106 protein-coding genes, 3 tRNA genes and 1 other RNA gene (2 of these 110 running past the window's edge) are annotated in these 113,168 nt (G+C 64.0%); 44 read left to right on the forward strand and 66 right to left on the reverse strand.

The genetic code is table 11. The annotated features are described in order from the left end of the window. The 3 genes from AC3CD9_RS05305 to AC3CD9_RS05315 form a co-directional block, all read left to right on the forward strand. Positions 1-786: the 3' portion of an MFS transporter gene (locus tag AC3CD9_RS05305; RefSeq protein ID WP_488366662.1), read on the forward strand. The gene continues 654 nt to the left of window position 1, outside the view; only the last 786 of its 1,440 coding nucleotides appear in the window; the start codon falls outside the window, past its left edge; it ends in the stop codon at positions 784-786. A gap of 120 nt (positions 787-906) precedes the next feature. Then, complete coding sequence (locus AC3CD9_RS05310) at positions 907-2,190, forward strand: EAL domain-containing protein (protein WP_488366663.1); 1,284 nt, start codon at positions 907-909, stop codon at positions 2,188-2,190. Between the two features lie 92 nt (positions 2,191-2,282). Next, a tRNA-Ile gene (locus AC3CD9_RS05315) sits at positions 2,283-2,359 on the forward strand. Positions 2,360-2,400: 41 nt separating this feature from the next. Here AC3CD9_RS05315 and AC3CD9_RS05320 read toward each other — a convergent pair. Then, entirely contained in the window at positions 2,401-2,928 is a 528-nt protein-coding gene (locus AC3CD9_RS05320; RefSeq protein ID WP_488366664.1) for a hypothetical protein, read from the reverse strand. Positions 2,929-3,086: 158 nt separating this feature from the next. Here AC3CD9_RS05320 and AC3CD9_RS05325 point away from each other — a divergent pair, with 158 nt between their 5' ends. Then, positions 3,087-3,578 (forward strand): DUF3145 domain-containing protein, encoded by a 492-nt coding sequence (locus tag AC3CD9_RS05325; RefSeq protein ID WP_488367505.1) that lies wholly within the window; start codon positions 3,087-3,089, stop codon positions 3,576-3,578. Positions 3,579-3,893: 315 nt separating this feature from the next. On the opposite strand, the gene AC3CD9_RS05330 is transcribed toward AC3CD9_RS05325, so the two are convergent. The 6 genes from AC3CD9_RS05330 to aceE form a co-directional block, all read right to left on the reverse strand. After that, entirely contained in the window at positions 3,894-5,138 is a 1,245-nt protein-coding gene (locus tag AC3CD9_RS05330) for a beta-ketoacyl-[acyl-carrier-protein] synthase family protein (protein ID WP_488366665.1), read from the reverse strand. Between the two features lie 67 nt (positions 5,139-5,205). Then, positions 5,206-5,457, reverse strand: coding sequence for an acyl carrier protein (locus tag AC3CD9_RS05335; protein ID WP_025776743.1), 252 nt, complete (start codon positions 5,455-5,457; stop codon positions 5,206-5,208). A 119-nt stretch (positions 5,458-5,576) separates the two neighbouring features. Then, positions 5,577-6,578: a beta-ketoacyl-ACP synthase III gene (locus tag AC3CD9_RS05340; RefSeq protein ID WP_488366666.1), complete on the reverse strand. Its 1,002-nt coding sequence runs from the start codon at positions 6,576-6,578 to the stop codon at positions 5,577-5,579. Positions 6,579-6,596: 18 nt separating this feature from the next. Then, on the reverse strand, positions 6,597-7,502 hold the full coding sequence (locus tag AC3CD9_RS05345) for an ACP S-malonyltransferase (protein ID WP_488366667.1): 906 nt from the start codon (positions 7,500-7,502) through the stop codon (positions 6,597-6,599). 43 nt (positions 7,503-7,545) lie between these two features. Further along, on the reverse strand, positions 7,546-8,757 hold the full coding sequence (locus tag AC3CD9_RS05350; protein ID WP_488366668.1) for a PucR family transcriptional regulator: 1,212 nt from the start codon (positions 8,755-8,757) through the stop codon (positions 7,546-7,548). Between the two features lie 126 nt (positions 8,758-8,883). Beyond that, positions 8,884-11,646 carry a pyruvate dehydrogenase (acetyl-transferring), homodimeric type gene (gene aceE / locus AC3CD9_RS05355; RefSeq protein WP_488366669.1) on the reverse strand — a complete coding sequence of 921 codons (2,763 nt, stop codon included), beginning with the start codon at positions 11,644-11,646 and terminating at the stop codon, positions 8,884-8,886. Positions 11,647-11,939: 293 nt separating this feature from the next. Here aceE and AC3CD9_RS05360 point away from each other — a divergent pair, with 293 nt between their 5' ends. From AC3CD9_RS05360 to AC3CD9_RS05370, 3 genes are all read left to right on the forward strand, one after another. Next, positions 11,940-12,383 (forward strand): DUF3052 domain-containing protein, encoded by a 444-nt coding sequence (locus tag AC3CD9_RS05360; RefSeq protein ID WP_139467151.1) that lies wholly within the window; start codon positions 11,940-11,942, stop codon positions 12,381-12,383. Beyond that, complete coding sequence (locus tag AC3CD9_RS05365) at positions 12,380-12,847, forward strand: redoxin domain-containing protein (protein ID WP_488366670.1); 468 nt, start codon at positions 12,380-12,382, stop codon at positions 12,845-12,847. The genes AC3CD9_RS05360 and AC3CD9_RS05365 overlap by 4 nt, the downstream gene beginning before the upstream one ends. A 64-nt stretch (positions 12,848-12,911) precedes the next feature. After that, positions 12,912-13,316, forward strand: a complete 405-nt coding sequence (locus AC3CD9_RS05370) for an HIT family protein (RefSeq protein WP_488366671.1) — start codon at positions 12,912-12,914, stop codon at positions 13,314-13,316. 26 nt (positions 13,317-13,342) lie between these two features. Here AC3CD9_RS05370 and AC3CD9_RS05375 read toward each other — a convergent pair whose 3' ends face one another. Beyond that, positions 13,343-14,104 carry a MerR family transcriptional regulator gene (locus AC3CD9_RS05375; RefSeq protein WP_488366672.1) on the reverse strand — a complete coding sequence of 254 codons (762 nt, stop codon included), beginning with the start codon at positions 14,102-14,104 and terminating at the stop codon, positions 13,343-13,345. Between the two features lie 71 nt (positions 14,105-14,175). After that, complete coding sequence (locus tag AC3CD9_RS05380; RefSeq protein ID WP_488366673.1) at positions 14,176-15,357, reverse strand: trans-sulfuration enzyme family protein; 1,182 nt, start codon at positions 15,355-15,357, stop codon at positions 14,176-14,178. A gap of 109 nt (positions 15,358-15,466) precedes the next feature. On the opposite strand from AC3CD9_RS05380, the gene AC3CD9_RS05385 reads away from it, so the two are divergent. Then, positions 15,467-15,943 carry an Lrp/AsnC family transcriptional regulator gene (locus AC3CD9_RS05385; protein WP_101546684.1) on the forward strand — a complete coding sequence of 159 codons (477 nt, stop codon included), beginning with the start codon at positions 15,467-15,469 and terminating at the stop codon, positions 15,941-15,943. Between the two features lie 17 nt (positions 15,944-15,960). Beyond that, positions 15,961-16,389, forward strand: coding sequence for a DUF1801 domain-containing protein (locus tag AC3CD9_RS05390; protein ID WP_488366674.1), 429 nt, complete (start codon positions 15,961-15,963; stop codon positions 16,387-16,389). Positions 16,390-16,457: 68 nt separating this feature from the next. On the opposite strand, the gene AC3CD9_RS05395 is transcribed toward AC3CD9_RS05390, so the two are convergent. Beyond that, on the reverse strand, positions 16,458-17,048 hold the full coding sequence (locus AC3CD9_RS05395; protein ID WP_488366675.1) for a DUF2249 domain-containing protein: 591 nt from the start codon (positions 17,046-17,048) through the stop codon (positions 16,458-16,460). 122 nt (positions 17,049-17,170) lie between these two features. Between AC3CD9_RS05395 and AC3CD9_RS05400 the strand changes: the two genes are divergently transcribed. Next, complete coding sequence (locus AC3CD9_RS05400) at positions 17,171-17,518, forward strand: cupin domain-containing protein (protein ID WP_488366676.1); 348 nt, start codon at positions 17,171-17,173, stop codon at positions 17,516-17,518. A 133-nt stretch (positions 17,519-17,651) separates the two neighbouring features. Here AC3CD9_RS05400 and AC3CD9_RS05405 read toward each other — a convergent pair. Both AC3CD9_RS05405 and AC3CD9_RS05410 read right to left on the reverse strand, forming a co-directional pair. Next, a tRNA-Val gene (locus tag AC3CD9_RS05405) sits at positions 17,652-17,725 on the reverse strand. A gap of 115 nt (positions 17,726-17,840) precedes the next feature. Beyond that, the gene (locus AC3CD9_RS05410; protein WP_488366677.1) at positions 17,841-18,329 is read right to left on the reverse strand and encodes a TetR family transcriptional regulator; all 489 of its coding nucleotides are present in this window, start codon (positions 18,327-18,329) and stop codon (positions 17,841-17,843) included. Positions 18,330-18,411: 82 nt separating this feature from the next. Between AC3CD9_RS05410 and AC3CD9_RS05415 the strand changes: the two genes are divergently transcribed. Both AC3CD9_RS05415 and AC3CD9_RS05420 read left to right on the forward strand, forming a co-directional pair. Then, positions 18,412-18,488: transfer RNA gene (locus AC3CD9_RS05415), tRNA-Pro, on the forward strand. Next, on the forward strand, positions 18,461-18,730 hold the full coding sequence (locus AC3CD9_RS05420; protein ID WP_488366678.1) for a hypothetical protein: 270 nt from the start codon (positions 18,461-18,463) through the stop codon (positions 18,728-18,730). Before AC3CD9_RS05415 ends, AC3CD9_RS05420 begins: the two co-directional genes overlap by 28 nt. Positions 18,731-18,824: 94 nt before the next feature. Here the strand turns inward: AC3CD9_RS05420 and AC3CD9_RS05425 are convergent, their stop codons facing one another. After that, entirely contained in the window at positions 18,825-20,291 is a 1,467-nt protein-coding gene (locus AC3CD9_RS05425) for a uracil-xanthine permease family protein (RefSeq protein WP_488366679.1), read from the reverse strand. 260 nt (positions 20,292-20,551) lie between these two features. On the opposite strand from AC3CD9_RS05425, the gene bioB reads away from it, so the two are divergent. Next, positions 20,552-21,706, forward strand: coding sequence for a biotin synthase BioB (gene bioB / locus AC3CD9_RS05430; RefSeq protein WP_488366680.1), 1,155 nt, complete (start codon positions 20,552-20,554; stop codon positions 21,704-21,706). A 14-nt stretch (positions 21,707-21,720) separates the two neighbouring features. Here bioB and AC3CD9_RS05435 read toward each other — a convergent pair whose 3' ends face one another. Beyond that, entirely contained in the window at positions 21,721-23,262 is a 1,542-nt protein-coding gene (locus AC3CD9_RS05435) for a fatty acyl-CoA synthetase (protein ID WP_488366681.1), read from the reverse strand. Positions 23,263-23,391: 129 nt separating this feature from the next. Here AC3CD9_RS05435 and AC3CD9_RS05440 point away from each other — a divergent pair, with 129 nt between their 5' ends. Both AC3CD9_RS05440 and AC3CD9_RS05445 read left to right on the forward strand, forming a co-directional pair. Next, positions 23,392-24,246 (forward strand): Nif3-like dinuclear metal center hexameric protein, encoded by an 855-nt coding sequence (locus AC3CD9_RS05440; protein ID WP_488366682.1) that lies wholly within the window; start codon positions 23,392-23,394, stop codon positions 24,244-24,246. A gap of 14 nt (positions 24,247-24,260) precedes the next feature. Next, positions 24,261-24,989: a zinc ribbon domain-containing protein gene (locus tag AC3CD9_RS05445; RefSeq protein ID WP_488366683.1), complete on the forward strand. Its 729-nt coding sequence runs from the start codon at positions 24,261-24,263 to the stop codon at positions 24,987-24,989. 57 nt (positions 24,990-25,046) lie between these two features. On the opposite strand, the gene AC3CD9_RS05450 is transcribed toward AC3CD9_RS05445, so the two are convergent. After that, positions 25,047-25,823, reverse strand: coding sequence for a YaaA family protein (locus tag AC3CD9_RS05450; RefSeq protein ID WP_488366684.1), 777 nt, complete (start codon positions 25,821-25,823; stop codon positions 25,047-25,049). A gap of 141 nt (positions 25,824-25,964) precedes the next feature. On the opposite strand from AC3CD9_RS05450, the gene rnpB reads away from it, so the two are divergent. Next, positions 25,965-26,333, forward strand: an RNA gene (gene rnpB, locus AC3CD9_RS05455) — RNase P RNA component class A. 28 nt (positions 26,334-26,361) lie between these two features. Here the strand turns inward: rnpB and ppgK are convergent. Both ppgK and map read right to left on the reverse strand, forming a co-directional pair. Continuing rightward, entirely contained in the window at positions 26,362-27,195 is an 834-nt protein-coding gene (ppgK, locus tag AC3CD9_RS05460; protein ID WP_488366685.1) for a polyphosphate--glucose phosphotransferase, read from the reverse strand. Position 27,196: 1 nt separating this feature from the next. Continuing rightward, a complete protein-coding gene (gene map, locus AC3CD9_RS05465) occupies positions 27,197-28,105 on the reverse strand; it encodes a type I methionyl aminopeptidase (RefSeq protein WP_488366686.1) in 909 nt (302 codons plus the stop codon). A gap of 125 nt (positions 28,106-28,230) precedes the next feature. On the opposite strand from map, the gene AC3CD9_RS05470 reads away from it, so the two are divergent. Then, positions 28,231-28,956, forward strand: a complete 726-nt coding sequence (locus AC3CD9_RS05470; protein ID WP_488366687.1) for a FadR/GntR family transcriptional regulator — start codon at positions 28,231-28,233, stop codon at positions 28,954-28,956. A 77-nt stretch (positions 28,957-29,033) separates the two neighbouring features. Here AC3CD9_RS05470 and ald read toward each other — a convergent pair whose 3' ends face one another. Then, the gene (gene ald, locus AC3CD9_RS05475; RefSeq protein ID WP_488366689.1) at positions 29,034-30,152 is read right to left on the reverse strand and encodes an alanine dehydrogenase; all 1,119 of its coding nucleotides are present in this window, start codon (positions 30,150-30,152) and stop codon (positions 29,034-29,036) included. 318 nt (positions 30,153-30,470) lie between these two features. Between ald and AC3CD9_RS05480 the strand changes: the two genes are divergently transcribed. From AC3CD9_RS05480 to AC3CD9_RS05490, 3 genes are read left to right on the forward strand one after another with little or no spacing between them, the layout of a single operon-like run. Beyond that, positions 30,471-30,674 carry a hypothetical protein gene (locus tag AC3CD9_RS05480; protein ID WP_062242447.1) on the forward strand — a complete coding sequence of 68 codons (204 nt, stop codon included), beginning with the start codon at positions 30,471-30,473 and terminating at the stop codon, positions 30,672-30,674. A 4-nt stretch (positions 30,675-30,678) separates the two neighbouring features. Continuing rightward, a complete protein-coding gene (gene glnA / locus AC3CD9_RS05485) occupies positions 30,679-32,037 on the forward strand; it encodes a type I glutamate--ammonia ligase (RefSeq protein WP_062242448.1) in 1,359 nt (452 codons plus the stop codon). Next, the gene (locus AC3CD9_RS05490; protein ID WP_488366690.1) at positions 32,037-35,078 is read left to right on the forward strand and encodes a bifunctional [glutamine synthetase] adenylyltransferase/[glutamine synthetase]-adenylyl-L-tyrosine phosphorylase; all 3,042 of its coding nucleotides are present in this window, start codon (positions 32,037-32,039) and stop codon (positions 35,076-35,078) included. Before glnA (AC3CD9_RS05485) ends, AC3CD9_RS05490 begins: the two co-directional genes overlap by 1 nt. 74 nt (positions 35,079-35,152) lie before the next feature. Here the strand turns inward: AC3CD9_RS05490 and AC3CD9_RS05495 are convergent, their stop codons facing one another. Together AC3CD9_RS05495 and glnA (AC3CD9_RS05500) are read right to left on the reverse strand one after the other, a co-directional pair. Next, entirely contained in the window at positions 35,153-36,619 is a 1,467-nt protein-coding gene (locus AC3CD9_RS05495; RefSeq protein WP_488366691.1) for a mycothione reductase, read from the reverse strand. 150 nt (positions 36,620-36,769) lie between these two features. Further along, complete coding sequence (glnA, locus tag AC3CD9_RS05500; RefSeq protein ID WP_488366692.1) at positions 36,770-38,194, reverse strand: type I glutamate--ammonia ligase; 1,425 nt, start codon at positions 38,192-38,194, stop codon at positions 36,770-36,772. A 143-nt stretch (positions 38,195-38,337) separates the two neighbouring features. Here glnA (AC3CD9_RS05500) and AC3CD9_RS05505 point away from each other — a divergent pair, with 143 nt between their 5' ends. Further along, positions 38,338-38,778: an RDD family protein gene (locus AC3CD9_RS05505; RefSeq protein WP_488366693.1), complete on the forward strand. Its 441-nt coding sequence runs from the start codon at positions 38,338-38,340 to the stop codon at positions 38,776-38,778. Between the two features lie 97 nt (positions 38,779-38,875). Here the strand turns inward: AC3CD9_RS05505 and AC3CD9_RS05510 are convergent, their stop codons facing one another. From AC3CD9_RS05510 to lipB, 3 genes are all read right to left on the reverse strand, one after another. Next, a complete protein-coding gene (locus tag AC3CD9_RS05510; protein ID WP_488366694.1) occupies positions 38,876-39,613 on the reverse strand; it encodes a DUF4191 domain-containing protein in 738 nt (245 codons plus the stop codon). A gap of 63 nt (positions 39,614-39,676) precedes the next feature. After that, positions 39,677-40,729 (reverse strand): lipoyl synthase, encoded by a 1,053-nt coding sequence (gene lipA, locus AC3CD9_RS05515; protein WP_092013963.1) that lies wholly within the window; start codon positions 40,727-40,729, stop codon positions 39,677-39,679. Positions 40,730-40,739: 10 nt separating this feature from the next. Further along, entirely contained in the window at positions 40,740-41,378 is a 639-nt protein-coding gene (gene lipB / locus AC3CD9_RS05520; RefSeq protein WP_488366696.1) for a lipoyl(octanoyl) transferase LipB, read from the reverse strand. A gap of 158 nt (positions 41,379-41,536) precedes the next feature. On the opposite strand from lipB, the gene AC3CD9_RS05525 reads away from it, so the two are divergent. Then, positions 41,537-42,952, forward strand: coding sequence for a hypothetical protein (locus AC3CD9_RS05525; RefSeq protein WP_488366697.1), 1,416 nt, complete (start codon positions 41,537-41,539; stop codon positions 42,950-42,952). Positions 42,953-43,014: 62 nt separating this feature from the next. Here AC3CD9_RS05525 and sucB read toward each other — a convergent pair whose 3' ends face one another. The 3 genes from sucB to AC3CD9_RS05540 form a co-directional block, all read right to left on the reverse strand. After that, a complete protein-coding gene (sucB, locus tag AC3CD9_RS05530; RefSeq protein ID WP_488366698.1) occupies positions 43,015-44,868 on the reverse strand; it encodes a 2-oxoglutarate dehydrogenase, E2 component, dihydrolipoamide succinyltransferase in 1,854 nt (617 codons plus the stop codon). 21 nt (positions 44,869-44,889) lie between these two features. Then, on the reverse strand, positions 44,890-46,278 hold the full coding sequence (lpdA, locus tag AC3CD9_RS05535) for a dihydrolipoyl dehydrogenase (RefSeq protein ID WP_488366700.1): 1,389 nt from the start codon (positions 46,276-46,278) through the stop codon (positions 44,890-44,892). Between the two features lie 153 nt (positions 46,279-46,431). Then, a complete protein-coding gene (locus AC3CD9_RS05540) occupies positions 46,432-47,907 on the reverse strand; it encodes a leucyl aminopeptidase (protein ID WP_488366702.1) in 1,476 nt (491 codons plus the stop codon). A gap of 122 nt (positions 47,908-48,029) precedes the next feature. On the opposite strand from AC3CD9_RS05540, the gene AC3CD9_RS05545 reads away from it, so the two are divergent. After that, positions 48,030-49,136, forward strand: a complete 1,107-nt coding sequence (locus AC3CD9_RS05545) for a quinone-dependent dihydroorotate dehydrogenase (RefSeq protein WP_488366703.1) — start codon at positions 48,030-48,032, stop codon at positions 49,134-49,136. Here AC3CD9_RS05545 and AC3CD9_RS05550 read toward each other — a convergent pair. Further along, positions 49,111-49,722, reverse strand: a complete 612-nt coding sequence (locus AC3CD9_RS05550) for a DUF3043 domain-containing protein (RefSeq protein WP_488366704.1) — start codon at positions 49,720-49,722, stop codon at positions 49,111-49,113. The two genes, AC3CD9_RS05545 and AC3CD9_RS05550, sit on opposite strands and share 26 nt — an antisense overlap. Before the next feature lie 23 nt (positions 49,723-49,745). On the opposite strand from AC3CD9_RS05550, the gene AC3CD9_RS05555 reads away from it, so the two are divergent. The 6 genes from AC3CD9_RS05555 (at position 49,746) to AC3CD9_RS05580 (ending at position 55,337) form a co-directional block, all read left to right on the forward strand. After that, positions 49,746-51,122 carry a M20/M25/M40 family metallo-hydrolase gene (locus AC3CD9_RS05555; protein WP_488366705.1) on the forward strand — a complete coding sequence of 459 codons (1,377 nt, stop codon included), beginning with the start codon at positions 49,746-49,748 and terminating at the stop codon, positions 51,120-51,122. 79 nt (positions 51,123-51,201) lie between these two features. Further along, on the forward strand, positions 51,202-51,555 hold the full coding sequence (locus AC3CD9_RS05560) for a HesB/IscA family protein (protein WP_025778316.1): 354 nt from the start codon (positions 51,202-51,204) through the stop codon (positions 51,553-51,555). A 29-nt stretch (positions 51,556-51,584) separates the two neighbouring features. Continuing rightward, positions 51,585-52,262, forward strand: coding sequence for a leucyl/phenylalanyl-tRNA--protein transferase (aat, locus tag AC3CD9_RS05565; protein ID WP_488366706.1), 678 nt, complete (start codon positions 51,585-51,587; stop codon positions 52,260-52,262). A 110-nt stretch (positions 52,263-52,372) separates the two neighbouring features. Next, complete coding sequence (ctaC, locus tag AC3CD9_RS05570; RefSeq protein ID WP_139467187.1) at positions 52,373-53,245, forward strand: aa3-type cytochrome oxidase subunit II; 873 nt, start codon at positions 52,373-52,375, stop codon at positions 53,243-53,245. After that, positions 53,242-54,939, forward strand: a complete 1,698-nt coding sequence (ctaD, locus tag AC3CD9_RS05575; protein ID WP_139467188.1) for an aa3-type cytochrome oxidase subunit I — start codon at positions 53,242-53,244, stop codon at positions 54,937-54,939. Before ctaC ends, ctaD begins: the two co-directional genes overlap by 4 nt. Continuing rightward, positions 54,936-55,337: a cytochrome c oxidase subunit 4 gene (locus tag AC3CD9_RS05580; protein WP_488366707.1), complete on the forward strand. Its 402-nt coding sequence runs from the start codon at positions 54,936-54,938 to the stop codon at positions 55,335-55,337. The genes ctaD and AC3CD9_RS05580 overlap by 4 nt, the downstream gene beginning before the upstream one ends. A 1,055-nt stretch (positions 55,338-56,392) precedes the next feature. Here AC3CD9_RS05580 and qcrB read toward each other — a convergent pair. The 4 genes from qcrB to ctaE are packed head-to-tail and all read right to left on the reverse strand — an operon-like array spanning position 56,393 to position 60,625. Continuing rightward, positions 56,393-58,018 carry a cytochrome bc1 complex cytochrome b subunit gene (gene qcrB / locus AC3CD9_RS05585; RefSeq protein ID WP_488366708.1) on the reverse strand — a complete coding sequence of 542 codons (1,626 nt, stop codon included), beginning with the start codon at positions 58,016-58,018 and terminating at the stop codon, positions 56,393-56,395. Beyond that, a complete protein-coding gene (gene qcrA, locus AC3CD9_RS05590) occupies positions 58,015-59,058 on the reverse strand; it encodes a cytochrome bc1 complex Rieske iron-sulfur subunit (RefSeq protein WP_139467191.1) in 1,044 nt (347 codons plus the stop codon). Before qcrA ends, qcrB begins: the two co-directional genes overlap by 4 nt. 49 nt (positions 59,059-59,107) lie before the next feature. Beyond that, complete coding sequence (gene qcrC, locus AC3CD9_RS05595; RefSeq protein WP_139467192.1) at positions 59,108-59,893, reverse strand: cytochrome bc1 complex diheme cytochrome c subunit; 786 nt, start codon at positions 59,891-59,893, stop codon at positions 59,108-59,110. Between the two features lie 57 nt (positions 59,894-59,950). Next, positions 59,951-60,625 carry an aa3-type cytochrome oxidase subunit III gene (ctaE, locus tag AC3CD9_RS05600; protein ID WP_172169436.1) on the reverse strand — a complete coding sequence of 225 codons (675 nt, stop codon included), beginning with the start codon at positions 60,623-60,625 and terminating at the stop codon, positions 59,951-59,953. A gap of 197 nt (positions 60,626-60,822) precedes the next feature. Here ctaE and trpD point away from each other — a divergent pair, with 197 nt between their 5' ends. After that, on the forward strand, positions 60,823-61,926 hold the full coding sequence (gene trpD, locus AC3CD9_RS05605; RefSeq protein WP_488367506.1) for an anthranilate phosphoribosyltransferase: 1,104 nt from the start codon (positions 60,823-60,825) through the stop codon (positions 61,924-61,926). Here trpD and AC3CD9_RS05610 read toward each other — a convergent pair. Genes AC3CD9_RS05610 through AC3CD9_RS05620 form a run of 3 tightly spaced genes read right to left on the reverse strand, consistent with a single transcriptional unit; the run spans position 61,894 to position 64,968 of the window. Next, complete coding sequence (locus AC3CD9_RS05610) at positions 61,894-63,651, reverse strand: DEDD exonuclease domain-containing protein (protein ID WP_488366709.1); 1,758 nt, start codon at positions 63,649-63,651, stop codon at positions 61,894-61,896. The genes trpD and AC3CD9_RS05610 overlap by 33 nt on opposite strands. Positions 63,652-63,698: 47 nt before the next feature. Continuing rightward, positions 63,699-64,151 carry a YiaA/YiaB family inner membrane protein gene (locus tag AC3CD9_RS05615; RefSeq protein ID WP_139467195.1) on the reverse strand — a complete coding sequence of 151 codons (453 nt, stop codon included), beginning with the start codon at positions 64,149-64,151 and terminating at the stop codon, positions 63,699-63,701. Positions 64,152-64,179: 28 nt separating this feature from the next. Further along, complete coding sequence (locus AC3CD9_RS05620) at positions 64,180-64,968, reverse strand: alpha/beta hydrolase (protein ID WP_488366710.1); 789 nt, start codon at positions 64,966-64,968, stop codon at positions 64,180-64,182. A 106-nt stretch (positions 64,969-65,074) separates the two neighbouring features. On the opposite strand from AC3CD9_RS05620, the gene AC3CD9_RS05625 reads away from it, so the two are divergent. Together AC3CD9_RS05625 and AC3CD9_RS05630 are read left to right on the forward strand one after the other, a co-directional pair. Continuing rightward, the gene (locus tag AC3CD9_RS05625) at positions 65,075-65,827 is read left to right on the forward strand and encodes a lysophospholipid acyltransferase family protein (RefSeq protein ID WP_488366712.1); all 753 of its coding nucleotides are present in this window, start codon (positions 65,075-65,077) and stop codon (positions 65,825-65,827) included. A 248-nt stretch (positions 65,828-66,075) separates the two neighbouring features. Next, complete coding sequence (locus tag AC3CD9_RS05630; RefSeq protein ID WP_101544153.1) at positions 66,076-66,657, forward strand: MerR family transcriptional regulator; 582 nt, start codon at positions 66,076-66,078, stop codon at positions 66,655-66,657. Positions 66,658-66,860: 203 nt separating this feature from the next. Here AC3CD9_RS05630 and AC3CD9_RS05635 read toward each other — a convergent pair whose 3' ends face one another. Beyond that, positions 66,861-67,706: a ParA family protein gene (locus tag AC3CD9_RS05635; RefSeq protein WP_488366714.1), complete on the reverse strand. Its 846-nt coding sequence runs from the start codon at positions 67,704-67,706 to the stop codon at positions 66,861-66,863. A 175-nt stretch (positions 67,707-67,881) separates the two neighbouring features. Between AC3CD9_RS05635 and AC3CD9_RS05640 the strand changes: the two genes are divergently transcribed. From AC3CD9_RS05640 to AC3CD9_RS05650, 3 genes are read left to right on the forward strand one after another with little or no spacing between them, the layout of a single operon-like run. Next, complete coding sequence (locus tag AC3CD9_RS05640; RefSeq protein WP_488366715.1) at positions 67,882-71,283, forward strand: pyruvate carboxylase; 3,402 nt, start codon at positions 67,882-67,884, stop codon at positions 71,281-71,283. Further along, positions 71,276-71,782, forward strand: coding sequence for a peptide deformylase (locus tag AC3CD9_RS05645; protein ID WP_458310263.1), 507 nt, complete (start codon positions 71,276-71,278; stop codon positions 71,780-71,782). The genes AC3CD9_RS05640 and AC3CD9_RS05645 overlap by 8 nt, the downstream gene beginning before the upstream one ends. A gap of 50 nt (positions 71,783-71,832) precedes the next feature. Then, entirely contained in the window at positions 71,833-72,687 is an 855-nt protein-coding gene (locus AC3CD9_RS05650) for a 3-hydroxybutyryl-CoA dehydrogenase (protein ID WP_488366716.1), read from the forward strand. Between the two features lie 84 nt (positions 72,688-72,771). Here AC3CD9_RS05650 and AC3CD9_RS05655 read toward each other — a convergent pair whose 3' ends face one another. Then, positions 72,772-74,031, reverse strand: coding sequence for an aspartate aminotransferase type Ic (locus tag AC3CD9_RS05655; protein ID WP_488366717.1), 1,260 nt, complete (start codon positions 74,029-74,031; stop codon positions 72,772-72,774). Positions 74,032-74,160: 129 nt separating this feature from the next. Between AC3CD9_RS05655 and AC3CD9_RS05660 the strand changes: the two genes are divergently transcribed. Further along, positions 74,161-74,895 (forward strand): class I SAM-dependent methyltransferase, encoded by a 735-nt coding sequence (locus AC3CD9_RS05660; protein WP_488366718.1) that lies wholly within the window; start codon positions 74,161-74,163, stop codon positions 74,893-74,895. Positions 74,896-75,007: 112 nt separating this feature from the next. On the opposite strand, the gene AC3CD9_RS05665 is transcribed toward AC3CD9_RS05660, so the two are convergent. Continuing rightward, on the reverse strand, positions 75,008-75,478 hold the full coding sequence (locus AC3CD9_RS05665) for an Hsp20/alpha crystallin family protein (RefSeq protein WP_488366719.1): 471 nt from the start codon (positions 75,476-75,478) through the stop codon (positions 75,008-75,010). A gap of 82 nt (positions 75,479-75,560) precedes the next feature. On the opposite strand from AC3CD9_RS05665, the gene AC3CD9_RS05670 reads away from it, so the two are divergent. Further along, complete coding sequence (locus tag AC3CD9_RS05670; protein ID WP_488366720.1) at positions 75,561-76,493, forward strand: AEC family transporter; 933 nt, start codon at positions 75,561-75,563, stop codon at positions 76,491-76,493. A 147-nt stretch (positions 76,494-76,640) separates the two neighbouring features. Here AC3CD9_RS05670 and AC3CD9_RS05675 read toward each other — a convergent pair whose 3' ends face one another. The 5 genes from AC3CD9_RS05675 to AC3CD9_RS05695 form a co-directional block, all read right to left on the reverse strand. After that, positions 76,641-77,156, reverse strand: coding sequence for a ferritin (locus AC3CD9_RS05675; protein ID WP_139467206.1), 516 nt, complete (start codon positions 77,154-77,156; stop codon positions 76,641-76,643). Positions 77,157-77,315: 159 nt separating this feature from the next. Continuing rightward, positions 77,316-78,749: an amidase gene (locus tag AC3CD9_RS05680; RefSeq protein WP_488366721.1), complete on the reverse strand. Its 1,434-nt coding sequence runs from the start codon at positions 78,747-78,749 to the stop codon at positions 77,316-77,318. Then, complete coding sequence (locus AC3CD9_RS05685; RefSeq protein ID WP_488366722.1) at positions 78,746-79,987, reverse strand: amidohydrolase; 1,242 nt, start codon at positions 79,985-79,987, stop codon at positions 78,746-78,748. The genes AC3CD9_RS05680 and AC3CD9_RS05685 overlap by 4 nt, the downstream gene beginning before the upstream one ends. A 94-nt stretch (positions 79,988-80,081) precedes the next feature. Beyond that, positions 80,082-80,819 carry a hypothetical protein gene (locus tag AC3CD9_RS05690; RefSeq protein WP_488366723.1) on the reverse strand — a complete coding sequence of 246 codons (738 nt, stop codon included), beginning with the start codon at positions 80,817-80,819 and terminating at the stop codon, positions 80,082-80,084. Between the two features lie 9 nt (positions 80,820-80,828). Next, complete coding sequence (locus AC3CD9_RS05695; RefSeq protein ID WP_139467210.1) at positions 80,829-81,575, reverse strand: DUF5058 family protein; 747 nt, start codon at positions 81,573-81,575, stop codon at positions 80,829-80,831. A 241-nt stretch (positions 81,576-81,816) separates the two neighbouring features. On the opposite strand from AC3CD9_RS05695, the gene AC3CD9_RS05700 reads away from it, so the two are divergent. Beyond that, positions 81,817-82,377 carry a maleylpyruvate isomerase N-terminal domain-containing protein gene (locus AC3CD9_RS05700; protein WP_488366725.1) on the forward strand — a complete coding sequence of 187 codons (561 nt, stop codon included), beginning with the start codon at positions 81,817-81,819 and terminating at the stop codon, positions 82,375-82,377. A gap of 37 nt (positions 82,378-82,414) precedes the next feature. Here the strand turns inward: AC3CD9_RS05700 and AC3CD9_RS05705 are convergent, their stop codons facing one another. The 11 genes from AC3CD9_RS05705 to AC3CD9_RS05755 form a co-directional block, all read right to left on the reverse strand. Next, a complete protein-coding gene (locus AC3CD9_RS05705) occupies positions 82,415-82,933 on the reverse strand; it encodes a hotdog fold domain-containing protein (protein WP_488366726.1) in 519 nt (172 codons plus the stop codon). A 95-nt stretch (positions 82,934-83,028) separates the two neighbouring features. Continuing rightward, positions 83,029-84,057 carry a hypothetical protein gene (locus tag AC3CD9_RS05710; RefSeq protein ID WP_488366727.1) on the reverse strand — a complete coding sequence of 343 codons (1,029 nt, stop codon included), beginning with the start codon at positions 84,055-84,057 and terminating at the stop codon, positions 83,029-83,031. After that, on the reverse strand, positions 84,050-84,481 hold the full coding sequence (locus tag AC3CD9_RS05715) for a DUF1801 domain-containing protein (protein ID WP_488366728.1): 432 nt from the start codon (positions 84,479-84,481) through the stop codon (positions 84,050-84,052). The genes AC3CD9_RS05710 and AC3CD9_RS05715 overlap by 8 nt, the downstream gene beginning before the upstream one ends. A 146-nt stretch (positions 84,482-84,627) precedes the next feature. Next, positions 84,628-85,056 carry a PaaI family thioesterase gene (locus AC3CD9_RS05720; protein ID WP_488366729.1) on the reverse strand — a complete coding sequence of 143 codons (429 nt, stop codon included), beginning with the start codon at positions 85,054-85,056 and terminating at the stop codon, positions 84,628-84,630. A 204-nt stretch (positions 85,057-85,260) separates the two neighbouring features. Beyond that, positions 85,261-85,731 carry a transglycosylase family protein gene (locus AC3CD9_RS05725; protein WP_282433169.1) on the reverse strand — a complete coding sequence of 157 codons (471 nt, stop codon included), beginning with the start codon at positions 85,729-85,731 and terminating at the stop codon, positions 85,261-85,263. A 170-nt stretch (positions 85,732-85,901) separates the two neighbouring features. Further along, positions 85,902-88,274 (reverse strand): ATP-binding cassette domain-containing protein, encoded by a 2,373-nt coding sequence (locus AC3CD9_RS05730; protein WP_488366731.1) that lies wholly within the window; start codon positions 88,272-88,274, stop codon positions 85,902-85,904. A gap of 5 nt (positions 88,275-88,279) precedes the next feature. After that, positions 88,280-88,699 (reverse strand): VOC family protein, encoded by a 420-nt coding sequence (locus AC3CD9_RS05735; RefSeq protein WP_488367507.1) that lies wholly within the window; start codon positions 88,697-88,699, stop codon positions 88,280-88,282. 10 nt (positions 88,700-88,709) lie between these two features. Then, the gene (locus AC3CD9_RS05740; protein ID WP_139467216.1) at positions 88,710-89,117 is read right to left on the reverse strand and encodes a helix-turn-helix transcriptional regulator; all 408 of its coding nucleotides are present in this window, start codon (positions 89,115-89,117) and stop codon (positions 88,710-88,712) included. Continuing rightward, on the reverse strand, positions 89,114-90,637 hold the full coding sequence (locus tag AC3CD9_RS05745; protein ID WP_488366733.1) for an APC family permease: 1,524 nt from the start codon (positions 90,635-90,637) through the stop codon (positions 89,114-89,116). Before AC3CD9_RS05745 ends, AC3CD9_RS05740 begins: the two co-directional genes overlap by 4 nt. 1 nt (position 90,638) lies before the next feature. After that, positions 90,639-91,997, reverse strand: a complete 1,359-nt coding sequence (locus AC3CD9_RS05750; RefSeq protein WP_488366734.1) for a flavin monoamine oxidase family protein — start codon at positions 91,995-91,997, stop codon at positions 90,639-90,641. A 104-nt stretch (positions 91,998-92,101) separates the two neighbouring features. After that, positions 92,102-93,088, reverse strand: a complete 987-nt coding sequence (locus AC3CD9_RS05755) for an SDR family oxidoreductase (protein WP_488366735.1) — start codon at positions 93,086-93,088, stop codon at positions 92,102-92,104. 63 nt (positions 93,089-93,151) lie between these two features. On the opposite strand from AC3CD9_RS05755, the gene AC3CD9_RS05760 reads away from it, so the two are divergent. After that, positions 93,152-94,087, forward strand: coding sequence for a helix-turn-helix transcriptional regulator (locus AC3CD9_RS05760; RefSeq protein WP_488366736.1), 936 nt, complete (start codon positions 93,152-93,154; stop codon positions 94,085-94,087). 29 nt (positions 94,088-94,116) lie between these two features. Here AC3CD9_RS05760 and AC3CD9_RS05765 read toward each other — a convergent pair whose 3' ends face one another. Both AC3CD9_RS05765 and AC3CD9_RS05770 read right to left on the reverse strand, forming a co-directional pair. Beyond that, entirely contained in the window at positions 94,117-94,920 is an 804-nt protein-coding gene (locus tag AC3CD9_RS05765; RefSeq protein ID WP_488366737.1) for a septal ring lytic transglycosylase RlpA family protein, read from the reverse strand. A gap of 256 nt (positions 94,921-95,176) precedes the next feature. Continuing rightward, a complete protein-coding gene (locus tag AC3CD9_RS05770; RefSeq protein WP_488366738.1) occupies positions 95,177-95,500 on the reverse strand; it encodes a hypothetical protein in 324 nt (107 codons plus the stop codon). Positions 95,501-95,556: 56 nt separating this feature from the next. Here AC3CD9_RS05770 and AC3CD9_RS05775 point away from each other — a divergent pair, with 56 nt between their 5' ends. Beyond that, complete coding sequence (locus AC3CD9_RS05775) at positions 95,557-96,321, forward strand: glycerophosphodiester phosphodiesterase family protein (RefSeq protein ID WP_488366739.1); 765 nt, start codon at positions 95,557-95,559, stop codon at positions 96,319-96,321. A gap of 111 nt (positions 96,322-96,432) precedes the next feature. Beyond that, the gene (locus tag AC3CD9_RS05780; protein WP_098731087.1) at positions 96,433-96,774 is read left to right on the forward strand and encodes an RNA polymerase-binding protein RbpA; all 342 of its coding nucleotides are present in this window, start codon (positions 96,433-96,435) and stop codon (positions 96,772-96,774) included. A gap of 128 nt (positions 96,775-96,902) precedes the next feature. Here the strand turns inward: AC3CD9_RS05780 and AC3CD9_RS05785 are convergent, their stop codons facing one another. Beyond that, on the reverse strand, positions 96,903-97,661 hold the full coding sequence (locus AC3CD9_RS05785; RefSeq protein WP_488366740.1) for a polyprenol monophosphomannose synthase: 759 nt from the start codon (positions 97,659-97,661) through the stop codon (positions 96,903-96,905). 277 nt (positions 97,662-97,938) lie between these two features. After that, entirely contained in the window at positions 97,939-98,865 is a 927-nt protein-coding gene (locus AC3CD9_RS05790) for a metal-dependent hydrolase (RefSeq protein ID WP_488367509.1), read from the reverse strand. 76 nt (positions 98,866-98,941) lie between these two features. On the opposite strand from AC3CD9_RS05790, the gene AC3CD9_RS05795 reads away from it, so the two are divergent. Continuing rightward, on the forward strand, positions 98,942-100,645 hold the full coding sequence (locus AC3CD9_RS05795) for a 5'-3' exonuclease H3TH domain-containing protein (protein WP_488366741.1): 1,704 nt from the start codon (positions 98,942-98,944) through the stop codon (positions 100,643-100,645). A gap of 42 nt (positions 100,646-100,687) precedes the next feature. Then, positions 100,688-102,949 carry an accessory Sec system translocase SecA2 gene (gene secA2 / locus AC3CD9_RS05800; RefSeq protein WP_488366743.1) on the forward strand — a complete coding sequence of 754 codons (2,262 nt, stop codon included), beginning with the start codon at positions 100,688-100,690 and terminating at the stop codon, positions 102,947-102,949. A gap of 54 nt (positions 102,950-103,003) precedes the next feature. On the opposite strand, the gene AC3CD9_RS05805 is transcribed toward secA2, so the two are convergent. From AC3CD9_RS05805 to AC3CD9_RS05825, 5 genes are all read right to left on the reverse strand, one after another. After that, complete coding sequence (locus AC3CD9_RS05805) at positions 103,004-105,724, reverse strand: DEAD/DEAH box helicase (protein ID WP_488366744.1); 2,721 nt, start codon at positions 105,722-105,724, stop codon at positions 103,004-103,006. Next, the gene (tatC, locus tag AC3CD9_RS05810; protein WP_139467433.1) at positions 105,717-106,499 is read right to left on the reverse strand and encodes a twin-arginine translocase subunit TatC; all 783 of its coding nucleotides are present in this window, start codon (positions 106,497-106,499) and stop codon (positions 105,717-105,719) included. Before tatC ends, AC3CD9_RS05805 begins: the two co-directional genes overlap by 8 nt. Positions 106,500-106,555: 56 nt before the next feature. Then, positions 106,556-106,840, reverse strand: a complete 285-nt coding sequence (gene tatA, locus AC3CD9_RS05815) for a Sec-independent protein translocase subunit TatA (protein WP_488366745.1) — start codon at positions 106,838-106,840, stop codon at positions 106,556-106,558. An 86-nt stretch (positions 106,841-106,926) separates the two neighbouring features. Next, positions 106,927-107,814, reverse strand: a complete 888-nt coding sequence (locus AC3CD9_RS05820; protein WP_488366747.1) for a WYL domain-containing transcriptional regulator — start codon at positions 107,812-107,814, stop codon at positions 106,927-106,929. Next, a complete protein-coding gene (locus AC3CD9_RS05825) occupies positions 107,798-108,820 on the reverse strand; it encodes a helix-turn-helix transcriptional regulator (RefSeq protein ID WP_488366748.1) in 1,023 nt (340 codons plus the stop codon). The genes AC3CD9_RS05820 and AC3CD9_RS05825 overlap by 17 nt, the downstream gene beginning before the upstream one ends. Before the next feature lie 40 nt (positions 108,821-108,860). Between AC3CD9_RS05825 and AC3CD9_RS05830 the strand changes: the two genes are divergently transcribed. Continuing rightward, positions 108,861-109,994, forward strand: coding sequence for a DUF3866 family protein (locus AC3CD9_RS05830; protein ID WP_488366750.1), 1,134 nt, complete (start codon positions 108,861-108,863; stop codon positions 109,992-109,994). A 141-nt stretch (positions 109,995-110,135) separates the two neighbouring features. Here AC3CD9_RS05830 and AC3CD9_RS05835 read toward each other — a convergent pair whose 3' ends face one another. From AC3CD9_RS05835 to prcA, 4 genes are all read right to left on the reverse strand, one after another. Beyond that, positions 110,136-110,510 (reverse strand): FKBP-type peptidyl-prolyl cis-trans isomerase, encoded by a 375-nt coding sequence (locus AC3CD9_RS05835; protein ID WP_025778366.1) that lies wholly within the window; start codon positions 110,508-110,510, stop codon positions 110,136-110,138. A gap of 42 nt (positions 110,511-110,552) precedes the next feature. Then, positions 110,553-111,506, reverse strand: a complete 954-nt coding sequence (locus AC3CD9_RS05840; RefSeq protein ID WP_258041953.1) for an FKBP-type peptidyl-prolyl cis-trans isomerase — start codon at positions 111,504-111,506, stop codon at positions 110,553-110,555. 64 nt (positions 111,507-111,570) lie between these two features. Then, positions 111,571-112,974 carry a Pup--protein ligase gene (pafA, locus tag AC3CD9_RS05845; RefSeq protein WP_488366752.1) on the reverse strand — a complete coding sequence of 468 codons (1,404 nt, stop codon included), beginning with the start codon at positions 112,972-112,974 and terminating at the stop codon, positions 111,571-111,573. Then, a protein-coding gene (gene prcA / locus AC3CD9_RS05850; protein WP_139467230.1) for a proteasome subunit alpha crosses the window boundary here: on the reverse strand, positions 112,975-113,168 show its 3' end. 496 nt of this gene lie beyond the right edge of the window; the window shows 194 of its 690 coding nt (coding positions 497-690); its start codon lies off the right edge, out of view; the stop codon is at positions 112,975-112,977.

A 113,168-nucleotide genomic window follows, 5' to 3' on the forward strand; every position in this document is an offset into this window, starting at 1 on the left:
GTCATCCTCCTCGGCGTCGGCGTCCTCCTGATCCTCCTGCCCTTCGTCGAATCATCGCTGGGCTGGTTCATCTGGCTGTCCCTGCCGATCGGCATCGGCATGATCTGGTTGTGGGCCCGGTGGGAACGTCGGTACGCGCGTCTGGGCCGCCCCCCGATGGTCGATCTCGATCTCTTCCGCATCCGCAGCTTCAGCAACGGTTCGATCATCATCGCTCTCTACTTCCTCGGCGTCACCAGCGTCTGGGTCCTCGTCGCCATGTACATGCAGCAGGGGCTGGGACATACAGCCCTGGCCGCGGGAATGATCGGTCTGCCGGCCGCGCTGTGCTCGGCGGTCTCAGCCGACGTGTCCGGACGGTTCGTCTTCCAGATCGGGCGCCGCCTCGTCGTCTGGGGGATCGCGCTGTGCCTCGTCGGTCTGGTGGCCACGATCGCCGTCGTCGCGCTGCTGTCCCAGGGCATCGGCAGCGAGTGGTGGATGCTGCTGACCCTGGCGTTCATCGGCACCGCGCAGGGCATGGTCATCAGCCCCAACCAGACTCTCACCCTGCAGGAGGTCCCCCTGCGATACGCCGGATCCTCGGGAGGAGTTCTCCAGACCGGGCAGCGCATCGGCACTTCGATGGGGCTGGCGATCATGACCGCGCTGGCGTTCTCGATCACCGCGGTGAGCAATTGGCATTGGGGGATGATGGGGGCGTTCGTCGCCATCGCCGTCATCGTCATCCTCGCCGGAATCGTCGGTCTCATCGAGGTTCGCCGAGGCGGCCCCCGCCGGGCTTGAGTGCCGCTTGCGGCGCACCCGGCCGAGTCACGTAATCGTCAGCTGTCAGCGCAATAATGTTACGGATTTTAGACAATCCGCTGTGTCCGAATGTGGAAGACTGTGAACGCACATCAGCCCATGGAAGGAAACACAGTGGTCGAGGCCGTACCCGATGACGAGCTGGAGCTCGAGGAACTCGTGCGTTCGGGCGGGATAGAAACCTATTTCGCCCCCGTCGTCGACGCACTGACCTTCCATCGGGTCGGCCACCAGATTCTGCAGGCTCCCACGGGTTCCCCGGAGTTGGGTCGTGCCGAGTCGGAGAACCTGCGCCATGCAATGCGCGCCTCGACGATCACCGGTGATATCGACGCCTCTCTGCGTGACTCTGCGCTGCGCACGGCAGAAGGTGCCGGACTGCCGAAGTCGAACCGCCTGTTCCTCCACGCCGAAGCTGAGTCTTTTGCGACCCTCGAGGACCGCACCGGAGAACCCGACCGCTCGGTCATCCTCCAGCTCGACGCCACCCGGGTCGCCTCGTCCCCGGCCTCCGTGCTGCGCTCGGTGCGCTCCGCACGCGCCATGGGATGGGGAGTCGGCATGTCTTCGGTGGGTGCCGACCTGCGCAGCACCGCCTTCGTCCCGCTGGTCAACCCTTCGGTCGTCGGACTCCACCCGGACGTTCTCCGCATCGACTGCGACTCTCATCTGGCCGAACTCAACCGTCTTCTCCACGCCCATCTCGAACGCACCGGTGCGGTCATCCTCGCCGACGGTGTCGAGACCGAAGATGATCTGGACCGTGTGCGTGCGCTCGGGGCACGGTTCATGTCCGGGCCCTACTTCGGTGAGGCCACGAAGCAGCCGCAGGCATTCTCTGAGCCGAGCGAGGACGCCCTCGTCTCTCACTACTCTCGCAATCTGCCCGCGCTGGGCACCCCGTATTCGATCTCTCAGGGACTGCGGCGCGAGCCTCTGGTGATGAACCGCGAACTCCTCGTCGCTCAGATCGCTGCCCTGGAAGAACGTGCTCTGGCATCGGGTACTGCAACCATCACCCTCGGAGTGTTCGGGGAGGACGACGAGTTCTCTGAGGCGACGCGACTTCGCTATGAGAAGATCCGAGACACCGTGGGGCTCACTGCGATGTTCTCCGGCGGCTTCGACGGACCGCCGATTCCCGGTGTGCGCACCGGACTCGTCGACGCGTCTGACCCCATCCGCAACGAACACGGCGTCGTCGTGGTCGGGCCGGACTGGTCGGGCATGGTTGCGGCGTCGAAACGCAACGATCCGGGCAGCGACGGACAGACCGTCTTCGATGTCTACATCACGACCGACCGCTACACATGCGTCGACGCCGCACGCAGCGTTCTCACTCGCGTCGCACCTCTTACCGCAACGGCGAACCTGCGGGCCTGAGCGGTGCGCGTCCGGGTGTCTCGACTCCGCAGAACGCACGTTTGATCCGAATGGGGAAGCGGACTCCGATGGTGCTAATGTTGTCTCGGCTGGCCCCCGTAGCTCAGCTGGTTAGAGCAGGGAACTCATAATTCCTTGGCCGTCGGTTCAAGTCCGACCGGGGGCACCACGAAGCGCTCCGCTGATTCGGACGCGAACCCTCAGGCCCCGTCACTCAGCTTCTGCTGGCGGCTCAACTTTCTCATTCGAATTCGGTTTGAAGACAGTGCCGGACAGCGGAGCGTAGGCGATCCACTCTCCGCCCGGATTGTTCCTGAAGAGTTCGGCAGTCCTGCGGTCGTCTTCCTCGACCTCGTCGAACAGATGGGTGAAGGCTGATTCCGCCTTCGGGTTCCCGGCGGAATGCTCAGCCCGTATTCGCAAAGTCTCCGCGTCGTCCTCAGATGAAGAGATCTCGACGACGAACTGCGGGCCGACTTCGGCAGAGACGAGTCGCGCGAGACGCACGCCTTGCTCGGCGAAAGTGCGCGCAGCTGACTCCGGCACCCAATTGAAGTCGGAATCGAGCGAGTCGTAGTAGTACTGTTCCCATGCCTCCAGCTCCGTGACAAGCTCGCCGGACAGCCCTGTGTCCTCGTAGTCGATCGGCATGCTGATCCACAGCACCGTATCCGCATAGTCGGGGAACATGCGGATGGTCCGCAGCGGTCGTTCGTCGGTCATTTGCTCCTCGGTCATGGCGCCAGCCTAACGCCGGTCATACGCTCGGCATAGACACCCTACGCCACCAGCATCTTTGATGCTTGGCTGCACGCCGAACATCGACTATCATGTGGTCAGCACCTCCTTTCGGATCGTAGGGGAAGACGTATCCGAGGTAGGAGGCAGAAATGGATATGACTCAGGGCGTACTCTTCGTCCACTCAGCACCTCGTGCGCTGTGCCCTCACATCGAGTGGGCAGCGGGCGGGGCCATCGGCGCACAGGCACGCTTCGACTGGGCACCCCAGCCGGCAGCACCAGGTCTCGTGCGCGCAGAAGTCTGCTGGCGCGCGCCCGCAGGCTCCGGAGCTCGCATCGCATCCGCACTGCGCGGCTGGGACTCGCTCCGCTACGAAGTCACCGAGGAGCCCTCGGCCGGAGTCGACGGCGGTCGATGGAGCCACACACCGGATCTGGGCATCTACCACGCTGTCACCGACACGGCCGGCAATATCCTCGTCCCTGAAGACCGCATCCGCTCCGTGATGGAACGCGCTGCCGGGGACCCAGCGAAGTTCTCCTCGGAGATGGCGATCGCCCTCGGCGAAGCGTGGGACGAGGAGCTCGACGCGTTCCGCCACGCAGGTGAAGGCGCACCGGTGCGCTGGCTGACGAAGGTCGGCTGAGCCGCTCCCTTCACCGCCGAACTGCACACAGCTGCGAGAGTTCGGGCGTTCACAAATGCCGATGGGCACACTTTCCTGCCTCGAGTGTGCCCATTTCGCATGCTTTCGTGCCTGAGCGCTTATGCAGGAGGCTCTGCACAAGCCACCTTCCTGGGCGCCTGAAGCAGACTGCTGTGCGCAGACCACCTTCCCAGGCACAGATCGCGTTCCTCTGACCTAAAGAAAACGGCCCACTCTGAGTCAGATCGCACAGTTTTGAAACCGTGCTTTCCGACTCAGAGTGGGCCGTAGAGCTGGCTGAGTTCGCTCAGGACCTCAGACGGAGCGGAACGCGACGACGGCGTTGTGACCGCCGAAGCCGAACGAGTTCGTGATCGCCGCGATATCGCCGGCAGGCAGATCCGCAGGAGTGTCACGGACGATGTTGATCCCCTTGACCTTCGGGTCGATTTCGTCGATGTTGATGGTCGGGGGAGCGGTGCGAGTCTGCAGCGCCTTGACCGTGAGGATCGCCTCCACGGCACCGGTACCACCGAGGAGGTGTCCGGTCATCGATTTCGTGGCCGAGACCAGTGCATCGGAGACGTTGTCACCGAGGAGTTCGCTGATGGCCAGCGATTCGGGGATGTCTCCGACAGGAGTCGACGTGGCATGTGCGTTGACGTGCTTGATATCGGCGGTGGTCAGCTCGCCGGCGTCGAGTGCCTGCTGCATGGCGGCCAGCGCGTGCTTGCCCTCGGGCTCTCCGCCGGTGATGTGGTAGGCATCGTTCGAGATGCCCCAGCTGGCCACCTCGGCGTAGATCTTCGCTCCACGTGCCCTCGCATGCTCCTCGGTCTCGAGGATGAGCGTGCCCGCTCCTTCACCCATGACGAATCCGTCGCGGTCGACGTCGTAGGGACGCGAAGCGGTCTCGGGCGAATCGGTGCGACGCGACAGCGCCTGCATCGAGTTGAACGCGGCGAGAGTGATCGGGTGGATCGCTGCTTCCGAACCGCCGGCGATGATGATGTCGGCCTTGCCCGAAGCGAGAACGTCATAGGCGTGGCCGAGGCTCTCGGTCGACGAAGCGCAGGCGGAGACCAGGGTCTGCACGCCGGCACGTGCCTCGAATTCCATGCCGATGGCGGCTGCAGGTCCGTTGGGCATGAGCATGGGAACCGTCAGGGGCATGACCCGTCGCGGGCCTTCCTCCTGCAGGGTGTCCCAGGCGTCGAGCAGAGTCCAGACTCCGCCGATTCCGGTGGCCCAGGAGACGGCGGTGCGTTCCGGATCGGTCTCCTCGAGACCGGCGTCGGCCATGGCTTCACGGGCAGAGATGAGAGCGAACTGGCTCGAAGGATCGAGGCGTTTTGCCTGAACCCGTTTGAGATTGTCGGGCACGACCTGTGGGTCGACCTGCGCTGCGAAGTCCACGGCGAGGCCGTACTTCTCTGACCAATCGTTGTCCATCGTGTGGACGCCGGACTGACCGGCCAGAATGGCTTCCCAAGTGGCATCGACAGTCGCGCCCAAGGGGGTTACCGCACCGATTCCGGTGACGACAACTTTAGATGTCATGGTACAAACCTCGTCGATAGTATGGACACGGCCCGTCTGTGGACGGGCCGTGTTCGGCTGCTGTGTGTCAGGCTTCCTGAGCCTTGTTGATGTAGTCGACAGCGTCCTGAACGGTGACGAGATCCTTGACGTCGTCATCGGGGATCTTCACGCCGAACTTCTTCTCAGCGTTGACGACGATGGTCATCATCGAGATGGAGTCGATGTCGAGGTCATCGGTGAACGACTTGTCGGCTTCGACTGCTTCGACAGCCAGGCCGGTCTCTTCGTTGACGATCTCTGCCAGCCCAGCGAGGACTTCAGCTTCGGTGAATGCCATTTCTTTCCTACTTTCTGATTTCGGTCGAGGGTTTTTCGACCGTTTGAGGAACTTTTCGACGAGTGTCCCGCCGAATATCTTAGGACATTCACGGAGAGTTTTCCGTGAATGGGTGTGTCTCAGGGCAGACGCACGACCTGAGCACCGTAGACGAGGCCCGCACCGAAGCCCATCTGCAGGGCGAGACCGCCGCTGAGTTCGGGCTGTTCGCGCAGGAGCCGTTCGGTGGCCAGTGGGATCGACGCCGCCGAGGTGTTCCCGTTGTCGGCGATGTCACGTGCGATGACAACGGACTCGGGGAGCTTCAGCTGCTTGGCGAGCTCGTCGATGATGCGCATGTTCGCCTGGTGCGGGATGAATGCAGCGAGGTCCTCGGCCTCGATGCCGGATGCAGCGAGAGCCTCCTTTGCCACCTCGGCGCCGTCCCACACGGCCCAGCGGAAGACGGTCGGCCCGTCCTGACGCAGGGTCGGGAAGGCCAGTTCCCGGTCGTCGCGGATGTCGTAGAGGGAATCCGTCATCCGGATGGTCGACCAGTTTTCGCCCTTCGAGCCCCACACCGTCTTCGAGATGCCGGGTTCGTCGGAGGAGGACACGACGACCGCGCCGGCGCCATCACCGAGGATGAACGAGATCGAACGGTCCTCGGGGTCGATGACCTCGGAGAGCTTCTCGGCCCCGATGACGAGGACATTGTCGAGTGTGCCCGCACGCACCAGCGCATCGGCCTGCGAGATGCCGTAGCAGTAGCCGGCACACGCCGCGCTGATGTCCCATGCCGGGATCGGCCCGGTCCCCAGCCGTGCGGTCAGTGCCGCAGCCGCTGAGGGCGTGAAGTACTCGAACGTGACGGTCGAGATGATGATGCCGCCGATGTCCTCCGGCTTCAGCCCCGCCGAGGCGATCGCCTCGAGCGCGGCTTCCTCGGACATGTCGAGGACGCCGACGTCCTTGCTGGCCCGACGGCGGGTGATGATGCCCGTGCGCTGACGAATCCATTCGTCGGAGGAGTTGATGGGGCCGGCGATATCGTCATTGGTGACGAGGTTCTCCGCACGGTAGGCCCCGATTCCGGCAATGCGGGAGAAAGTGCCGAGTTCAGCAGTCTTGAGTGTAGGCATGGCGTCTTCTTTCGATTCTCAGGCGTGGGCTGCCGCGAACTCACGCGCGCCGTCGAGGTCGGCGGCCGATTTGATGGCGAATGTCTCGACGCCCTTCATGGCGCGTCGAGCGATTCCGGTCAGCGTTCCACCGGGGACGAGTTCGATCATTCCGGTGACACCGGAGTTCAGCAGCGCCTCCTGGCACAGATCCCAGCGCACCGGGTTCGTGACCTGCTTGACCAGGCGGTCGACATACGCGCGGCCGGCTTCGACCGCAGTGCCGTCGGAGTTGCTGAGAATCGACACGGAGGGATCGGAGACCTCCATCGCCGAGACGGCGGCAGCGAGATCAGCGGTGGCGGGAGCCATGAACTCGGTGTGGAAGGCGCCGGCCACTGCGAGCGGGATGACCCGAGCACGCTCCGGCGGGTTCTCGGCCAGCGTCTCGAGCGCCTCGAGAGAGCCGGCAGCGACGGTCTGGCCCCCACCGTTGACATTGGCGGGGCTGGCCCCGGCGGCCTCGATCGCGGCGAGAACATCCTCGGGCTGGCCGCCGACCACGGCGGACATGCCGGTCGGGGTGGCGGCGGCAGCGGCCGCCATTCCATCGGCACGGACCTTGACGAAGGCCATGGCGTCCGCCGGAGTGAAGATGCCTGCGATCTGTGCGGCTGCGATCTCTCCCACGGAGTGGCCGGCGACGACGGCAGGACTGACGCCGAGTTCGGCGGCGCAGGCGATGGCGGAGGCTACGAGCAGAGGCTGTGCCACCGCGGTGTCCTTGATCGTCTCGTCATCGGATTCGGTTCCGTGCAGACGCAGGTCGATTCCCGAGGCGGTCGAGAGTTCGTCGATCTGTGCCGAGAAGGTGTCGAGTTCGATGAACGAACTCAGGAAACCGGTCTTCTGGGCTCCCTGGCCCGGACAGGTGATTGCAAGCACTCAGTTCTCTTTTCGTTGGGTTCCGTTGATCAATCTAATGGACTCAGGACCGATCTCGGCGAGATTTGTCGTTGTTCGACAATACGCCGTCCTCGGACAGTCGCCCATACACCAAGGCGATGTGGATGACGAAGGCATCACGCGAGGTCGTCGGATCGAGCCCGATGGCGTCAGTGATCTTCCGCAGTCGGTAGCGCACGGTATTCGGGTGTACGGACAGCGCCTTGGCAGTGGCTTCGAGAGAGGACCCGAATTCGACATAGGCGCTCACGGTCTTCAGCAGCTGGCCCGTTCCTGAGGTCAACGGTTCATAATAGCGTTCGATGAGTTCGGTCAAGGCGATCCGGTCCCCGGACAGAGCGCGTTCGGGCAGAAGATCATCGGCTTTGACCGGGCGCGGGGAGTCGGGGCGGGCGGTCGCCGCCTTGAGTGCGCGGATCGCCGCCTTCGCCGAGGTGGCCGCTTCGGCAAGTCCCGGCACTGCCGGTCCGACGATGACTTCGGAAGGCCCGAAGCAGTCCGAGAGGTCCTCGACGGCATCGTCGAGTTCGGTGACTCCGCCGAGGACGATGAGCAGACGGTTGTCGTGGATGCCCACAAGCGCATCATCGGCCCAGCGGCTGGCCTTGCGGCGGATGCCGTCCAATCCCTTCTTCGCCGAGCGCTGCGGGGCGCGGCCGACGATGACGCACACGGGTCCTTCTGACTGCCAGCCGAAGGCAGCCGTGCGGCTGGCGAGCTCGTCGACGGAGTCTCCGCGGACGAGGGCGTCGACGACCATAGCCTCGAGTCGGGCGTCCCAGCTGCCTCGGGCCTCTGCGGCCCGGGCGTAGACATCGGCCGCGGCGAACGCGATCTCCCGGGAGTAGATGAGCACGGCCTCGCGCAGCGCCGGCTGCTCGACGGGGCGAGCGATGTCCGGAACGCGTTCCTCGACGACCTCGACGACGATCTTGAGCAGCTGCAGGGTCTGCTGCAGGCTGATGGCCCGGATGAGGTCACGTGGCGCGGTCTTGAAGATGTCGGAGACCACACGCAGATTCGTATCGGGCTTGCGGTACCAGTCGACGAACGAGGAGATGCCCGATTGGGCGAGCAGTCCCACCCAGGAGCGATCGGACGACGACATCGAGCGGTACCAGGGCAGCTGAGCCTCCAGCCGCTGCAGAGTCACCGATGACAGGACGCCGACTCCGGCACGCAGTCTGCGGGCGGTTTCGGCGCGACGGCGCAGGGTCTCGGCATCAGACATCATGAGCACGAGTTTAGATGAATGAGAACAACCCGGTTGTCAGCGACATACAAAGAGTCGGAAAACGTGACAAATATGGCCGGAGTCTTGGAGACTCCGGCCATATTCGCTCTCAGTGCTCGGGCGAGATCAGGCGCCTGCCCCCTCGGTGGAACCCGAGCTGCCGGCACGGACATCGTTGAGCTGGTACTTCTCAGCCGCCTCGGCGGCCTTGTCGATCGAGATCTTCCCGGTATCGGCCAGCGAGATGAGCGCCTGCGTGACCACGGACGGACCATCGACGAGGTAATAGCGACGTGCCGCAGGACGGGTGTCCGAGATTCCGTATCCGTCGGTTCCCAGCGAGGTGAAGTGGCTGGGCACGTACTGACGGATCTGATCCGGCACTGCACGCATATAATCCGAGGTCGCAATGACCGGGCCCTCGGTCTCGGCCATCTTCTCGGTGACATACGGAGTCCGCGGTTCGGATTCGGGGTTCTTCAGACGCTCGTTCTCAGCGTCGAGTCCGTCACGGCGCAGCTCGGTCCACGACGTCACCGACCACACATCGGCCGATACGCCCCAGTCCTGATCAAGCAGCTCCTGAGCCTCGAGCACCCACGGCACACCGACGCCGGAGGCCATCAGTTGAACCTTCGGCCCGCCGTTGTCGGGTCCCTTCTTCAGGAGGTAGAGACCCTTGAGCACGCCTTCGACGTCGAGATCCTCCGGTTCGGGCGGCTGAACCATGGGCTCGTTGTACATCGTGATGTAGTAGAGCACGTCGGGATCTCGCTCATCGGCGGGATCGTACATCCGGTGGATGCCGTCCTTGACGATATGCGCGATCTCATAGCTGTAGGCCGGGTCATAGGAGACCACGGACGGATAGGTCGACGCCAGCACGTGCGAATGTCCGTCGCCGTGCTGGAGGCCCTCGGCCACCAGAGTGGTGCGTCCCGCGGTGGCGCCGAGGACGAAACCGCGAGCCATCTGGTCACCGGCGGCCCAGAAGAAGTCACCGGTGCGTTGGAAGCCGAACATCGAGTAGAAGATGTAGAACGGGATCATCGGCTCACCGTGGGTGGCATACGAGGTGCCGACCGCGGTCAGCGCCGCGGTCGCGCCGGCCTCGTTGATGCCGACGTGGAGCAGCTGACCGTCCGTGGCCTCCTTGTAGGCGAGGAACAGGTCGCGGTCGACGGAGATGTAGTTCTGCCCGTGCGGGTTGTAGATCTTCGCCGTCGGGAAGAACGAGTCCATGCCGAAGGTGCGAGCCTCATCGGGGATGATCGGCACGATCCGGTGGCCGAACTCCTTCTCCCGCATGAGGTCTTTGAGCACGCGCACGAAGCCCATCGTGGTGGCGATCTCCTGCTTGCCTGATCCACGACGACCGGCCTGGTAGGCCTTGTCCGAGGGCATCTTGAGATCGATATGGGTCGACCGACGCTCGGGGGAGTAGCCGCCGAGCTCCGCGCGACGCTCCTGCATGTACCTGATCTCGGGTGCGTCGACGCCCGGGTGGTAGTACGGAGGCAGCTTCGGGTTGTCCTCGAGCTCCTTGTCCGAGATCGGGATCTGGAAGTGATCGCGAGCGAGCTTGAGATCGTCGACCGTGAGCTTCTTCATCTGGTGCGTGGCGTTGCGCGCCTCGAAGTGCGGTCCGAGCGAGTAGCCCTTGACCGTCTTGACGAGGATGACGGTGGGCTGTCCGGTGTGCTCCATCGCGGCCTTGTAGGCGGCGAAGACCTTTCGGTAGTCATGCCCGCCGCGCTTGAGGTTCCAGATCTGCTCGTCGCTGTAGTCCTCGACCATCGCCTTCGTCCGCGGGTCGCGGCCGAAGAAGTTGTCGCGCACGAAGCCGCCGGACTCACCCTTGTAGGTCTGGTAGTCGCCGTCGGGGGTTGCATTCATGAGGTTGACGAGCGCGCCGTCGCGGTCCTTGGCCAGCAGTGCGTCCCATTCGCGTCCCCAGACGACCTTGATGACGTTCCAGCCGGCACCGCGGAAGTACGACTCGAGTTCCTGCATGATCTTGCCGTTGCCGCGGACGGGTCCGTCGAGACGCTGCAGGTTGCAGTTGATGACGAAGTTGAGGTTGTCGAGCTCTTCGAAGGCAGCGACGTGGAGCATGCCGCGGCTCTCCGGCTCGTCGAGCTCGCCGTCACCGAGGAAGGCCCAGGTCTGCTGCTGTGAGGTGTCCTTGACCCCACGATTGTGCAGGTACTTGTCGAACTGTGCCTGCGCGATCGCGTTCATCGGTCCCAGCCCCATCGACACCGTCGGATGCTCCCAGAAGTCGGGCAGCTGGTGCGGGTGGGGGTAGGACGGCAGTCCCTGCGGCTTGCCGTCGATGAAGTGCGACTGCTGCTGGCGGAAGCCGTCGAGCTGTTCGGCGCTCATCCGGCCCTCGAGGTAGGCACGGGCATACATGCCGGGGGAGGCGTGGCCCTGGTAGAAGATGTGGTCGCCGCCGCCTGGATGGTCCTTGCCGCGGAAGAAGTGGTTGAGGCCGACCTCGTAGAGTGTCGCCGAGGAGGCGTAGGTGGAGATGTGACCGCCGACCTCGACGCCGGGACGCTGGGCCCGGTGGACGAGCATGGCGGCATTCCAGCGGTTCCAGCGACGGTAGCGGCGTTCGACCTCTTCATCTCCGGGGAACCAGGGTTCGTTCTCCGGACCGATGGTGTTGACGTAGTCGGTGGCAGTGAGGCTGGGCACGCCGATCTGCTTCTGGCGAGAGCGCTCGAGCATGCGCAGCATGACATAGCGTGCTCGAGTCCGACCGCCCTCGTCGATGAGGCCATCGAGGGAGGCCAGCCATTCAGCGGTCTCCTCCGGGTCGATGTCGGGCACCTGGCTGGGCAGCCCGTTGAGGATGGGTCCGCCCTGATTCCGATTGTCCACGATGTGGTCCTCTCTTCAGCTCCACGATCTTCTTTGGTGTAGAGATCATGACCATCGGATGGTGTGTGCTCCGCAGGTTGTCTGAGCCCAGAGGCCACCCGATCTACCTGTCAGCCTAGTACTCCCAGCCGAACTTCGCGCTCCCGCGAAGTTGTGATCTCTCTGACGCATCTGAATGTTGTGATGACGGGCTCACGGTCCGGTGTGATGATTGAGTGCCGTTTGAGTGCGCTTGCCGCGCGCGGGCGCGCCGATATTTGCACCTTGGCCACTGTTGGCGGAAGAATACAGGCATGAGCAACTCCGCTTCTGAAAGGACATCCTCCACTTCGACCCTCGCAAACGAGCTGGGACACAACCTCGGCTTGAAAAAGGGCGACTATGTGCAAGAGGTCGGCTATGACGACGACGTCGATCAAGCACTCTGCGAGGCGATCGAGAACATCATCGGCGACAAGATCGCCGATGGCGAAGAGGATGACGTCTACGACGTGATCCTCATGTGGTGGCGGTCGGACGACGATGACCTCGTCGACGGTCTCGTCGACGCCCAGACCACACTGAAGGAGGGCGGAGTCGTGTGGCTGCTCAGCCCGAAGGCGAACCGTCCGGGACACATCAGCCCCGCCGACATCTCAGAAGCGGCGCCCACCGCCGGAATGCACGTGACCTCCACGGTCAGCGCCGCCGACGATTGGGCCGGATTCCGGCTCGTGGGCAAGAAGAACTATTCATGATCTTGCGGCCCGGTGATCGGGCCCCGGATCTCACCCTTCCCGATCACCTCGGATCGGTCATCACCCTCACCGAGGCGGCCCCACTGACCGCTCGTGTGCTCGCCTTCGTTCCGTTCGCCTTCTCTCCGATCTGCGGAGACGAACTCGCCGCTCTCGATAAGTGGCAGGAACGGATGCGAAAGGGATCCCATGCCGTCGATGTCGTGGTCGTCTCAGCCGACTCCAAGTACACCTTGGCGGCGTGGGCCCAGCAGTCGGGTACCGACGTCACTCTCGCATCGGATTTCTGGCCCCATGGTGAGGCGGCTCGCGCGTTCGGCGTCTTCGATGAGGTCCACGGAGTCGCCGAACGAGGAGTCTTCGTCATCTCACCTGCGGGTACGATCGTGAGTGGCAGGCAGGTCGCCCGCACCGAGACTCGGGACTTCTCCGATGAGTTCGCCGCGGCGCTTTCCAGCCTCTGAGAATCGAGCCCCCGCCGAAGAACCGATCGACGGCACCTTCGGCGCCTGTTGAGGAGGACACCTTATGGCCACGCTGTTCACGAAGATCATCAACGGAGAGATCCCCGGCACCTTCGTCCATCAGGATGACAGGTGCGTCGCATTCCTCGATGTCGCTCCGATGACGGAGGGCCATGTCATGGTCGTCCCGCGCGACGAGATCTCCCACTGGATCGACGCCGACGCAGATCTGCTCTCCCACCTCACCGCTGTGGCGAAGAGGATCGGCGAAGCACAGAAGGCGGCCTTCGACTGCGAGCGGATCGGACTCCTCATCGTCGGCTACGAAGTGCCCCACCTGCACATCCACGTCCTGCCGACGAACTCCATGGATGACTTCGACATCTCCGACCGCGCTCCGATGCAGACACCGGAGCAGCTGGAGGCGCCCGCCGAGAAGATCCGGCAGGCGCTCTCCGAACTGTCCTGATCGGCTGCTGGCCGCCTCAGACCATGTCAGAGGCGGTGGGTCTCGAGGTAACGGTCGAGTGAGTCCCTGACGAGTTCGGCGCCGGCGGTTCCACCGTAGTTCGCGCCGAACCGCGGGTCGTCGATATACATCTGCCCGAGACCGCGGACGTATCCGGCTAGGTCGCCGTCGGGATCAGCTGCGGGCGTGCCCGGAACTGCTCGCAGCCATTCGATATGGCGTCGGGCGAGGTCCTGGCAACGCTCCGATTCGGGCCGTGCCCCCGCCTCGGCGGCGGCGATCCAATCCTCGGAGAGAGCGGACACGAGGGCCTTCCAGTCGCGTTTCTCGGCCGGTGACCGGCTGGACCACCATTCGTCGCCTATTCGGTAGGCATCGGCGCCCCAGCGTCTGGTCACTTCCTCTTCGTATTCGCGATGGTCGAAACCATCGAACATCTCTTCGGCCATGAGCGGCTCACCTGCTTTCAGTCGTGTGATGGTGACGGTGACGGCGGCGAGCTGTCGGTCGAGCCGGTCTCTCTCGTGTCCGAGCGAGACCAGATGCTGCGACAGCGCTTCGACCGGATCGTCTTTTTGATCGAGCACCTCCGCGATCGTCGTCAATGTCAGACCGAGCTCCTTGAGCAGCAGGATGCGCTGGAGGCGCACCAGAGCCGCTTCGTTGTAGCAGCGGTAGCCATTGGCTGCGATCGAGGTCGGCGGCAGCAGACCGATGGCGTCATAATGACGCAGGGTTCGGCTCGTCGTGCCCGTCAGCCGTGCGATTTCCTGAATGGACCAGTCCATGCCTGACAGCTTAGAAGTTGACGCAGCGTCAAGGTCAAGAGCCGGATGAGAAGCTCGACGTGTGAGCTCAGTCAGGCCGCTTCGCGGATGGCGTCCAGCGCCGTGAAAAGGTCGCGTGCGAGGTCGTCGACATGTTCGAGCCCGACCGACAGGCGAACGAGGCTGTCTCCAGGTTTCGCCGTCGCGGCTACGGGCCGGTGTGTGAGTGAGGCCGGGTGCTGGATGAGTGTATCGGCGCCGCCGAGCGAGACCGCGTGCACGATGAGGTCGCAGTGTTCGACGAAGGTGCGGGCCGCTTCGAATCCACCGGCGAGTTCGATGGCGATCATCGCTCCTCCGCCGTGCATCTGCGAACCGACCAAGCCTCGCGGATCGGACCCGGCGAGCCCGGGGTAGTGGACCTGGGCGACCTCGGGGTGCGTCTGCAGACGGCGCGCGAGCTCACCTGCGGTGTCCTGAGCTGCGCGCATCCGCACGGCCAGCGTCCGCAGGCCGCGATGGAGGAGATAGGCGCCCATCGGGTGCAGAAGGGCTCCGGTGATGGCGCGGACCCGGCGCAGACGCATGGTCCATTCGGTGTTCGTCGCGATGATTCCGCCCATCGCGTCGCCGTGACCGCCGAGGTATTTCGTGGCGCTGTGGAGGACGAGGGCGGCCCCGTGATCGATCGGTCGTTGGAGCACAGGGGTGCAGAAGGTGTTGTCGACCAGTACCGGCACGTCTCCCGCTGCGGCGACGACCGAGCCGATGTCGACGAGGTCGAGACTGGGGTTCGCCGGTGTCTCGACGATGACGAGCCCCGTGTCGTCGCGAATCGTCTCGGCGATCTGGTCCTCTTCCGCCCAGGTCACCGACGTGCCGAGGAGTCCCGACTCGAGCAGGTGGTCGCTGCCCCCATAGAGGGGACGGACGGCGACGATATGGGGCGTTCCGGCCTCGACTGCGGCGAGAAGTGTTGCAGTCATGGCAGCCATTCCCGTGGCGAAGGCGACAGCAGATTCGGCGTCCTCCAATTCGGCGAGCGCGGATTCGAATCGCGCCACACCGGGCTGCCACAGACGTTGGTAGACGGGGGAGTCCCCTTCTTTCAGGGGATGTCCGCCGGCGAGGCTCTCATAGGAATCTCCTCCCGTGCGGACGTCGTTGACCGGGTTGGTGGTGGAGAGATCGATGGCGGGGACGTGGACGCCTGCGGCCGCGAGACCGTCCATTCCGCCGTGAACCATACGGGTCTCAGGGTGCATAGAAGTCATACGCGCATTCAATACACTTCTCCCGGTGTGTGCAATGAATGTGCAATCTCCTGCAAATATTCGGCCGTTTCCGGGATAGCCTGCGATCAGTTATGGGAGACTGTGACTCATGTCGCAGAACGTCTCACTCGATGACACCGATCTTCGCCTTCTCCAGGAACTCAACGCCGATGCCCGGGCCTCGGGTGCGGTCTTGGCTGCGGCCGTCGGGATCTCCGAATCGACGGTCTCCCTGCGCCTCAAGAGACTGAAGTCGCTCGGCGTCATCCGCGGCTTCCATATCGACGTCGATCCGACTGCGCTCGGGGTCGGTCTGCAGGCTCTTGTATCGATTCGGCTGGCCAAACACGATCGGGCCGAGATCGACGCGTTCACGGCGGCTGCGCCGAAGTTCCCTGGGGTGGTGCGGATGTACCACATGGCCGGAGCCGATGATTACCTGTTGCATATCGTCGCCACTGACACCGCTGCGGTACAGTCTTTCGTCCTCGACTACCTCACCCGATATCCCGCAGTCGCACATACGCGCACCAACCTCATCTATCGGGTCGAAGACGGTTCTGCCTGGATCCCTTCGGAGGCCTGAACTGCCATACTGGCTTCATGGCAGAGAACAAGACCCAGCCGACCGATGCCGATGTCGCCGTTTACCTCGATTCGGTGACTCCCGAGAAGCGTCGCGAGGATGGAATCGCTCTTGACGCGATCTTCCGAGACGTCACCGGTGAGGAACCCGTGATGTGGGGACCCTCGATCGTCGGCTACGGCCGGTACCACTATCGGTCGCCAGTGAACCCGCGCAACCACGGTGAGTGGCCGGCCACGGGATTCTCCCCGCGCAGGAGCCAGCTCTCTCTGTACGGACTCAAGGACCTTCCGGAAGGAGCGAGGCTGCTCCCGCAGCTCGGAAAGTACACCGAGGGGGCCGGGTGCGTCTATGTGCGCCGTCTGGAGAACATCGACGAGGCTGTGCTGCGCCGACTCATCGCAATCGCCGCTGCCCGTCCCGACGATCCCGCACCGGGCAGCTGATCTGGCCGATGACAGATCCTGTCCGATGGATCGCAGAATGACCTCGGTGGCCGAGGACGTCGCAGTGTTCAGCTGCGGGCCGTGATGCTCAGCCCCTGTTTGCGCTGATGGACCGAGAAGTACTTCAGTCCCGCCTCGGCGTCGGCCAGGAATCGACGGCGGGAGCGACGGGGCAGCCACACGATCCGACCGGGGGACAGATCGATCGTTCCGGTTTCAGTCTCAAGGGTGCCGGCTCCGGCGAGAACGTGGATGAGCACATCGAGAGATGGACCGGTATGTTCGCAGATCTCGCCGCCGGCGGCCAGCGCAATGACATTCGCATCGAGGTCACGGTGCTGCGTCGGCAGCTGCCAGACGGACCCGGAATCATCGACAGTCTCACTGAGCTCGGCGACGTCGAGGACGACGCGAGGTGCAGGGGTGGCGGCCCGACGGATGATGCGCACCCGGGCCTCACTCTCTGTGCTCTCCAGCGGCTCCCACCCGACCGCCTCGGCGAACTCGCGGACCATCTCCACTCGCAGGCCCTCGGGCACGTGATCGTTGATGAGTATCAGGCCGGTGCCTACTTCAAGTTCCTCATACGCTCTGATGATGAGCGGATGCCGCTCCGGTTTCGGTACGCTCCGGACGTCGATGATGGGTTCTTCTGCCACAGCAATGCCTCTCACTTGCTTAGCTGATTCCTCTTCGAAGCTATCACCACAGATTGAAAACGCGGCTACGCTGAGGCAAGAAGCATGCCTCAGGGCTGCCGACATCTCAGGAGGAGTTCACGATGATCGATCAGGTGTCCGCTCAGAACCTGGAGACCCTCAGCGCAGAGCTGCTGGAGAAGGCACGAGGAGCGCACAGCGGAAGGGCCGCCAAGGGCGTCTTCGCCGGAACCTATCTCCGGCAGGCCATGCTCACACTCCGAGCGGGTGCAGAACTCGCGGAACATGAATCCCCTCCGGAGGCGACGCTGCACGTCGTGAAAGGCCAAGTGCGGATGATGACTGCCGACGAATCATGGGAACTGGGTGCGGGAGAACTCATTGCCATTCCCCCGCAGAAGCACTCGGTGGAGGCGCTGACCGATGCGGCGTTTCTGCTCACGATCCGCACGGAGGTCGACAGGGACTGATCGACCCCGGTGCCGCCTCGGCGAGATTCGGGGCGGCGGGCTCAGCCTATCGGGGCTCGGACCTGCCAACTGGACGCGAGATTTGGGGAGACACATGGAAAAGGCACCCCGTGAGCACGGGATGCCTTGACGGTGGGCCCAGAGGGACTCGAACCCCCGACCCTCTCGGTGTAAACGAGATGCTCTAGCCAACTGAGCTATAGGCCCCACCTGCACCGTCGATGTCCCCGACAGCGCTTGATCAGTATGCCACATCCGAGGGCGACCGTCGAAACGGGATCGCCGGCGGTCGCGGGGCCGGTCAATGCGTCGGTTCGGGCCGTCATCGGGAGGATCGGAGCAGGCGTGCCGCATTGGCGGCGAAATTCTCAGCTGCCTCTGCGGTGTCGACGTCGAAGATCCTGCGATTCTGCTCCACGGCCACGGCACCGAGTGTGAGCGTGAGGATTCCGTGCGAGAGTTCGGCGCCCAGGCGATCGGCTCCCAGAGCCTGAGGCGCAACGTCAGTCGGAGCGATCGAATAGCCCAGCAGCACGATCTCTGCTCCATCACGGTATTTGAGCAGTACTTCGCGCAGAGACATGGCCGCGGCGAGCGGGTCGGCAGTGGCTGGGCAGAGGGCATCGACTTCGGCTTTGAGCGAACGTGAAATGAGGATGAGCAGTGACTGCTTGTCCTTGACATGCCAGTACAGCGCGGAGGGCTGAACGTCGAGTTCACGGGCGAGCCGGCGCATGGACAGATCGCCCAGACCGTACTGCGAAAGGATGCTCAACGCAGTGGTGGTGATGCTTTCGGCTGTCAGTGCCAATGAGACATACCTTTCATTCTCGAGCAGAGGTCCTTTCCGATTTTTCAGATCGCGTTCCCATCGCTATAGTAGTTCCTGGTCACGGGATATAGCGCAGCTTGGTAGCGCGCCTCGTTCGGGACGAGGAGGTCGTGGGTTCGAATCCCGCTATCCCGACCAAGGGACAGTGCCGCAGCATCGCTCAGGCGAGGCTGCGGCACTTCTGCATTCCCGGACCGTTGCGCGCCGGCCGGAAACCACTCTGGGTCCAAACCATCAAGACGCGAGCAGATGCCTGGGACGAGAAGCAGCGCACGGCCGCGCCGAAAGTGGTGCGGTGCGTTCTCGCCGTGGTGCAGGCCCAATCGAGTTCTGACCAGATGATCGAGTTTGAACCCGATGACTGGTCCAAAACCCGATGACTGGTCCAGAACTCGATGCTGAAATGCACAAAGGCGATGGGGCGCACTGCTCGAAAAGGCAGCGCGCCCCATCGCCTCACGCCTCAACTGGTGCTCAGGCGGGTGAGCCCGGCTCTTGGGAGGAACCGTCCGTCGCGTCGGAAGCGAACGGGTGTGTCGCCCGGCCCCGACGAGGAGTCTGCGGCGCATCGGTTCGGTGGGCCGCCTCGGCGAAGTTCTCTGTCACGAGGTCGGGGTCGGTGCCCCGCCACCGGGCGATGGCCTTCATCACCTGATAGATGATGATCGCCGAGGCGGTGCCCAGGGCGATGCCTTCGAACTGCAGTCCGCCGGGGGTCCAGGTGAAGTTCGCGATGGCGACGATGAGTGAGACCGCGGCGGTGTTGAGATTGATCGGGTTGGAGAAGTCGACCTTGTTCTCCACCCAGATGCGCACGCCGAGCATGCCGATCATTCCGTAGAGCACTGTCGCCGCCCCGCCGAGGACTCCGGGAGGGATCGTCGCAATGATCTCGCCGAACTTCGGCAGCATGCTGAGGATGAGGGCGATGATCGCCGCACACAGGTACGCGGCGGTGGAGAAGATGCGCGTGGCTGCCATGACGCCGATGTTCTCGGCATAGGTCGTCGTTCCCGAACCGCCGCCGGATCCGGCGAGGATGGTGGAGAATCCGTCGGCGAAGAGCGTCCGGCCCGTCAGACGATCGAGGTCGCGGCCGGTCATTGCGGCGACCGATTTCACATGGCCGATGTTCTCGGCGATGAGGACGAGGACGACGGGCAGGAACAGGCCGAGGTAGCCGAGATCGAACGCCGGTGCATGGAACGCGGGCAGTCCCACCCAGTCGGCTTTCGAGACGGTGGAGAAGTCGAGCTCACCCTGCAGCCATGCCGCACCATAGCCGACGAGGACGCCGATGAGGATCGAGAGCCGACCGAGCATCCCGCGGAAGAGCACCGTGGTCAGCAGGATCGCGACGATCGTGATTACGGCGGTCAGGGGAGCGGCCTTGACCCAATCCCAGGCGGCCGGAGCCAGATTGAGGCCGATGAGGGCCACAATCGCCCCGGTGACCACCGGCGGCATCGTCACTTCGATCCATCGGACGCCGACGAAATGAACAACGAGCCCGACGAGCGCCAAGGTGACTCCCACCGAGATGATTCCTCCCTGGGCCAACGCCATGGCATGCGGCTCGAGTTCCTCTCCAGCCGTCGCCGAGAACCCCGTGACCGCCCCGATCGGAGCGAGCAGTCCGAATGACGAACCGAGGTAGGAAGGCATCATGCCCTTCGTGATGAGCAGGAACAGCAGCGTGCCGATGGCGGTGAAGAACAGCGTCGTCGACGGTGGGAACCCGGTGAGGAGGGGGACGAGGAACGTCGCGCCGAACATCGCCACAACGTGCTGTGCGCCGATGCTGATGGTTCGCGGCCAGCTCAGACGCTCTTCCGGCAGAACCCTCTCACCGGGAGCGATCGTCCGCCCGTTTCCGTGCAGACGCCAGCCGCGGTGATTGCCTGTTCTCTCGTGGGTGTCCGTGGATGCCGAATCCGCCATTGTGTTCCTCGTTCCGTTCTTCCCTGTACTGGGTCGTTGGCCGGCGGTCGGGCAGCGCTCAGGGCCGGCGAAAGAATTCTATGCTCCAGCTCACCGGCACGCCGACTCGACGGCTGACGAACTGGTATCGACTGCGTGGGAACCCGGCCTGGCACAGCGACCCGGGGCATCGGTCTGATAGCGTATTGAACAGTGTTCAGGAGATTTGACCTGGACCGACTCTGACCTTGTTCAACCGCACGGAGACAAAGGACCAATCGATGACGACTGTGAACCCTGACCAGCACGTGAACCCTGACCAACTCGCCGAGTCCATCCTCAACGGGGCAGCGGCCACTGAAGCCGACGCGCTCGCGCTCCTGGCTACGCCGGATGCGGAGCTGTTCGGTCTCGTCCATGCCGGATCGCGACTCCGTCGAGAGCACTTCGGCATGACGATCAAGTTGAACTATCTCGTCAACCTCAAATCGGGAATGTGCCCGGAAAGCTGCACCTACTGCTCACAGTCGCTGGGGTCGAAGGCCGAGATCCTCAAGTACTCGTGGCTGAGCACCGACGAGGCCATGGATCAGGCGAGCATGGGCATCGGCGGCGGAGCGTCCCGCGTCTGCCTCGTCGCGAGCGGTCGTGGACCGAGCCGTCGCGACGTCGGCCGCGTCGGTGAGATCGTCGAACGCCTCAAAGACGAGAATCCCGAAGTCGAAGTGTGTGCGTGTCTGGGCATCCTCAAGGAAGGCCAGGCCGAAACGCTCAGGGACGCCGGTGCCGATGCCTACAACCACAACATCAACACCGCGGAGTCCTTTCACGACAATATCGTCAAGACCCACACCTACGAGGACCGGACGAACACTGTCGAACTCGCCAAAGAGGCCGGACTCTCTCCCTGCAGCGGCCTCATCGTCGGGCTCGGCGAAAGCGACGAGCAGATCGTCGAGGCGCTGTTCGCGCTCAAGGCCCTCGGCTCCGAGTCGATCCCGATCAACTTCCTCGTCCCGTTCGACGGCACCCCGCTCGAAGGACAGTGGAACCTCACACCCATGCAGTGCTTGAAGATCGTCGCGACGGCCCGCTTCGTCTGCCCCGACAGTGAGATCCGTCTGGCAGGAGGGCGCGAGATCCACCTCAAATCCCTCCAGCCGATGGCGCTGCAGCTGGCCAACTCGATCTTCCTCGGCGACTATCTCACCGCAGAGGGCCAAGCCGCCGCCGACGACCTCGCCATGATCCGCGACAACGGATTCACCATCCTCGGCCAGGAGACCGGGGAGGTCCGGACGGACGAATCCGTTGGGTGCTGCGGTGCGGAAGCCGGCCGCTGTTCCGACCGGCAGACCCCCGCCGAGGCGGTCGCCCACACCGATCCCGTCATCCGCCGACGCGGCGCAGGCACCGCTGAAATCGCCAACGCCTGAGAGGACGCAAGCCCTCAGGCTTGGCGCAGGCTGCGCTTGAGGATCTTCCCGGCCGAGTTCTTCGGCAGTTCGGCAACGAACTCCACCCGCTTCGGCACCTTGAACCCGGCCAAGCGGGACTTGACGTGACCGATGACTTCTTCGGCCGACAACGGCGGCTGGCCGTCCTTGAGGACGACGAAGGCGGCCACCGCCTCGATCCACTTCTCATCGGCAATCCCGACCACAGCTACCTCGGCGACCTGGGGCAGTTCGAAGACGGCGTCCTCGACCTGGCGGCTGGCGACCAGCACGCCACCCGTGTTGATCACGTCCTTGACCCGGTCGACGACCTCGACGAAACCGTCCTCGTCGACCTTGACGAGGTCCCCGGAATGGAACCAGCCGTTGTCGAACGCCTCGGCGGTGGCTTCCGGCCGGTTCCAATAGCCTTCGCACAGCTGCGGCGACCGGTAGAGGATCTCGCCCTCCTCGCCGGGGCCGACATCGTCACCGTCGGCGTCGACGACGCGGGTCTCGACGAACATGACCGGGCGTCCGGCCGAACCCGGATGGTCGTCATGCTCTTCGGGACGCAGCACAGTGCACAACGGGCCGAGCTCCGACTGGCCGAAGCAGTTGTAGAAGCCCAGCTGCGGAAGCCGCTGGCGCAGGCGCTCGAGGATCGGTCCGGGCATGGTCGAAGCACCGTAGTAGGCCTTGTGGAGGCTGTCGAGGTTGCGGGTTTCCAGGTCCGGGCTGTTGGCCAGCGCCACCCAGACGGTGGGGGCGGCGAAGAACGAATTGATCTCCCGTTCCTCGAAGACGGCGAGCAGCTGCTCGGGCACGGGTGCTGGGACGATGATGTTGTGCGCGCCGATCGACAGAAGCGGCAGCAGGAAGACGTGCATCTGCGCAGAGTGATAGAGCGGCAGGGCGTGGACGGCGCGATCAGTCGCAGCGAAGTCGAGGGACATGAGGGACGACAGGTACTCGTGCAGAAGGGCGCGATGGGTCATCACCGCACCTTTCGGCGCCGAGGTGGTGCCGGAGGTGTAGAGCAGCTGTGCCACGTCCGTGTCGTGCACGGAGAACTCTGTGCTGACGGCTGGGGCGATCTCCTCCGAGGTGGCGACCGGAACGAGATCGGCGAAGTCGATCACCTGCGCCTCGCCTCCGGTCGGGGTTGAGGTGACTGCGGACATGAGGTCGGAGTCGGAGAAGACGATCTCGGCGCCGGAATTGCTGAGGATGTAGTCGAGTTCGTCGTTCTTCAGCTGATAGTTGACCGGCACGTGGATGAACCCGGCACGGGCGCAGCCGAGATAGAGGAGGACGAAGAGGTCGGAGTTCTTCCCATAGGCGGCGACACGGTCGCCCTTCGTCACACCGAGGCGGACGAGTTCGCGGGCCACAGCGGTCACGGCAGAGTCAAGTTCTGCATAGGTCCAGGTTCGGTCGCCGAATTCGATGGCTGTGTCGGTGGGGAAGCGGCCGGCGCTGCGTCGGATGAGGTCCGAGACCGTGGACGAGTTACTGGTGATGGGTGATTCGGGGGAGATGCGTGTAGATGTCATGATCCAAATATATGAGCCATATCACGTTCTCCGAAAATCGTCCGCCGATCTCTGCTTCATCGGCCGGCTGGTCTTCGATCCCACGGTGCCGACGATGTGCCCCGGTCCCGATGTAATAGTGTGGGGGACATGAGACATCCGAAGGTGAGTGACTGCGTAGAGGTGTTCGACTCACTGTGGCCACCGGCCTTGGCCGAGCCCTGGGATTCCGTGGGCCTGGCCGTCGGCGACCCCGACGCCGAGGTCCAGTCGATCCTCTTGGCTCTCGATCCGATGGACGCCGTGATCGCCGAGGCCGTCGTCCTCGGCGCGGATCTGGTGTTCAACCATCACCCGCTCATGCTCAAACCCGTGAAGTCGGTGAATGCCGCAACTTTGAAGGGCGGAGCCGTCCACACTCTCATCAGCAACGATATTGCGCTGTTCAATGCGCACACGAACGCTGATTCGGCCCGCGGCGGAGTCTCCGATGTGCTCATCTCACTCCTGGGCATCGAGGGCGCGCAGCCACTGTCCCCACATGACGAGGCTGATGATACGGGACGCGGCGCGCTGCCGACCGGAATCGGCCGCGTCGGCGACCTCGACCGGCCCACACCGGTCCGGGACCTTGCCAGGCGACTGGCTGCGCAGCTGCCGAGCACCACGACCGGTGTGCGCATCGCCGGCGACCCCGCTGCGACAGCGACCCGTGTCGCGGTCTGCGGCGGCGCGGGCGACTCGCTGTTCGACGAGGTCCGGGCCAGCGGCGCCGACGTCTACGTGACGGCTGACCTCCGCCATCACCCGGCCACCGAGGCGCTTGATGCGGCGAATCGTCGAGAGAGCGGACTCTCGCTCATCGACGTCTCCCACTGGGCGTCTGAGACAGTCTGGCTGAGCGCGGCGGCCGAGGCACTCGAGACCGAATTCGCGCGGCGCGGGCTCACTGTCTCGCTGCAGCACTCGGCAGTCAACACCGACCCCTGGGTCGAACGGTACTGACAAGGAGACCGACGATGCTCATCACCGACAGCCAGAGAACTGCGCTGCAGACCCTCATCGAACTCACCGCTCACGGGCGCGCCCTCCAGTTCGAACATGACAACCCGAAGAGGGCAGAGGAGCTGCAGGACCTCATCTCCCGCCACAAGGAGCTCGGAGAGAAGCGGACCGAGGCCGCCGCTGTTGTCGACGGCCATCAGGACGCCATCACCGAAGCCACCGGACTCATCGAAGCACAGCGATCGAAGATCGAGAAGAAGACCGCCGAGCTCAACGACGGAACCGGTCTGACCAGCAGAGACATGGTGAATCTGCAAGAGGAGATCGCCGGTCACGAATCTCGGGTCGCCGAACTCGAAGAATCGCAGCTGGAGGAGATGGAGAAGCTCGAAGCCGCTGAAGACGAACTCGCGGCAGTCGATGACCGAATCGCCGAAGTCACGGCCTCCGGCAAAGAGGTGCAGACCGCGGTGAAGGACAGGAAGACCGAACTGCGGGGACTCATCACCGAGAACGAGGCCGCAGCGTCGGACGCGAGGAACGAGCTGCCGCAGCAGCTGCTCACGACATTCGATGCCAATGTCCGGCAGGGCGGTCCCGGTGCCGCCCTGCTCAACGGTCCGAACTGTCAGGCGTGCGGACAGGAGATCGGAGGAGCAGTCTGGCACGGAATGCTCGGCTCCGATGTCAACGAAACCTATGAATGCGAAGAATGCGAGGCGGTGCTGCTGCGTCGCAGCTGATCCTGTCTCGACTGATCTCGTCAACCTTTGAGAACAGGGTCGTCGCTGACGCGCGTCTCAGTCGCGGAGGACGATCATGAGGTTCGCCGGCTTCGAGGTCGTCGAGGCTGTGAATTCGACCTCATAGAGCTCCTCGGCCCGCGACACAAGGTCTTCAGCGGTCTCCGGCAGGGGCAGATCATCGGAGAGCAGCCGACCGGCGAACTCACCTCGGTAGAACTTCGCCCAGTGGGAGACGACGCGACGTTTCCCGCCGCTGACGGACACGGCACCCATGGTGACGACCTGATCGGTGGGACCCGGCCACACGGACCGGTAATCGCTCGAGCGGCAGTCGAGGGCCACCTCGGCGGGGTCGAGGGAGCAGGACTTCGCCAGAACCGGCTTCCAATAGGATGTCAGCTTTCCCAAGGTCCCCAGATCGGTCTTCATCGCCAGTCGGTAAGCGGGGATCTCGTCGAGTCCGTGCACTCGACCGAACAGGGCCGAGAAGACGTGAACGTCATGGAGGCGGTCCCGCAGCTGATCGTCATCGTTCGACTGCGCCACCAGCTCGCTGGCGCCCATCGCCTCATAGAGCACACCGGAATAGGTGAGCAGTGCGGGGGCGCAGGGGATCTCATCGAGGACGGTGTTCCGTTCGACGTCCGCGGCGAGTGACGCGCCGACGCCGAGCTTCTCGAGGGCATCTCGGCGCTTCGAGACCTTCTTCAGCGCAGCGAGCACACGCTTGCGCTTCGTGGTGAGTTCCGGAGCCGAGAGACCGTCGAGATCGAGCGTGGGACCGGTCGGCGACGGAGTCTTGCCCTCGGAGGGCGGCAGCAGGATCTTCACCACCCCATCGTATGATCACGCAGTGACCCGGCTGGGACCGGGGGCGGATGAGGTTGATCACGTTCGATGTCCGGTCTCCGCTGCGTGCGGGTGCTGTGTGCGTGGGGGAGTCGCTGAGCGACTACACTGGGATGCTTGAGGACAGGTCACCAGACGGTCGCGGCTCTCTTCACGAGAGCTGAGGAACGTCCGGGCTCCACAGAGCAGGGATGGTGGGTAACACCCACCCGGGGCGACCCGCGGGCCAGTGCAACAGAAAGCAGACCGCCCAGTTCCGACTGGGTAAGGGTGAAACGGTGGTGTAAGAGACCACCAGGGCGGCGGGTGACCGTCGCTGCTGGGTAAACCCCATCCGGAGCAAGATCAGACAGACGACGTTCGAGGCTGCTCGCCGAGTCGTCGGGTGGATTGCTTGAGGCCGGTGGCAACATCGGTCCCAGATAGATGACCGTCAGGCGAGAAGGGCAACCGACTCGTCGACAGAACCCGGCTTATCGGTGGCCTGTCCTCTCCCACATCCTCAGCTGCGGCGCGTCTTTCAGGACGGACTGCGACGCACCTTCGCCTTACCGTCGTTGACCGCGATCATCGCTGCTCCCACGATTCCGGCGTTGTTGTACAGCTTCGCCGGCTTGAGTTTCGCCCGTGTCTCGATGAGCGGCAGGAACTGGTCATGGGACTTCGAGACTCCGCCGCCGACGATGATGACATCCGGAGCGACCAGCAGTTCGATCTGCGAATAGTACTGTTGCAGCCGAGCCGCCCACTCCGGATAGGTCAATCCCAGCCGGGTCCTGACCGATTCCGCGGCCTGCGTCTCGGCATCGGCGCCGTTCATCTCGATATGGCCGAGTTCGGTGTAGGGAACCATCCGGCCGTGAGTGAACAGGGCGGTTCCGATTCCCGTGCCCAGCGTCGTCAGCAGCACCGTCTTCTTCCGGTGTTTGCGCCCGGCACCGAAGGTCATCTCGGCCAGTCCGGCGGCATCGGCATCGTTGAGGAAGTACACGGTGCGGCCCGTGCTCTCGCCGATGATGTCGGCGATGGGCGAACCGATCCAACTCTGGTCGAGGTTCGCCGTGTACTCGACGAGTCCTTCGCGGATCACGCCGGGGAATCCGCAGCCGACAGGCAGGGAGTCGATAGCGGCACGGTCGGCGACGAGTTCGAGTTCGACGGCATGTTCGCTCAGTGCATCCAACAGCGTGGCGATCGTCGCAGCCACGGCATCCGGGGTGCTCGGCTTCGGTGTGAGCTCGCGCAGCCGCTTGAACGGCAGCTTGCCCGTCACCGTGTCGACGAGTGCCGCTTTGATCCCGGTGCCGCCGATGTCGATGCCGATCGCAAAGCGTGGGGAGGTCTCCGCGCTCATCTCAGCTCTCCTCGTGTGCGGGTCCGGCGGCAATCGCGGTGTCGGCATCGGGCAGAGTCAGGATATCGGCACCGGACTCGGTCACCAGCAGTGTGTGCTCGAACTGAGCGGAGCGCTTGCGATCCTTCGTCACCACGGTCCAGGAATCGTCCCAGACGTCCCAGTCGATCGTGCCGAGGTTGAGCATCGGCTCGATCGTGAAGATCATTCCCGGTTCCATCGTCTCCGCGTGGGCGGGTGCTGCATCATAGTGCGGGATGATGAGCCCGGAATGGAATTCGCGGCCGACTCCGTGCCCGCTGTAGTCGCGCACGACTCCGTAGTCGAAGCGCTTCGCGTACTTCTCGATCACCCGTCCGACGACGTTGATCTGACGTCCCGGTTTGACCGCTTTGATCCCACGCATCATCGATTCATAGGTGCGTTCGATGAGGAGACGGGACTCCTCATCGACGTCTCCGGCGGTGAATGTGGAGTTCGTATCTCCGTGCATGCCCTGGTAGTAGGCGGTGATATCGACATTGACGATGTCGCCGTCCTCGATGACGGTCGAATCGGGGATGCCGTGGCAGATCACCTCGTTGACGGAGGTGCACACGGATTTCGGGAAGCCCCGATAGCCCAGCGTCGACGGGTACGCTCCGTGATCGCACATGAACTCGTGCGCCACCCTGTCGATGTCATCGGTGGTGATGCCGGGGACGATCATCTCGCCGACGGCGGCCAGGGCATTGGCCGCGATCCGACCGGCCGCCCGCACCACCTCGACCTCCTCGGGGCTGTAGAAATTGTTTCCCCGGCCTTCATCGGCGTCGGCGCGACCGACGTACTCCGGGCGGGGGATGTCCTTCGGCACACCGCGTTCGGGCGAAATGGTGCCGGGCGTGAGCAGGCGAGTGTGAACAGTCATGATGGTGTCGATCCTATGCTGGAAACGCGGCTTTGTCCCGCCGCCCGGTCGCCTGTCGATGCCGCGGTGCGGGCCCGGTGGAGTCTAGAATCGGAAGCAGCCGTGCCAAGGAAGCGGGAGGCAGATTGAGCGACGACACGACATCGGCGGGCCACGAGTTTGCTGGACTGGGCGAAGTGGTGAGCCTGACGAGCGCACCGCAGCAGATCGCGGACCACATCCTCTCCGGAATCGCCGTCGGAGCGCTGCCGGAAGGCACCCTGCTGCCGGGCGAACGGACGTTGGCCGCGGATCTGCAGGTGTCCCGCTCGAGCGTGCGCGCAGCCCTGTTGCGGTTAGAGCGTCTCGGGGTCGTCGAGCGCCGTCGCGGCCGCGGGGGAGGCACGTTCGTCAAGACCGCCCGCCCCGAGGCGCTGGCCCCCATGGCCGGCAGAATCGACGAGTTCCATGCCGAGAGGCGGAACCTGCTCGACGCCCGCGCCGTCTTCCAGAATTCCCTGGCGGCGACCGCGGCGCTGCGACGCACAGACGAGGAGCTGAGCGAGCTCCGGGAACTGGCTGAGGTCTATTCCCAACGCGCCGAAGCGGCCGCCGCGCGTACCGCGGACGCGCAGTTCCACTTCGCCATCGCCCGTGCCGGTCACAACCCGGAACTCGTGCGCATGGCCATCGACCTCGATACGAAGATCAACGCCGGTTTCCGTCACGACCCGTTCTCGGCCGAGCTCTTCGATCACGCCGTGCACGACCACGCCGCGATCGTCGAGGCGATCGCTGCCGGAGACGCAGAATCTGCGGGAAGACTCTGCGAGGAGCACTTCCGATACACGACCATCGTCCCCCGACCCTAACCCAATTACTACCTGACGGCGGCTCAGCAACCTCGCGCGAGGTTGCTGAGCCGCCGTCAGGTAGTAATAGGGGTTCGTCAGTTGGCTAGGGCGTGGGCCACGGACACTGCTTCGAAGCCGAATGCCTCGGCGACGTTGTCGTTCGTGACGTGCCCGTTGTGGATGTTGAGACCGCGGGCCAGCGCAGAATCGTTCGACAGTGCCTTGTGCCACCCCTGGTCGGCGATCTTCACGGCAAAGGGCAGAGTCGCATTCGTCAGCGCCGCCGTGGCTGTGTTCGGCACCGCACCCGGCATGTTCGCCACGCAGTAGTAGACCGAGTTATGGACGGTGAACGTCGGATCGTCGTGAGTCGTCGGACGCGAATTCTCGAAGCAGCCGCCCTGGTCGATGGCGATATCGACGAGCACCGATCCCGGCTTCATCCCAGCGACCATCTCGTCGGTGACGAGCTTCGGCGCCTTCTTGCCCGGGATGAGCACCGAACCGATGACGAGGTCGGCTGTGGCCAGAGACTTCGTGATCTCGTACTTGTTCGACACTTTCGTGCCGATGGCACCGGCGAAGGTCTCATCGATCTGCCGCAGACGCGGAATGTTGATGTCGATGACCTCGACTCTCGCTCCGAGGCCCAGAGCCATCCGGGCGGCATTCGTCCCGGCCACACCGGCACCGATGACGACGACATTCGCGCGCTCGACCCCGGGGACTCCGGAGAGCAGGATTCCGCGGCCGCCGTTGGCCTTGAGCAGGCTGTGGGCGCCGACCTGAGTCGACAGGCGACCGGCGATCTCGCTCATCGGAGCCAGCAGCGGCAGTCCGCCGCCATCGGGCTGGACGGTCTCGTAGGCGATGGCGGTGGTGCCGGCCTCCATGAGCGCCGTGGTGAGTGCCTCATCGGCGGCGAGGTGGAGGTAGGTGAATAGGACGAGGTCCTTGCGCAGGAAGCCGTACTCCTGGGCGATCGGCTCCTTGACCTTGAGCACGAGGTCGCCGGCTGCCCACGTGGTGGCGGCGTCGGGGGCGATCGTGGCTCCGGCAGCCTCGTATTCGGCATCGGCGATGAAGGAGCCCTCGCCGGCTCCTGCCTGCACGGTGACTTCGTGGCCGTGGGCGACGAGTTCATGGACGCCGGCAGCGGTGATGGCGACTCGGAACTCATTGTTCTTGACCTCGGTGGGCACTGAAATGCGCATGGTGTGTCCTTCTCTCCTGATCGTGTGCCGCAGGGGCGGAGGCGACCGACTTCTCCGTCGGTCGTCGATGGTGTCAACTCTATTCCTTAGAAGGTTTGGAGAGCAAACCTTTAAATCTGTTTTCGTCACCAAAGATGCGGAATCAGTGCGTTTGGGTGCCAGATATCGCGGAAAACATGATTCCAGTCGGGCTCAGACTGCACCAAAGATGCAGATAGGGCGCTTCCAACGCATAAGCGACACTTCCGTCAGTTCGCGACTTGAAACGGTAAGCTGAAAGCGTCAATCCAGAACCCCGCAGAGGAGAGAAGGCTCGCCATGGGACTCTACGAAGATATCGACGACCCGAACTCGAAGTACTACTTCAACCTCGAGACGAACACCGTGGAAAAGGGCCTGGTCAGCGACTGGACCCACCGCATGGGGCCCTACGAGACCGAGGAAGTCGCCCGCGCCGCCCTGGAGAAGGCACGTGAGCGCAATCAGCAGTGGGACGAAGACGACGAGAAGTGGAACGGCTGAATAGATGTCGCGTCAGGAGGAATTCGTTCTCAGGACCGTCGAGGATCGTGAAGTGCGATTCATCCGACTCTGGTTCACTGATGTCCTGGGACAGCTGAAGTCCGTGGCCATCGTCCCCGCCGAACTCGAAGGCGCCTTCTCCGAAGGCATCGGATTCGACGGCTCGGCAGTCGAAGGGCTGTCCCGGGTGTTCGAGGCCGATATGGTGCTCAAACCCGACCCCTCGACGTTCTCTCTGCTGCCCTGGCGCGGGGAGACCGAGCCCACCGGGAGGATGTTCTGCGATATCCACGTGCCCGGGGGAGAGCCGGCGCCGGCCGATCCGCGCAACGTCCTCAAACGCACTCTGGCCAAAGCCGCCGAACGCGGCTTCACCTTCTATGTGCATCCTGAGATCGAGTTCTACCTCTTCAAGACCGACAACCTCGACCCTGTGTCCGGGATCAGCGACGGCACAGCGCCGATGCCCGTTGACACAGCCGGCTACTTCGACCATGTCAACGGGGGCACGGCCAATGACTTCCGCCGCGAAGCTGTCACCATGCTCGAAGCGATGGGGCTGTCCGTGGAATTCTCCCATCATGAGGCCGGGCCCGGTCAGAACGAGATCGACCTGCGCTACGCCGACGCGCTGACCATGGCCGACAACGTCATGACGTTCCGGTCGGTCATCAAAGAGGTCGCGATCTCCCAAGGCGTCTATGCTTCGTTCATGCCCAAGCCGATGGCCGATCACCCAGGCAATGGGATGCACACGCATGTCTCCCTGTTCGAGGGCGAGAACAATGCCTTCTTCGAACCGGGGGCCGAATATCAGCTGTCGAAGACCGGCCGACAGTTCATCGCCGGACTGCTCACCCACGCCGCAGAGATCTCGGCAGTGACCAATCAGCACGTGAACTCCTATAAACGCCTCTGGACCGGCCATGAAGCTCCGTCGTACATCTCCTGGGGCCACCGCAACCGTTCTGCTCTCGTGCGGGTCCCGCAGTACAACTCCGGAAAGTCCTCATCCGCCCGTGTCGAGTACCGTGCGCTGGATTCCTCGGCCAACCCGTACTTGTCCTATGCGCTCATGCTCGCAGCGGGACTCAAGGGGATCGAAGAGGGCTACGAACTGCCCGAAGAGGCCGAGGACAACGTCTGGCTGCTCTCTTCCACCGAACGTCGGGCGATGGGGATCGAAGCGCTGCCGCGCAGCCTGTCCCATGCCCTGGAGCTGATGGAGGGATCGGATCTCGTCGCCGAGACCCTGGGCGAGGAGGTGTTCGACTTCTTCCTGCGCAACAAACGGCAGGAATGGACCGATTACCGCGCGCAGGTGACTCCATATGAGCTCGCGAAGCACTTCACCTCGATGTGATGGCCGCTATCACCTCACGCACGACCAGTGTCCCGGAGGCCACCGCTCGGTTCCTCCATGAGCTCGATGAGCTCCTCGGCGTCCCCCTGGCCACTGATTCGCGGTTCGTCGATCTCCTCATGGCGACCCCGGATCCGCATGGAGCGGCGCTGGGTCTGCTGCGTGTGGTCGAGGCCGCGGGGGAGGGGGCTGCGGCCCTGCTGGACGCAGTGCGGAATGGTTCGAAGAGCGAGCTGGCCGAGGACGAACTCAACCGCCCCCTCCTGGCCCGGCTCCTCGCGGTCGTCGGCACCTCGGAGGCGATGGTCGACCATCTGGTCCGCCATCCCGATTCCCTGCCTCTGCTGCTCGTTCCCGACCCGTTCCTGCTGATCTCCACGCCTGCCGCCTCGGCGGTGTCCCTGCGGGCAGAGATACTCACGGTCCTCGGCGCGGACCCCGAGGATCCGGCTCCGCGCGCAACGGTGACCGGAGATGACGGGGTGAAGGCGCTGCGTCGGAACTACCGAGATGCGGTGCTTCGCCTCGTCGCCGATGATCTGTCCGCGGAGTCTCCGGACGAAATCGTCGACCATGTCATGGCCGTCCTCTCCGACCTGGCCGCCGCCGCGCTCGACGCGGCCCTGGCCATTGCACGAGCCGAACTCGACGAGGCGGCCGACATCCGTCTGGCGGTCATCGCCTTGGGCAAAACCGGAGCACGAGAACTCAATTACGTCTCCGATGTCGATGTCGTCTTCGTTCTCGATTCCGCCGAGACCGAAGGGGTCAGGAGCCTGGCCACCGACCTCGCTCAACGCATGCGCGGCATCCTCTCCGACGCCGGTGGCGAGCCTGCACTGTGGGAAGTCGATACGGCGTTGCGTCCCGAAGGCAAAGCCGGGGCGCTCGTGCGTACGCTCTCGGAGTTCGAGCACTATTACGCAGACATCGCGGAGAACTGGGAATTCCAGGCCCTCCTCAAGGCCCGACCGGTGGCCGGCGATGTCGAAGTGGGGAGAGCGTTCTCCGAGTCCCTCCTGCCCTTGGTCTGGCAGGCGGCCAGCCGTCCCGGCTTCATCGATGGGATCCGTGCGATGCGTCGGCGCGTCGTCGACCTCATCCCGGCGGTCGAAGCCCCTCGGCAGATCAAACTGGGTCGCGGCGGTCTGCGTGATGTCGAGTTCTCAGCCCAGATGCTCCAGCTCGTCCATGGACGCAATGATGAGGACATCCGCACCCCGAATACGCTCGTCGCTCTCGGTGAGCTCGGCGAACACGGCTATATCGGGCAGCAGGACGCCTCCGTCTTCTCCACCGCATACCGGTTCATGCGAGTCGTCGAACACCGAGTGCAGATCCCGAGGATGATGCGCAATGCGCTCATCCCCGATGATGAAGCCAAGCTGCGGTCGTTGGCTCGTTCCGTCTTCCGGTCGGGATCTCGAACCGGGGATCGCCTCGAAGAGGCCCGCCGCAACTATGCGAAACAGGTCACCCGCCTCCACGAACAGATCTTCTATCGGCCCATCCTCGAGGCGGCTGTCGGAGTCCACGGTGCCGTCGTCGATGCCCAGAAGCGGGGGTCGAGCCTGCAGGCCGCCGCCGACCGTCTCCAGGCGTTCGGATACGTGGACCCGCAAGGTGCATTGGGCCATATCAAGGCGCTGACCACTGGGATGTCACGCACTGCCATGGTGATCAAGCAGGTGCTTCCGGCCTTGCTCGATTGGTTCTCCGATGGAGTCGAACCCGACCGAGCACTGCTGGCCTTCCGTCGGCTGAGCGAATCGCTGTCCTCTTCCGGCTGGTTCCTCAAGATGCTCCGCGACTCCGGACTGGCTGCCAAGTCGGTTGCCGAAGTGCTCTCCCTGTCCGGATATGCGACGGAGCTTCTGCTGCGCCAACCCGCCGCTGTCGCCTGGTTGGACCGCCACGAGAACCTCGATGCCCGTGACCTGGAAATCCTCAATGCTGAGGTCGATGGACTGCTCAAGCGCCATGGCGCCGAGGCGGTGACTCCGATCCGTGAGACGTACAGTCGTGAACTCCTGCGCATCGCGCTGCGTGATGTCCTCGATGTCGGGGACCGAGTCACGATACCCGGTGATCTCTCCGACCTCATGGACCTCGCGGTCAAAGGCGCCCTGCAGGCGGTCCGGGCAGACCTCGACGGACCCGAGACCCCGGACTACGAATTCGCAATCATAGCCATGGGCCGCTGGGGCGGACGGGAGATCGGTTACTTCTCGGACGCCGATGCGATGTTCGTCTACCGCCCCGTGTCAGACGACCTCGACGCCGAGGCGCGCGGAAGGCTGAGCAAGCACGTGACGAAGGTGGCACTCCAGCTGTCGACTCGTCTCAAAGCCAGCGAAGGCGCTCAAGGGGTCGATCTCGATGCTGATCTGCGTCCGGAGGGCAAGAACGGCCCGTTGGTGCGCAGTTTCTCGTCTTACCAGGCCTATTACGCAAAGTGGTCCCAACCGTGGGAGGCGCAGGCGCTGCTGCGGGCCAGGCCGGTGGCGGGCGATGACGGACTCATCGCCGACTACCTGACACTCATCGATCCGCTGCGCTATCCTTCGGAGATGCCGCAGAAGGCACTGACGCAGGTGCGCACGCTCAAGGCGCGGATGGAAGACGAGCGACTGCCGCGCAATGCCGATAAGCGCCGACATCTCAAGCTCGGCCGAGGCAGCCTCTCCGACGTCGAATGGACCGTTCAGCTTCTGCAGCTCCAGCACGGGCATCAGGTGGAAAGGCTGCGCACGACCTCGACGCTGACGGCCCTCGACGTGGCCGCTGACGAGGATCTGCTGCCCACCGAGGATGCCGAACAGCTGGCTGCTGCCTGGCAGCTGGCGACCGATGTGCGTTCGGCCGTGATGCTCTTCCGTGGGCGCACCGCCGAGTCGCTGCCGGCCGATCATACCGAGCTCGAGGCAACAGCCCGCCTGCTCGGCTATCCGGCTGGGGCGGGCCATGACCTCGAAGACGACTATCTGCGCACCACCAGGCACGCACGTTCAGTGATGGAACACCGCTTCTACGACTTCTGAATCACCGGGTGCGGCAGTCCGGCGGCGTGCGGACTCTCCCGGCCATCGGCCGAATCGGTTGTCGGTGGACGTGCTCAGTCGTCGAATTCGAGCCCGAGCAGGGCGTTTTCGACCACCTCGGGCAGGGCGGGGTGGATCCAGTACTGCCCGGTGGCCACCTCGTCGGCTTTCTGGCCGAAGGCCATGGCCTGGATGAGCGGTTGAATGAGCATCGAGGCTTCGTGTCCGACGATATGGGCGCCGAGGATGTGCCTGGTCCTGCGATCGGCGATGATCTTCACGATTCCCGGATCATCGGCCATCGCCCAGCCGTAGGCCACATCGGAGAACTTCTGCACCTTGATCGTGACGTCGTGTCCGGCATCGGTGGCCTCAGCTTCGGTCATGCCCAGATAGGCGACCTGCGGGGAGGAGAAGACGGCACCGGGAACGGCATGGTGATCGACTGCGGCGAGGTCGTTCGCCCGAGCACTGCCCGGCGACCCTGCGGCAACGTCTGCGGCCAGATTGCGGCCGACGATCTTCGCTTCGTGGTTGGCGACGTGTTTGAGCTGGTGGGGTGAGGAGATGTCTCCGAGAGCGAATACTCCGGGAACGGGCTGACCTGCCGAGAGGACTCTTTGGTGCTCGTCCACGGACAGGCGGTTGCCGTCGGTGATGTCGAAACCGGCCGCCTCGACGTCGAGCTCGGCAGTGTTGGGAACCCTTCCCGTGGCCACGAGCACTCCGTCGGCGGTGATCGTCTCCGGCAGGTCCGCCTCGGCGAGGCGACCGCTGGGTTCGAGGGTCAACGTGACTTCACCGTCGGCGATGTCGATCTGCTTGGACTGGGCACCGTGGAGGACGGTGTGGGAGGAGTCGAAGATGCGGGTGAACTCGTCGGCGGCCTCCTCGTCGATATTGCCCAGGAGGCGGGGTCCGCGGGCGAGCACGGTCACCTCGGTGCCGAGGGCGGCGAAGACGTGGGCGAATTCCATGGCGATGATCCCGGAACCGATGATGACCAGTCGTTTCGGCTGTGCGGCGCGACGCATCACCGTGTTCGATGTGAACACCGGGTAGTCGTCGGTGTCGATGCGGGCTGTGTCGAGCCCGGCGATGTCGGGGATGATCGGGTGGGCGCCGGCGGCGATGACGATGCGATCGGCAGTGATCTCCTCACCGGAGGCGGTGCGCACGGTCTTCTGCCCGGTGAAGTGAACATGTTCAGCGACGACTGTGATGTTTGGCTGGCGGTCGCTGCTGCGGTACTCGCGTCCTCCGGACTCGATCGCGTCGATGCGGGAGAAGATGCGGTCCTGGAGTCCGGCCCAATCGACTTTCGGGTGGGTCGGGGTGAGATTGTAGCGGTCGGCCTCGGTGGCCTGCTCGGCGAGGGTGGCGGGGTAGACGAACATCTTCGTCGGGATGCACCCGACGTTGAGACAGGTGCCGCCGAAGTGCCATTCCTCGGCGATCGCGGTCTTCAGTCCGGCGAATCGCTTGTCGAGGAACATGTTTCCCGAACCGGTGCCGATGAGCAGCAGGTCATAATGCGTCAAAGTCCATCCCTCCGATGGTGCGTGATCCGACCGGCCGCGTCGGCGGCCGCAGAGCCGAAAGGGCGCCACGGGGGATAACCCGTGACGCCCTCACTCTATTCCACTTCGCTGCCCGATCTCAGTTCGAGTGGGATCGGGCAACGGTCGAGATCACAGTGCGTAGTAGAGCTCGAACTCCGTCGGTGTCGGACGCAGGCGAGCGACATCGAGTTCGTTCTCACGCTTGATGCGGATCCACGTCTCGATGAGGTCGGGAGTGAACACATCGCCCGCGGTGAGGAAGTCGTGGTCCTTCTCCAGCTCGTTGAGCGCCTCATCGAGGGTGCCGGGCACAAGCTTGATGTCCTTGGCCTCCTCGGGCGGGAGCTCGTAGAGGTCCTTGTCGATCGGCTCCGGCGGTTCGATGCGGTTGCGGATTCCGTCGAGTCCGGCCATGAGCTGGGCCGAGAAAGCGAGGTAAGGGTTCGACGAAGGGTCCGGAACGCGGAACTCGAGGCGCTTGGCCTTCGGCGAGGATCCGGTCACCGGGATGCGGATCGCGGCAGAACGGTTGCGGGCGGAGTAGACGAGGTTGACCGGAGCCTCATAGCCGGGCACGAGGCGGCGGTAGGAGTTGATCGTCGGGTTGGTGAACGCCAGCACCGCGCCGGCGTGTTCGATGAGTCCGCCGATGTACCAGCGGGCCAGGTCGGAGAGCCCGCCGTAGCCGTTCTCGTCGTAGAACAGGGGTTCGCCGTTCTTCCACAGCGACTGGTGGCAGTGCATGCCGGAGCCGTTGTCGTCGAAGAGCGGCTTGGGCATGAAGGTCGCGGACTTGCCGAGCTCGAAGGCGGTGTTCTTGATCACGTACTTGAAGTCGAGCAGCTGATCGCCGGCGTGCTGGAGGGTCTTGAACTTGTAGTTGATCTCCTGCTGACCTGCGGTGCCGACCTCATGGTGCGCCCGCTCCATCTCGAAGCCGATCTTCTCGAGCGTCAGCGACATCTCGTCGCGGATGTCTGCGTACTGGTCCTGCGGCGAGACCGGGAAGTAGCCGCCCTTGAACGGGGTCTTGTATCCCTGGTTTCCGCCGGGCTCATCAGAGCCGGTGTCCCAGGCGGCTTCCTGCGAGCCGATCTTGTAGAAGCTGCTGCCGGGAGTGTTCTCGTAGCGGATCGAGTCGAAGAGGTAGAACTCGGCCTCGGCGCCGAAGAAGACGGTGTCGGCGATTCCAGTGGATTCGAGGTAGGCCTCGGCCTTGGCCGCGACCTGACGGGGATCACGCGAGTAGGGCTCGTCAGTGAACGGATCGACGATCGAGTGCGTGACGACCAGCGTCTTGGCCTCACGGAAGGGGTCGATGTACGCGGAGGTGACATCAGCCAGCAGCTTCATATCCGATTCGTGGATGCCCTGGAAGCCTGTGATGGAGGACCCGTCGAAGAGCAGACCTTCGGTGATCTCCTCGGTGCCGTATGAGGCGGCGGGGAGGTTGAAGTGCTGGACCACACCGGGCAGGTCGCAGAACCGGACATCGACGAATTTGACGTCATTGTCCGATATGTAGTTGACGAGTTCTTCAGCAGACGAGAACACTTAGGTCTCCTAGTTCGTGTACGGTGGCCGTTTGTCCTGACCACGGTCAATCTTAGTCGCCGAAGAATGAAGTGGTGATGTCGCCCATGTTTCGGGCATGTTTCCTGAGGATCCACTCAGGCCGGATTTCGTAGGCTGGGGGAGTGATCAATCGTGACGACCTTGGTTCCTGGCTCGAAGGACCCCGGTTCGACAGGGAAGAAGACGACTGGCCCGGAAAGCGGCTGGGTCTGCCTGTCAACGGCTCGCATTCTCTGGCCCCGGCGTGGAAGCGCATCCTCGCCCTGCTCGTCGACTGGCTGATGTGTCTGGCGATCGCCAATCTCATCGATCCGACGAATCCGATCCTCGCGCCTGCATTCTTCGCCCTCGAGAATTTCGTGCTCGTGGGCACTCTCGGCTATTCGGTGGGCCATCGCATCTTCGGCATCGAAGTCCGTCGCCTCGACGGCCATGTGCCGGGACTGCTCAAGTCCCTCATCCGCTCAGTCCTCGTCGTGCTCGTCATTCCGGCGCTCATCTTCAACCGCGACAATCGCGGAGTCCACGACCTTGCGGCAGGAACAGTCATCCTCCGCCGCTGACCTCCCAATTGCTACCTGACGGCGGCCCAGCAACCTCGCGCGAGGTTGCTGGGCCGCCGTCAGGTAGCAATTGGAGGGGAATAGGAGGGGCTGCGGATCAGCGTCCGCGCATCGCCTTGTGGTTCGGGCGGGCCTTGTTCGGGTCGATGCCCTTCGGGATCGGCGGGCGAGTGCCCTGCGTCCCGAGAGCAGCCAGACGATTGCGCACGGCCAGGACCTCGGCGCGGTTGAGCTTGCGCGGCAGCTTCTGCACAGCCGGCACGACCTGCTTCATCGCGAGCTGGCCCTCTTCCTTGCCGCCTTGGAAGGTGTGGACCGGAACATTGGGGAGGATGCGCTCGTGGCGCTTCTTCTCCTTGGCCAGCAGCTTCGCGCTGCGTCCCTTCGGACCTTCGCTCAGCAGCACGACGCCGGCGCGACCTGTCGACCGGAACACGAGGTCACGGCTCTTCGGATCGACGGCGATGGGTTTCTCATCCATGAGGTATCCGCGGCGGGCCGTGTTGAGAACGGCGCCGAAGGCTCCGGGCTGTCCGTCCATCTGAGCGAATGCGGCGGTCTCGGCGAAGCGGCCGAGCATGAACATGCCCAACAGCAGACCGACCATGAAGCCGAGAATCGTCGTGAAGATCGCGGTGGTGCCGCCGATGAGCAGACCGATCAGCAGACCGATGAGCGTGCATCCGAGGATCGCCGCAGCTAGCAGCCACGGGGTCGCTTTGTTGTGTTTGGCGGACAGCTCGTAGACCTGACGCATCTGCGCCAGTCGGCCGGGCTTCTTGTTCGGATCCTTTGGCTTGCGCCGGAAGAGTCCATTACGCGGTTCTTCGCTCATTCTCTCACTTGCTCTTGAGGGGCGTTGCGGCGTCGCCTCCGGTAATCAGGGGGAGGCCGACGCTCATTGCTCAGCAGTCAAGTCTACCTCTTCGCCGGGGCCGAAGGTATCCACAACGGCCTGCGCCTCCTGCTTGGCGGGCGTGTGCTTGTCCAGGTGGGCCAGATGCGAGGGGATCTCCTCTCCACGGCGGCGCATGGCGGTGGCCCACAGGCGGCCGGCACGGTACGACGAACGCACGAGCGGACCCGACATGACACCGAGGAAGCCGATCTCCTCGGCCGCATCGCGCAGCATCACGAAGTCGGCGGGCTTGACCCACCGGGTGACGGGATGGTGCCGGGGAGAGGGACGCAGGTACTGCGTGATGGTGATGAGGTCGCAGCCGGCATCGTGGAGGTCCTGCAGTGCGGAGATGATCTCGTCATTCGTCTCACCCATCCCGAGGATGAGGTTCGATTTCGTGACCAGACCGGCCTCGCGGGCCTGAGTGATCACCGACAGCGATCGTTCGTAGCGGAATGCGGGACGGATGCGCTTGAAGATGCGCGGAACCGTTTCGACATTGTGCGCGAGCACTTCGGGACGGGAGGAGAACACCTCGGCGAGCTGATCCGGCTTGGCATTGAAATCGGGGATGAGCAGCTCGACGCCGGTGCCGCGTCCGTCGACATACGAGAGGTCGTGGATCTGGCGCACGGTCTCTGCATAGAGCCAGGCTCCGCCGTCTTCGAGGTCGTCTCGTGCCACACCGGTGATCGTCGAGTAGCGCAGTCCCATCTCCGCCACCGAGGCGGCCACGCGGCGAGGCTCGTCAGCATCGAATTCGGCCGGTCGGCCGGTGTCGATCTGGCAGAAGTCACAGCGCCGGGTGCACTGTTCGCCGCCGATAAGGAAGGTCGCTTCGCGATCTTCCCAGCATTCGAAGATATTCGGGCAGCCTGCCTCTTCGCAGACAGTGTGCAGCTCCTGCTTGCGCACGAGCGACTTCAGCGCGGTGTATTCGGGGCCGATATGGGCCTTCGCCTTGATCCAGGCCGGCTTGTCCTCGATGGGAGTCTCGGAGTTGCGGGCTTCGACGCGGAGCATGCGGCGGCCCTCTGGTGCGATCGTCATCTGAGTTCTCCTAAGCGGTGATGGTCTCGTGCAGGATTTCGTCGAGTCGCGATGCCACATCTTCGGGAGTGACAGTGCGACCGAGCTCAGCACTGATGGACGTGGTGTCGGCGTCCGTGATCCCACACGGGATGATGGACTCATAGGCGCCGAGGTCGTTGCTGCAGTTGAGTGCCAGGCCGTGCATCGTCACGCCTTCGTGGATGCGGATGCCGATGGCGCCGATCTTGCGGTCACGACGGAGTTCGTCGCCGTGCAGCCAGACACCGGCACGGCCCTCGATGGTGGTCGCCTCGATCTCGTACTCGGAGAGCAGTCGGATCATCGCGTCCTCGAGTTGGGACACGAAGAGTCGGACCTCTTTGGGGTCGTTGAGTTTGTAGATGAAGTAGGCGACCAGCTGTCCTGGACCGTGCCAGGTGATCTTCCCGCCGCGGTCGACGTCGATGACATCGGTGCCGTCGGTCGGTCGTTCGAAGTCCTCGGTGCGCTTGCCGGCCGTATAGACCGGGGAATGCTCGAGGAGCAGGATCGTCGATCGACGGTCACCTGCGAGCACTTCGTCGTGGTATCTCTTCTGCAATTCCCAAGTCTGCCGATAGTCCGAGAGGACAGGGGCGAACCCGAGCGTTTCTGTGGCCAGGGGCATGGCTCCACACTATGACTCTTGTCCTCAGTGTTCAATTTGTTTCCAATCACATCTGGCGGCCGCCACCAAGGCTGTGGCCCTTGACACATAGCGGCATCGGCGAGCATCATTAAACAACACTAAACGCGACTACTCATCATCAACGGAGATGACGAACGATGACATGGGAATTCCAAGCAACGATCGCTGATGATATCCATCGCGTCGTCGATTCCGACGGTCGCAGTGCGTGGGGCGTCGTGCACAATGACTTCGATGCCGACGACCCCCGTGTTCTCGCCCTCACCGAGGTGGCTCTTCCGAGCGGCGCCCGATCCCTTCTCATCGTTCCCGCTTCGCCCGGTGGGCTCGTCCTCGACGTGATCCGCGCCTATCAGGGACTGACCGAGGCCGAGCTGTGCACCCTGTTCCTGGGCATCATCGAGGAGCTCACGACCTGCACACGGCCAGAGGATCGGCTCACTCTGTCCGCGTTCTCCCTCGACGCCCACGGTCGACCGGTCATCATTCCCGGGGTCTCGGCGCCCATGGCAACGACACCGCGCCGCGCCGTGGGAGAGATGATCTACCACGCCGTCTACGGGCGGCCGTGGGCCGAAGTGCTGCTTCCCGTCGAACTCGCGCTGTCCGAATCATCGTCGGCTCTGCGGTCGCTCGTCGCAAGTCTCCTGGACGATGCGGCGTCCGATATCGGCTTGGGCACTGCCCTCGCCGAGGCGGCCGATTCCCTGCGTACGCTCGACCGTCCCGCTGTGCTGCCGCTGGTGCCGGACGAGAGCGGAACGTCGCCGGAATCGGCTCTCACGGCTCGCTTGCGCGCGGCAACCGGGCTCCGACCGAATCGGCGGCCTGAGGAGAACAGCGGTTCGACGCTCAGCACACCGGCTCCGCCTCTGCGCGGGGGCGGAGTGTCTCCGCTGCGTGCCGAGGCGAAGAGCTCGCGACGTTCGAGACGCGATCGCCGACGCGCAGGCAGCCGAAAGGAGTGGATGGCACCGCTGCTGGGCTCCGTGGACTCCCTGTGGACCCGCCTGCGGGCGGTGGACCTGCATCGTGTGTTCGGTCGCGGCACCCTGCTCATCGGCCTCGCCGTGTGCCTGACGGTTCTCGGCGGAGTCGTCGTCTGGTTCTCATGGTCGTCCACCGCGGCGGTGAGCGGAGAAGAGGCGCCGTCCGCCGAGGGGGCGACCCGGCCGCCCGAAGCGACGTCGACGCCGAGCGCAGACGACGTGACCGCAGTTCTCGAGGAACTGTGTGAGTCACGGGCAACAGCTCTCAGCAATGGCGACGAGGCGGCTCTGAAGGCACTGACGGTGCCCGACTCGGCCGCCGCAGCAGCCGATGAGCTCATCGATCTCTCGGCGTATGCCGACTCCGACTATTCGATCGAAGTCGAGGACGTGGAGATCGTCGCCGCCGACGATGACCGGGTGGTCGCCTCGGCGCTCATGCGGTCGAGCGGAGGCACCGGGGCCGCCCTGGTGGAGTTCGCCGAGCAGACCGTCCAGTTCGAACTGCACAGAGTCGAGAGGACATGGCTCGTAGCGGAGGTCCGGGAGGCGACGACGCGGTGAATGGCCCGAGGGGCCGACCACGAATGGTCGGCCCCTCGATCAGGTGTGTCGGAGAGTCAGGCTCAGAGGTCGAGATCGGCCTCGAAGTTGCCTTCTTCCAGACGTGCCTTGATGGTCTGCAGGAATCGTCCTGCATCCGCACCGTCGACCAACTGGTGGTTGTAGGTCAACGGCAGGTACACCATGTCGCGAATCGCGATCGCCTCATCACCATCGGCCGTCTTCACGGCGATGGGACGGCGGACGATCGCGCCCGTGCCGATGATGCCCATCTGCGGCTGGTTGATGATCGGCGTGTCGAACAGCGCCCCCACGGAACCGATGTTGGTCACCGTGAAGGTACCGCCCGAAAGCTCGTCCGGCATGATCTTGTTGTTGCGTGTCCGGTCGGCGACATCGTCGATGGCCTTCGACAGACCTGCGACGCTGAGGTCACCGGCATCCTTGATCACGGGCACGAGCAGTCCGCGCGGGGTATCGACCGCGACGGCCAGGTGCTCGTGATCGAAGTAGGTGATCTGCTGCGACTCGAGATCGTACTGGGCGTTGACCTTCGGGTGCACCTGAAGCGCTTCGACGATGGCCTTGGCGAAGAACGGCAGGTAGGTCAGCTTCGAACCGTGCTTGGCCTGGAATGCCTCCTTATTGGCCTTGCGCAGCTTGACGACGCGAGACATATCCACTTCGATCACCTGCGTGAGCTGAGCGGAGACGTCGAGAGACTCGCTCATGCGCTTGGCGATGGTCTGGCGGATACGCGAAGCCTTCTCCGTGGTGCCGCGCAGCTTCGCAGCCTCCTCGGGGATCTCGACCTTGAACGGAGCCTTCGGAGCTCCGGCCGAAGCGCCCGACTGTGCCGCGGGAGCGGCAGCCGGGCCGTTCTTCGCGGCCGACTCGACATCCTGCTTGCGGATGCGTCCGCCCACTCCCGTGCCCGTGACCTGCGAGAGGTCGACACCCTTCTCGCGGGCCAGACGGCGCACGAGAGGAGTGACATAGGCAGCGTTCTCGCCGACGGTGTCGGCGGCGGCAGGGGCCTGTGCAGCTGCCTCCACCGGCTCTTCGGCCTGAGCGGCCGAGGCGGACTGCGCCGATGCGGTCGCGGCCGGCTTGGGAGCCGATTCCTGCTTCGGTGCCTCCTCCTTGGGGGCTTCCTGTTTCGGAGCCTCCTCGGCGGGAGCTTCCTCCTTCGGAGCCTTCTCGGAGGGGGCCTCCTCGGCGGGTGCTTCTTCCTTGGGCGCTTCCTCGGCCGGTGCGGATTCGGCCGGGGCACCGGAACCGATGCGAGCCAGAGGCGCGCCGACCTCGACGGTGTCGTCCTCTTCCGCCAAGTGAGCCTGAACGACTCCGGCCACGGGGGAGGGGACCTCGGTGTCGACCTTGTCGGTCGAGACCTCGAGGAGCGGTTCGTCGACCTCGACCTCTTCACCGACCTCCTTGAGCCAACGGGTCACGGTGCCTTCGGTGACGGACTCGCCGAGCGCGGGCATCGTGATCTCGGTGCCTTCGGAGGATCCGGAATCCGAAGCGGCAGGTGCCGACTCCTCGGCCGGTGCCTCTTCGGCCGCCGGTGCCTCTTCAGCGGGTGCCTCTTCAGCGGGTGCTTCTTCGGCCGGGGCCTCTGCAGGCTCCTCGGCAGGTTCCTCGGTCGGTGCCTCGTCGTCGGATGAAGCGCCGCTGCCGTCGCCGATGTAGGCGAGGTCGCCGCCGACCTCGACCACGTCATCTTCTTCGGCCAGGATCTTCTCGAGGGTGCCTGCGTAAGGGCTCGGGATCTCAGTGTCGACCTTGTCGGTCGACACCTCGAGCAACGGCTCGTCTACCTCGACTTCTTCGCCCACTTCCTTGAGCCAGCGAGTGACAGTGCCCTCGGTGACCGACTCTCCGAGAGCCGGCATCTGAACGGAATTCGACATGAGTATTCGTCTCCTCGGATCTTATGAGTGGAAGTGCAGGGGTTTGCCGGCCAGGGCCAGGTGGGCCTCGCCGAGTGCTTCGTTCTGCGTGGGGTGCGCGTGGATGAGCTGCGCGACTTCCTCGGGGAATGCTTCCCAATTGACGATGAGCTGAGCTTCACCGGCCTGCTCGGACAGGCGAGCACCGATTCCGTGCACGCCCACGACCGGACCGTCCTTCTCGCGGATGACCTTGATCAGGCCCGTGGTGCCCAGGATCACGGACTTGCCGTTGCCGCCGAGGTTGTACTCGAGCGATTCGACCTGGTCCTTGCCGTACTTCTCTTCCGCCTGAGCGGAGGACAGTCCGACGGAGAAGATCTCCGGTTCGCAGTACGTCACGCGCGGGATGCCCGATTCGACGACCGGTGCCGGGTTGAGGCCGGCGATCTCCTCGGCGATGAAGATGCCCTGGCCGAAGGCGCGGTGGGCCAGCTGGAGTCCGGGGACGATATCGCCGCAGGCATAGATGTTGCCGACGCCGGTGTGGAGACGTTCATTGGCGAGGACGAATCCGCGATCCATCGGGATGCCCTGCTCTTCGAAGCCGAAGCCCTCGGTGACCGGGCCGCGGCCGACGGCGACGAGGAGGTACTCCGCCTCGAGCGTCGAACCGTCTTCGAGAGTGACCTTGACACCGTCGGCAGTCTCTTCGACGCCCTTGAACATGACGCCGAGCTTGAACTTGATCTTGCGCTTCTTGAAGGCGCGCTCGAGGTTCTTCGAGATGGTCTCGTCCTCGTTGGCGACGAGGTGCTTGAGGCCCTCGACGATCGTGACGTCGGCTCCGAAGGAGTTCCAGACGCTGGCGAATTCGACGCCGATGACGCCGCCGCCGAGCACGATGGCCGAGCTCGGGACCTTGTTGAGCTGGAGAGCTTCGGTGCTCGTGATCACGCGCTCGGTGACCTCGAGACCGATGGTCTTCGAGGTCGAACCGGTCGAGAGCAGAACGTTCGTGCCCTTGACGGTGTGGTTGCCGTCTTCGCCGGTGACCTCGACAGTGTCTTTGCCGACGAGCTTGCCGGTGCCGAAGTAGGTGTCGATTCCGCGAGCCTTGACCAGACCCTGCAGACCCTTGTAATTGCGGGTGATGACCCCGTCCTTGTACTCGAGCACCTTGGCGATGTCGATCCCCTTGAACTCGGCTTCGATGCCGAAGGTCTCGGAGTTCTTGGCGGTGTCGGCGACTTCTGCGGCGTGCAGAAGAGCCTTCGTCGGCACGCAGCCACGGTGCAGGCAGGTGCCTCCCACCTTGTCGCGTTCGATCAAAGCGACCTTCATGTCGAGCTCTGCGGCTCGCAGAGCAGCGGCATAGCCACCGGTTCCGCCACCCAGAACGACAAGGTCGTAGGTCAATTCGTCACTCACGGATTTCTCCTCGTAGCTGTGAATAAGCCTGCAGTACGCAGCTTTCAGTCTTATCTTTCCACTTTTCTTGCGCGGGGCGAAGAAAAACGCTGTCTGATTGGACACAGGTGGGCATCATCACGTTCACCTCGACAGCGTGTAGAACCACCGTGCTCAGGCCTTCGCCTTCGCGATTTCGATGAGGGTGCGCACTGCGGCACCGGTCGCGGCCTTCGGTGTGTAGCCGAAGGGTGATGAACCGTTGAAGCTCGGTCCGGCGATGTCGATATGCGCCCAGTTCGCATCCTCTCCGACGAATTCGCGCAGGAACGCCGCAGCGGCGAGCATGCCGCCGGGGCGCGGTCCTGAGTTCGTGAGATCGGCGGCGGTGGAGTCGAACCCGGAGAGCATCTCCTCGGGGATCGGCATCGCCCACATCTGCTCACCGGCCACGGTCGCCGAGGCGATGACCTCTGCCCGTGCGGCTTCGGAGCCCATGACACCGGAGGTGCGTTCGCCGAGCGCGACGATCTGTGCACCGGTGAGTGTCGCCACATCGATGAGCAGATCCGGGTTCTCAGCGCCGGCATCGGTGAGCGCATCGGCGAGGACGAGTCGGCCCTCGGCGTCGGTGTTCGTGACCTCGACGGTCTTGCCGCTGCGCATCTTCAGCACATCGCTGGGGCGCTGTGCCGAAGACCCGGGCATGTTCTCCGCCATCGGCAGCCACGCGGTGACACGCACCGGAAGTTTGAGGTCGGCGATGCCGAAGAGCGCCTGCACGACGGCCGCGGAACCGGCCATGTCGGACTTCATGTCCTCCATGCTCTTCGCCGGCTTGAGTGAGATGCCGCCGGAATCGAAGGTGATTCCCTTGCCGACGAAGCTGAGATGGCGTTTGGCGCCGCGAGGCGCGTATTCGACCTTGACGAGGCGGGGTCCGCGAGTCGAACCTTGGCCGACGCCGATGATTCCTCCGTAGCCTCCGGCCTTGAGTTCCTTCTCGCCGAGCACTGTGACCTTGAGCTTGCGGTCCTTGGCCTGGTCCTTGACGATCTCGGCGTAGGACTCCGGGTAGAGATCCAGTGGGGGAGTGTTGACGAGATCGCGAGCTCTGTTCGTCGCGGCCGCGATCACTTCGCCGGCGTCATGGGCCGCGGCGAAGGTCTTGCCCTTGGGGCCGATGACGGTGATCTCGCCCGGGGTCCCGCCTTCGCTGCGGTAGTCGAGGAAACGGTAGGTTCCGAGTCCCGCGCCCACCGTGATCGCTTCGACCTCGGTCGGAGTGGCGGCCGGCAGGGCCAGTGCGATCGACTCGACACCGTCGAGTGCGCGCAGCGCGGCCCCCGCGCCGCGACGCAGCGTTTCAGCAGCTGCGGCGGCATCGGAGTCATCGGGATCGAAGTCGCCGAGTCCCACGAGCAGGACGGAGTCGGCGGCGACACCCTTCGGAGCTGGAACACGAGCGGTGGATCCGGCCTTTCCGCTGAATCCGATGGCGCGCGCGGCTTCGTCGAGGGCGGTCTTCGCCGTCTTCGCTCCTTCGAGCCCGAGGACCGTCGAGTCCGCTGCCGCCAGCACCAGAACAGAGGCGGTGGCCTTCACCGGTGAGGTCGTGGAGTAGCTGCTGAGGGTGGATGCACCAGCCATGAGTTCCCTTTCAGTCGTCTTTGAACGTTGATTCGATCCTAATGCCAAACACGCCGACTTGCTGAAGCAGTGAGTCGAGCGCCTGCTGAAGCGATGAGGGACTCTGACATATTCTTAGGTGCGTGTACTCATTGATCTTCAGACTCCTCTTCGTTCCCATGGATGCCGAACGGGCCCATCACCTCTCGTTCTCCGCGCTGCGCCTTCTTGACTCCGTTCCACTGCTCGGTCGCCTGCTCCGCGTCCTCTGTGCCCGCGGCACCGTCCGGCCCGCTCAGGTGATGGGTCTGCCCTTCCCCAACCGAGTGGGCCTGGCCGCAGGGTTCGATAAGAACGGCGTGGGGGTCCGTGCTCTGTCGTCATTGGGCTTCGGACATATCGAGGTCGGAACGATCACCGCCCACGCGCAGCCGGGCAATGATCGTCCGCGGTTATTCCGTCTGCGGAAGAATCTCGCCCTGCTCAATCGGATGGGGTTCAACAACGACGGAGCCCGGCAGGCATCGTTCAACATCGCCGCCGAACGGAGGAAGATCGAATCCCTCCCGCAGCGCCTGCGTCCCATCGTGGGCATCAACATCGGCAAGACGAAGGTCGTCGAGGCGGCCGACGCGGTGGCCGACTACGCCGCCTCGACCCGTGCGCTGGCTCCCTTGGCCGACTACCTCGTCATCAATGTCAGCTCACCGAACACTCCCGGTCTGCGCGACCTGCAGTCCGTGGGCAGCCTGGAGCCGATCATCACCGCCGTCCGCGACACCGCCGCCGAGGTGGTCGAGCGCCCGCGGTCGACGCTGGGTCATGTGCCCCTGCTGGTCAAGATCGCCCCGGATCTCGCCGACGAGGATGTGGCCGAGATCTGCGATCTCGCTCTGCGCACCGGCGTCGACGGACTCATCACGACGAACACGACGATCGATCGCGGTGTGCTGACCGGCGCCGAGGCGGAGTTCGCCGAAGGTCAGGCAGGCGGCATCTCCGGACGCCCCGTGGCCGAACGCTCACTCGAGGTGCTGCGTCTGGTCAAGAGGCACGTGGGCGACGAGCTCACCGTCATCTCCGTCGGCGGCGTCGCGGATGCGAAAGACGCCCGGGCTCGAGTGGCCGCGGGCGCCGATCTGGTTCAGTTCTATTCGGAGATGATCTACTCCGGTCCGTTCTTCCCCGGCCGCATCGCACGCGGCCTCGAGTCGAGCCGGCTGCTCACTCGGGGTACTGGCGGCGCTTGACCTGGGGCTTGGGCATGCGCAGCGGACGCAGCTGGATGCTGCGCATGACCGCGTAGAAGGTGATGCCCCGTTCGACCTCGCCGAACTTATTGCGCAGCCGGTTCTTGAGGATGTAGTTGAGCACGAACCCGTCGAGGACGATCAGTGCGATGAGACCCCAGACGGCGTAGGTGAAGTACTGCTGAATCTGCACCGGCTGCGTGAACGCGATGACGAGGATGAGGATCGCGGCTGGGATGAAGATCTCGCCGATCGAGAAGCGGGCATCGATGTAGTCGCGGATGTACCGGCGCTGCGGGCCTTTGTCACGACGGGTGAGGTATTTCTCCTCGCCGTTCATCATGCCGATGCGTGCGCGGTCGCGCTCCTGCCGCTGGTGCTCCTTGGCTTGTCTGTTCGCAACCTTGCGATCCTTGTTCACCAAGGGCTGACGGCGCGCAGACTCCTGTTGGCTGCGCTTGGGCGTGGGCCGTCCCTTCTTCGCCTCCGCTTCGCGACGGGCGTCGGCTTCTGCGGAGAGGTCGTCATGGACTGGCTGAGAGGCGGAGGTTTCGTCCTCCGCGCGAGATTTTTTGCTTCCGAACACGAGATGAATACTACCTTTGGAGAATGAGCGAATCGACTTCAGCACTTGACAGTGCACAATTGCATGCCGAACTGGACACCATCTTCGACGAGGTCCTCGGCGATCTCACGGATCTCGTCGCCATCCCCTCCGTCGCCTGGCCGAGCTTCGACGCCGCGAATGTCACGGCCAGCGCCGAGGCGGTCGCGGGCTTGGCGCGTCAGCTCGGCCTCGAGACGGAGGTCCTCACCGCGAAGCAGTCGGACGGCACTGACGGATACCCGGCCGTCGTCGCCTCCGTGCCGGCGCCGGAAGGCGCCCCGACCGTCCTCCTCTACGCTCATCACGATGTGCAACCGCCCGGACGCGCCGAGGATTGGGACACCGAACCCTTCGTCGCCACCCGGAGGGGCGACCGTATCTTCGGCCGTGGAGCCGCCGACGACAAGGCCGGGATCATGGTCCACCTCACGGCTCTGCGGCTACTGGCCGACCGCCTCGGTGTCGGTGTGACGCTCTTCTTCGAAGGTGAGGAAGAAGCCGGCAGCCCGAGCTTCCGCAATTTCCTCGAGACCTACCGGGACCGCCTGCGCGCCGATGTCATCGTCGTCGCCGATTCGGGCAACTGGGCTGCGGGGACTCCGGCCCTGACGACGAGCCTGCGCGGAATGTGCGCCGTCGAATTCGAGGTCTCCACCCTCGACCACGCCGTGCATTCGGGAATGTACGGGGGAGTGGCACCGGATGCGATGCTCGCGATGACGAAGCTGCTGGCCACCCTCCATGACGACAACGGCTCCGTCGCTGTCGCCGGCCTGCACTCGAGCACAGAGACGTCCATCGACTTCGACGAGGCGACGCTGCGAACAGACTCCGGGGTGCTCGCGGAAACCGAGCTCATCGGCGCGGGCACTTTGGCCTCCCGTCTGTGGACACAGCCGTCGATCACCGTCATCGGTCTCGACATTCCCGATGTGGCGGTCTCCTCGAATACCCTGCAGTCCTCCCTCAAGGCCAAGCTCTCGATCCGACTCGCGCCCGGGGACACCCCCGCCTCGGCGGTCCGGGCCGTCGAGGAGCATCTGCGCGCGCATCTGCCCTTCGGTGCGCAGCTGAGCATTGGGGAGACCGAGGGCGGAAGCCCCTGGCACGCCGATGAGAACGACCCTGTGGTCCGGACCGCCCGCCAGGCGCTCACCGACGCTTGGGGCACCGAATCGGTGACGATGGGCATCGGCGGATCGATCCCCTTCATCGCCGATCTGCTCGATGTGTTCCCCCGCGCATCGATCCTCGTCACGGGCGTCGAAGATCCCGACGCCAGGGCCCACAGCGCCAACGAATCGCTCTACCTGCCCGATTTCAAAGCCGCGATCGTCGCCGAAGCCCTGCTGCTGCAGCGCCTCGGCGACCACGGATGACACGAATGGGGAATAGCTTGCCGGGCACCGACGTTGTCACCGGTGTAGCCTGGGGACAGGAACGCGAAAAGGAGTAACCATGACTGTGACCGAAAAAGCAGAAGCCACCCACGAGGTGGAGCTGTCGTCGACCGCTGCCGACAAGGTCCGCAGCCTGCTGGAACAGGAAGGTCGTGACGACCTGCGCCTGCGCGTGGCTGTCCAGCCCGGCGGATGTTCCGGACTGATCTATCAGCTCTATTTCGATGAGCGCTTCCTCGACGGAGACGCGGTCCGCGACTTCGACGGCGTCGAGGTCATCGTCGACCGGATGAGCGTTCCCTACCTCAGCGGTTCGACCATCGACTTCTCCGACACCATCGAGAAGCAGGGCTTCACCATCGACAACCCCAACGCCGGCGGATCCTGCGCCTGCGGAGACTCGTTCCACTGATCAGCTTCGGCTGAGGAGGAGCGCTTCTCATGGACCTGGAGGATCTGCGTGCCGTGTCGTCCACGGCAACGCAGCCCCAGGTCCTTTTGTCGTATCGGGCCGGGCTCTTCCCGATGGGAGTCGGCCACGGGGGCACCGGGCGGATGGGGTGGTGGGCTCCACGACGACGTGGAGTTCTGTTTCCCGGTGACCTGCGCGTGACGAAGAGCCTACGCAAATCGATGAAGCACTTCACCTTCACCACCAACCGGGCCTTCATGCACGTCATCCGCTCGTGTGCCGACCCACGGCGGACGGGCAGCTGGATCACCGAGGAGATGATCGAGCTCTACCAGGGCCTCCACGACGACGGGTGGGCGCATTCGGTCGAGGTCTGGAACGACGATGAGCTTGTCGGCGGTCTCTACGGAGTCGCCATCGGTTCGTTCTTCGCCGGCGAATCGATGTTCCACACTCAGCGCGACGCCTCGAAGGCCGCGCTGGCCCACCTCGTCGGGCTCTTCGACGGAACCGACGTCGTCAGCGGAGAAAGCCGGTCCACCTCGGCGGATGCGGATACGGGACCGGGGGACTGGCTCATCGACACCCAGTGGCAGACATCACACCTCGCCACCCTCGGCGTGTCGGAGATCAGCGGACTGGAGTACTCCGCGCACCTAGATTCCGCGCTCAGGGGCAGTGTCTGTCAGCATATTCTCAACAAATGAACATCTGCAGGTGAATTTCTACCGCGTGTAGCGGTAGTCTTGTGAGTGACAGAGTAAGTACACGTCTCTCGGCCTGACCTGGAGACGCAGAACGTTGTGAAAGGCTGCACGTGGATTCTCCGAATCAGTCAGGACCGCAGCGGTCCTGGGCGAAGCGGCTCGGCATTCTGAGCGCCGTGTTGATACCGGCGTTGCTATCGGGTTGCACTAAAGAGCAGATCGCCACAGGATTTTTTCCCGTCGAATCGCAAGGCGCGACGAACCACACTGATGCCTATACAGCGCTGTGGAACGGCGGCTGGATCGCCCTTCTCATCGTGGGCCTCATCGTGTGGGGACTCATCCTGTGGGCCATGGTCGCCTACCGCCGCCGCAAGAACGATCGCGGACTGCCGGTGCAGATGCGCTACAGCATGCCGATCGAAATCCTCTTCACGGTGACTCCGGTCGTCCTCGTCCTCGGCTTCTTCTTCCAGAACGTCCAGGTCATGGAGAAGACGACGGATGACTCGACCCCCGGCGAGCAGGTCATCGAGGTCGCTGCCAAGCAGTGGGCCTGGGACTTCAACTATGAGACCGAAGACGTCTACTACGCCGGCACTCAGGTTGCCCTCGACGGCACCGAAGCCCCCGAGAAGACCGCTCCCGTCCTCTACCTCCCCGTCGACACCGACCTGGAGATCCGCCTGCACTCCCGCGACGTCCTCCACTCCTTCTGGGTTCCCGCCTTCCTCGAAAAGCGCGATATGATCCCCGGCCACGATCAGAGCCTGCATCTGCGTGCCGAGAAGGAAGGCGAGTACGTCGGCAAGTGTGCCGAGCTGTGCGGTGAGTACCACTCGGAGATGCTTTTCAACGTCAAGGTCGTGTCCAAGGAAGAATTCCAGGAGTACACGCAGTCGCTTGCCGATCAGGGCAACACAGGCCAGCTGGGACCGGAGTACGATCGCAACTGGTACCCGAAAGAAGGTGCTGAGAAATGACCGCCACGATGGATCAGGCGGCTCTTGATGCTCCGGTAGTTCCACGGAGCAAGGGCAAGATCATCGTCGACTGGATCACGTCGACGGACCATAAGACGATCGGGTACATGTACCTCATCGGTTCGTTCTTCTTCTTCTGCGTCGGCGGTGTGATGGCGCTCATCATCCGCCTCGAGCTCTTCGAGCCCGGAATGCAGATCGTTGAGACCAAGGAACAGTACAACCAGCTGTTCACCATGCACGGCACATTGATGCTGCTGATGTTCGCCACCCCGCTGTTCGCCGGCTTCGCCAACGTCATCATGCCGTTGCAGATCGGCGCTCCGGACGTGGCGTTCCCGCGGCTGAATGCCTTCGCCTTCTGGATGTACCTCTTCGGCAGCCTCGTGGCCATCTCCGGATTCCTCACCCCTCAGGGTGCGGCATCCTTCGGCTGGACCGCCTACGCGCCATTGAGCAATACGACGTTCACACCGGGCGCCGGTGGTAACTTGTGGGTCCTCGGACTCGCCCTGCAGGGCTTCGGAACCATCCTCGGCTCCGTCAACTTCATCACCACTGTGATCACCATGCGCGCCCCGGGCATGACCATGTTCCGCATGCCGATCTTCACCTGGAACGTCCTGGTCACCGGCATCCTCGTGCTCATGGCCTTCCAGCCTCTGGCTGCTGCGCTGCTGGTGCTCGGTTCCGACCGTGTCCTCGGTTCCCATGTGTTCAGTCCGGGCAACGGCGGACCGATACTCTGGCAGCACCTGTTCTGGTTCTTCGGCCACCCGGAGGTCTATGTCATTGCGCTGCCGTTCTTCGGCATCGTCACAGAGATCTTCCCGGTGTTCAGCCGCAAGCCGGTCTTCGGCTACAAGGAACTCGTCTTCGCGACAGTCGCCATCGCTGCTCTGTCGGTGACCGTGTGGGCCCACCACATGTACGTCACGGGCGTCGTGGCACTGCCGTTCTTCGCGTTCATGACGATGCTCATCGCGATTCCGACAGGTGTGAAGTTCTTCAACTGGATCGGCACGATGTGGAGAGGCTCGATCACATTCGAGACGCCCATCGTGTGGTCGATCGGCTTCCTCGCAACGTTCCTCTTCGGCGGTCTGACCGGAGTCATCCTGGCCAGCCCGGCTCTCGACCAGCATGTGTCCGACACCTACTTCGTCGTGGCGCACTTCCACTACGTCGTCTTCGGCACCGTCGTGTTCGCGATGTTCGCCGGATTCTACTTCTGGTGGCCGAAGTGGACGGGCAAGATGCTCAACGAGAAGCTCGGACACATCCACTTCTGGATGCTGTTCATCGGCTTCCACGGAACCTTCCTTGTCCAGCACTGGCTGGGTGTCGACGGAATGCCGCGTCGTTACGCCGACTACCTGCCGCAGGACGGCTTCACCTGGATGAACCAGGTGTCGACGGTCGGTTCGCTGCTGCTGGGTCTGTCCATGGTTCCGTTCTTCTGGAACGTGTGGATCACCCACCGCAATGCGCCCAAGGTGACGGTCGACGATCCGTGGGGCTACGGAGGATCGCTCGAATGGGCAACCTCGTGCCCGCCCCCGCGTCACAACTTCACCTCGTTGCCGCGGATCCGCTCCGAACGTCCTGCCTTCGACCTCAACCACCCCGAGTTGCTTGAGTACAGCGGGCATGGTCAGGCAGAACCCCAGCTCACAGGAGACAACGCCAAATGAAGTCATCGATCTACGTCTTCAACCTCTGCGGCCTGTTCTTCATCGCAGTCGGAGTCTTCTACGGCTTCTTCACCGACTTCACCGAGCTCGTCGGATTCCCGGCGCTGCTCCTCGTCGGACTGATGGCCCTGATGATCGGCGTCTACCTCTGGCTGACGGATCGACGCGTCGGTCGTCAGCCTCAGGACAACGACGACGCCGAGATCTCCGACGCCGATGCCGACTACGGTATGTTCAGCCCGTGGAGCTGGTGGCCGATCGTCAGCGCAGGAGCCGCAGCCGTCGCATTCTACGGAATCGCCATGGGTTGGTGGATCTTCCCGTTCGGTGTCGTGCTCGGCATCATCGCTCTGGTCGGACTCACCTACGAACACGATCGCGGCGATTTCGCCCACTGATTCAGTGTTCTGATCGCGCAGCCACTGTGGCCCGGACTCAAGTCGAGTCCGGGCCACAGTGCTATTCACCGGCAGCGGACAAACCGACACAGGTGGACAGCTAGACATCGGGGGCGCGATCTCCGATCCCCTGTCGGGGCCGGAGTGGCTGACGGACGCTCACGTGGTCCCCTGCGACCCCATAGGTACCTCCACAGGGTCACACTTCGGCCGTTCGCAGCCGGAGCAAGCGGCGGACTGCTCTTCCGGAGCAAGCTGCCGACTGCTGTTTGGTCTAGGTTGTTCTGAACTCACCACTTTCTTCGGTGCGCATTTGAGAACATTCAGTATCAATTCGACAGAGCAGACCGCGACGAAGGTGCCATTGTGCCGACGCAATCGCCAAGAGCGACATCAGGTCCACGACGGTTCGCGGCGAGCGTCCACGGGGGCGGACGCAGACGCAGCCGGAGGCGGCTCAAGGCTGAAGAAAGCCATGGTGACACCCTTTCGCTGGCCACGATGCGGCGGTGAGTCGCTGTACCGCTCAGCTCATTCTCTTTCTGCCAAGCGTGGTGAGCCTTGATCGGCAGTCGCGACTTTCAGAGCAGCTATGAGGCGCCAGGCAACGGGGCAGGGGAGAGGCAGATTCCACGTCTGGGCACCGCTGAACGCACGCCCGTCTGCGTGCTGGGGACGCCAGGAGGCGAACGGAGCAGTACGTTCAAAAGCTTCCTGCAGGCCCGTCAGCGGTCGTCGGCAGTTCGTGCTCGGCCAGAGCATTTTGAGAGGCGGGACGTGGCTCTCATAGCCTTCGGCGGGTGTTCCGATTCGCGGAGAACCGGATCGGATCGACACGGGACGATTTCGATCGGGGCGGCAGCGGCTCAATCCAGGAGGTACTGCCCCAGGCGAGCAGGTGCTGAGACCGACAGGGTCAGGTGCAGATCTCCACATCAGGAGGCGGTGGACGGAGTACGCGACGGGGAGTGACGAGTGACCGCCTCTTCTGTGAATGGAGCGAGGGGCTCAGCAGTTGAACTGCTGAGCCCCTCGTATGTGGCTTGTCGGACCTGTCAGTGTCCGAGTTCCTTGTTGTTCGAACCCTCGACAGCGTCGTGGTCGTGGTGCGAAGCTTCGAGCTCCTGCTTCGTCACCGGAGCCACACGATCTTCGAAGAAGAAGCGAGACAGACGTGCACGCAGCTTCTCCATCCCCGTGATCTTGCCCTCGGCATTCGGCTCGGCCGGTACATAGGTCGGCGACTCGAACGCGGTGATCTTCCACAGCTTGTGCGGGGGAAGAGCCTCGTGGCGTTCGAGGAACTCACCGTGGGGCAGACGGATGATATGAGCCGTCTCCCGTCCGTGCAGAGCGATCTCACGATCCTTGCGCTGAAGTGCGAGGCACATGCGCTTGGTGATGATGTAGCCGATGATCGGTCCGAAGAAGAACAGGAATCGGAAGATGTAGATCATGTCGTTGAGCGACATCTGGAAGAACACTGCGATGATGTCACCCGATGCTGCCGCCCACATATTGCAGTAGAAGATGATTCCTGCAACGCCGATGGCTGTACGAGTCGGGTTGTTGCGCGGACGATCGAGGATGTGGTGCTCCCGATGGTCCTTCTGCAGCCACGCCTCGAAGAACGGGTAGATGAACATGACAGCGAACACGCCGCCCATGACGACCACGGCACTGTTGATGTTGAACGAGATCGGCCATCCGAAGATGTAGAACTCGAACCAGCCCGGAACGATGCGGAGGAACCCATCGGCCCAGCCGATGTACCAGTCGGGCTGGGTACCGGCCGAGACCGGGGAGGGGTCGTACGGACCGTAGTTCCAGATCGGGTTGATCGTGAACAGCGCCGAGATGAGCGAGAGCAAACCGAAGATGAGGAAGAAGAATCCTCCGCCCTTGGCCGCGAAGGTCGGCAGAACAGGTTCTCCGACGACGTTCTTCTCTGTGTTTCCTGCACCCGGGTACTGGGTGTGCTTGTGCACGACGACGAACATCAGGTGGATGCCGATGAGCGCGATGAGCAGAGCCGGCACGATCATGATGTGCAGGGTGTAGAGACGGGCCACGATGTCGATGCCCGGGAATTCGCCTCCGAAGAGGAAGAACGAGATATAGGTTCCGACGAGCGGCAGCGACTTCAGGATGCCGTCGATGATTCGCAGGCCGTTGCCTGAGAGCAGGTCATCGGGGAGCGAGTAGCCGGTGAAGCCGGCAGCCATGCCCATGATGACGAGCAGAACACCGACGACCCAGTTGAGCTCGCGCGGACGGCGGAAGGCACCGGTGAAGAACACACGGAGCATGTGGACGCTCAATGCGGCGACGAAGAGCAGCGCGCCCCAGTGGTGCATCTGTCGGATGAACAGGCCGCCGCGGATCTCCAGGGAGATCGCGAGTGTCGAGTCATAGGCTTCGGAGATCTCGACGCCGCGCAGCGGCAGCCAGGGTCCGTCATAGTGCAGTTCGCCCATGGCCGGCTGGAAGAAGAACGTGAGGAACGTTCCGGACAGAACGACGATGATGAAGCTGTAGAGAGCAACCTCGCCGAGCATGAACGACCAGTGGGAGGGGAAGATCTTGCGACCGAACTCGCGCACGAGGACAGATGCCCCGACGCGGGTTTCGGCGAAGTTCGCCGCCTTCCCGATGGTGGTGGTTGGCTGTGTAGTACTCATGGGTGGTTGATCTCCCAGAACGTAGGTCCGACAGGCTCAGGGAAGTCCGACTGGGCAACCAGGTAGCCTTCGCTGTCCACGGTGATGGGCAGCTGAGGAAGCGGTCGTTTGGCCGGGCCGAAGATGACCTTGCAGTGTTCCGTCACGTCGAAGGTCGACTGGTGGCAGGGGCACAGCAGGTGATGCGTCTGGTGCTCGTACAGTGCGACGGGGCAGCCGACGTGGGTGCAGATCTTCGAGTAGGCGACGATTCCGTCGTGCGACCAGTCCTTGCGATCCGGATCCTCTTTGAGTTCCTTGGGATCGATGCGCATGAGAAGCACGGCCGCTTTGGCCTTCTCGTTCAGCGGGTGCTCGCTGGCCTCCTCGTCGCCGATGCCCGAGGGCAGGACGTGGTAGGCCGAGCCGATTGTGACTTCGTCAGCCTTGATCGGACGTTCGGAATCCACCGAGGGGATTCCGCCGACGTCGCGGATGAGGCGAGTGCCTTTCTGCCAGAGCGTGTTGAACATCTTGTCGCCCGGCAGCGGACCGAGGTCGCGGAAGACGAGGACTGCGGGCAGCGGAGCGATCGCCAGAGCGGCGATGAGCGTATTGCGCAGCAGGGGACGGCGGGCGATGCCCGACTCTTCCTTGGCCTGGTGGAGGATCTCGAGCGCAATCGCCTGATCCTCTTCGCTGCCGCCGATGTCATGGCGTTCGTCGATGCCCTCGTGATCGCTCATGAGGTTCTTGGCCCAGAGCACAGCACCGAAGCCGATGGAGAACATCGCGACAGCGGCGCCGAGGCCGACGAACATGTTGTGAAGGCGGATGCTCTGCATCGATTCGCCCGGGGTGAACAGGAAGTACGCCACGATGAACCAGATGGTTCCGATCATCGAGAGGATGAACCAGGCGGCGACCTGTCGTTCGGCGACCTTCTCGGCGCGTGGGTCCGAGTCGGCCAGGCGCGGTTTGTGCTCGGGCAGACCTGGGTTCGTGAACCCGTTCAACTCCTCGAGCTGGCTGCCGCCGCCGGAGTGCTCTTTCGAGGTCATTGAATTCCCCGTCTATTCTCGTAATTGATGGTGAACGACACTGTCAGACTCACTTGGCCCTGGATGACAGCCACACTGTCAGTCCGATGACGGCAGCAAGTCCGAAGAACCAGATGAACAGGCCCTCTGCCACTGGACCCAGCGATCCGAGCTTGAATCCGCCGGGGGAGGGGTTGTCCGAGACTTCCTTGACATAGGCGATGACATCGCGCTTGTCCTCGGGAGTCAGGTTCGCGTCGTTGAAGATCGGCATGTTCTGCGGGCCGGTCTGCATCGCTTCGTAGAGGTGCTTCTCAGAGACTTCGGACAGGTTCGGAGCGTACTTGCCGCGGGTCAGAGCACCACCGGAGCCGACCACGTTGTGGCACATGGCGCAGTTGGTGCGGAACAGACCGCCGCCGGCGGCGGGGTCACCCTTCGAAGCATCGAGGTACTCGTCTTCGGGAACTGCCGGCCCGGGGCCGAGCGAAGCGACGTAGGCAGCGAGCTGAGCGGTCTGCTCTTCGTCGAACTGCGGTTCCTTGACGCGAGCCTGCGGGCCGTTGGCCTGCAGCGGCATGCGTCCGGTGCCGACCTGGAAGTCCACTGCAGCGGCGCCGACGCCGATGAGGCCTGGACCGGCCTTCGAGCCTTCGGCGTTCATGCCGTGACAGGTGGCGCAGTTTGCCGCGAAGAGTTTCTTGCCTTCTTCGATATCAGAGGCGCTGGCTGTGTCCGCCTTGGCGCTCGAAGTCTGCGTGAAGAGTGCATAGGCTCCGCCGGTCAGCAGCAGTCCCACGAGAAGCAGCGCAACCAGCGCCATGGGATGTCTGCGGCGATCTGCTAGAAGCTTCACTTGATCGTCCTTTGCTTGAAGTGTTGTGAGTCCTGGGGGCCGAGCATCTCGGGCCGGCTACTGGAGCAGGTAGATGACGCCGAACAGACCGATCCAGACGACATCGACGAAGTGCCAGTAGTAGGACACGCAGATTGCGAATGTGGCTTCATGGTGACCGAACTTCTTCGCTCCGTAGGCGCGTCCGATGACGAGCAGGAAGCAGATGAGTCCGATGGTCACGTGAATGCCGTGGAAGCCCGTGGTCAGGTAGAAGACGGAACCGTAGCCGTCGGAGCTGATCGAGATGCCCTCGCTGACGAGGGTCGCGTACTCCATGACCTGACCGGAGACGAAGATCGCGCCCAGGGCGAAGGTGAGGTAGAACCACTCGACCATTCCCCATTTGGCGATGTTGAACAGCGAGCCGGTCCGCCGGGGGCGGAACCGCTCGGCAGCGAACACGCCGATCTGGCAGGTGAACGAAGACGACACCAGGATCAGCGTGTTGCCGAGAGCGTAGGGGATGTCGAGGATCTGGGTCCTCGCCTCCCACAGCTCCGGAACAACGGACCGGACGGTGAAGTACATGGCGAAGAGCGCGGCAAAGAACATCAGGTCGCTCGCGAGGAACACGATGAAGCCCACCGTGGTCACATTCGGACGATTGACAACCGGATGTGCTGGCGCTGTTTGAGATGCAGTGGCAGTTGACACAACCCCATTATTACCCGTCTCGGGGTGAGTTTTCATCTTTTACCCAGGTTTCGAGAAAGAAATTTCTACACGACGTAGCAAATACCGCGATCTGGTGCCGAAATCTCGTTTCGGAAGCCGCTTCCGCCCGCGTGTCGAAGTCGCGATAGTATGCCGCAGGTAAGGTCCGCCCTGAGCTTCGGGGCGGCGGCAGCCCCTAGTGAGAGTTCAGACGGATGACCGATTCCACGCCCATGACCACCCCGGCAGCGCAAGCTTCCGAGGCTCGCACCACGGTTCCTGCGGCCGCTGAGAACTGGCCGGATCTGCTCATGGCTCTCATGCACCAGCAGGACCTCGACGGTGACCAGGCGGCCTGGGCGATGGATCAGATCATGTCGGGCAAGACCCCCGATGTGACAATGGCCGCATTTCTCGCCGCGCATCATACGAAGGGCGAGACCGTCGAGGAGATCGCCGGTCTCGTGGCGGCGATGATGGACCACGCCGTTCCCCTGCCGGGGCTCGAAGACTCCGTCGATATCGTCGGCACCGGAGGCGACCGCGCGAAGACAGCGAACATCTCTTCGACCGCGGCCATGATCATCTCTGCGACGGGCCAGCGGGTCGTCAAGCACGGCAACCGCGCGACATCCTCGGCGTCGGGATCGGCCGATGTGCTCGAAGCCCTTGGCGTGCGGTTCGACATCACACCCGAACAGACCGGTCAGATCGCCCAAGAGGTCGGACTGGCCTTCTGCTTCGCCAACGTGTTCCACCCGTCGATGCAGTTCGTCGCTGCAGTGCGGCGCCAGATCAACGTCCCCACCGCGTTCAACATCCTCGGCCCCCTGACGAACCCGGCCCGGGCCAGGCACACGGCCATCGGCGTCGCCGATGCCCAGATGGCCCCGCTCGTCGTCGGCACGCTGGCCAAGCGCGGTCACCAGGCCGTGGTGTTCCGGTCACGTGATGGTCTCGACGAGCTGAGCAACACCGACGTCAACGATGTGTGGGAAGTCCGTCACGGCGAGATCGAACACACGACGTTCGACGCCCTCGACCTCGGCATCGAGCGGGCGACGAAGGACGATCTGCGCGGCGGCGGCCCGAATGAGAACGCGACCATCACCCGCGCGGTCCTCGACGGCGAACGATCGGCAGTGCGCGACATCGTGGCCATCAACGCCGCGGCGGCTCTCGTCGCCGCCGACGAATCGGCTGTGGGCACCTTCACGGAGCGCTTGGCCCTCAAACTCGAAACTGCGGTCGAGACGATCGACAACGGGGGCGGCGCGGACAAGCTCCAGCAGCTCATCGACGTCTCACACAGAGTCGCTGAGACGAATCGTTCCTGAGCTGTGTGCATGGCTGGTCGCTCCCTGACGGGGCAGCGACCAGCCATGATCGCCTGCGGGCGTCACAGAGACGAGCTCGGCGGTCTCAAGCCAGCCGGCCAGCAGACGCGACTCCTCCGGGAGGGAGTCGGTCTCCTGCGGCAGCGCTCCGGGGGCAGGGACCCATTCGGCCGTCGAACTCAGCGCCGACAGGGAATCTCCCATGGCCTGCCTGGTCGACACATGGCCGGCGCCGGCGAGTTTCCCGTGGCGGATGATCGCCAGGTCCCAGCCGGAGTCGAAGCCGGGAGCCGCCGCAATCAGTTCGGGAACTCTCCGCAGGGCCGTCACCTGTTCGGCTCGCGCCGCGATGGACACTGCCGAGCGCATTGAGTCACGGACCTCGGCGGCCGTTTCGAACCGGGCCTCTCCTGACAGTCGCCGCATCCGCTCAGCGGCCAAGCGCTGCAGTGAGGACAGGTCCCCATCGAGCAGAGCGAAGAGCTCGCGGATCGAGTTCCGGTAGTCATCGACATCGGTGGTCCCCGCGCAGGGCCCGCCGCACTGACCGACCTGTGCACTCACACAGGGGCGATGTTCGCCGAGGCTGCGCTGCGTGATCGCTGCCGTGCACCTCTTGACAGGGTAGAGGGTGTCGAGGAGTTCCTTGACGGCCTGTGCCGACTTCCGCGAACGGAACGGTCCCAGCGGCGGAGCGGGGGAGCGTTCGAGCGCCGAGTTCGCCCGGACCACCGACAGTCGGGGGAAGAGCTCATCGCTGAGGACGATCCAGGAATTGCGTTCCGGGTTCTTCGACCGTCGGTTGTACGGCGGCGCCAACTCTCCGATCAGGCGGATCTCGCGGACTTCGGCTTCCAGCGCGTGGGCGCAGGGCAGGCAGCTGACCTCCTGTGCCGCGGTGATCATCTCGGCCATGCGGCCACGGTTCTCCGAGGCGTTGAAGTATCCGCGCACTCGCCTGGCCATATTTCCGGACTTGCCGATGTAGAGCACACGGCGAGTGCCGTCGAGGAACATGTAGACGCCGGGCTCCGCGGGAACGCCCTTGGCCAGATGGGATTTGGCCTGTCGCTTCGCCCACCCCGACTGTCTGACGGTCGACAGCTCCTCCAGCGTCGTCACTCCGTAGCCGCCGAATCGTTCGAACAGAAGGTGGAGGAGCTCGCCGGTCGCTCGCGCATCGGAGAGCGCACGGTGATCGGGCTCGACCTGGGTGCCGAAATGAGCGGCGAGCGTCGAGAGTTTGTGGTTGCGCACTTCGTCGCGGCCGACGACGCGACGGGCCAGTGTGACGGTATCGAGGACTGTGGGCGCCGGCCAATGGTAGTCGAGACGTTCGCAGGCCGAGCGGAGGAATCCGATGTCGAAGGGCGCATTGTGTGCGACCAGCACGGCACCGACGGAGAATTCCAGGAAACTCGGCAGAACCGAGCTGATCGGAGGTGCGTCATCGACCATCGCATGAGTGATGCCGGTGAGCCGGGCGACGAATGGGCTGATCACGGAGTGTTCCGGTTTGACCAGGGTCTGGAACTCGCCGATGACCTCGCCGCCGAGAGTCTTGACCGCGCCGATCTCGGTGATCTCCGATTGCCCGGCTCGAGTGCCTGTCGTTTCGAGGTCGACGATGACGAAGGTGACGTCGGACAGGGGAGTTCCGAGGCTGTCGAATGACAGCTGAGTGTTGTGCAGTGCGCTGGGCGCGCGGTCGAACGGGACGGTCATGATGTTCAGTGTCTCAGGTGTCGCTGACACGAAGCGGTCAGCATCGCTCACACCGAGGAGCCGTCGCCGTCGTCGGCGGAACGATGGCTCGGCAGGTGGAAGAACAGACCGACCGCGCCGCCGATGCCGACGGCCAGGCCGATGAGCAGGTACCACCCGGGCAGCGGTCGGAAGAAGATCACGCCGATGAGCAGGAGCACGACCGCGCCGAGCGCCGCGGCCCAGGACAGCACGAGAGTGGGCGAAGCGGTGCGCCACCCGATCGGCTCCGCCGGTTCGCGCTCCCAATGCTCGGTGTCCTCGAGGGCGTCGCGAACATCCTCGGCGGGCATATCACCCGTCGTCGCCGAGGGTTCGGCGATCTGCCGGACGAGGTCGTCCCATTCTTCGTCGCTGATGCGCGATCGGTCGTGCCCGATCCTCTCCGGATCGGGAACCTCCCCTCGCCAGTCCTCCCGGCCCTCGTCGTCGGGAGTCGAAGCGGTGCCGTCGTCGTTCATACCTGAATCAGCAATTCCGTGGCCCCAGCTATTCCCCGGTCTCGGACTGTCGTGGCACGGTCGTTTCGGTGGAGACCGCCTGCAGGACCGCCTCGGCGATGGTGTTCGCGTCGAAATCGAGGGTCGCCACATGGCGGGATCGGCGGAGGGCGACGATCCTCGGCGGGTGCGGAAGGTTCGATCGCAGGGCACGCAGCGTCCGCGGACTCACGACATTGTCCTCACCGGAGACCATGGCAGTGACGGGGCGGGTGACTTTCCACAGATCGTCGCGCAGGGTCCGCAGTGCACGATGGAACGTGGCCAGGGGAGCCACCGGCGTCCGTTCGTAGGCGTACTCGTCGCGGTCCGGGTGGGCGATGTCGCCGCCGATCGACGGGATCGTGCGCACGACGTGCCTGAGCACCGGCAGCAGGGGAGCGAAGGGAGAGTCGATGTAGAGGGCAGGATTGACCACGACGATCTCGTCGGGCGCACCCTCTGCCGCCGCCAGGGCGAGTGCCAGGGCTCCACCCATCGACAGACCGGCGACGACGACACGCTCGTGGTCGGCCTGCACCCGACCCAGCTCGGTGCGCGCCTCGCCGAGCCAGTCGGACCACCCCGTAGCGTCCATGTCCTGCCATGAGGTGCCGTGCCCGGGCAGCTGGGGGACGCTGACGTCGACGCCCTCCGCCGCGATCGCGCGGGCGATCGGCACCCAGGAGACGGGCGAGCCGGTGAGTCCGTGCAGGAAGAGAACCGCGGAGGCTGAACCGCTGTCAAGACTGCGATAAGCGGCCGTCGGATCCGCCCCGAGTGTGAAATCGATCTCCATGCTCCCAGCATGGCACGGATGAGGCCACGACGGACTTCGCTGTTCACCGGTCGTGTCGATATATGATTGCCGAGGACGACAAAGAGTCGTAGTCGGAAGGGTGCGCGTGTTCTACTGGTTTCTCAAGCGAGTCCTCGCCGGACCCATCCTGCGGGTCCTCTTCCGCCCGTGGGTGCGGGGCCTGGACAATCTGCCGCCCGAGGGCCCGGCGATCATCGCAGGAAATCACAATCACTTCATGGACTCGATCTTCGTTCCGCTGCTCGCGCCGCGTCCCGTCGTCTATCTGGCGAAGAAGGACTACTTCACCGGTCGCGGAATCAAGGGTGCGGTGACTCGGTGGTTCTTCAAACTGAACAATCAGCTGCCCATGGATCGCGGCGGCGGATCGGGATCTCAGGCTTCGCTCGAATCGGGTCTGAAGGTTCTCCGTGAGGGAAACTCGCTGGGCATCTATCCCGAAGGCACTCGCTCGCCCGACGGGAAGCTCTATCGCGGACGCACCGGCATTGCGCGTCTCGCCCTCGAGTCCGGCGCGCCCGTGGTACCAGTGGCGATCATCGGCACGGACAAGCTGCAGCCAGCTGGTCGCCTCGTTCCCAAGCTCCGGCGTGTCGGAGTCGTCTTCGGCACCCCGATGGACTTCTCGAAGTATTCAGGTCTTCCCGTCGATCGTTTCATGCTGCGGTCGGTCACCGACGAGATCATGTACGAGATCATGCGCCTGTCCGGACAGGAATACGTCGACACCTATGCGTCGACGGTCAAAACCAAACTGCTGACGAGCGCCAAGCCGAAGAAGACGGATCCTCCGAACCGGGATGAACCGAAATCAGACGGCGAAAGCCCGTCGAACTAGGCCCTTCGGTCCCGGCTCCTTCCGCTCCGAGTCGCCTGAATGACATCCATGTGACATGTTCGAATACTGCGGTAACGGCGACACGCGGAAATTGTTACCTCGAGATGTTTGTCCTGGCGGGGACGGCAGAATAACTTGGAGTTGTTGAATCCCACTGTAGGTTCGCTGGGAAGAGGGCTAGAATGACTATGTTCTCGGTCCTTCCAAGCGACCTTCGCTTCCCCCAGGGACTTTAAGGAGGAGTCGGTGTGAACCGCTCAAGTCATGAAAGCGTCGACATGACGCCGATGCCGTCAGCAGCCCAAGGGCTGCTGTTCGATGATGATCTGCCCGTACTCGATGAAGAGGCCGGCTACCGCGGTCCCACCGTCTGCAAGGTCGTCGGCATCAGCTACCGTCGCCTCGATTACTGGGCGCGCACCGATCTGGTGACCCCGTCGATCCGCAATGCGACCGGATCCGGCAGCCAGCGGCTCTACAGCTTCCGTGACATCCTCGTCCTCAAGATCGTCAAGCGACTTCTCGACACCGGCGTCGGACTGCAGTCGATCCGCACAGCGGTTGAGCACCTGCGTTCCCGCGGCGTCGACGATCTCTCTCAGATCACCCTCATGTCCGATGGCGCCAGCGTCTTCGAATGCACCTCGCCTGATGAGGTCGTCGACCTCCTCCAGGGCGGACAGGGCGTCTTCGGCATCGCCGTCGGCCGCGTCTGGAACGAAGTCGAAGGTTCGCTGTCCGAGTTCCCGAGCGAACGAGTCCCCGAAGACGATGCGGCCCTCGAAGCCATGGATGAGCTCGCCGCCCGTCGCGCACGCAAATCCGGCTGACGGCCGACACAGAGTACTCACACCACCACCGAGGCGGTCCGCTCAGCTCGAGCGGACCGCCTCGGTCGTCGTATGGAACGGAAAAGGTGCGGTGCAGAGTGCCCCCGAATGCGTCCGCGGCGCCTGGGAACAGAGAACTGCCGTCGCGAACCTGAGTTCGCGACGGCAGTCGACGAGTTGGTGGGGGAGCGGCAGCTAGTCGTTCACTTCTTCTCGGGTTGTTGAGCGCCGTTCTTCGCCGGGGCGGCACCGCGCCGACCGCGGATGTTCTCCGAGCGCAGTGCTCGTTCGAGAAGAGCGTCGAACGAGCCGGCGACTTCTTCGGCGGGTTTGCCCGGCCAGGAGTGGATCGGACGCGCCGATCCCTGAGCCTGCTGCATGACGGCCCGTTCGGCCAAAGGCGGATTGAGGACGAGAGGACCGAACATCTCACGCATCTCCTGGATGCGATAGTCATGTTCGGTCGAACCGGCACGCACCCGATTGACGACCAGGCCGAGTGGCTGCAGATCGGAGGCACCACGCTGCCGTAGCTCGTCCGTCGCCCGCAGGGCACGGTCGGCAGCCGCAACAGAGAACAGGCTGGGCTCGGTGACGACCGCGACTCGGTTGCTCGCTGTCCACGCCGTACGGGTGAGACCGTTGAGGCTGGGCGGACAGTCGATGAGGACGAGTCGGTAGCCTTTCGCGATGCGAGTCAGGGCATCTTCCAGCCGGCGCAGATAGCGCTCGGACAGCGAAGGCCGATCGAATTCCGCGGCACGCGGAGATCCTGAGATCACATCGAGGTGGCCGAGCCTGTCACCGACCCACCCGGAGGGGATGATCGCCTCGGACAGGATCTTCTGGGACTTCGGAGCAGCGAGCACATCGGCGATGTCGACACGCGTCGAGGTCGGCACATCGAGGCCGGTCGACGAGTCCGCCTGCGGGTCCATGTCGACGACCAGGGTGGGAATCCCCCTGTTGTAGGCCGCCGAGGCCAGACCGAGCGTCACGGATGTCTTACCGACTCCGCCTTTGAGGCTGCTGATACTTAGGACAAGCACCCTCCTACGTTAACGTATCGGCGGCTGCCGAGCCGTGCCGACCACGCCGAGACTCACGTCTCAGTCCAAAGTCGACCCCCGGGCGCAGGGGTGTTCCAGGTCACTTGTAGAGTATGTTCCCGACAGCTTGTCGACCAGTCGCCCAGTGCGGCCGATACAGAAGTGAGAGACACCTATGTTCTCTAAAGTCCTCGTGGCCAACCGCGGAGAGATCGCCGTCCGTGCGTTCCGTGCCGCCTATGAGCTCGGAGCCTCCACCGTCGCAGTCTTCCCGTATGAGGACCGCAACTCCGAACATCGCATGAAGGCCGACGAAGCCTACATGATCGGTGAGGAGGGTCATCCCGTCCGCGCCTACCTCAGCGTCGAAGAGATGCTGCGGGTGGCGAAGGAGAGCGGCGCCGACGCCATCTACCCCGGATACGGCTTCCTCTCTGAGAACCCCGATCTGGCACGAGCCTGTGCCGAAGCGGGCATCACTTTCATCGGCCCCAAGGCCGATGTGCTCGAACTGGCAGGAAACAAGGTCCAGGCGCTGGCGGCAGCACGCAATGCGGGCATCCCGGTCCTCGACTCGACACGTCCGTCGGCCGATATCGCGCAGCTGCTCGCCGATGCCGAATCGATGGAATACCCCCTCTTCGTCAAGGCCGTCGCCGGCGGCGGTGGTCGCGGAATGCGTCGCGTGGCTCAGGCCTCCGACCTCGAAGACGCTCTCAAGGCCGCGATGCGCGAAGCCGAAGGCGCCTTCGGCGATCCCACGGTCTTCATCGAGCAGGCGGTGCAGCGCCCCCGTCACATCGAGGTCCAGGTGCTGGCCGACAACGACTCGAACGCCATCCACCTCTTCGAACGCGACTGCTCCGTGCAGCGCCGCCACCAGAAGGTCGTGGAGATCGCTCCGGCCCCGAACCTCGATCCCGAGATCGCGGCCGCCCTGCACGCAGATGCCCTGAAGTTCGCAAAGGCGCTGGGCTACCAGAACGCCGGCACCGTGGAATTCCTCCTCGAAACCGACGGGCCGCGCGCCGGCAAGCACGTGTTCATCGAAATGAACCCGCGTGTCCAGGTCGAACACACAGTGACTGAAGAGATCACCGACGTCGACATCGTGGCCTCGCAGATGCGCATCGCCGCCGGGGCCACCCTCGAAGAGATCGGCCTGCGCCAGGACGAGATGCGGATCAAGGGCGCCGCACTCCAGTGCCGCATCACCACCGAGGATCCCGCGAACTCGTTCCGCCCCGACACCGGCACGATCACCGCCTACCGCTCTGCCGGTGGTGCAGGTGTGCGCCTCGACGGCGGAACCGTCCACGCCGGTGCTGCCGTCAGCCCCCACTTCGACTCGATGCTCGTGAAGCTCTCGTGCCGCGGCCGCGACTTCGCTCAGGCCGTCGGCCGGGCCAAACGCGCCCTGGCTGAGTTCCGCATCCGCGGCGTATCGTCGAACATCGGCTTCCTGCAGGCCGTCCTCGATGATCCCGCATTCGTCGCCGGAGACTTGTCCACGTCCTTCATCGAAGAACGCCCGCAGCTCTTCGACGCTCGAGTGAGCGCCGACCGCGGCTCGAAGCTGCTCGACTACCTCGCCGATGTCACGGTCAACCGCCCCCACGGCGAACCGGGCCTGCGCATCCGTCCGGGCGACAAGCTCCCGAGCATCGACCTCTCCGCAGCACCCGCTGCGGGCAGCCGCGACCGTCTCGCCGAGCTCGGACCGGAGGGCTTCGCCCGCGCCCTGCGTGAGCAGAGCTCCCTGGCCGTCACGGATACGACATTCCGCGACGCCCACCAGTCCCTGCTGGCCACCCGTGTGCGCACACGAGACCTGCTGGCCGTGGCCGGGCACGTCTCCCGCATGACACCCGAGCTGCTGAGCATTGAGGCCTGGGGCGGTGCGACCTATGATGTGGCGCTGCGCTTCCTCGGCGAGGATCCATGGGAACGTCTCGAAGCCCTGTGCACCGCGGTGCCCAACATCAACCTGCAGATGCTTCTGCGCGGACGCAACACCGTCGGCTACACCCCGTACCCGACCGAGGTTACCGACGCATTCGTCGATGAGGCGGCCCGCACGGGCATCGACATCTTTCGCATCTTCGACGCTCTCAACGACGTCGAGCAGATGCGTCCGGCGATCGAGGCCGTGCGCGGAACGAACACGGCACTGGCCGAGGTGGCCCTGTGCTACACCTCGGACATCCTCGATCCAAAGGAAGAGCTCTACACGCTCGACTACTACCTGCGCTTGGCCGAACAGATCGTTGGCGCCGGAGCTCATGTGCTCGCCATCAAGGACATGGCCGGCCTGCTGCGCCCTGCCGCCACGGTCAAGCTCGTGACTGCTCTGCGGGAGAACTTCGACCTGCCCGTCCACGTCCACACCCACGACACCGCGGGCGGACAGCTGGCCACCCTCTATGCAGCTGCCGCCGCCGGTGCCGATGCCGTCGATGCCGCCTCGGCGGCCATGGCCGGAACCACCAGCCAGCCGAGTCTCTCCGCGCTCGTCGCCGCATTCGAGAACACCGAGCGCGACACCGGCATCAGCCTCGACGCCGTCAGCGACCTCGAACCCTACTGGGAATCGGTGCGCAAACTCTACGCACCCTTCGAGTCCGGGCTCGCCGGACCGACCGGCCGCGTCTACCGTCACGAGATCCCCGGCGGACAGCTGTCGAACCTGCGCCAGCAGGCCGTCGCACTGGGCCTGGGGGAGCGGTTCGAGGACATCGAGCACATGTATGCGGCCGCCGATTCGATTCTCGGCCACCTCGTCAAGGTCACCCCGTCCTCGAAGGTCGTCGGCGATCTGGCGCTCCACCTCGTCGGCGCCGGAGTTGCGCCGGAGGAGTTTGCGGAGAACCCCGACAAGTTCGACATTCCCGATTCGGTGATCGGCTTCCTTAACGGTGACCTCGGTGACCCTCCGGGCGGATGGCCCGAGCCGTTCCGCACGAAGGCCCTCGCCGGCCGTTCCGCCAAGCCGCTCACCGAGCATCTCGAACCGGCGGATGCCGAAGCACTGCAGACGCCGGGCCGGGACCGGAAGGACAAGCTCAACGAGCTGCTGTTCCCCGGGCCGACGAAGGAATTCCAGTCGATGCGCTCGAACTACGGCGACCTCTCCGTCGTCGAGACCTCCGAGTACCTCTACGGCCTCACCAGTGGGGAAGAGCATGCCGTCGAGCTGGCGAAGGGCAAGAACCTGCTCATCGGCGTCCAGGCCATCGGCGGCACTGACGAGCGCGGGATGCGTTCGGTCATGTTCACCCTCAATGGACAGCTGCGTCCGCTGCAGGTGCGTGACCGGTCCGTCGAAAGCGAAGTCAAGACTGCGGAGAAGGCCGATCCGAACAACAGCGGACACGTCGGCAGCCCGTTCGCCGGTGTTGTGACCATGCAGGTCCACGAGGGCGACAAGGTCTCCGTCGGCGACACCGTGGCCACCATCGAGGCGATGAAGATGGAAGCGACGATCACCACGCAGACGGCCGGAACCGTCTCCCGAGTGGCCATCGCCGATGTCCAGCAGCTAGAAGGCGGAGACCTCGTCGTGGTGATCGATGCCTGAACGTGAGATCCGACTGTGGGGAGACCCCGTGCTCCGCAGCAAGTGCGAACCGGTGATGGTCTTCGATGATCACGTCGAAGCTCTGGCAGCCGACCTCGTCGACACCGCACGGCCCGAGGGCCGTGCGGCCGTCGCCGCTCCGCAGATCGGGGTCGGACTGCGAGCCTTCGGCTACGACCTCGACGGTCGCACGGGATATGTCATCAACCCGGAGATCGTCGAGCTCGGCGGGCAGCTGCGAGATATCGAAGAAGGCTGCCTCTCCGTCCCCGGGCTGTTCTTCCCCACCCCACGCTACGAATTCGCTCGGGTACGCGGGGTGGATGCGAAGAATCAGCCGATCGAGATCGAAGGCACGGAAGTCTTCGCCCAGATGCTCCAACACGAGGTGGGGCACCTCGACGGGCAGGTCTACATCCAGACTCTGCCCGGGGAACGCCGGCGGGAGGCCATGAAAGCCATCCGCTCGGCCGATTGGTTCCTCGCCCGAATGCCCTGAGCCGAGTCATTCGCACCCGACCGACCATATTTACCAAGAAGGAGAAGTTTATGAGCATCCAGCGCACCGCCGTCATCGGCAGCGGACTCATGGGAGCCGGAATCGCCGAAGTGCTGGCGAAGTCCGGTCTCGACGTCATCGTCCGTGAGATCAACGAGGAGGCCTCGGCCGCCGGTCGTGCCCGCATCGAGAAATCCCTGGCTCGCGCAGTGGACAAGGGCAAAATCGATGCCGCTGCCCGTGACGAGGCGCTCGGCCGACTGCGGTTCACCACCGATATCAGCGATCTCGCCGATCGTCAGCTCGTCATCGAGGCGGCCAGTGAGAACGAGGACATCAAGAAGTCGATCTTCGCCGAGCTCGACCAGGTCGTCACCGACCCGGAAGCGATCCTGGCCTCGAACACCTCGTCGATGCCGATCATCCGATTCGCGCAGGCGACCTCGCGCCCCGAACGCGTGCTGGGTGTGCATTTCTTCAACCCCGCACCGGTCCAGCCGCTCGTCGAGATCGTGTCCTCGGTGCTCACCACCGAGGATGTCCGCAGCACCGTGACGTCCTTCGTCGCCGATGTGCTCGGGAAGAATCCGATCCAGGCCGATGACCGCCCCGGTTTCATCGTCAACGCCCTGCTCATCCCGTACCTGCTCAGTGCGGTCCGGATGCTCGAGGCCGGACACGCGACGAAGGAGGACATCGACGCGGGAATGGTCGGCGGCTGCGCCCATCCGATGGGACCGATCAAGCTGGCCGACCTCGTCGGTCTCGACACCTGCCTCTATGCAGCAGAGAGCATGTATGAGGAGACCGGTGACCCGGCGAACAAGCCTCCGATCCTGCTGTCGCGCATGGTCGATGCCGGCCTGCTCGGTGTGAAGTCCGGACGCGGATTCTACGAATACTGATCCGACGCTCCGGTACAGACAGGTCCGCCCCGAACCCTTCGGTTCGGGGCGGACCTGTCTCAGTCTGCAGGCAGCGTTCGGGTGTCAGCCGGCGAGCAGCTTCTCATAGCTGGCCAGGCGCACACACGCCACGAGGCCCTGAGCGGCGAGTTCGACCTCATCGAGGGTCGGCATCGTCGGCGCGATGCGGATGATGTTGTTGTGAGGGTCGAGACCGTACGGGTGTGTGGCACCGGCAGGAGTCAGCTTCACTCCGGCTTCCCCTGCGAGTTTGACGACCCGGTCGGCGATGCCCTCCATCGTTGTCAGAGTGATGAAGTACCCGCCGTCCGGTGAGGTCCACTGCGCCAGCTCTTCCGCTCCGAGTCCGTCCTCGAGCGCCTTGAGCACCGCATCGAACTTCGGTGCGACGATCTCGGCATGCTTGCGCATATGTGCTTCGACCCCGGCCGAGTCGGAGAAGAACCGGACATGGCGCAGCTGGTTGATCTTGTCGGGACCGATCGCGACCTTCCCGAGGTTCGCTCGCATCCAATCGACCGTGGCAGGGCCTCCGGCGAAGAACGACACCCCGGCCCCGGCATGAGTGATCTTCGAAGTCGAGGCGAAGACCCATGCACGTTCGGGATGACCCGCCTCTGCGCAGAGCGAGAGGATGTCGAGATTGTCCGGATGGTCCTCTCGCAGATGGTGTACCCCGTAGGCGTTGTCCCACAGCAGAGTGAAGTCGGGCGCCGCTGTCTGCATGGCAGCCAATTCCCGTGCCCGTGCTTCGGTGACCGTGATCCCCGTCGGGTTGGAATACATCGGCACCAGCCACATGCCCTTGACCGCCGGATCTTCGGCCAGACGCTGCGCCTCGGAGATGATCGGGCCCTCGTCATCCATCGGGATGGTCAGGAGCTCGAACCCGAGGGATTCGGCCAGGGTGAAATGGCGGTCGTAGCCGGGCACGGGGCACAGCAGCTTATGCGGACCCTGCCCCCACGGGCGATCGTCGACGGCCGTGCCGTGCATGAGGGCGAAGGTCAGCGCCTGGGTCATGAATGTCAGCGAGGCATTGCCGCCGGCCAGCAGCTGGTCGGCGGGAACCTTGAGCAGCGGGGAAAAGATCTCCCGCAGTTCGATGAGTCCGTCGAGTCCGCCGTAGTTGCGGGTGTCGACGCCACCGGGAGTGCGGAAATCGTCACCGCTGACCGCAGTGAGCAGATCGGCAGCGAGGTCGAGCTGCTCCGGGGCCGGCTTGCCCCGTGTGATATCGAGCGCGAGACCGCGCGAGGCGAATTCCTCGTACGCGGCGGAGGCTTCGTCCAGTTTGGACGAGAGGTCGGACGGTGCGGGCATGCTGGCTCCTTAGGGCTGGGAACGGGCCGTTGACTCCATCCTATCGACTCGGCGAATGTCGACGACGCTAGAGTGGTCTGCAGCGGTCGCCCGGACGACCGCAGGCAATTCGATGAAAGGCAGACTCAGATGGTGCGACCACGTGCGCAGGCCGCCCACGGACGCAGTTTCGGCACCCAGGCCGGAGTCTATGACGAGGTGCGGCCCGGATATCCCGACTCAGCTCTCGACCTCGCGCTGACCGGTTGGGAGCCGCAATGGTCCGGTCTGCGCGTATGCGACCTCGGTGCTGGAACGGGGATCCTCAGCCGCCGGCTGCTCACACGCGGTGCCGATCTCATCGCCGTCGATCCCGACACAGCCGCGCTCGAACGCAATCCTGCCCCCACGAAGATCGGCACCGCTGAGGACACCGGCCTGGAAGCAGAGAGCCTCGATCTCGTCACTGTCGCGCAGGCCTGGCATTGGTTCGACGAAGCGAAAGCAGCCGCCGAAGTGGCGCGCGTCCTTCGCCCGGGAGGCCGGCTGCTCATCCTCATCAATCAACTCGATGTCCGGGTCGACTGGGTGCTGCGCCTGAGCCGGATCATGCACGCGGGCGACGTCTATCGACCGCAGTACCGACCCCAGCCCGGCAACGGTCTGGCTCTCACCGACCACAGGCTCGTCGAATTCACCACGGAGCTCACTGTCAATGGAATCGTCGACCTCGCGAGCACACGGTCGTATTGGCTGCGCTCGAACGAGAGGACACGAGCCCGAGTCGACGCGAACCTGCGCGAGTACTTCAGTGTCGAGCATCCGGTGTCCGGCACGGTGGATCTGCCGTATATGTGCCTGGCGTATCTCCTCGAACGGGGCTGAACAGACGAAGCGGGCCGCACCCTCATCGGGTGCGGCCCGCTGTCGGCAATCGGGAAACGCCTCGGCGTCCGAACCTCGGCCGCTGTGATTCCGGTGGAATCCGGCGCCGGTGTCAGCTGTCGAGGCCGCGGGAGCGGGGTTCGTCGGTCGAGGACGATTCGACCACCTCGGTGGAGGTCTGCCCGGCTGCATGCGAAACGGAGATCTTCCGGGGGCGCGCCTCCTCGGCGACGGGAATCGTCAGCGTGAGGACACCGTCGCTGTAGTCGGCGCGGATGCGATCCAGCGCCACCCGGTTGCCGAGCGTGAGCTGGCGGGCATAGGTGCCGTTGGTGCGTTCCCTGGTCAGCCACTTCACGTCCTTGTCGGCGACCTCGGACTCGCGGCGAGCGCGAACCGTGAGCGTGCGGTCTTCGACGTCGACATCGATGCTGCTCGGATCGACTCCGGGCATATCGATGCGCGCGATGAAGACTTCTCCGTCACGGTAGAGGTCCATCGGCAGGGTGGTGGCGTTCGGGGTGCGGGTCACCTCGGAGAAGAACCGGTCGAGGTCACGGATGGGGTCGAAACGTGTAGCCATGTGCTTCCTTTCGTTCGGGTCCTACATTGAGTCAAACACACTCAACTTTGAAATGATTCCAAACTCATGAAATTCTCAGTCTGTGAGCCTGGTTCCCATACTCCTCGCCCTTCTTCCGGTCACGGCGCTCATCGCCTTCGGTCTCGTGCTGAAGAGACTGCCGGGATTTCGGAGTCCGGAATTCTGGTCGGGCGCGGAGAAGCTCGCGTACTACTGTCTCCTTCCGGTGCTCCTCTTCACCTCCGTCGCCGAGGTGGATGTGGCCCATGTCCCGCTCGCGCGCTTGGCAGCGGCTCTCGTCATCCCCACCGTGATCGTGTCCCTGGGCATCGTCCTCGCCCGCCGGGTCATCGCCCGCGATCTTCCGGCCTTCACCTCCGTGCTCCAAGGCGGGATCCGCTTCAACACCTATATCGGCCTGTCGTTGGCGGGCAGCCTGTTCGGTTCCGAAGGCAGCGCCGTGGCCGCGATCGTCGCGGCGATCCTCGTCCCCACGGTGAATGTCATCTCGAGCCTCGGCTTCGAGTTCCTGCGCACCGGACCGAGCTCGCTGCTCGCGCTGTTCAAGGCGATCGTGACGAATCCTCTCGTACTCGGCTGCGTCGCGGGAGCCGCGGCCAATGTCAGCGGTCTGGGTCTGCCGGACGTGGCGGCCACGGTCCTCGAACCCTTGGCGGCCGCCTCGCTGCCCATCGGGCTCCTCTGCGTCGGTGCCGGTCTGCAGGCGTTCTCGATGCGTGCCCATGCCCGGGCGATCATCGTCTCGACGATCGTCAAGCTGATCGTGCTGCCGGGGCTGTCCCTCGTCGCACTGTCTCTCTTGGCAGTCCCGACGGTGCCGGCGCTGGTCGGACTGCTCTTCCAGTCGATCGCCACGGCGAGCTCGGGCTATGTCATGGCCCGGCAACTCGGGGGAGATGCGAAGCTCATGGCCGCACTCATCGCCGGTCAGACCGTCGTCATGCTCGTGTCCCTGCCGGTCGTGCTGCTCATCGGCAAGTCGGTCCTCGGCTGAGGACGGACTGGCATCCCCGCAACCTCGGTCCTGCATACGTCAGCGGCCGATCCCGTGCTGGGATCGGCCGCTTGAGTACTCGATTCGAGTTCACACTCGACTCATAGAGCTCGCTCGGAGCGCTGAGCCGGAGCGGTCATGCAGTTCTCACTCGCTGTCGGCGGTGATATCAGGGTGGCGTGAGCCGAGTTCGGAATCGATGCGCAGGACGCCGGCACCGTCGTTGCCGACGCGCTCAAGGCGACCGATGATCTCGGAGATGCTCGACTCCTCCTCGACCTGCTCGTCGATGAACCAGTGGAGCAGCGGCAGGACGTCGAGGTCGGCCTCGTCCTGAGCGGTGCGGTAGATGTTGCGGATGGACTCCGAGACCTTCTCCTCATGGGCCAGTGCAGCCTTGAAGAAGTCGATCGGCTGCGAACCGGAGACCTTCGGAGCAGCGATGTCGCCGATCTGAGGGGCGAATCCGCGGTCGAGGCAGTGCTGGGTGAACTTGGCGGCGTGAACCTGCTCTTCTTCGGACTGGGCGCGCATCCAGCGCGTCATTCCGGGCAGATCGAGATCATCGAGCTGGATGGAGAGCTGGAGGTAGACCAACGAGGCTTCGAGTTCGAGGGTGACCTGCTCGTTGAGGACCTTCTGCATGGCGGGGCTCAGGTGCATCTTTTACTCCTTTGCGGTTCGAGGCGGATCCGTTCCGCCTGCTTAGAGAATATCCTGACACCTTTTCTAGAACCGTTCCAGTGTGGAAAGGCTCGGCAAACTCTGCCCAGGTATGCCATACCTGCCTCGACCGACGCCGCGTCCTGCGAAGAATGCCGGTCAGAGGTCCGGCCGTCTGAGGTGATGACCGGTGGCGGATTCGAAGGCATGAGCGACTCGCAGCAGCTCGACGTCCGCCCCCGGCTTCGCCACGATCTGCACACCCACCGGCAGACCGGAAGCCGAGAAGCCGGCGGGTACCGAGATGGCTGGGCAGCCCGTCGCCGAGATGAGACACAGTGCCCGCATCCAATCGAGATAGTTCTCCAGCTGTACCCCGTTGATCTGCCTGGGATACTCGATGTCCGCATCGAACGGCAGGACCTGGCACGTGGTGAGCACGAGGACGTCATGGCCGGCGAAATAGCTGTCGACTTCCGCGTGCAGGCGGGTGCGTGCTGATTCGGCCGAAGCCACCTCGGCACCGGTGAAGTCGAGGCCCATGCGGATGTTCCACCGGACCGATTCCTTGATTCTGTCCGGGTGCGCCTCATACAGACCGCCCCAGGAGCCCACGAAGTCGAGGGCGCGGCGGACGTTGAATACCTCGTCGGCGTCCGTGAGATCCGGGATCTCTTCGTCCACATGCGCGCCGAGGCTGCCGAACACCGGCGCGGCGGACGCGACGATCTCCTTCACCTCGGATTCGACCGGAAGCAGTCCGTCCAGGTCGGGGTTGAAGCCGACCCGCAGTCCGGCGAGGTCGGGGGAGCGGTCGGCGTCGAGTGCGAACTCCGGGAGGTCGAAGACACTGCCCGATTCCAGGATCGATTCCGGCGCCGAAGGATGTGGCCCCGAAGCCACCGACATGAGCAGCGCCACGTCGGAGACCGTGCGTGCCATGAATCCGCTCTGGGACAGCCACGCAAAGGGGTTGCCCGGTCGAACGTGGGGGACACGGCCGTTGCTCGGTCGCAGACCGACCACGTTGTTGAACGATGCGGGCGACCGCAATGATCCGCCCATATCCGATCCGTCGCCTGACGCCTGGATCCCGGCCGCGAGCACCGCGCCCACGCCGCCGGAGGATCCCGATGCCGATTTCGTCCGGTCATAGGGGTTCACGGTTGTGCCGAACACCTCATTGAAGGTGTGGGAGCCGGCGGCGAACTCGGGCACGTTCGTCTTGCCTGTCGTCGTGATGCCGGCGGCTTTGAGCCGGGCGATGATGAGCGCATCCGATTCGGGCACGCGATCGGCCATGAGCGGTGAACCCCAGGTCGTGCGCATACCTGCCGTGTCGTGGGTGTCCTTATGCGTCATCGGCACTCCGTGCAGGGCACCGACGCTCTCACCGCGGGCGGTTGCTGCGTCTGCGGCATCAGCTCGGGCGAAGGCGGTTTCGTCGTCTCGTGTGACGACGGCGTTGAGAGCAGGGTTGACCTCATCGATGCGGTCGAGATGGGCCTGCAGAGCCTCCCGAGCAGAGACTTCTTTGGCGGCGATTCGGCCGGCCAGCTCACGGGTCGACCACCACAGCATCTCCTCGCTCATGCGCGGTCCTTTCCGACCTTGCTCAGCACCGCGGACAACGCGGCTCTGATGCCCGTCTCGAGAGTGGTCTCGACATCGTCGGGAGCGAAGAACGGGGAGTGATTCCCGGGCGGGGTCTGACCATCGGCGAACTTCTCGGGGGAGTAGCCGCCGAAGAACCAGTACACGTATGGGACGCCGATGTCATCGCCGAACGCTCCGACATCCTCGCTGCCGGTGGCGGGCTCGGACAGGTGGACCTGTTCGGTGCCGAGTTCGGCTCCGACATGGGTGAGGAACGACTCGGTCTCCTCGGGGTCGTTGTAGCACCGCGGGAACCGATACATCTCTTCGATCTCGGGTTCCGGAGCTCCGGAGGCAAGAGCCTCGGCTTCGATGATGCGGCGGACCCTGTCGAGGACGACCGCGCGGACCTCCTCGGTGAAGGTGCGGATATTGAGTTTGAATTCGGCGGAGTCGGGGATGATGTTCTCTTTGAGTCCGCCGTGGAAGGTGCCGACGGTGACGACCGACATGTCGCGGCCGGAGATCTCGCGTGACACGACCGACTGAAGGCGGGTGATCATATAGGCGCCGAGGACGATCGGGTCGATCGCGTTCTCCGGCTGGGATCCGTGTGCCTGCTTGCCCTTGACGGTCACGCGCAGGCAGTCGGACATCGCCATGGCGGTGCCGCTGCTGACGTAGAGGTGACCGGCGGCACCGGGCCACACGTGCTGACCGAAGATGACCTCGGGGCGCACGATCTCATCCCAGAGCCCGTCATCGAGCATGGCGCGCGCACCTTGGCCGGTCTCCTCACCGGGTTGGAAGAGCATGACGACTGTTCCCGACCACAGGTCCCTGTGTGCGACGAGGTGCTTGGCGAGGTAGAGGCCGACTGTGATGTGAGTGTCGTGGCCGCAGCCGTGCATGACCTTCGTCGTCTCGCCGTCGGGAAGAGTGCCGTCCGCCGTGGAGGCATAGTCGAGTCCGGTGTCCTCGCTGATCGGCAGTCCGTCGATGTCGGCACGGTAGCCGATGACCGGACCGTCGCCGTTCTCGATCACGGCGACGACTCCGGTTCCGCCGAAGGTGTGTGTCTTCAGTCCGAGGGCCTGGAGCCGGGAGGCGATCTCCGCGGCGGTGTTTGTCTCCTGCATGGACAGCTCGGGAGTGCGGTGGAAGTGCTTGTAGTCGGCGATCGTCTGGTCAAGATCGGCACTGATCGACGCGTGGAGGGCGGAGTTGAGTGACATGATGTCCTTTCAGCAGAGGTCTGGTGCCATCTTGGCAGGAATTGTCGGATGCGGGGGTCGGTCTCGGCAGACGAGCACCGAACGTTGTCAGCCCTCAGTTGATGCCGACGGTGTCGGTGCCGTCGCTGTCGGGTTTTTTGTCCGTGACCGCCTTGTTGCGGGTGAACCATGTGATGAGGATGGTCAGGAACACGACGATGGCGACGTCGCCGGGCGCGAGCACGGGAACCAGTCTGACGAGGACGAGGATGACCAGCGCCGCCATGCCGAGGGCGATGAGCGTCGATTTCAGCTGCTTGAGAGAAGCGATGAGCTGGACGGTGACACCGCCGAGGATCGCCGGGAGGATGTAGAGCTTCGCGACGAGGGTCACCGGCTCGGGAATGAGGGAGACGAGCCAGGTGCCGAGGATGCCGACGAAGATGACCATCGAGGCGACGTGGATGATCGCGGCTCCGCAGATGGCCATCGTCGCCGCGTATTCGCCCTTGCGGGTGCCGGGCTTCGCCCCGATCGTGTCCTGGGCGACGATCGCCGAGGGCAGCAGCTTGTTCGCGACATTGCCGATCATGAAGGCCTGGTACATCCCGGCGGGTCCGAGGATCGGGAAATAGGTGAGAGGTTCGACGATGTAGAAGACTCCGTAGACGGCGAACACGGCGAGGAATCCCTTGAGGATCTCTCCGAGATCGATGTTCGCGTCGGCGACGAACAGAAGATAGAACGGCACCGAGGTGGCGATGAGGAATCCGATGAACAGCGTGATCGAGCCCCACCGGCTGGTGGTGCGCTCGAATGCCGCGTGCGAGGGTGATGTGATGATCGATGACATGGTCTCTCCTCAGGCTTCGGGCATGCCGAGACCGGCATAGTGGGCGAAGTAGGCGGCGACGAGGCCGATGAGCAGGGAGATTCCCAATCCCCATTCCTTCAGCCAGTTCTGTTTGAGCGTCTTGGCGAGCAGCAGGCAGATGCTCATCACCACTGCCGAGACGATGACGGCGATGACATGGGTCGGTGACTTCGGCAGCTCACGGAAGGTCAGCGCCGCGAAGGCCGCGAGCAGTGCCGCACCCGGGATGATCGACATGAGTGCGGGATTGACCTTCTCGAGCTTGTGAGAGCTGCGTTTGAAGATCGGGGTGAGGATGAGGGTGGAGATCATCCAGCCGGCGCCCGAGAGGCTCATCGCCATGAGGGCGACGATGAACACGCCGCGAGTGAAGGTCTCATCACCGAGGTTGGCACCCATGGTGCCTGCCGCCAGGGACGCAGATGCGACCTCGGTGGCGGCGGACCCGATGAGTCCGACGCGGACGATGACCGGGGGAGTGCCGAACAGAGGCAGCAGAGCGATGGCGACGAGGACCACCGACAGCGATGGCCCGATGGCGGCGACACCGCCGGCGCGGAAGGCCGAACGGACTTCCTGTTGGCTCATACCCGCGGACTCGGCGTTCTTCTTCACCGCGGTCATGTAAATGAGCGATTGAACGACGACGACACCCATCACCGCCATCGCGAGTATCCAGAGAATCGGTGCGTTTGCGAGGCCGATGTAGTCGGCCGAACCGCTGGCCACGGTCATGGTCAGCTCCTCACTTCATTGTCGAGTTGCAGGGGCGCAGGACGGCGATCCACATTGGTATACCATCACGCAGCGCGCAGGAACAACCTATACTGACCGAACGGTCAGGACCATGGTTTGACCAGAAGTTCTCAACACTCGAGATTCATCGGAGCGATTTCTGATGCCCTTCCCGCCTTGCGGAACGACACCACCCGAGATCGTCGGTACGGTCCCAGGCATCCGGACTTAGGCTGAGGGCATGGATGAAGTCACGACCACTCAGCTCGATCAGGCAGAAGCATGTTGGGTCACAGCCCTCCGTCGAGTCCGCACCTCCGATCTGAACCGGACGAGCGGGGCGGCGGAATGGTCGAATGCGGAGCTCATCAATCACCTGATCGGCGGGGGAGTCCGCTACACGAAGCTGCTGCAGCAGGCGAACACGGAGGAAGTCGAAGCCACCAGGGGAGCCGATCACCTCGGAGAGGACATGCTCGAATCCTTCTGGACTCACGAGAGGTCGTTCAGAGCGCTGGTGTACGAATGCGACCTCCACGCGCCCGTCGCTCACCGGATCGGCAGCATCCCGGGAGCGCAGCTGGTGCAGATGCGCATCCTCGAGCTCACACTCCATGCCGCTGATCTCGCACGCGGCACCGGACATGACTGGCCGATCGATGAGAGCCTCGCCGAGTTCATCTCAACCGAGCTCGGCGATCTCATCATCGACTTAGGGCCTGAGGGCGGGTACAGGCCGCCACGCCCGATCGGCGGGGGAGTCACGCACGCTCAGCGCGTGCTGCTGCTGTCGGGTCGGTGACGGGTTTCGAACGGTGACGGGCTGGAACTGCGGTGCTTCACCGCTTCTTCGGTGAGATGTACATGGTGATGCGTGCGGTGACGAAGGCGATGCCGTTCGCGTCGAGGACATCCACAGGGACGATCAGGTCGAACTTCTCGTCGCCGAATTCGGGGATCTCTTCAAGCCGGGTGACGGCCGTGATCGGCCCTTTGCCGGCCTTGGCGTTGTATTCCACGGTCATTCCCGCCGGGATCCAGCGGTGAGTGGGCGGCACGGTCGCTTCTGTCATGACGCCGGCGGCGACTTCGGCCATATTGCACGACGCGATCGCGTGATAGGTGCCGATATGGTTGTGCATTCCGCGGCGGTTGGGTGCGGTGACGCGGCACAGCCCGGGTCGCAGCTCTTTGATCTGCGGGCGCACAGTACGGAAGTAGGGTGCTTTGAAGCAGATGCCCTGAGAGAACAACCATGAACCGACGAGGCCGCCCAGAGGCATCTCCTGCATCTTCTTCCAGAGCTTGAAGGTGGGTGCAGATTCGGCGGTCTGCACGGCTGTGGTGTCTGCGGTCATGGAGGCGCCCTTTACTGTGATCTGAGTTACTGTTCAGTAAATCCTAGCAGGGGCCTTGTGAGAGCGAGTGGTTCCGGAAGGGAGCGGTGCCGACTTCAGCTCCAGTTCTCATATCTGTGGACCGCGCAGTTCGGATCGTCAACTGCCAACTCGAACCAACGTGTCATCATCAGAGCCGCACGAGCGTTGGCAGCCATCAAGGAGGCCGCATCGCCGACAGCGCTCCTCAACAGATCTAGCTCGGAGGACTGTGGACGTGTCGCGAGAACCTCAAGAATGGCCGACCGGTCACTCCGAGCAACGTACCCAAGTTCAAAGAGCAGCCAGTGGAAGAGGCTCATCAATCCTGAATTGCGATCGAAACCCCGATGGCGAGAAAGATGCTCCGACTCTTCGTCGGCGAGGCTGAAATCGTCTAGTACAGACAGGCCGAAATCGGTGAATAGCAGCTGGGCGTCGCGGACGAGAATGTTTTCCGGATGCACATCGAAGTGATGAAGCCCGAACTCATTCATCCTCTGAGTTGCCATGGCAATTTGCCGGATTGCAGAAATAAAAGCCTGACTACCAGCCCCGGACTTCAGGTTTGTGCGAAGCCAATCGCCAAGTGTGTCCGGAACATACTCTTGAAGAATCGCAATGCTTTTGTTTGCACTCCGTAGATCTTCGATCCGTTCTCGGATTGTCGGCCAGGCGGGCCCCCAGCGTGCCTGGGCGGACTCCGACTCAAACTCAGACAGGTCGATTTCGGCCGGAGAGTCAAGAATTGCCCACCCATAGAGCAGAGGGAAGAATTTCGCCGAACCTCGCCTAACCCATTCATCGGTGCGCAAATGTACGCCAAGCTCTCTTCCGGCACTGCAGCTGGGGCTTCCAACTCCATAATGCGAACAGAAGGGGAGTGCGCGAGAGCTTGCAGTCGAGAGCGGCCCCGCAACCTCCGACGTCGTCAGAGGGATTTGTTTGACGAATACCGCATGGCCGAAAATCCTGGCAATGCTCGTGGTGCCGCCGATGCCGACGCCGAGAGTTTCGGCATCAGTCAGTGTATCGCGGATCGCGCACTCATCTAGCTCCGAGATTTGGGCCGTCATATTGTCCGCAAACTCGACCCGCTCAGTCACTATTTCCCCATTCGACGAGCGTGTGGTCACGAGTGTGCTTGAGGAGTTCACGCAGCACCGATTCGTCGACGTCATTCAAGCGCGTGAGATACAGGCACGACGTGCCGCTGCGGTACTTGACGAGCCTGGAGGCAAGGTCGGGCCAACGGTCCTCATAGTCGCTCGTGAGATAGATCGTGTGCTGACGCGAGGCAGGGGAGTACGCGAGAACCGGCATCCTGCCGCCATGTCCGGATTCGTACCGATACTCAACCTCACCGAATCCGATGATGCGTGAGGCCCAGACAACGGGCTCTTCGCCGGAGATCTCTAGGAGAATCTCGAGCAGGCGATCGGCCTCGGCGCGCCTGGGACCGCCTGCTCGGTCGAGCACGTCATCGACGGGTTCGCCGGTCGGTCGCATTGCTGGTTGCCTGGTCGCCATTTCGCCTCCTGGTGTCGGCCTGACGGATCACAGGCTCAGATCGCCGGATTCAACTGTAACTGCGCGTCTCGGGGGCCGGGTCAATATCTGTACTTAACATAATGTATATTATCGGCGTTCTACATGGTGAGGTGAAGAAGGGACTTTCACAACTTCCGGATGACACTCGTCGCTGTCGCGGTCGCCACGGTATTGCCATCGTCATCGACGAGCTCGCCCGCAAGGAAAGCAATGTCTCTGCCGCGGCGGACGACACGACCATGGCCGGTGAGTCTTCCGGGGCGCGCAGGTCGGAGAAACTGGATGTGCAGATCGGCTGTCGGTGCGAACTGTGCGGGTTCCAAAGTTGCAACGAGCGCCGGACCAAGCGTGTCGTCCAACATGGCTGCAAGGAATCCTCCCTGGACCGTACCCGCAGGATTCAGAAATGATTCACCAGCCGTGAACGCAACCGTGATGGTCGAACTCTGAGGATCGACCTCAACCAGCTCCCAACCCAGAGTCTTCGCTGCAGCAGGCGGCTCCGCCTCACCGCGGACAACGTCCCAGAACGGTCCCTCGCGTCTCATCGTCATGGATTCACCTTGACACCCGGGCCGCAAAAGCACAATGTCCTCTACGATTCGCGTCTGCCGCCGAGGCGTGACATATCTTTTTGTGTCTGTGACGGCCGCACCGACGACGATGGCCGCGAACGACACAGCTGTCGTTCGCGGCCATCGATCCGAACAGTCGAGCGCAAGGCTCGATGGATCGGATGAGCTCTTCAGCGGATGGGATCAGCTGCCGACGGTGACGTTGCCGCCGAGGCCGACCTTGCCGCTGTCGTCAGAGCCACCGTCGTCCTTCTTGCCTCCATCGTCCTTCTTGCCGCCTCCGTCATCGGCAGCGCCATTGGACTTCGTCAGTCCGGCTTTCTCACCGCAGGTCGGCCATGCGCCCGGCCCCTGCTCCTTGAGGACCTTCTGAGCAATCCGGATCTGTTCCTTCTTGCTGTGCTCATCCGCAGTGCCCGAACCGCCGAAGCCGTTCCAGGTCTGCTTGGAGAACTGCAGTCCGCCGTAGTATCCGTTGCCGGTGTTGATGTGCCAGTCTCCGCCGGATTCACATTCGGCAACCTTGTCCCAGACGCCCTTCTCAGATGCCTGGGCCGGCTGCCCTGCGCTCATTCCGGTCAGCCCGGCCGCTGCGACTGCGCCGGCACCGACGAGCAGGGCGACCTTGCGGAGGCTTGTGCTGTAGAGGTTCACTGTGTCTTCTCCAAAGTACGACTGCATTTCGGTTCTGTAACCCGGTCGTTACCGAGCCGTTATACACCGTAACGAATCAATTGCCGCATTTGAACCCGAGACCGTGAATTCAGCATCCGAATCGCCTCCGCGGAACCTGAGTGAGGCCTGAAGAGCAGCGGCTCCCCCAGTCAGGAATTCACGTACTGTGCCAGATGCTCCGCGGTCAGCGATCCATTCGCCTTCGCCCCTGCGACCAGCTCAGTCGGGCTGCCTTCGAAGACGACCGACCCTCCGTCATGTCCGGCGCCGGGACCCAGGTCGATGATGTGATCGGCGTGAGCCATCACGGCCTGATGGTGTTCGATGACGATGACGGTCCGCCCGGAATCGACGAGCCCGTCGAGGAGCTGCAGCAGATTCTCGACATCGGCCAAGTGCAGACCGGTCGTCGGTTCGTCGAGGATGATCACCTGCGCGGCATCAGCGGCCTTCGCCGACAGATGGACCGCCAACTTCAATCTCTGCCGCTCTCCCCCGGACAGAGTCGTCAGCGGCTGACCGAGGCTGACATAGCCGAGTCCCACCTCGGCGAGGATCTTCAGAATCTTCACGACCGCGGGGATACGCGACTCCCCCGCACCGAAATGCTCGATCGCCGCGTCAACGGGCAGGTCGAGGACTTCACGGATATTCAGTCCGCCCAAGGCGAACTCGAGCACCTCGGCTTGGAAACCCTTGCCCTCGCACTCGTCGCAGGGTGCGGACACGCCGCCCATGAGCGCCATATCCGAATAGATGATTCCGGCCCCGTTGCACACGGGACAGGCACCTTCGGAGTTCGCGCTGAAGAGAGCGGGCTTGACCCCATTGGCCCTCGCGAATGCCTTCCGAATGGGCTCGAGCATCCCTGTATACGTGGCTGGGTTGCTGCGCCGGGATCCCTTGATCGGCGCCTGATCGATCATCACGACCCCATCACGTCCACGCAGGGATCCCTCGATGAGGCTGCTCTTACCGGACCCTGCGACGCCGGTGACGACGGTGAGCACGCCGAGGGGCACGTCGACATCGACATCTCGCAGATTGTGCGACCCGGCGTCGCGGATCTCGAGAGCTCCCGCCGGCTCCCGCACCTTTTCCTTGAGCGACGCCGTGTATCCGAGGTGGCGACCGGTGAGTGTATCGGATGCCCGGAGACCGTCGACGGTGCCGGTGAAGGTGACCTCTCCCCCGTTGCTGCCGGCTCCGGGTCCGAGATCGACGATGTGATCGGCGATGAGGATCGTCTCGGGTTTGTGTTCGACGACGAGCACCGTGTTGCCTTTGTCCCGCAGCGCCAGCAGGAGTTCGTTCATCGATCGGATGTCGTGTGGGTGCAGGCCGATCGTCGGTTCGTCGAAGACGTAGGTGACGTCCGTGAGCGAGGACCCGAGGTGGCGGACCAGTTTTATCCGCTGCGCCTCTCCCCCGGACAGCGATCCGGCTGATCTGTCCAAGGACAGATAACCGAGGCCGATGTCGTTGAAGGCGCGCACATCCGCACGCAGGGAATCGAGCAGCGCCGAGGCGGCTCCCGGCTCGATCTGGTCCAACCAACCCGTGATGTCCGAGATCTGCAGAGCGCAGACATCAGCAATCGACTTGCCGGCGATCAGCGAGGACCGGGCGGCTCCGTTGAGCCGTGTCCCTGCGCATTCGGGGCAGGTGGTGAAGACGACGGCACGGTCGACGAATTCGCGGATGTGCTTCTGCATCGAATCCCGGTCCTTGGACAGGAACGACCGTTGGATCCGCGGGATCAGCCCGTCGAAGGTGATGTTGGTGCCATTGATCCTGACCTTCTCGCCTTCGGCATAGAGCAGATAGTGCCGCTCCTTCTCATCGAAATCGGCGACCGGTTTGTCCGGATCGAAGTACCCGGATTCGGAGAACATGCGCACCGACCAGCCGCCGGGTTTGTACCCGGGAACGGTGATGGCCCCGTCATTGAGAGATTTCGACTCATCGACCACCTCGGCGATGGAGATGTCCGTGGCTGTGCCCATGCCCTCGCAGTGCGGGCACATGCCGCCGTTGACGGAGAACGACTTCCGTTCGACCTGTTTGCCCTCGCCCTTGTCGATGGTCACCGCGCCCTTGCCGCTAAGGGTGGCGACGTTGAAGGAATACGCGTTCGTCGATCCGAGATTCGGTTCTGCCAGACGCGCGAAGAGGGTGCGCAGCTTCGCATTGATGTCGGAGACCGTGCCCACCGTGGAGCGCGGGTTCGCCCCGATCCGCTCCTGGTCGACGAGGATGGCCGTCGTCAGTCCCTCGAGGACGTCGACTTCGGGTCGGGCCATCGCCGGCATGAAGCCTTGGACGAATGCGGAGTAGGTCTCGTTGATCATCCGCTGCGACTCGGCGGCGATGGTGTGGAAGACGAGTGAGCTCTTGCCGGAGCCGGAGACCCCGGTGAAGACCGTGAGACGGCGCTTGGGGATCTCGACGCTGACGTTCTTGAGGTTGTTCTCCCTGGCTCCGCTGACGCGGATGAGGTCATGGCTGTCCGCAGTGTGCACTGGTGTCAGCCTCTCTGCTGGATGCGGATCATGTTCCCGGCGGGATCCCGCAGGGCGCAGTCTCGCAGACCATAGGGCTGGTCCATCGGCTCCTGCACGATATCGGCGCCCTTGGCCTCCACCTCGGCGAAGGCCGCATCGACATTCGGTGTCGCGAGCACGATCGCGGCATAGCTGCCTTTGGCGATGAGTCTTTCGATTGTCTCCCGTTCGGTGTCGCTGATCGTCGGGTCGGACACGGGCGGGGTGAGCACGATCGATGTGTCGGGTTGGCCAACCGGTCCCACCGTCAGCCAGCGCATGCGTCCGGCACCGACGTCGAGGCGCAGCTCGAAGCCGAGGATGTCACGGTAGAAGGTCAGGGATTCTTCCGCATCGGTGTGCGGCAGGAAGCTGGCGTTGATCGAGATGTCCATGTCAGCAATCGTAGACTGCTCAGCTCGGTGGGACTTCTCGATTCCTGACCGGTCGCAGTGCATTCTTCACCACGATCGTCGGCAGCCGGTGCTCGCCCGCGGCGACCCCGTCGCGGTAACGGGTAGGTGAGAGTCCGACGAGTTCGCTGAAGCGAGTGCTGAAGGTGCCCAGGGACGAGAAGCCGACGGTGAAGCAGATCTCGGTGATCGTGAGATCGCCGCGGCGGATGAGGGCCATGGCCCGTTCGATCCTGCGCGTCATGAGATACGAATACGGCGACTCGCCGAAAGCCGCTCTGAACTGGCGGCTGAGGTGCCCGGCGGACATGTGCACGCCTGTGGCCAGGGCCTCCACGCTCAAGGGCTGGTCGAACTCGCGGTCGATGCGGTCCCGGACCCGGCGCAGAGCCACCAGCTGTTCGTTCACCCCTCGTCGACTCCCTGCTTCAGGGTGCGGCCGCGGAAGAAGTCGGGATGGCGGACGGATTGGAAGATCATGATGACCACGCCCAGGGCCAGCACCCCAATGCCGAGGACGAAGACGAGTCCGACGCCGAAGACCGAGGATCCCGAACCGTAGTCGGGGTCGAGAGAGTCGATTGCGGTGGTGACGAAGATGATCAGCAGGGTCACGCCCCCGACGAGCGGGAACAGGAACCGGTAGAAGAACGTGCGGGTCGAGGCGAAGAGGCTGCGTCGGAAATACCAGATGCATGCCAGACCCGTGATGCCGTAGTAGAAGCAGACCATAAGTCCCAGCGCAGTGATCGTGTCCCACAGAGCGTTCTCCGAGAGCAGGCGCATGACGACATAGAAGATGATCGCGGCCCCCGCCGAGGTGACGGTGGCGACCGATGGGGATTTGTAGCGGGGAGAGACCCGACCGTACTTCTCCGGAAGCGCCCCGTAGTGGCCCATTGCCAGGATCGTCCGCGAGGGCGAGACCATCGTCGCCTGCAGCGAGGACAGGGAAGACGAGAGCACCGCAACGGACACGAGCACTGCAAAGGGCCCCATGACCGGGCCGGCGAGTGAGGCGAAGATCGATTCCTGGTTGTCGGGGTTGCCCGCACCCAGCCCTTCGGTGCCGACTCCTGCGAAGGAGATGACGGCGATCGTACAGGCGATGTAGATGATGACGATCGCGATGATCGTGAGCATGGCAGCGCGACCTGGAGTCTTCTCCGGATCCTTCGCTTCCTCATTCATCGTGATCACCGTGTCCCAGCCCCAGAACAGGAAGATCGACAGCGATACGGCCGCCGCGACGGTGGAGAAGTCGCCGGCAGACAGCGGATTGAACCAGTCGAGAGACACCGGGGTCGGGTCATAGGAGGTGCCGTTGGACGCCTGCACAATCGCGGCGACGACGAACCAGCCCAGCGCCAGCACCTGGAAGGCGACCAGCCACACCTGCAGCTTCTCGGTGGCTTCGACTCCCCGATACGACACCCAGGCCGCGGCGGCGGTGAGGATGATCGTCACGGGGATGTTGATCCACAGCACTCGAGTGAGTTCGGCTATGGACGGATCGGAGAACACCTGGGACAGGAGGAGGAAGAGGAAGTCGACGGCAACGGCCGCGAGGTTGGACAGCACAAGGACGGTGGCGGCGACGAGTCCCCAGCCGCCCATCCAGCCGAGCCAGGGCCCGAACGCTCTGGTCGCCCACGTGAACGTCGTGCCCGAGTCCGGCATCGCGGTATTCAGTTCCCGGTAGCCGAAGACGACGAGCAGCATCGGGACGAAGCCGATGAGCAGCACGGCCGGGGTGTGCACTCCGACCTCGGAGATCGTCGGACCCAGTCCCGAGGTCAGCGTATAGGCCGGAGCGATGCAGGAGATGCCGATGACGGCTCCCCCGATGGCACCGATCTTGCCGGCGGAGAGTCCCTTCGAGCTCAGTCCGCTCGTGTTCGTCGACGGTGACGGCTGTGTGCTGCTCATCTCAGGACTTCTCGCCGAGGATCCTCTCGGCGGTGGCGGTGCCGATGCGCACCGCTCCGTCGACGTGCTGGTAACCTTCTGCAGCGATATCGGAGCTGGCGAAGTGGATGGGTCCGACCGGGTCGTTCTGGAACGGACCCCACCGGTGCAGGCCGCCCAGGTCGTAGCTCGTCGCATAGGCTCCGCGGGTCCATTCCTCCGCGCCGAAGTCGGAAAGATAGAACACTCGGGGGTCGAGTGCCTTCGGGCCGAGGAACTCGGCGAGGGCTTCGAGGATCTTCGTCCGGCGGGACTCTTCGTCCAGGGCCCACATGGCATCGGCGTTGACATCGGAGATGAAGCCGACGAGAGTACCCTGCTCTTCACCGTGGTTCGTGTTGTCGTAGACCTCTTGGACGAGACGGGAGGCGCCGAAACCGGTTCCGCACAGACCGTCTTCGCGCCAGAATGGGGTGTCGTAGGTGGCGTGGACCTTGATGACGAGCCCCATCGACTGGTGCTGGTGGAAGATCTGCTGAAGCCTCGGCAGAGGTGGGTCATAGCTGATGCGCGAGTAGAGGTTCGGCGGAACGGCGACGATCGCCTGGCCTGCGCTGACTGTCAGCTCGTCGGTGGAAACGCTGACGCCGGTCTCCGACCATTCGATCCGACGGACCGGCTGCTGCAGACGGACGATGTCCTCACCGAGTTCCTCGGCCACCTGCACCGAAACCGACTGCATCCCGCCGACGACACGTCGGTCGAGGATGAAATGATCGTCGACGAGATTCGTGAACGATCCCGCCGAGGCGGCCATGAGAATGGCTTGGAGTGCTGAGAAGGTGGTGGCGGGCTTGGTCAGCATGCCGCCGGCGACGAACAGCCCGATGTTCTCGCAGGCGAGTTCGTCCTCGGACTGCTGGCGCAGCCAGTGGTGAAAGGAGATCGAGTCGAGTTCGGCAGCGTCATCGGCATCCCAGGGTGCATTCGGACCGATCCTCGCGGCGAGTTCGTCGAGGATGCCGATGAGGCGTTCCATCTCGGACTGGGTCGACTCCCCCACCGGGAACATCTCTCCCGAGTAGACGGTGCGTTTTCCGTTGGGAGCGATGTAGACGCTGTCTCCGTCGCGGTACCGCGGGTAGGTCTCTTTGCCGAGTTCGTCGACGAGCGCGAGCAGCGCGGTCTGGTCCGGGGAGATCCACTGGCCGCCGAGTTCGAACATCTGCCCGTCGATGTGTTCGGTCCAGGTGCGGCCGCCCACGCGGTCACGGGCCTCGAGCACGATGACGCTGCGTCCGGCCTTCCGCAGCCGACGGGCGGCGCTCAGGCCCGATGGGCCTGCTCCGATGATGACGACGTCACGGGTTTCTGCGGACACGGCGAACTCCTCCTGAAGCGATTGGGGTGGCTTCAGACTAACGAGGTCCCGGGCCCGTGCCAAGACGGATTCGGCAAGTGCGGAATCCGCACTCGCCCGTGCGGTCAGCGGAACTCGCGGGGATCCGCCGCAGGGTCGTTCTCGAGGGCGGTGATGAAGCTCCACGAATCGGGTCGCGAACCGTCGAGGTCATTGAATCCGTAGTGGACGGCCAATCCGTGAGTGTCCTGCGTCGTCGAGTTGAAGCTGTGCCGGTCGGGATCGGCGGCCAGTGCGACAACGGAACGACCGAGCAGATGAGGCGTCTCGGAGATCGCAAAATCGCGTGGCGGTTCGGTGCGGGTTTCGTCGAGCGAGTCGCGCATCCAGTCATCCTCTGTGGTGCCGAAGTGATCGAGCATCATCTCCGATCGCAGCCAACCGGGGGTGATGGCGACCGCTGTCGCTTCCACCTTGTCGAGTTCGTGGCCGAGTCCGAAGGCCAGTCGGCTCACAGCCGTCTTCGTGAGGTCGAGGAAGATATTCTCCCGGTAGTGGCTCGCGTTGAACTCTGCGGTGCCGTCGGTGATCTCGATATGGAGACCGCCCGGGTTCCGTGTGAGCAGGGGCAGGGCGGCATGTGCGGTGTGCAGGTGAGTGAGCAGCCCCGCCCGGAACAAGCGCATCTCGGTATCGAGTTCGGTCTCCCAGAACGGTGCGCCCCACTCGACGTAGGCTTCTCCCCCGATGTCGTTGACGAGGATGTCGAGACGACCGTGGTCGGCTTCGATCTGGCGAATCACTTGTGAGATCCGGGCCGGATCGAGGTGATCACAGACGTGGGCTTCAGCCTGTCCGCCTTCGTCGGTGATGAGGGCGGCGGTGTCTTCGATCGTCTCTGTGCGTCCGTAGTCGGAGGGACGCCCGTGGGTCGATCGGCCGGTGCAGTGGACGAAGGCGCCGGCGCGTGCGAGGTCACGGGCGATGGCGCGGCCGGCTCCTCGGGTGGCTCCGGCGACGAGGGCGACCTTGCCGCTCAGCGCACGTTGGGAGACCGGAGCGAAGTCGGCGGGGTCGGCGGCGGGAGCTGATTCCGGTGTCGGTGTATTCATGGGACCAGTCTCATCGGCTTCCACTGACATCTCGTGTCAGTGTCCTTCATTATTCTCGGAATTATGAAAGCTGCTCGCCTCGTTTCGGAGATCGTCATCCTCGGTGCGCGTTCTCGGCCGATCACGGCATCCGATCTCGCGCGACGTCTCGAGGTCACCGAGCGGACGATCTACCGTGACCTCGGTGAGCTGTCGCGGATGGGCGTTCCCGTCATCACCGAGGCGGGTCCCGGCGGCGGGATCAGCCTCCTCGGCGACTGGGTCTCGCCTGTGGCGGGTCTGACGCGGGACGAACTCGACTCCCTCCTCATCGGCTCCCCTGCCGCGGCCGATCTCGGCTTCTCGTCCGCGTTGGCCACGGCCCGAGCGAAAGTCCTCACCGAATCGTCATCGGCATTCTCGCAGCTCATCCTCGTCGACGGGCCGGATTGGTTCATGGCCAAGGAGGATCCCGAGCAGCTCGACACCATCGTCACCGCACTGCGCACTCAGCGGGGACTGCAGGTCACATATCGCGGACGGAACGGTCTGCGATCGCGCACACTGCTGCCTCTGGGACTCGTCGTCAAGGCCGGTCGCTGGTATCTCGCGGCGCAGCCGCCGGGAGGCAGTCCCCGAACGTATCGAGTCTCACGGATCGGCTCGGCCGAGCTGCGATTCATCCACTGCACTCCCCCGCCTTCTTTCGACCTCGCGGACTACTGGACGGGGGCGCAGGCTGAATTCGACGCTTCGATTCGTCGAATACTCGTGAGACTGCGGCTGCCCGTGGCCCAGATCGACGACCTAAAGCGCGCGATTCCGGGCCGACTCACCGAGGACGCCATCGACTCGGGGCGGACGGATCGCGACACCATCGAGATCGACCTTCCCATGGAACCCGCCGAGGTGGCCGTCAGCCAGATCGTCACCGTGCCCGGGGTCGAAGTCATCTCACCAAAACAGCTCCGCCGCCACCTGTACGATCATGCACGGGCCGCGGCGGAGCTCAATGGGTGACGTGAGCAGTCAGCAGCTCACCGTCCGCGTTACTGCACTTCGTACTTGCCGTTGATCTGCCCGGCACCGACGCCGCCGACGGCCTCCATGGCGGCCTTGGACAGGTCGAAGCACCGATTGCCGTGGTAAGGGCCGCGGTCGTTGACCCGCACCGTCACGGACTTTCCGTTCGCGCTGTTCGTGATCTTCACCTTGGAGCCGAACGGCAGGGTCTTATGGGCCGCGGTGAGCTTGTTCGTATCGAAGATCTCGCCGTTTGCGGTCTGTTTCCCGTCGAATCCGTCACCGCCGCCGTAGTAGGACATGGGGCAGCTGCCGGATTCGCCGGCCGACTTACCGGAGTTCGACGGTCCGTCGTTCTCATCCGCGGACCCGCCGCCGGTCGAGCCCTCGTCCTCTTTGTCTGCGGTCTTCGATGGCTCGGGGCTGGGTGTCTCGATATGGGTGTCGATCGTGACTTCTGCGGGCTTCTCCTTGGCCTGCTTCTTCGCCTTGGCGAGAAATTCATCCGCGGCCTTCGTCGGTTCGGAGACGGCGACGGCGGGGGCTTCGGCCGGCGCTTCGGCCACGACCTGGCCGCCCGTGGAGGAATCATTGGGCACCATTGCGAGACTCGAAGCGACGACGGCTGCCGTTGCGGCGGTCGGCACGATGAAGGCGGAGAGCACCGGACGGGTGCGGACTGCTGCCAGCACTCCCCCGGCGGTGTTCTGGCGGTCGGTCGGTGCGTGGCGTCCGGTCTTCTTCTTCGCCGTCAGCGCTGAGAAGATCGACCCGGTCTTCTTGGTGCTCGGTGCTGAGTGTCTGCCCACAGTGGTGTTCCTCGTCGTCATCAGAGAGTGTCTCGGCAACTCGGAGATGCAATGGGAAGACCTCTCGCAGCAGTGCGCTCGAGGAGAAACTCCAAGTTATCTGATCGTTATCTTCACAGATTCTAGTTAAGGAACTGTTACAAAAGCAATGTGGCACACCGAAATGGTGTGCCACATCGATGAGAGTCTGCTCACGACAGCATGTCCGTGCACCGCTGGTCCTCGGAACCTCGACGGGTGCGAGAAACGCAAGCCGGTCCTGGCGAGCCGGTGATGGTCAGCGGGACTTGCGCGTCACCAGCTTCCGGACGCCTTCGGCTCCTGTCGTCACGGTCTCCTGCGCCCGATCAAAGGCTCGTTCGACCTTGCCGCTGCGCACAGCATCATCGATCGCGTGGGAAACGCTTCCCAGTGCACGGTTGACGCCGTTCTCGGTGGCTTCGATGAGGCGGGAGGTCGAAGTCGCCTCACGCACATTCTTCACACCGGTGCTCGCGACGCTGTATGCGCGTCCGGCGGCTCGGCGGGCGCGTTCGGTCGGGGTCTTCGCGGTCGCGTCGATGACGTCGTCGGGTTCGATGGGTTCGCGGTGTGAGCTCATGGCTCCATCCTTGAACACAGCCTCGGTGAAATCAACACCCTGGTTAGGATTGGACCATGAATTCCCAGCGGGAGGTCATCGCGGACCCAGAGATCATCGCACACCGAGGCGGCCTCTGGCCGGGGATGAGTGAAAACACCCTCGAGGCCTTCGCCGCCGCGGCGGCATCCGGAGTCGAGTGGATGGAGACCGATGTCCACGCCTCCGCTGACGGCATCCTCTTCGCCGCACACGATGCCGACCTCAATCGCATCGCCGGGCTGTCCCACACCATTCGCGAACTGCCGGCAGCCGAGCTCGACGAAATCGAACTCCCCGCGGGCGGTCGACTCCCCCGCCTCGAGGCGTTGGTGGAAGCACTGCCGGAGGTGCGATGGAACATCGATGTCAAGGCCGCCCACAGCATCGGGCCGATGATCCGCTTCGTTCACAATTTCCATGCCGCCGACCGAATCCGTCTCGCTTCCTTCGATTCCGCAACGCTCCGACGGCTGCGTATAGCTCTGCCCGGTGTGCGGACGTCGACGGGAACGACGGAGACCGCCCTCTTCGCCCTCGGTCGGCTGCCGGGAATTCCCGATCATGGGGTTGCTCCCCTCCCGCCCGGAGCCGACGCCCTCCAGGTTCCGGTCTCGTTCAGACGGGTCCCTGTGGTGACTACCGACTTCGTAGCGCGGGCTCACCGGTCAGGACTGCTCGTCCACGTCTGGACGATCAACGACGAGGCGACGATGCGGTCGCTGCTCGACCTCGGAGTCGACGGGATCGTCACCGATGATGTCGAGCTCGGCCTCGACGTGCTCGCTGGCCGACACGGCTGAGTCGAGATTCCGGTCGAGGAATGGATCACTCCCGGTCGGCGAGGAATATTCGAGCACGGTAGACTGTTGCATTGCGTCCAAGGTGTGCAGTCGAGTCGGAAGGTCTTAGATATGAGCGAACGCAGTCTCCGCGGAACACAGTTGGGCTCGCGCAGCCTCGAAACCGAAGAGGGCGTCGAGCCGGCACCCCGCCAGATGGTCGAATTCGAATGCGAAGACGGAACCCGCTTCAAGGTGCCGTTCTCCATCGAAGCCGAAGTCCCCTCAACCTGGGATTCGGGAATCCACGGCATCGGCGTCCGCGTCGGAGTCAACGAACCCGATGGCGAGCCCGTCAAGCATGTGCGTTCCCACTGGGACATGCTCCTGGAACGCCGATCCTTCGACGAACTCCAGGTGCTCCTCGACGAGCGCCTCGCAATCCGTCGCGGTGAGGTTCCGGCCCAGAGCTGAATCAGCCGCAACAAGAGCACACAAGGGGTGCAGGTCAACCGACCTGCACCCCTTATTGCTACCTGACGGCGGCCCAGCAACCTCGCGCGAGGTTGCTGGGCCGCCGTCAGGTAGCAATAAGGGGTTGGTTAGGTGGTGGGGGTGGAGCGGGTCAGCAGGCGGCGCAGCTGACTGCGGCGGCGACTCAGCCCCCAACCCGCGACCTTCGTGAACGCTTCGGTGATGATCGAGCCGCTCATCTTCGATTCACCGAGCTCGCGTTCGACGAAGACGATGGGCACCTCGGCGACGCGGAAACCGGCCTCGACGGTGCGGTAGGTCATGTCGATCTGGAAGCAGTATCCCTGCGACTGCACATCGGTGAGATCGAGTGCCTCCAGAACCGCGCGGTTGTACGCGCGGAAACCGGCGGTCGCGTCTTTGACCCCCAGCCCCATGACGGCGTTGACGTAGACGTTCGCGCCGCGGGAGAGGAAGTATCTCGACTTCGGCCAATCGACGATCTCTCCGCCAGGCACCCACCGTGAGCCGATGATGAGGTCCCCTCGCCCTTCTGCCGCGGCGTCGAGCAGCTGCCCCAGATCGAGCGAGCGGTGAGAACCGTCGGCATCGAACTCGCAGATGATCTCGTAGTCGCGTTCCAATGCCCATTCGAATCCAGCGATATAGGCCATTCCGAGGCCTGACTTCTCGCTGCGGTGGAGGACGTTGATGCGGGGATCCTTCTCAGCCTGCTCATCGGCCCACTCGCCGGTTCCATCGGGAGAGCTGTCGTCGACGATGAGGACGTCGACTTCGGGCTGCTGCTCGAACAGTCCGGCCAATGTTACGGGGAGGGCGAGACGTTCGTTGAAGGTGGGGATGACGACAAGAATCTTGGAAAGCACGGGTTCCACGATACGCGGTAGTCGCCCCAGACAATGAGTCGACACCCCCGCCTTCGGACCACGCTGCCGCGACAGCGAGTTATCTATTGACGAGAGTGCCGACTCCATCCCACTTCAAGCGGAATGTTCACGTCGAATCTAGTGGCTCACAGAGACTTTGCAAAATCGCTGTGACCTGGGCCGATGGCTGAAACTGCAGGTCACAGGCTCAACCGAAAAACCGAGATTTTCAGTCCATCGGCGTGTCGGCTGGACAGACCGAAGCGTCGGTTTCGGATCAGAGTCCCACCCGGGTAGGCAGCGCCACATCGGGAGACAGTTCGGGCAGCCCCGGTGTTCCCGACCGCGGATCGGTGCTCCAGGCCGCGACGCGCGGATCGGCGACTTGAACGACGAGCCGTTCGACCTTCCAGCGCACGATATCGGCATCGGCACCGGGGGCGAGCACTCCGCCTTCGGGATTTCCGGCCGCCCGGTGGGCGAAACGGGTCGCAGCGTTGAAGGCCGCACGGGCGCCGATTCCTCCGTCGCCGACGACGGCATCCCGCACTCCTGCCCAGGGCGAGGTTTCGGAATGGCTGAAGGACACCTGCGCTCCGGCGGCGAGCAGCTGTGCCAAGGGCTGCTGGCGAGCCGGGTCGAGGGTGATGGCGATTCCGCTGCGGCCGAGGGCTTGGACCTGATCGTCCGGAACGGCGAAGTCCAGGCGCAGACGGTACCCGTGGCGTTGGGCATGTGCGGCATCGGCCCGCAGGGTCTCGAGCACCTCGGTGAGCCGGTCGTCCGAGGCGACGACGATGAAGAGGCTCAGCGCCGGCAGCTCCCCGAGTCCGAGCAGGTCAGCGGCGGTGATCGAGGCGCGACGGGGCCCAACGGAACCGGAGTCCAGCTGCGGGTAGTCGACGATCGATAGTGCCTCCGGAGCGTCGGCGGCGAACCGGGCGACCGCCTCGGCGGTGCCGATCGCGTGCACATGGGTGAACCCCTGTGCGTACAGGTCGGCGGCCGACGGGGCCGAGTCGTCCACGATCAGCCCGGCGTGGACGAAACCCGGGGTGAGGAAGTCCTCACCGAGGTCGATCGCCTCCGGGTCCAGAGCCTTGGCCGCTTCATCGGAACCGATGAACGAGACCTTGCCGTCCGCATATCCCAGCGCCGTCGCAAACGGGTCGACACTGCTGTAAACATCTCCACCAAAGTACATAGTCACAGCCGACAGGCTACACCGTCGGCCGTTGCGGCTACACCTGTGTCAGGAGGGTCGGGTATCGTCACCTGATGTGAAGCCCTTGGTTCTGCTCGACACTCCAGCCCTGTACTACCGCGCCTTCTATTCGGTGCCGGATTCGATCGTCAATGCCGACGGTCACCCGGTCAACGCCGTACGAGGGGTGCTCGACACCGTCGCCCAGATGGTGCGCCGGTTCGACACCGATCGTGTGATCGCGACGATGGACGCGGATTGGCGTCCGGCCTTCCGCACCGCGATCATGCCCGAGTATAAGGCGGCACGCGTCAAGGACGAGGAAGCCGGCACGGAGATCCCACCGGAGCTGGCCGTGCAGCTGCCGATCATGAACCGCGTCCTCACGGCCGCGGGGATTCCCATCGCCGAGGTGGCCGGGACCGAAGCCGATGATGTCATCGCCACGATGGCCGCCCAGTCGAGAACCCCTGTGGTCATCGTCTCCCCCGACCGCGATCTGCTGGCTCTGCTCGACTCGTCCGCCGAAGTCAGCGTACTGCGCCCCCGGAAAGGCGGCGAGTGGGAAGCCGTGGCACAGACCGACCTGCCGACTGCCTACGGAGTGCCTGACGGCGCACGCTACCGCGAGCTCGCCGCTCTGCGCGGCGATCCGTCCGACGGGCTTCCCGGTGCACCCGGCATCGGGGAGAAGACCGCCGCGACCCTGCTGGAGAACTTCGGCTCCCTCGAATCGATCGTCAAGGCCGCCAAGGCCGGGGTGAAGACCGGCGGGCTCAGTCCGAAGCGAGCCGCAACGATCATCGAGGTCGAAGAGACCCTGTACAAGACCCTGGAGGTCATGCGCTGCCTGACCGACGTCGATCACGGCATCGACCTCGACACCATCCCGAACAGCTGCGACCGCACCGCGGTCGAGGGCGCGGCCGAGGGGCAGAACATCCGCCGCTCCGTCGACAATCTCATCGGTGCTCTCGAATCCGTGTCGGGCACCGCCGGTGCGGCATCCGCACACCTCGGCGCACCTGGACGCACGGCGGCAGCGTCCCCACCACCCAAGCCTGCCGAGTCAGCTGCGTCGACAGCCCGGAGCCGGATTGCCGGTCCGTGGGCGCAGTCGCGCCTCGTCGGCTTCGACCTCGAGACCACCGGAGTCGAACCGGCCACCGCCCGCATCGTCACCGCCGCCTTCGTCGAGTCGTCGGATCAGGTGCGCACGTGGCTGGCCGATCCGGGGATCGAGATTCCCGAATCGGCGCGAGCGGTCCACGGCATCACCACCGAATTCGCTCAGGCCAACGGAGCGGCCGCCACCCAGGTCATCAGCGAGCTGTGCGCAGAATTCGCCGCACTGAGAGAGGAAGGCGCCGTCATCGTGGGGCACAACGTCGTCTACGACCTCAGTGTGATGGCCGCCGAGGTGGCCCGCCACCGCCCGGACATCGATTTCCCCTCGATCATCCCGACGATCATCGACACCTTCGTCGTCGACAAGCACATCGATCCCTACCGCAAGGGCAAACGGACGCTCATCGAGACGGCGAAGACCTACCGCGTCGAACTCCTCGACGCCCATGATGCTGCCGCCGACGCTCTGGCCGCTCTGGACATTTCCCGAGCATTGGCCGAAAAGTCAACAGAAATCTTCGCGATGAGCAACGATGAGATCATGGCCGCACAGGCCGATTGGAAGCGCTCACAGGCGGCAGGGCTGCAGGCCTGGCTGCGGAAGAAGGGCAATGCCGAGGCCGTCGTCGACGGTTCGTGGCCCATCTGCTGAACGCTAGACTCGACACCGACGTACAAACGATGAAGGACGACAATGGGATTCTTTTCTCGCCTGCTCAACCGACCCGGCTCTCATGCGGAGAAGACGACAGGTTGGTTCGAGCGCGCCGTCGACGATCTGGACGCGGCCGGGCGCGAATTCTCCGAGCTCAGCGATGCCGAACTCACGGAGGCCGCCGGCGAGGTCTTCGGTTCGGGCACCCAGCAGCAGACGCTCATCCGCTACTGCGCTCTGGCGCGCGAAGCCGGTGAGCGGGTTCTGGACGAACGCGCCTATGACACACAGCTTCGCGGACTCATCGGACTGCTGCAGGGCAGCATCGTACAGATGGCCACCGGTGAGGGCAAGACTCTCGTCGGTGCGCTGGCCGCAGCCGGCTACGCGCTGCAGGGGCGACGCGTGCACGTCGTCAGCGTCAACGACTACCTCGCGGTCCGTGACCGCAACTGGATGAAGCCCCTGTTCGACCTCCTCGGAGTGAAGTCAGCCGCGATCTCCGGCGCGCAGGGCGATGACGAACGCCGTGAAGCCTACCGATCCGAGGTCGTCTACGCCTCGGTGACGGAGGTCGGCTTCGATGTCCTCCGTGACCGGTTCCTCACCGAGGATGCCGATCAGCGGGTTCCCGAACGCGATGTCGTCATCGTCGATGAGGCGGATTCCGTGCTCATCGACGAGGCGCGTGTGCCGCTCGTCCTCGCCGGTTCTTCCAGTGTCCAGGACACCGATGCCGCGATCGCGGCGCTCGTGTCCCGGCTCAGTCCGGACACCGACTATGAGGTCAGCGCCGACAGGCATGCCGTCTCACTCACCGACGCCGGAGTCGACCGGGTCGAGGAGGAACTCGACGTCGAACTCTTCGGAGAGGACTCCGAGACGCTCGCCGCCGTCAACCTGGCACTCCACGCCCGAGCGCTGGTCAAGCGCGATGTCGACTATCTCGTCGTCGATGGACGGATCAAACTCATCTCCTCGTCCCGAGGCCGCGTCGCCGAGCTCCAGCGCTGGCCGGACGGACTCCAAGCCGCGGTCGAAGCCAAGGAGAGCCTCGACGCCACCGACAGCGGTGAGATCCTCGACCAGATGACGGTCGAAGAGCTCATCCACGGATATCGGACCGTCTGCGGAATGACCGGCACCGCCCTGGCCGTCGGGGACGATCTGCGCGAATTCTATGGGCTGGAGATCGTGCCCATCGACACGCACCTGCCCGTGATCCGCGTCGACGAACCAGACCGCCTGTTCACCTATCAGGAGTCGAAGGAACGAGCGATCGTCGAGGAGGTCGCCGACCATCACGCCCGCAGCCGTCCCGTTCTCATCGGAACCTCCTCGGTGGCCGAGAGCGAGTCGCTGGCCGAACGGCTGACCGAACGCGGAATCGACGTCGCCGTCCTCAATGCCAAGGACGATTCCCGGGAAGCAGAGATCATCGCGAAAGCCGGTGCACCCGGTGCTGTGACGGTGTCGACGCAGATGGCCGGCCGCGGCACGGACATCCGACTGGCCGACGACGAGGTCGCTGACGCCGGGGGCCTCCTCGTCATCGGTGCCGGTCGCTATCCGTCGTCCCGACTCGATGACCAGCTGCGCGGTCGCGCGGGTCGTCAGGGCGATCCCGGCACATCCGTGTTCTTCACCAGCCTCGAAGACGAACTGGTCACCAGGGTTCCCGAGATCCAACGCTTCGTCTCCGAAGGTGATGAGACGGGCCTCATCGAATCCAAGCGCGCGCTCGGCCTCGTCGAACACGCTCAGCGCATCGCTGAGGGACAGAACACCGCACTGCATCGTGACACCTGGCGCTTCAATGAGCTCATGGCCAAACAGCGCGAGCTCGTCCTCGAGCGCCGAGCCGAGATCCGCAAGGACGACGAGCCCGTCGAGCAGCTGCGCAAGGAGCTCGGCGACCGTGCAGATGAGATCGCGCAGGACCACTCCGATGAGCTGTTGGACTCGGTGCTGCGAGAGGTCATGCTCTTCCACCTCGACGCGCGTTGGGTCGATCACCTCGCTTTCCTCAACGATCTGCGTGAGGGCATCCACCTGCGCACGTTCGCCAGGGAGAAGCCGCATGAGGCGTTCAACACCGAGTCGATCCGCGTCTTCTCTTCGTTCTGGTCCGATGTCATCGACGATTCGAAGTCGACGGTCGAGGAAGCGACGATCACCGATGAGGGAATCGACCTCGAGTCGCACGGACTCAAACGTCCGTCGTCGACGTGGACCTACCTGACGACGGAGAACGCGTTCGGCTCCGATATCGAGAACATCGTGAAGAAAGTCCGTCGCTGAGACGATGACGCTGCGTCTGCGCTCCCCGGCCGGAGAGCGCAGACGCGGTGATGCTCAGGAGTCGGCGACGACTCCGCGACGTATGGCTTCGATGGTGCGGCGAACGCGCACTGCGGTCTCCGGATCGATGACCTCAGCGACCTGGCCGAGCAGATCGAGGCTCTGTTTGGCCCATCTGACGAAGTCTCCGGCGGCGATATCGCTGCCCCGCAGTGATTCCGAGAGGGTTTTGCCTTCTGTCCACCGGTACATCGGTCTGATCAGCCCACGGTCCGGTTCGTCCGTCGTGGTCAGAGCATGCTGTTCTTCGAGGTGGAAGAGTCGACGCCAGATCGTCTCCGATTCATCGCAGACGGCCTTGAGGTCGGCGCTGGGTGCCCGATGCGCGGTCAGGGTGTCCCTGCGCGACTGGAAGACGAAGATCGATGCGAAGGCCGCAAGTTCCGGCTCATTGAGTCTGTCCCACAATCCGGCGCGGATCGTCAGCGCCACCAGGAGATCCCGTTCGCCGTAGATCCGACGCAGCATCGTCGAGTGCTCGGGATCGAACCCGAGCCCGCGCAGCACATCCTGGACCCGGTCGAACACCAGAGCGATCGAGGTGGTGCGGCCTTCGATCCGGGCGATGAGCGAATCGTTCTCCCGGATGAGCTTGTCCGCACGGTTGGCCCAACGGGCGTGGAGTTCCCGGTCCGGGCAGTCGTGACAGGGATGCGCCCGCATCTGCGCCTGGAGTTCGGCGACAGTGGTGTTCTCCCCCTGATGCTGTCGGGTCGATTCCCAATGGGCCTCCCCATCGACCCTGCCGTCGGCAACGGCGGCTTCGAGGATGGACAGCAGCTGCCTGCGGTCGCCTGCCTGCCGGTGGTTGAACTTCTTCGGTACTCGGACGCGCCCTTGAGAGGCGACGGGTTCGGTCACCTCGTGGGGTCGCAGATGCCACACCTTGCCCTGCTCTGTGAGGACGGTGGGCAGTCGTGAGACACCGTCCTTGTTGCTCATCGGAGAGATGATGACTGCGCGACCGCCGACCCGTTTGGCCGGCATCGTGACGACATCGCCGATCTTGAGAGCGGTGAGGGATTCGACGATGTCGCGCTGCCTGTTCCGCGACTTCGTCCGGGTCTCCTGCTTCTGGGTGTCCGAGGTGGCCCGGCGCAGTCCGGCGTATTCGGGGAAGTCACCGAGATCGCAGTGCATGGACTTCTCGTACGCCTCGATCGTGGCTTCGTTCTTGCGCACCTTCCGCGCCAGACCGACGACGGCCTTATCGGCCTGGAACTGGGCGAAGGAGGTTTCGAGCACCTTGGCGGCCTCGTCCGAACTCATTCGCGACAGCAGATTCGCCGTCATGTTGTAGGTCGGCCCGAACGCCGAATTCAGTGCGTAGGAGCGGTTCGAGGCCAAGGCCGCCAGCTCACTGACCTCGATGGTCGGGTGCCACACCACGACCGAATGGCCGATGCGGTCGATTCCGCGGCGACCGGCTCGTCCGGTCAGCTGGGTGTACTCCCCCGGGGTGATCATCACATGTGCTTCGCCGTTGAACTTCACGAGCTTCTCGAGCACGACGGTGCGCGCAGGCATGTTGATGCCCAGTGCCAGCGTCTCCGTGGCGAAGACGACCTTGATGATTCCCTGCGAGAACAGCTCCTCGACGAGCTGTTTGAACTGCGGGATCATCCCCGCATGGTGCGCGGCGACTCCGAGCAGCAGACCTTCACGGAAGGTGTGATAGCCGAGAATGCCGAGGTCTTCGTCGGCGAGATCGTCGCGCAGCGACTCGAGAGCGGCATTGACGATCGTCTTCTCTTCCCGAGAATTCAGATCCGTGCCCGTGCTCAGATACTGTTCGACGGCTTCATCGCAACCATTGCGGGAGAAGATGAACATGATCGCCGGGAGCATGGCCGCCTCGGCGAGAGACGCCACCACCTGAGTGCGGCTGGGACGGCGGAACCGGGCACGTGTGGCACGTGCGCGCTTCGACCGCGGTCCCCCGTGTGTGCGAGTGGCGTGGTTGAGTGCCGGATCGATGCGGTCGGAATCGCTGTGCGTGAACAGGTCGTACATCCGGTGGCCGACCAGGACGTGGTTGACCAGCGGCACCGGCCGGTGGCTCGTGGATACGATCGTCGTCGGTCCCCTGACTTCACGCAGCCAGGCCCCGAACTCCTCCACATTCGACACCGTCGCCGACAGAGACACCATCTGCACACGGTCCGGCAGGTGGATGATGACCTCTTCCCACACCGGTCCGCGGAACCGGTCGGCGAGGTAGTGGACTTCGTCGAGGACGACGAATCCGAGGTCCGAGAGACCAGACACGTCGTTGTAGAGCATATTGCGCAGCACTTCGGTGGTCATCACGATGATGGGCGCATCACGGCGGATCGACGTGTCGCCGGTGAGCAGCCCGACGTTCTCCGCCCCGTGGACCTCTGCGAGGTCATTGAATTTCTGATTGCTCAGCGCCTTGATCGGGGTCGTGTAGAAGACCCGTTTGCCCTCGCCGCGGGCCAGCTCCACAGCGAACTCCGCGATGAGCGTCTTGCCGGCACCGGTCGGCGCTGTGACCAGCACGTCCTCGCCGTCCTGCAGATGGCTGCAGGCTTCGATCTGGAAGTCGTCGAGGGCGAACTCGGTGCGCTCCATGAACTGTCCCAAGGGAGTGCGAGCGAATTCCGCACGCGCCTTGAAATCGGCATAGGCGGCCGAGGGACTCAGCGGTTCCTCGGCAGAAGTGTCGGTCGAAAGCGGCGTAGGGTCAGTCATTCTTCTCTTCGTCGGTCAATTCGTCCTCGTCGACCCACAGTCCCTGCGCGATGAGGCGCTTCTTACGTCGGCGATCATTGAAGACACAGATCACCCACGCCAGACAGAACAAGGTCATCATGGGGATGACGAGGAAGAACATGGACATGGCGTCCGGAGTCGGGGTGGCGATCGCGGCGAACAGGAAGACGAGCATGACGATGATGCGCCACGACTTCTTGATCCTCTCCGCCGACAGGATTCCGAGCATGTTGAGTCCCACCATGAGCACCGGCAGGACGAAAGCGAGTCCGAAGACGACGATGATGATCATGACGAAGCTCAGGTAGTCCTGTGCCGGGATGATGTTCGTGCCGCCCTCGGGGGTGAACGAGGTCAGTGCCTTGACCGCATTGGGCAATGCGAAGAACGCCATGGTCGACCCGGCCAGGAACAGCGGGATCGCCGCCCCGAGGAATCCGAGGGAGTACAGCTTCTCCTTGCGCTTCAGTCCCGGGACGATGAATGCCCAGACCTCATAGAGCCAGATGGGGCAGGAGAGGAAGAGACCAATGAAGAACGAGAGTTTGATCTTCAGGTCGAAGGGCGAGGCGACTCCGGCGAAGTTGATCTCGGCCATCCGTCCGCCGTTGTCACGGATCGTCCGGATCGGCTCTTGGAGGATGTCGAGGACGGGGTCGTAGAGGAACCAGCCTGCCACCGCACCCAGGGCGATGGCGATGGCGGAGATGATGACGCGATTGCGCAACTCGACGAGGTGCCCGACGACAGGCATCTTCTTCTCAGGATTGCTCTTCCGTGATCGAGATGGCTTCCGCTGACTGTTCTCTTTCACTTCTCGTGAGACTGCGGGTCCTGCTTCTCTCGCCGCGACTCCTCGGTTCCGGCGGTCTCACCGGTGGCCGTGGTGGAATCGGTCGAGGAGTTCTGGTTGAGCGCTCCCGGCTCGGTGGTCTTGCCGGATTCGTCCTCGTCACCGCGCAGATCCTTGACTTCGGACTTGAAGATCTTCATCGACTGTCCCAGGCTTCGGGCCAGCTGCGGTAGTTTGGGTGCGCCGAAGATGATCACGATGATGAGGATCACGATCGCGATCTGCACGAAACTTGGTCTCATGGGGAGCTCCTTGGATTGTTGATGCTGTAGATGATTCTACGCGCTGCGGCTGAGCCTTTCATCCACATCCGGGCGCGGTCTTCGTCTCAGCCGAGCCTGCGCAGGGCGGCCGCTACGGCTTCGGTATCGTCGATCTCGGTGATGACATCGGCATGACAGAGCAGGAAGCGACTGAGCCAATCCACCGAATGCACGACCAGGCGGATGCGCACGCTCGTGTCACCACTGTCGAGGTACTCGCGATTCGTCACGTCGAGTTCATCTGCCAGCCATGCTCCCGCGGCCGCGAGTCCGAGGGTAACTTCGTATGAGCTCGTCGTCGCTTCGCTGACCGACATCGGCGGATGCGCCGCCGGTTCCCAGGACCGGATGCGTCCCAGTGCGAAGCGGCGTGCAGCTCCGGCCGAGTAGCACCAGGCATCGACGTACCAGTCAGCACCGGGTACGAGCCGGGTCGGGGCGATGGTCCGGGTCGTGAGTTCGTCGCGGGAACCGACGTAGTAGTCGATGCTCATCGCCGTGCCTTCTTCGACAGCCTGTCGCAGAGCGGTCAGCAGCTCTTCGTCGGCATCGATCGGGCTGACATCGACAGCAGTGCGCAGATTCTCTCCTGCCGCCGCACGCAGCTTGGATGCTGCTGTGGCCACGGCTTCGGAATCGAGCCCGGGCAGGGACGAGAGCATATCGAGCGCGAGCACGAGGACTCCTGCCTCCTCGGCGCTGAGCCGCACTGGCACGGAGACCTCTTCGGCATTGGAGATGAAGATCTGCCCGCCCTCCCAGGACGCGTCGATGAGATCATCGGGCATATGTCCGGGGCGACCTGTGACGAAGAGCAGCTGCAGATCGTCGATGAGGGTGTCGGAGTCGATGCCGAAATAGGCGGCGGTCTCTTCGAGGTCCGCTCCCGGATGCGCATCGAGGTAGGGCACGAGGCTGAGCAGCCGGGTGAGGCGTTCACGCGCTGAGGACACTGGCGCCTCCCAAGCGGTTGAGCGAGTCCCGAATCGTTTCGCGCCGGCGGTCGACGGCACGCACGAGGTCGGGCGGATCGACCACGTCGACGGCGTCTCCGAAGCCGACGATCTCAGCGGCGAGGCCCTCGACGTCGGAATACCCGATGATCACGTCGTCTCCATCGCTGCGGATCTGTCGACGGCGCAGCGGATCGGCCCGATGGGCACGAATGCGCAGCGTCGCCTCGGCGACGACGGCCATCTCGGAACTCGACTGCAGCGCCAGCTGCGGAGAGAAGTCCTCGGGGATCTCATAGTCTCCGGGTTCACGGCCGCTGAGCTTCGCGATCCCGCCCTCGACTCTGGAGAGCCGGAAGGTGCGGCGAGCTTCGCGATCGAGGTCGAAGCCGAAGAGGTAGACGCGGTCACCCCGGCTGAGCAGCGCATAGGGTTCCAGACGCACTTTCCTCACGCTCTGGCCGGGTTTGTGGTAGCGGAAACCGACGGCTTCGCGGGCGTTGATGTGGTGGAGAGCTGTGGCGAAGTTCGCGCTGGCCAGCCGATGCGCGGCGGTGCCCGGGTCGACGGTTCCCGGTCCGGCGGCGGACTGGCCGAGGTCGATGCCGAGAGCACGCAGCTTCGTCAGCGCCTGAGCCGAGGACTCCCCGAGTTCGGTCTCCGACCAGAACGCGGCGGCCACGGTCACGGCAGCCACCTCGGCGGGGGTGAGATCGACGTCGCCCATCGCATAGTCGGCGGTCGAGATCCGATACCCAGTCTCCCCCACATCACCGTAGGCATCGTGTTCGGCCCGGGTGGCGATGGTGATGCCCATGTGCCGCAGCAGCTCTTTGTCGCGAGAGAATTTGCGATCGAAGGCGACCTCGTCGAGTCCGGAATAGCCGTCGATGGCGCTCATCAGCGTTTTGCGCGACACCCAGCCGCGGGAAGCGCGCAGGGCGATCAGCAGATTCATCAGACGTTCGGTCTGCTGTCTCTGTCTGCTGGTGCGGGGTGTATTCACGATTCCACCGTAACCTAAGCCGGGCGATAGTCTTGGGACCATGATTCATTGGCGCAAAGGAATCGTCGCAGCGATTCGCTCCACCCGGCCAGGATACACAGAGGTCGAGGTCGAACTGGACGAGGCCGTGCCCGGCACCGATGTGAGATCCATCCGAGCGGTCGCCTACACCGATGCCGTCGGGCAACCGCAGAGCCAGGACAACGTCATCGTCAATGTCTCGGCGCTTGCGAAGCGCCTGGGCACCGGGGGCTTCGGTCTCATCGTCGCCCTACCCGATGCGCTGCCGGCAGATCCCCCGGACGGCCCCGGACATCTGGTCAAGGACCGCTATTCGCCGTTGCAGACGATGGTCCTCGGCGTCGATGATCAGGAGTCGCAGCACCATTCCACCCTCGCCGAGGCGGACAGCCTCGGTAGCATGCCGGTGGTCGTGGCCGATCTGCATTCGGCTCTGCCCGCGGTGCTCGCCGGCATCCGCGCCGTCGACCCGTCGTTGTCGGTGACCTATGTGCTCAGTGATGGTGCGGCTCTGCCGGCCCCGTTCTCTCAGGCCGTCGCCGGGCTCAAGGACGCCGGCTGGCTTCAGGGCGTGATCAGCACAGGCCAGGCTTGGGGCGGAGATCTCGAAGCGGTGACCATCCACACGGGACTGCTCGCGGCCAAACACGTGATGGGTGCCGATATCACCATCGTCGCTCAGGGGCCAGGGAACCTGGGCACCGGCACGAAGTACGGCTATTCGGGACTGGTCACCGGAGAGCACCTCAATGCCGCCGCTCTGCTCGGCGGGCATCCGATCGGTCTGCTGCGGATGTCGAACGCCGATGCTCGCGGCCGCCATTTCGGTATTTCCCATCATTCGCTGACGCCCTTGAGTGAGATCGCACGACCGGGGATGACCGTACCGGTGCCCGATTTCTCCACCCTCGCCGAGGCGGAACGAGCCGAGATGGATCCGGATCCCGGAGTCGTCGCCGAGACCGTGGCCGAGCAGCTGGCTCGGCTGCAGATGCATGATCTCGTCGATGTCGATCTGACCGGGCTGTGGGATGCGCTGCGCACCTCACCTGTGCGTCTGTCGACCATGGGCAGGAAGCTGTCCGCCGATGCCGCCTCGTTCCTCGCGGCAGCCGCCGCGGGACGCTGCGCCGCCGGGCTCGCCCGCCGCTGACCGCGGCGAACACACAGGCAACCGCCGCTTCCACGCACAATCCCCCTCCGCGCCCGGGAAGACAGATGTGGCCGGGTTCCGAAGAACCCGGCCACAGTCGTCGCAGTCAGAATCAGCGTGTGCTGATGATCCGGCTGATGCTCAGCGCACGTTCTCGAGGTCGCAGACGAAGATCAGCGACTCTCCGGGCTGGATGACTCCGCCCGCGCCCTGATCGCCGTACGCCAGGTGCGGCGGGATCTGCAGGGTACGGCGTCCGCCGACCTTCATGCCCTGGATGCCCTGGTCCCAGCCGGAGATGACCATTCCGGATCCGAGACGGAACTCCAGCGGGGTGCCGCGGTTGTACGAGGCGTCGAATTCCTCGCCCGTGGAATGGGCGACTCCGACGTAGTGCACGCTCACGGTGTCACCGGGTCCCGCCTCGGCGCCGGTGCCGATCACATCATCGGTGATGATGAGCTCGGTCGGGGCGTCTCCGCCGGGGAAATCGACTTCGGGCTTCTGCTTGCTCATGTGTTCCTCCTGGTGTCGGTTCTGTTGGGATATCGGACGGTCTCAGCCCTGGGCCGAGAGGATGTCGACGACGAAGATCAGCGTCGAGTTCCCTGGGATCGAGTCGTTGCCCTGTTCGCCGTAGCCCTTGTCCGGCGGGACGACGAGGACGACCTGGTCGCCGACCTTCTTGCCGACGAGCCCCTCGTTCCAGCCGTCGATGACCTGAGCCTCGCCGACCGGGGCGACGACGAAGGGCTGTCCGCCCTTCTTCCAGTTCGAGTCGAAGGTCTTCGAGGTGTCGTCCCAGAGCCAGCCGGAGTACTTCACGGCGACGCTCTGGCCCTTCTTGACCTCGTCGCCTTTGCCTTCGATCGTCGTGTACGACTCGAGCTCGGTCGGCTTCTTGCCCTTCGGCTTCGAGATCGATGGGGCACCGTCATCGCCCCACTTCACGGTCACGGGGTTGTCCGACTGATCGGCTTTCTTCCCCTCGGCGCGAGTCAGCGGCTTCTTCGTGTCCTCGATGTCGATGACGTAGACGAGCGTCTGTGACGCCTCCCCCTGCTGGGCGCTGCCGTTGAGCGACATCATCACGCGGGAACCGACCTTGGCGTCGATGAGCGCGTTGTAGAGGTCTTCGGAGATCTGGGACTTGTCCATGGGGAATCCGGCAGCGGAGTCCGAATCGTAGCTGGATTCGACGGTCTTGCCGGTCGTCCCGGAGACCAGAGTCATCTGTGCCGTGACCTGCTCGCCGTCGGCGACCTTGGCGCCGGTGCCCTTTTTGAGCACCTTCTTCTCGGTCTTGTCCATGACCAGCGGTGCCTCGAAGCTGACCTTGGGCTTCTTCCCCATCTTGCCGTCGACGGTGATGTCGTCGAGGCTGGTCGACTTCGCGTCCTGAGCGGCCACCGAGGGCGGAGGCGTGGTCGAGTCCTCTGACTCATCACCCTGCCCGCAGGCCGAGAGCAGCAACAGGCCCGCCGCGATGGCGCTGAGCACTTTGGTGCGCACTGGTTTCCTTTCGTCACGCCGAGGCCGCGCCCGGGTAGGGGCTCGACCGAATCACAGGGCGATCTTACAGGCCCGCGATGAGTGTTTCCGCCTGCGGGTGAGTCGTGGCGAACGGGTCCTTGAGTGCGACTGCTCGACCGGATTCGTCGTTGAGGCGCAGGTGCACCCAGTCGACGGTGTAGTCGCGACGGGCCGCATGGGCCGCGCGGACGAATTCGCCGCGGATCGCCGCCCGTGTGCTCGCAGGCGGTATGTCCTTCGCTCGTTCGGCTGCCTCGGCGGGGACGAGACTCTTCGCCATTCCCGCGGCCTCGAGCTTGGGAAACAGCCCCGTCGCGGGCGTGATGTCGTGGAAGGCGATGTCGAGTCGGTGGATGCGCGGATCGGCGATATCCGTGAATCCGCGCTGCAGCGACCGTTCGATGAGGGTGCGTTTCATCACCCAGTCGATCTCCGTGTCCACGGTCGAGAAGTCCTGCGATTCGACGGCGGTGAGCATCCGCGTCCACAGGTCGATGACGTAGTGGGCCAGATCATCATCGCCGAGGCTGTGCTCCCCGGACTCCACGATCCGCTGTGCCCGATCCCGGTAGTCGCCGAGCAGTCCCAGCGGAGTCGTCGTGGTTCCGTCGGTGCGTTCGAGCACGACCCGTCCCGTGAGATCACGGGCGACGAACCTGATATCGCGCACCGGGTGGCGCAGCCCGTTCTCCGGGATCCGTGCGCCCTGTTCGATGAGGTCGAGCATGAGGACTGCGGATCCGATCTTCAGCGCCGAGGTGGCCGTCGACATCGAGGAATCACCGACGATGACGTGCAGCCGCCGGTACTTCTCCGCATCGGCGTGCGGTTCGTCGCGGGCGTTGATGATCGGACGCGACCGTGTCGTCGCCGATGACAGTCCTTCCCACATGACGTCGGACCGCGCGGAGAGGCCGAACATCATCTCCGAGCGGTCGGCTTCCTCATCGGGGGTGAAGGCCGAACGGCGCGGGATCACGGCTCCGGCACCGACGAGCAGCTGACGCGAGACGAGGAAGGGCAGCAGGACCGTGGTCAGCCGGTTGAAGTCGAGGGTACGGCGGATGAGGAAGTTCTCGTGGGACCCGTAGGAGTTGCCTGCCGCGTCCGTATTGTTCTTGACCATGTGCACGCGTCCGCCGATGCCATCGACTTCTAGCGCGGTTTGGGCCTTGTCCAGCAGGTCGATCATCAGACCTTCGCCGGCTCGGTCCTGGGAGAGCAGGTCCCCGAGATCATCGCATTCGGCGGTCGCATACTCCGGATGGGATCCGACGTCGAGGTAGAGGCGCGACCCGTTGGGCAGGAACACGTTCGACGACCGGCCCCATTCGACGACGGGACGGAAGAGATACCGGGCGATCTCCTCGGGGCCGATGCGACGTCCGTCGGGGTCGGCGGTGTGGGCGAGTCCGTATTCGGTTTCGAGCCCGTAGATGCGTGCCATTCAGTCCTCCCGCAGTGCGCTCATCGCCGCGTCGTCGAGGCGGCGGAAGGTCCGCTGCTTCGTCGTCGTGCGGTCGAGGACGGCTGCCTCGAGTGCGTCGGTGGCCAGGATCGCCTGGGTCGCGGCTCCCAGTGCGGTCACACCGTGGTTGAATACTTCGCGCAGAGTCATCTGCGAGCTGCGCACCCCGGCCA

This window comes from Brevibacterium sp. MGP-B1, assembly GCF_057766545.1.

What these genes read in the sequence shown, in the direction of transcription:
- AC3CD9_RS05685 (WP_488366722.1), bottom strand. Translation starts at nt 79,987, where the DNA reads ATGTCACTCAACTCCGCCCTCCACGCGTCGATCAGTGCCGATCTTGAC.
- AC3CD9_RS05770 (WP_488366738.1), bottom strand. Translation starts at nt 95,500, where the DNA reads ATGAGCTCACACCGCGAACCCATCGAACCCGACGACGTCATCGACGCG.
- AC3CD9_RS05705 (WP_488366726.1), bottom strand. Translation starts at nt 82,933, where the DNA reads ATGACCGCAGACACCACAGCCGTGCAGACCGCCGAATCTGCACCCACC.
- AC3CD9_RS05350 (WP_488366668.1), bottom strand. Translation starts at nt 8,757, where the DNA reads ATGATGTCTGATGCCGAGACCCTGCGCCGTCGCGCCGAAACCGCCCGC.
- AC3CD9_RS05540 (WP_488366702.1), bottom strand. Translation starts at nt 47,907, where the DNA reads ATGGCTGGTGCATCCACCCTCAGCAGCTACTCCACGACCTCACCGGTG.
- AC3CD9_RS05435 (WP_488366681.1), bottom strand. Translation starts at nt 23,262, where the DNA reads ATGACATCTACACGCATCTCCCCCGAATCACCCATCACCAGTAACTCG.
- AC3CD9_RS05700 (WP_488366725.1), top strand. Translation starts at nt 81,817, where the DNA reads ATGGATGAAGTCACGACCACTCAGCTCGATCAGGCAGAAGCATGTTGG.
- AC3CD9_RS05335 (WP_025776743.1), bottom strand. Translation starts at nt 5,457, where the DNA reads ATGGCATTCACCGAAGCTGAAGTCCTCGCTGGGCTGGCAGAGATCGTC.
- AC3CD9_RS05640 (WP_488366715.1), top strand. Translation starts at nt 67,882, where the DNA reads ATGTTCTCTAAAGTCCTCGTGGCCAACCGCGGAGAGATCGCCGTCCGT.
- AC3CD9_RS05490 (WP_488366690.1), top strand. Translation starts at nt 32,037, where the DNA reads ATGGCCGCTATCACCTCACGCACGACCAGTGTCCCGGAGGCCACCGCT.
- glnA (WP_062242448.1), top strand. Translation starts at nt 30,679, where the DNA reads ATGTCGCGTCAGGAGGAATTCGTTCTCAGGACCGTCGAGGATCGTGAA.
- AC3CD9_RS05665 (WP_488366719.1), bottom strand. Translation starts at nt 75,478, where the DNA reads ATGGCTACACGTTTCGACCCCATCCGTGACCTCGACCGGTTCTTCTCC.
- sucB (WP_488366698.1), bottom strand. Translation starts at nt 44,868, where the DNA reads ATGTCGAATTCCGTTCAGATGCCGGCTCTCGGAGAGTCGGTCACCGAG.
- AC3CD9_RS05375 (WP_488366672.1), bottom strand. Translation starts at nt 14,104, where the DNA reads ATGGACTGGTCCATTCAGGAAATCGCACGGCTGACGGGCACGACGAGC.
- AC3CD9_RS05745 (WP_488366733.1), bottom strand. Translation starts at nt 90,637, where the DNA reads ATGAGCAGCACACAGCCGTCACCGTCGACGAACACGAGCGGACTGAGC.
- qcrB (WP_488366708.1), bottom strand. Translation starts at nt 58,018, where the DNA reads ATGAGTACTACACAGCCAACCACCACCATCGGGAAGGCGGCGAACTTC.
- AC3CD9_RS05340 (WP_488366666.1), bottom strand. Translation starts at nt 6,578, where the DNA reads ATGCCTACACTCAAGACTGCTGAACTCGGCACTTTCTCCCGCATTGCC.
- AC3CD9_RS05440 (WP_488366682.1), top strand. Translation starts at nt 23,392, where the DNA reads ATGAGACATCCGAAGGTGAGTGACTGCGTAGAGGTGTTCGACTCACTG.
- lipB (WP_488366696.1), bottom strand. Translation starts at nt 41,378, where the DNA reads ATGCCCCTGGCCACAGAAACGCTCGGGTTCGCCCCTGTCCTCTCGGAC.
- AC3CD9_RS05690 (WP_488366723.1), bottom strand. Translation starts at nt 80,819, where the DNA reads ATGTCATCGATCATCACATCACCCTCGCACGCGGCATTCGAGCGCACC.
- AC3CD9_RS05765 (WP_488366737.1), bottom strand. Translation starts at nt 94,920, where the DNA reads ATGACGACGAGGAACACCACTGTGGGCAGACACTCAGCACCGAGCACC.
- AC3CD9_RS05310 (WP_488366663.1), top strand. Translation starts at nt 907, where the DNA reads ATGGAAGGAAACACAGTGGTCGAGGCCGTACCCGATGACGAGCTGGAG.
- AC3CD9_RS05385 (WP_101546684.1), top strand. Translation starts at nt 15,467, where the DNA reads ATGTCGCAGAACGTCTCACTCGATGACACCGATCTTCGCCTTCTCCAG.
- aat (WP_488366706.1), top strand. Translation starts at nt 51,585, where the DNA reads ATGGACCTGGAGGATCTGCGTGCCGTGTCGTCCACGGCAACGCAGCCC.
- qcrA (WP_139467191.1), bottom strand. Translation starts at nt 59,058, where the DNA reads ATGACCTCGAAAGAGCACTCCGGCGGCGGCAGCCAGCTCGAGGAGTTG.
- AC3CD9_RS05780 (WP_098731087.1), top strand. Translation starts at nt 96,433, where the DNA reads ATGAGCGAACGCAGTCTCCGCGGAACACAGTTGGGCTCGCGCAGCCTC.
- trpD (WP_488367506.1), top strand. Translation starts at nt 60,823, where the DNA reads ATGACCACCCCGGCAGCGCAAGCTTCCGAGGCTCGCACCACGGTTCCT.
- AC3CD9_RS05325 (WP_488367505.1), top strand. Translation starts at nt 3,087, where the DNA reads ATGACTCAGGGCGTACTCTTCGTCCACTCAGCACCTCGTGCGCTGTGC.
- AC3CD9_RS05380 (WP_488366673.1), bottom strand. Translation starts at nt 15,357, where the DNA reads ATGACTTCTATGCACCCTGAGACCCGTATGGTTCACGGCGGAATGGAC.
- AC3CD9_RS05680 (WP_488366721.1), bottom strand. Translation starts at nt 78,749, where the DNA reads ATGAGCGAGGAGATGCTGTGGTGGTCGACCCGTGAGCTGGCCGGCCGA.
- AC3CD9_RS05360 (WP_139467151.1), top strand. Translation starts at nt 11,940, where the DNA reads ATGAGCAACTCCGCTTCTGAAAGGACATCCTCCACTTCGACCCTCGCA.
- AC3CD9_RS05790 (WP_488367509.1), bottom strand. Translation starts at nt 98,865, where the DNA reads ATGTACTTTGGTGGAGATGTTTACAGCAGTGTCGACCCGTTTGCGACG.
- AC3CD9_RS05715 (WP_488366728.1), bottom strand. Translation starts at nt 84,481, where the DNA reads ATGGCGACCAGGCAACCAGCAATGCGACCGACCGGCGAACCCGTCGAT.
- AC3CD9_RS05650 (WP_488366716.1), top strand. Translation starts at nt 71,833, where the DNA reads ATGAGCATCCAGCGCACCGCCGTCATCGGCAGCGGACTCATGGGAGCC.
- ctaD (WP_139467188.1), top strand. Translation starts at nt 53,242, where the DNA reads ATGACCGCCACGATGGATCAGGCGGCTCTTGATGCTCCGGTAGTTCCA.
- AC3CD9_RS05760 (WP_488366736.1), top strand. Translation starts at nt 93,152, where the DNA reads ATGAAAGCTGCTCGCCTCGTTTCGGAGATCGTCATCCTCGGTGCGCGT.
- AC3CD9_RS05480 (WP_062242447.1), top strand. Translation starts at nt 30,471, where the DNA reads ATGGGACTCTACGAAGATATCGACGACCCGAACTCGAAGTACTACTTC.
- AC3CD9_RS05620 (WP_488366710.1), bottom strand. Translation starts at nt 64,968, where the DNA reads ATGGAGATCGATTTCACACTCGGGGCGGATCCGACGGCCGCTTATCGC.
- AC3CD9_RS05425 (WP_488366679.1), bottom strand. Translation starts at nt 20,291, where the DNA reads ATGGCGGATTCGGCATCCACGGACACCCACGAGAGAACAGGCAATCAC.
- AC3CD9_RS05560 (WP_025778316.1), top strand. Translation starts at nt 51,202, where the DNA reads ATGACTGTGACCGAAAAAGCAGAAGCCACCCACGAGGTGGAGCTGTCG.
- AC3CD9_RS05805 (WP_488366744.1), bottom strand. Translation starts at nt 105,724, where the DNA reads ATGACTGACCCTACGCCGCTTTCGACCGACACTTCTGCCGAGGAACCG.
- AC3CD9_RS05695 (WP_139467210.1), bottom strand. Translation starts at nt 81,575, where the DNA reads ATGACCGTGGCCAGCGGTTCGGCCGACTACATCGGCCTCGCAAACGCA.
- AC3CD9_RS05615 (WP_139467195.1), bottom strand. Translation starts at nt 64,151, where the DNA reads ATGAACGACGACGGCACCGCTTCGACTCCCGACGACGAGGGCCGGGAG.
- AC3CD9_RS05655 (WP_488366717.1), bottom strand. Translation starts at nt 74,031, where the DNA reads ATGCCCGCACCGTCCGACCTCTCGTCCAAACTGGACGAAGCCTCCGCC.
- AC3CD9_RS05390 (WP_488366674.1), top strand. Translation starts at nt 15,961, where the DNA reads ATGGCAGAGAACAAGACCCAGCCGACCGATGCCGATGTCGCCGTTTAC.
- AC3CD9_RS05320 (WP_488366664.1), bottom strand. Translation starts at nt 2,928, where the DNA reads ATGACCGAGGAGCAAATGACCGACGAACGACCGCTGCGGACCATCCGC.
- AC3CD9_RS05610 (WP_488366709.1), bottom strand. Translation starts at nt 63,651, where the DNA reads ATGACCGTCCCGTTCGACCGCGCGCCCAGCGCACTGCACAACACTCAG.
- AC3CD9_RS05370 (WP_488366671.1), top strand. Translation starts at nt 12,912, where the DNA reads ATGGCCACGCTGTTCACGAAGATCATCAACGGAGAGATCCCCGGCACC.
- AC3CD9_RS05555 (WP_488366705.1), top strand. Translation starts at nt 49,746, where the DNA reads ATGAGCGAATCGACTTCAGCACTTGACAGTGCACAATTGCATGCCGAA.
- lipA (WP_092013963.1), bottom strand. Translation starts at nt 40,729, where the DNA reads ATGACGATCGCACCAGAGGGCCGCCGCATGCTCCGCGTCGAAGCCCGC.
- ctaE (WP_172169436.1), bottom strand. Translation starts at nt 60,625, where the DNA reads ATGAAAACTCACCCCGAGACGGGTAATAATGGGGTTGTGTCAACTGCC.
- bioB (WP_488366680.1), top strand. Translation starts at nt 20,552, where the DNA reads ATGACGACTGTGAACCCTGACCAGCACGTGAACCCTGACCAACTCGCC.
- tatA (WP_488366745.1), bottom strand. Translation starts at nt 106,840, where the DNA reads ATGAGACCAAGTTTCGTGCAGATCGCGATCGTGATCCTCATCATCGTG.
- AC3CD9_RS05755 (WP_488366735.1), bottom strand. Translation starts at nt 93,088, where the DNA reads ATGAATACACCGACACCGGAATCAGCTCCCGCCGCCGACCCCGCCGAC.
- AC3CD9_RS05525 (WP_488366697.1), top strand. Translation starts at nt 41,537, where the DNA reads ATGACATGGGAATTCCAAGCAACGATCGCTGATGATATCCATCGCGTC.
- tatC (WP_139467433.1), bottom strand. Translation starts at nt 106,499, where the DNA reads ATGCCTGTCGTCGGGCACCTCGTCGAGTTGCGCAATCGCGTCATCATC.
- pafA (WP_488366752.1), bottom strand. Translation starts at nt 112,974, where the DNA reads ATGGCACGCATCTACGGGCTCGAAACCGAATACGGACTCGCCCACACC.
- AC3CD9_RS05580 (WP_488366707.1), top strand. Translation starts at nt 54,936, where the DNA reads ATGAAGTCATCGATCTACGTCTTCAACCTCTGCGGCCTGTTCTTCATC.
- AC3CD9_RS05775 (WP_488366739.1), top strand. Translation starts at nt 95,557, where the DNA reads ATGAATTCCCAGCGGGAGGTCATCGCGGACCCAGAGATCATCGCACAC.
- AC3CD9_RS05675 (WP_139467206.1), bottom strand. Translation starts at nt 77,156, where the DNA reads ATGCACCTGAGCCCCGCCATGCAGAAGGTCCTCAACGAGCAGGTCACC.
- AC3CD9_RS05445 (WP_488366683.1), top strand. Translation starts at nt 24,261, where the DNA reads ATGCTCATCACCGACAGCCAGAGAACTGCGCTGCAGACCCTCATCGAA.
- AC3CD9_RS05510 (WP_488366694.1), bottom strand. Translation starts at nt 39,613, where the DNA reads ATGAGCGAAGAACCGCGTAATGGACTCTTCCGGCGCAAGCCAAAGGAT.
- AC3CD9_RS05720 (WP_488366729.1), bottom strand. Translation starts at nt 85,056, where the DNA reads ATGACGATGAGACGCGAGGGACCGTTCTGGGACGTTGTCCGCGGTGAG.
- AC3CD9_RS05365 (WP_488366670.1), top strand. Translation starts at nt 12,380, where the DNA reads ATGATCTTGCGGCCCGGTGATCGGGCCCCGGATCTCACCCTTCCCGAT.
- ald (WP_488366689.1), bottom strand. Translation starts at nt 30,152, where the DNA reads ATGCGCATTTCAGTGCCCACCGAGGTCAAGAACAATGAGTTCCGAGTC.
- AC3CD9_RS05830 (WP_488366750.1), top strand. Translation starts at nt 108,861, where the DNA reads ATGATTCATTGGCGCAAAGGAATCGTCGCAGCGATTCGCTCCACCCGG.
- AC3CD9_RS05835 (WP_025778366.1), bottom strand. Translation starts at nt 110,510, where the DNA reads ATGAGCAAGCAGAAGCCCGAAGTCGATTTCCCCGGCGGAGACGCCCCG.
- AC3CD9_RS05645 (WP_458310263.1), top strand. Translation starts at nt 71,276, where the DNA reads ATGCCTGAACGTGAGATCCGACTGTGGGGAGACCCCGTGCTCCGCAGC.
- secA2 (WP_488366743.1), top strand. Translation starts at nt 100,688, where the DNA reads ATGGGATTCTTTTCTCGCCTGCTCAACCGACCCGGCTCTCATGCGGAG.
- map (WP_488366686.1), bottom strand. Translation starts at nt 28,105, where the DNA reads ATGACTGTTCACACTCGCCTGCTCACGCCCGGCACCATTTCGCCCGAA.
- AC3CD9_RS05400 (WP_488366676.1), top strand. Translation starts at nt 17,171, where the DNA reads ATGATCGATCAGGTGTCCGCTCAGAACCTGGAGACCCTCAGCGCAGAG.
- AC3CD9_RS05330 (WP_488366665.1), bottom strand. Translation starts at nt 5,138, where the DNA reads ATGACATCTAAAGTTGTCGTCACCGGAATCGGTGCGGTAACCCCCTTG.
- AC3CD9_RS05660 (WP_488366718.1), top strand. Translation starts at nt 74,161, where the DNA reads ATGGTGCGACCACGTGCGCAGGCCGCCCACGGACGCAGTTTCGGCACC.
- ppgK (WP_488366685.1), bottom strand. Translation starts at nt 27,195, where the DNA reads ATGAGCGCGGAGACCTCCCCACGCTTTGCGATCGGCATCGACATCGGC.